Annotated in this window: 138 protein-coding genes, 1 tRNA gene, 1 pseudogene and 2 other annotated features (2 of these 142 only partly in view); of the genes and pseudogenes, 26 read left to right on the top strand and 114 right to left on the bottom strand. The window is 37.0% G+C overall.

The annotated features are described in order from the left end of the window. The 18 genes from minD to NY10_RS00895 all read right to left on the bottom strand — a co-directional run. Window positions 1-372, bottom strand: partial view of a septum site-determining protein MinD gene (gene minD, locus NY10_RS00980; RefSeq protein WP_058918232.1) — the beginning only. It extends 423 nt beyond the left edge of the window; the window shows 372 of its 795 coding nt (coding positions 1-372); the start codon lies at window positions 370-372; its stop codon lies off the left edge, out of view. Beyond that, entirely contained in the window at window positions 372-1,094 is a 723-nt protein-coding gene (locus tag NY10_RS00975) for a septum site-determining protein MinC (RefSeq protein WP_058918231.1), read from the bottom strand. Before NY10_RS00975 ends, minD begins: the two co-directional genes overlap by 1 nt. 46 nt (window positions 1,095-1,140) lie before the next feature. Then, on the bottom strand, window positions 1,141-1,662 hold the full coding sequence (gene mreD / locus NY10_RS00970) for a rod shape-determining protein MreD (protein WP_058918230.1): 522 nt from the start codon (window positions 1,660-1,662) through the stop codon (window positions 1,141-1,143). A gap of 1 nt (window position 1,663) precedes the next feature. Then, complete coding sequence (gene mreC / locus NY10_RS00965) at window positions 1,664-2,515, bottom strand: rod shape-determining protein MreC (RefSeq protein ID WP_058918229.1); 852 nt, start codon at window positions 2,513-2,515, stop codon at window positions 1,664-1,666. 148 nt (window positions 2,516-2,663) lie between these two features. Beyond that, window positions 2,664-3,677: a rod shape-determining protein gene (locus NY10_RS00960; RefSeq protein ID WP_058918228.1), complete on the bottom strand. Its 1,014-nt coding sequence runs from the start codon at window positions 3,675-3,677 to the stop codon at window positions 2,664-2,666. A gap of 381 nt (window positions 3,678-4,058) precedes the next feature. Further along, a complete protein-coding gene (locus NY10_RS00955; RefSeq protein WP_058918227.1) occupies window positions 4,059-4,259 on the bottom strand; it encodes a cold-shock protein in 201 nt (66 codons plus the stop codon). A 241-nt stretch (window positions 4,260-4,500) separates the two neighbouring features. Then, entirely contained in the window at window positions 4,501-4,701 is a 201-nt protein-coding gene (locus NY10_RS00950) for a cold-shock protein (protein ID WP_058918227.1), read from the bottom strand. Between the two features lie 224 nt (window positions 4,702-4,925). Continuing rightward, window positions 4,926-5,126 carry a cold-shock protein gene (locus NY10_RS00945; protein WP_058918226.1) on the bottom strand — a complete coding sequence of 67 codons (201 nt, stop codon included), beginning with the start codon at window positions 5,124-5,126 and terminating at the stop codon, window positions 4,926-4,928. Window positions 5,127-5,366: 240 nt separating this feature from the next. After that, window positions 5,367-5,567 carry a cold-shock protein gene (locus NY10_RS00940; protein WP_058918226.1) on the bottom strand — a complete coding sequence of 67 codons (201 nt, stop codon included), beginning with the start codon at window positions 5,565-5,567 and terminating at the stop codon, window positions 5,367-5,369. A gap of 223 nt (window positions 5,568-5,790) precedes the next feature. Continuing rightward, window positions 5,791-6,483, bottom strand: coding sequence for a RadC family protein (radC, locus tag NY10_RS00935; RefSeq protein ID WP_058918225.1), 693 nt, complete (start codon window positions 6,481-6,483; stop codon window positions 5,791-5,793). Window positions 6,484-6,574: 91 nt separating this feature from the next. Then, entirely contained in the window at window positions 6,575-7,249 is a 675-nt protein-coding gene (locus NY10_RS00930) for an HAD family hydrolase (RefSeq protein ID WP_058918224.1), read from the bottom strand. 13 nt (window positions 7,250-7,262) lie between these two features. Beyond that, entirely contained in the window at window positions 7,263-8,672 is a 1,410-nt protein-coding gene (locus NY10_RS00925) for a bifunctional folylpolyglutamate synthase/dihydrofolate synthase (protein WP_335338708.1), read from the bottom strand. A gap of 134 nt (window positions 8,673-8,806) precedes the next feature. Next, on the bottom strand, window positions 8,807-11,452 hold the full coding sequence (locus NY10_RS00920; protein ID WP_058918223.1) for a valine--tRNA ligase: 2,646 nt from the start codon (window positions 11,450-11,452) through the stop codon (window positions 8,807-8,809). Window positions 11,453-11,531: 79 nt separating this feature from the next. Further along, window positions 11,532-11,766, bottom strand: a binding site (T-box leader). Window positions 11,767-11,832: 66 nt separating this feature from the next. Beyond that, on the bottom strand, window positions 11,833-12,324 hold the full coding sequence (tpx, locus tag NY10_RS00915; protein WP_058918222.1) for a thiol peroxidase: 492 nt from the start codon (window positions 12,322-12,324) through the stop codon (window positions 11,833-11,835). Window positions 12,325-12,433: 109 nt separating this feature from the next. Beyond that, window positions 12,434-13,075 carry a redox-sensing transcriptional repressor Rex gene (locus tag NY10_RS00910; RefSeq protein ID WP_058920185.1) on the bottom strand — a complete coding sequence of 214 codons (642 nt, stop codon included), beginning with the start codon at window positions 13,073-13,075 and terminating at the stop codon, window positions 12,434-12,436. Window positions 13,076-13,327: 252 nt separating this feature from the next. Continuing rightward, window positions 13,328-14,545 carry a tRNA uracil 4-sulfurtransferase ThiI gene (gene thiI, locus NY10_RS00905; RefSeq protein ID WP_058918221.1) on the bottom strand — a complete coding sequence of 406 codons (1,218 nt, stop codon included), beginning with the start codon at window positions 14,543-14,545 and terminating at the stop codon, window positions 13,328-13,330. 23 nt (window positions 14,546-14,568) lie between these two features. Further along, complete coding sequence (locus tag NY10_RS00900; RefSeq protein ID WP_058918220.1) at window positions 14,569-15,711, bottom strand: cysteine desulfurase family protein; 1,143 nt, start codon at window positions 15,709-15,711, stop codon at window positions 14,569-14,571. Between the two features lie 161 nt (window positions 15,712-15,872). Then, window positions 15,873-17,588, bottom strand: coding sequence for a septation ring formation regulator EzrA (locus NY10_RS00895; protein WP_058918219.1), 1,716 nt, complete (start codon window positions 17,586-17,588; stop codon window positions 15,873-15,875). Window positions 17,589-17,805: 217 nt separating this feature from the next. Between NY10_RS00895 and msrC the strand changes: the two genes are divergently transcribed. The 8 genes from msrC (at window position 17,806) to NY10_RS12520 (ending at window position 23,304) form a co-directional block, all read left to right on the top strand. After that, window positions 17,806-18,273 (top strand): free L-methionine (R)-S-oxide reductase MsrC, encoded by a 468-nt coding sequence (msrC, locus tag NY10_RS00890; RefSeq protein ID WP_058918218.1) that lies wholly within the window; start codon window positions 17,806-17,808, stop codon window positions 18,271-18,273. 229 nt (window positions 18,274-18,502) lie between these two features. After that, entirely contained in the window at window positions 18,503-19,108 is a 606-nt protein-coding gene (gene rpsD / locus NY10_RS00885) for a 30S ribosomal protein S4 (RefSeq protein WP_058918217.1), read from the top strand. A gap of 276 nt (window positions 19,109-19,384) precedes the next feature. Further along, a complete protein-coding gene (locus NY10_RS00880; protein ID WP_058918216.1) occupies window positions 19,385-20,683 on the top strand; it encodes a Y-family DNA polymerase in 1,299 nt (432 codons plus the stop codon). Next, window positions 20,680-21,051 (top strand): hypothetical protein, encoded by a 372-nt coding sequence (locus tag NY10_RS00875; RefSeq protein WP_058918215.1) that lies wholly within the window; start codon window positions 20,680-20,682, stop codon window positions 21,049-21,051. The genes NY10_RS00880 and NY10_RS00875 overlap by 4 nt, the downstream gene beginning before the upstream one ends. A gap of 22 nt (window positions 21,052-21,073) precedes the next feature. Then, window positions 21,074-21,385: a hypothetical protein gene (locus tag NY10_RS00870; RefSeq protein WP_058918214.1), complete on the top strand. Its 312-nt coding sequence runs from the start codon at window positions 21,074-21,076 to the stop codon at window positions 21,383-21,385. Between the two features lie 134 nt (window positions 21,386-21,519). After that, the gene (locus NY10_RS00865) at window positions 21,520-21,846 is read left to right on the top strand and encodes a hypothetical protein (RefSeq protein WP_058918213.1); all 327 of its coding nucleotides are present in this window, start codon (window positions 21,520-21,522) and stop codon (window positions 21,844-21,846) included. Window positions 21,847-22,517: 671 nt separating this feature from the next. Then, window positions 22,518-22,874 (top strand): hypothetical protein, encoded by a 357-nt coding sequence (locus NY10_RS00855; RefSeq protein WP_058918211.1) that lies wholly within the window; start codon window positions 22,518-22,520, stop codon window positions 22,872-22,874. A gap of 286 nt (window positions 22,875-23,160) precedes the next feature. Continuing rightward, complete coding sequence (locus NY10_RS12520; RefSeq protein ID WP_156413243.1) at window positions 23,161-23,304, top strand: hypothetical protein; 144 nt, start codon at window positions 23,161-23,163, stop codon at window positions 23,302-23,304. A 50-nt stretch (window positions 23,305-23,354) separates the two neighbouring features. On the opposite strand, the gene NY10_RS00850 is transcribed toward NY10_RS12520, so the two are convergent. Further along, window positions 23,355-23,981 (bottom strand): DUF1054 family protein, encoded by a 627-nt coding sequence (locus tag NY10_RS00850; protein ID WP_058918210.1) that lies wholly within the window; start codon window positions 23,979-23,981, stop codon window positions 23,355-23,357. Window positions 23,982-24,130: 149 nt separating this feature from the next. On the opposite strand from NY10_RS00850, the gene NY10_RS00845 reads away from it, so the two are divergent. Then, window positions 24,131-24,577 carry a YueI family protein gene (locus tag NY10_RS00845; RefSeq protein ID WP_058918209.1) on the top strand — a complete coding sequence of 149 codons (447 nt, stop codon included), beginning with the start codon at window positions 24,131-24,133 and terminating at the stop codon, window positions 24,575-24,577. 104 nt (window positions 24,578-24,681) lie between these two features. On the opposite strand, the gene NY10_RS00840 is transcribed toward NY10_RS00845, so the two are convergent. From NY10_RS00840 to NY10_RS00825, 4 genes are all read right to left on the bottom strand, one after another. Continuing rightward, window positions 24,682-25,230, bottom strand: a complete 549-nt coding sequence (locus tag NY10_RS00840; RefSeq protein WP_058918208.1) for a GNAT family N-acetyltransferase — start codon at window positions 25,228-25,230, stop codon at window positions 24,682-24,684. 97 nt (window positions 25,231-25,327) lie between these two features. Next, complete coding sequence (locus tag NY10_RS00835) at window positions 25,328-26,020, bottom strand: 5'-methylthioadenosine/adenosylhomocysteine nucleosidase (protein WP_058918207.1); 693 nt, start codon at window positions 26,018-26,020, stop codon at window positions 25,328-25,330. Between the two features lie 18 nt (window positions 26,021-26,038). Continuing rightward, window positions 26,039-26,290 carry a cell wall synthase accessory phosphoprotein MacP gene (gene macP / locus NY10_RS00830; RefSeq protein WP_058918206.1) on the bottom strand — a complete coding sequence of 84 codons (252 nt, stop codon included), beginning with the start codon at window positions 26,288-26,290 and terminating at the stop codon, window positions 26,039-26,041. An 18-nt stretch (window positions 26,291-26,308) separates the two neighbouring features. Then, window positions 26,309-26,860, bottom strand: coding sequence for an NUDIX hydrolase (locus NY10_RS00825; RefSeq protein ID WP_058918205.1), 552 nt, complete (start codon window positions 26,858-26,860; stop codon window positions 26,309-26,311). A gap of 261 nt (window positions 26,861-27,121) precedes the next feature. Here NY10_RS00825 and NY10_RS00820 point away from each other — a divergent pair, with 261 nt between their 5' ends. From NY10_RS00820 to NY10_RS00795, 6 genes are all read left to right on the top strand, one after another. After that, a complete protein-coding gene (locus NY10_RS00820; protein WP_058918204.1) occupies window positions 27,122-27,826 on the top strand; it encodes a 5-bromo-4-chloroindolyl phosphate hydrolysis family protein in 705 nt (234 codons plus the stop codon). Between the two features lie 20 nt (window positions 27,827-27,846). Continuing rightward, complete coding sequence (locus NY10_RS00815; protein WP_082664144.1) at window positions 27,847-29,064, top strand: toxic anion resistance protein; 1,218 nt, start codon at window positions 27,847-27,849, stop codon at window positions 29,062-29,064. 241 nt (window positions 29,065-29,305) lie between these two features. Next, window positions 29,306-31,489, top strand: coding sequence for an anaerobic ribonucleoside-triphosphate reductase (nrdD, locus tag NY10_RS00810; protein WP_058918203.1), 2,184 nt, complete (start codon window positions 29,306-29,308; stop codon window positions 31,487-31,489). A gap of 31 nt (window positions 31,490-31,520) precedes the next feature. Then, on the top strand, window positions 31,521-32,078 hold the full coding sequence (gene nrdG / locus NY10_RS00805; protein ID WP_058918202.1) for an anaerobic ribonucleoside-triphosphate reductase activating protein: 558 nt from the start codon (window positions 31,521-31,523) through the stop codon (window positions 32,076-32,078). 135 nt (window positions 32,079-32,213) lie between these two features. Then, window positions 32,214-32,462 (top strand): GlsB/YeaQ/YmgE family stress response membrane protein, encoded by a 249-nt coding sequence (locus NY10_RS00800; protein ID WP_058918201.1) that lies wholly within the window; start codon window positions 32,214-32,216, stop codon window positions 32,460-32,462. Window positions 32,463-32,562: 100 nt separating this feature from the next. After that, the gene (locus NY10_RS00795) at window positions 32,563-33,000 is read left to right on the top strand and encodes an SRPBCC family protein (protein ID WP_058918200.1); all 438 of its coding nucleotides are present in this window, start codon (window positions 32,563-32,565) and stop codon (window positions 32,998-33,000) included. Window positions 33,001-33,068: 68 nt separating this feature from the next. On the opposite strand, the gene cspD is transcribed toward NY10_RS00795, so the two are convergent. From cspD to NY10_RS00700, 20 genes are all read right to left on the bottom strand, one after another. Further along, window positions 33,069-33,269 carry a cold-shock protein CspD gene (cspD, locus tag NY10_RS00790; RefSeq protein WP_058918199.1) on the bottom strand — a complete coding sequence of 67 codons (201 nt, stop codon included), beginning with the start codon at window positions 33,267-33,269 and terminating at the stop codon, window positions 33,069-33,071. Window positions 33,270-33,646: 377 nt separating this feature from the next. Then, entirely contained in the window at window positions 33,647-36,430 is a 2,784-nt protein-coding gene (gene ileS, locus NY10_RS00785; RefSeq protein WP_058918198.1) for an isoleucine--tRNA ligase, read from the bottom strand. A gap of 100 nt (window positions 36,431-36,530) precedes the next feature. Continuing rightward, window positions 36,531-36,746 (bottom strand) — a binding site (T-box leader). Continuing rightward, window positions 36,742-37,422 (bottom strand): DivIVA domain-containing protein, encoded by a 681-nt coding sequence (locus NY10_RS00780; protein ID WP_082664143.1) that lies wholly within the window; start codon window positions 37,420-37,422, stop codon window positions 36,742-36,744. Its footprint overlaps the feature before it by 5 nt. Window positions 37,423-37,503: 81 nt before the next feature. Beyond that, entirely contained in the window at window positions 37,504-38,286 is a 783-nt protein-coding gene (locus NY10_RS00775; protein WP_058918197.1) for a YlmH family RNA-binding protein, read from the bottom strand. A 16-nt stretch (window positions 38,287-38,302) separates the two neighbouring features. Then, window positions 38,303-38,569: a YggT family protein gene (locus NY10_RS00770; protein ID WP_082664255.1), complete on the bottom strand. Its 267-nt coding sequence runs from the start codon at window positions 38,567-38,569 to the stop codon at window positions 38,303-38,305. 47 nt (window positions 38,570-38,616) lie between these two features. Continuing rightward, complete coding sequence (locus tag NY10_RS00765; protein ID WP_058918196.1) at window positions 38,617-39,108, bottom strand: cell division protein SepF; 492 nt, start codon at window positions 39,106-39,108, stop codon at window positions 38,617-38,619. A gap of 45 nt (window positions 39,109-39,153) precedes the next feature. Beyond that, window positions 39,154-39,831, bottom strand: a complete 678-nt coding sequence (locus NY10_RS00760; RefSeq protein WP_058918195.1) for a YggS family pyridoxal phosphate-dependent enzyme — start codon at window positions 39,829-39,831, stop codon at window positions 39,154-39,156. Between the two features lie 3 nt (window positions 39,832-39,834). After that, window positions 39,835-41,085: a cell division protein FtsZ gene (gene ftsZ, locus NY10_RS00755; protein WP_058918194.1), complete on the bottom strand. Its 1,251-nt coding sequence runs from the start codon at window positions 41,083-41,085 to the stop codon at window positions 39,835-39,837. A gap of 33 nt (window positions 41,086-41,118) precedes the next feature. Next, window positions 41,119-42,447 (bottom strand): cell division protein FtsA, encoded by a 1,329-nt coding sequence (gene ftsA / locus NY10_RS00750; protein ID WP_058918193.1) that lies wholly within the window; start codon window positions 42,445-42,447, stop codon window positions 41,119-41,121. Window positions 42,448-42,605: 158 nt separating this feature from the next. Then, on the bottom strand, window positions 42,606-43,160 hold the full coding sequence (locus tag NY10_RS12730) for a cell division protein FtsQ/DivIB (protein WP_231726753.1): 555 nt from the start codon (window positions 43,158-43,160) through the stop codon (window positions 42,606-42,608). Next, complete coding sequence (locus NY10_RS12725; protein ID WP_231726752.1) at window positions 43,121-43,531, bottom strand: cell division protein FtsQ/DivIB; 411 nt, start codon at window positions 43,529-43,531, stop codon at window positions 43,121-43,123. Before NY10_RS12725 ends, NY10_RS12730 begins: the two co-directional genes overlap by 40 nt. Before the next feature lie 30 nt (window positions 43,532-43,561). After that, entirely contained in the window at window positions 43,562-44,662 is a 1,101-nt protein-coding gene (murG, locus tag NY10_RS00740; protein WP_058918192.1) for an undecaprenyldiphospho-muramoylpentapeptide beta-N-acetylglucosaminyltransferase, read from the bottom strand. Between the two features lie 22 nt (window positions 44,663-44,684). Further along, window positions 44,685-46,067 carry a UDP-N-acetylmuramoyl-L-alanine--D-glutamate ligase gene (murD, locus tag NY10_RS00735; RefSeq protein WP_058918191.1) on the bottom strand — a complete coding sequence of 461 codons (1,383 nt, stop codon included), beginning with the start codon at window positions 46,065-46,067 and terminating at the stop codon, window positions 44,685-44,687. Window positions 46,068-46,170: 103 nt separating this feature from the next. Continuing rightward, a complete protein-coding gene (mraY, locus tag NY10_RS00730; protein WP_058918190.1) occupies window positions 46,171-47,136 on the bottom strand; it encodes a phospho-N-acetylmuramoyl-pentapeptide-transferase in 966 nt (321 codons plus the stop codon). A gap of 12 nt (window positions 47,137-47,148) precedes the next feature. Then, window positions 47,149-48,627, bottom strand: a complete 1,479-nt coding sequence (locus NY10_RS00725; protein WP_058918189.1) for a UDP-N-acetylmuramoyl-L-alanyl-D-glutamate--2,6-diaminopimelate ligase — start codon at window positions 48,625-48,627, stop codon at window positions 47,149-47,151. 14 nt (window positions 48,628-48,641) lie between these two features. After that, on the bottom strand, window positions 48,642-50,819 hold the full coding sequence (locus NY10_RS00720; protein WP_058918188.1) for a penicillin-binding protein: 2,178 nt from the start codon (window positions 50,817-50,819) through the stop codon (window positions 48,642-48,644). Continuing rightward, window positions 50,816-51,193, bottom strand: coding sequence for a cell division protein FtsL (gene ftsL / locus NY10_RS00715; protein WP_058918187.1), 378 nt, complete (start codon window positions 51,191-51,193; stop codon window positions 50,816-50,818). Before ftsL ends, NY10_RS00720 begins: the two co-directional genes overlap by 4 nt. Window positions 51,194-51,234: 41 nt before the next feature. Then, window positions 51,235-52,185, bottom strand: a complete 951-nt coding sequence (gene rsmH / locus NY10_RS00710) for a 16S rRNA (cytosine(1402)-N(4))-methyltransferase RsmH (protein WP_058918186.1) — start codon at window positions 52,183-52,185, stop codon at window positions 51,235-51,237. Window positions 52,186-52,224: 39 nt separating this feature from the next. Continuing rightward, on the bottom strand, window positions 52,225-52,656 hold the full coding sequence (mraZ, locus tag NY10_RS00705) for a division/cell wall cluster transcriptional repressor MraZ (protein WP_058918185.1): 432 nt from the start codon (window positions 52,654-52,656) through the stop codon (window positions 52,225-52,227). 233 nt (window positions 52,657-52,889) lie between these two features. Further along, window positions 52,890-53,267: a DUF3397 domain-containing protein gene (locus NY10_RS00700; RefSeq protein ID WP_231726751.1), complete on the bottom strand. Its 378-nt coding sequence runs from the start codon at window positions 53,265-53,267 to the stop codon at window positions 52,890-52,892. Window positions 53,268-54,351: 1,084 nt separating this feature from the next. On the opposite strand from NY10_RS00700, the gene NY10_RS00695 reads away from it, so the two are divergent. Genes NY10_RS00695 through NY10_RS00685 form a run of 3 tightly spaced genes read left to right on the top strand, consistent with a single transcriptional unit; the run spans window position 54,352 to window position 56,353 of the window. Further along, window positions 54,352-55,650 (top strand): Y-family DNA polymerase, encoded by a 1,299-nt coding sequence (locus tag NY10_RS00695; RefSeq protein WP_058918184.1) that lies wholly within the window; start codon window positions 54,352-54,354, stop codon window positions 55,648-55,650. Next, a complete protein-coding gene (locus NY10_RS00690) occupies window positions 55,647-56,018 on the top strand; it encodes a hypothetical protein (RefSeq protein ID WP_058918183.1) in 372 nt (123 codons plus the stop codon). The genes NY10_RS00695 and NY10_RS00690 overlap by 4 nt, the downstream gene beginning before the upstream one ends. 23 nt (window positions 56,019-56,041) lie before the next feature. Next, complete coding sequence (locus NY10_RS00685; RefSeq protein WP_058918182.1) at window positions 56,042-56,353, top strand: single stranded DNA-binding domain-containing protein; 312 nt, start codon at window positions 56,042-56,044, stop codon at window positions 56,351-56,353. A 17-nt stretch (window positions 56,354-56,370) separates the two neighbouring features. Here NY10_RS00685 and NY10_RS00680 read toward each other — a convergent pair whose 3' ends face one another. The 58 genes from NY10_RS00680 to NY10_RS00405 all read right to left on the bottom strand — a co-directional run bounded on the left by NY10_RS00680 (window position 56,371) and on the right by NY10_RS00405 (window position 96,285). After that, window positions 56,371-56,883, bottom strand: a complete 513-nt coding sequence (locus tag NY10_RS00680; protein WP_058918181.1) for a hypothetical protein — start codon at window positions 56,881-56,883, stop codon at window positions 56,371-56,373. Between the two features lie 108 nt (window positions 56,884-56,991). Then, window positions 56,992-58,269 (bottom strand): DNA/RNA non-specific endonuclease, encoded by a 1,278-nt coding sequence (locus tag NY10_RS00675; protein ID WP_058918180.1) that lies wholly within the window; start codon window positions 58,267-58,269, stop codon window positions 56,992-56,994. Window positions 58,270-58,451: 182 nt separating this feature from the next. After that, entirely contained in the window at window positions 58,452-59,426 is a 975-nt protein-coding gene (locus NY10_RS00670) for an N-acetylmuramoyl-L-alanine amidase (RefSeq protein ID WP_058918179.1), read from the bottom strand. A 2-nt stretch (window positions 59,427-59,428) separates the two neighbouring features. Continuing rightward, complete coding sequence (locus NY10_RS00665) at window positions 59,429-59,710, bottom strand: holin (RefSeq protein ID WP_058918178.1); 282 nt, start codon at window positions 59,708-59,710, stop codon at window positions 59,429-59,431. Then, entirely contained in the window at window positions 59,707-59,997 is a 291-nt protein-coding gene (locus NY10_RS00660; RefSeq protein WP_058918177.1) for an acyl-ACP--UDP-N-acetylglucosamine O-acyltransferase family protein, read from the bottom strand. Before NY10_RS00660 ends, NY10_RS00665 begins: the two co-directional genes overlap by 4 nt. Beyond that, entirely contained in the window at window positions 59,987-60,403 is a 417-nt protein-coding gene (locus NY10_RS00655; RefSeq protein WP_058918176.1) for a hypothetical protein, read from the bottom strand. The genes NY10_RS00660 and NY10_RS00655 overlap by 11 nt, the downstream gene beginning before the upstream one ends. 102 nt (window positions 60,404-60,505) lie before the next feature. Then, complete coding sequence (locus NY10_RS00650; RefSeq protein ID WP_058918175.1) at window positions 60,506-60,844, bottom strand: helix-turn-helix domain-containing protein; 339 nt, start codon at window positions 60,842-60,844, stop codon at window positions 60,506-60,508. A gap of 126 nt (window positions 60,845-60,970) precedes the next feature. Continuing rightward, window positions 60,971-61,261 (bottom strand): hypothetical protein, encoded by a 291-nt coding sequence (locus NY10_RS00645; protein ID WP_058918174.1) that lies wholly within the window; start codon window positions 61,259-61,261, stop codon window positions 60,971-60,973. 87 nt (window positions 61,262-61,348) lie between these two features. Beyond that, window positions 61,349-61,549, bottom strand: a complete 201-nt coding sequence (locus NY10_RS00640; protein ID WP_058918173.1) for a hypothetical protein — start codon at window positions 61,547-61,549, stop codon at window positions 61,349-61,351. A 1-nt stretch (window position 61,550) separates the two neighbouring features. Further along, window positions 61,551-61,694 carry a hypothetical protein gene (locus tag NY10_RS12515; protein ID WP_156413242.1) on the bottom strand — a complete coding sequence of 48 codons (144 nt, stop codon included), beginning with the start codon at window positions 61,692-61,694 and terminating at the stop codon, window positions 61,551-61,553. A 3-nt stretch (window positions 61,695-61,697) separates the two neighbouring features. After that, window positions 61,698-66,524 carry a tail fiber domain-containing protein gene (locus NY10_RS00635; protein WP_058918172.1) on the bottom strand — a complete coding sequence of 1,609 codons (4,827 nt, stop codon included), beginning with the start codon at window positions 66,522-66,524 and terminating at the stop codon, window positions 61,698-61,700. Window positions 66,525-66,537: 13 nt separating this feature from the next. Further along, on the bottom strand, window positions 66,538-66,903 hold the full coding sequence (locus NY10_RS00630) for a DUF6711 family protein (protein WP_058918171.1): 366 nt from the start codon (window positions 66,901-66,903) through the stop codon (window positions 66,538-66,540). Window positions 66,904-66,918: 15 nt separating this feature from the next. Further along, window positions 66,919-72,012, bottom strand: coding sequence for a peptidoglycan DD-metalloendopeptidase family protein (locus NY10_RS12925; RefSeq protein WP_058918170.1), 5,094 nt, complete (start codon window positions 72,010-72,012; stop codon window positions 66,919-66,921). Beyond that, window positions 72,013-72,366 (bottom strand): hypothetical protein, encoded by a 354-nt coding sequence (locus tag NY10_RS00620; protein WP_058918169.1) that lies wholly within the window; start codon window positions 72,364-72,366, stop codon window positions 72,013-72,015. A 35-nt stretch (window positions 72,367-72,401) separates the two neighbouring features. After that, the gene (locus NY10_RS00615; RefSeq protein WP_058918168.1) at window positions 72,402-72,812 is read right to left on the bottom strand and encodes a DUF6096 family protein; all 411 of its coding nucleotides are present in this window, start codon (window positions 72,810-72,812) and stop codon (window positions 72,402-72,404) included. A gap of 129 nt (window positions 72,813-72,941) precedes the next feature. Continuing rightward, window positions 72,942-73,421, bottom strand: coding sequence for a phage tail tube protein (locus tag NY10_RS00610; RefSeq protein ID WP_156413241.1), 480 nt, complete (start codon window positions 73,419-73,421; stop codon window positions 72,942-72,944). A gap of 19 nt (window positions 73,422-73,440) precedes the next feature. Beyond that, window positions 73,441-73,803: a hypothetical protein gene (locus tag NY10_RS00605; RefSeq protein ID WP_058918167.1), complete on the bottom strand. Its 363-nt coding sequence runs from the start codon at window positions 73,801-73,803 to the stop codon at window positions 73,441-73,443. Then, window positions 73,803-74,348, bottom strand: a complete 546-nt coding sequence (locus NY10_RS00600; protein WP_058918166.1) for a hypothetical protein — start codon at window positions 74,346-74,348, stop codon at window positions 73,803-73,805. The genes NY10_RS00605 and NY10_RS00600 overlap by 1 nt, the downstream gene beginning before the upstream one ends. Window positions 74,349-74,352: 4 nt before the next feature. Then, window positions 74,353-74,784: a hypothetical protein gene (locus NY10_RS00595; RefSeq protein ID WP_058918165.1), complete on the bottom strand. Its 432-nt coding sequence runs from the start codon at window positions 74,782-74,784 to the stop codon at window positions 74,353-74,355. Then, complete coding sequence (locus tag NY10_RS00590; protein ID WP_058918164.1) at window positions 74,781-75,113, bottom strand: phage head-tail connector protein; 333 nt, start codon at window positions 75,111-75,113, stop codon at window positions 74,781-74,783. The genes NY10_RS00595 and NY10_RS00590 overlap by 4 nt, the downstream gene beginning before the upstream one ends. 11 nt (window positions 75,114-75,124) lie before the next feature. Continuing rightward, complete coding sequence (locus NY10_RS00585) at window positions 75,125-75,442, bottom strand: hypothetical protein (protein ID WP_058918163.1); 318 nt, start codon at window positions 75,440-75,442, stop codon at window positions 75,125-75,127. 15 nt (window positions 75,443-75,457) lie between these two features. After that, complete coding sequence (locus NY10_RS00580; protein WP_058918162.1) at window positions 75,458-75,718, bottom strand: hypothetical protein; 261 nt, start codon at window positions 75,716-75,718, stop codon at window positions 75,458-75,460. A gap of 19 nt (window positions 75,719-75,737) precedes the next feature. Beyond that, entirely contained in the window at window positions 75,738-76,805 is a 1,068-nt protein-coding gene (locus NY10_RS00575; protein WP_058918161.1) for a major capsid protein, read from the bottom strand. A 27-nt stretch (window positions 76,806-76,832) separates the two neighbouring features. After that, complete coding sequence (locus NY10_RS00570; RefSeq protein WP_058918160.1) at window positions 76,833-77,147, bottom strand: hypothetical protein; 315 nt, start codon at window positions 77,145-77,147, stop codon at window positions 76,833-76,835. A gap of 17 nt (window positions 77,148-77,164) precedes the next feature. After that, window positions 77,165-77,845: a DUF4355 domain-containing protein gene (locus NY10_RS00565; RefSeq protein ID WP_058918159.1), complete on the bottom strand. Its 681-nt coding sequence runs from the start codon at window positions 77,843-77,845 to the stop codon at window positions 77,165-77,167. Between the two features lie 205 nt (window positions 77,846-78,050). Further along, complete coding sequence (locus NY10_RS00560) at window positions 78,051-78,383, bottom strand: RyR domain-containing protein (RefSeq protein ID WP_058918158.1); 333 nt, start codon at window positions 78,381-78,383, stop codon at window positions 78,051-78,053. Between the two features lie 19 nt (window positions 78,384-78,402). After that, on the bottom strand, window positions 78,403-78,552 hold the full coding sequence (locus NY10_RS12510; protein ID WP_156413240.1) for a hypothetical protein: 150 nt from the start codon (window positions 78,550-78,552) through the stop codon (window positions 78,403-78,405). Window positions 78,553-78,561: 9 nt separating this feature from the next. After that, the gene (locus NY10_RS00555; RefSeq protein ID WP_058918157.1) at window positions 78,562-78,759 is read right to left on the bottom strand and encodes a hypothetical protein; all 198 of its coding nucleotides are present in this window, start codon (window positions 78,757-78,759) and stop codon (window positions 78,562-78,564) included. A gap of 60 nt (window positions 78,760-78,819) precedes the next feature. Next, entirely contained in the window at window positions 78,820-79,074 is a 255-nt protein-coding gene (locus tag NY10_RS00550) for a hypothetical protein (protein WP_058918156.1), read from the bottom strand. Continuing rightward, window positions 79,058-80,758 (bottom strand): minor capsid protein, encoded by a 1,701-nt coding sequence (locus NY10_RS00545; protein WP_082664141.1) that lies wholly within the window; start codon window positions 80,756-80,758, stop codon window positions 79,058-79,060. The genes NY10_RS00550 and NY10_RS00545 overlap by 17 nt, the downstream gene beginning before the upstream one ends. A 39-nt stretch (window positions 80,759-80,797) precedes the next feature. Next, entirely contained in the window at window positions 80,798-81,430 is a 633-nt protein-coding gene (locus tag NY10_RS00540) for a DUF4145 domain-containing protein (protein ID WP_058918155.1), read from the bottom strand. A 62-nt stretch (window positions 81,431-81,492) separates the two neighbouring features. Further along, entirely contained in the window at window positions 81,493-81,804 is a 312-nt protein-coding gene (locus NY10_RS00535) for a ribosomal-processing cysteine protease Prp (protein WP_058918154.1), read from the bottom strand. After that, on the bottom strand, window positions 81,801-82,076 hold the full coding sequence (locus NY10_RS00530; RefSeq protein ID WP_058918153.1) for a hypothetical protein: 276 nt from the start codon (window positions 82,074-82,076) through the stop codon (window positions 81,801-81,803). Before NY10_RS00530 ends, NY10_RS00535 begins: the two co-directional genes overlap by 4 nt. Further along, a complete protein-coding gene (locus NY10_RS00525; protein WP_058918152.1) occupies window positions 82,057-83,460 on the bottom strand; it encodes a phage portal protein in 1,404 nt (467 codons plus the stop codon). The genes NY10_RS00530 and NY10_RS00525 overlap by 20 nt, the downstream gene beginning before the upstream one ends. An 11-nt stretch (window positions 83,461-83,471) precedes the next feature. Further along, window positions 83,472-84,764: a PBSX family phage terminase large subunit gene (locus tag NY10_RS00520; protein WP_058918151.1), complete on the bottom strand. Its 1,293-nt coding sequence runs from the start codon at window positions 84,762-84,764 to the stop codon at window positions 83,472-83,474. Beyond that, the gene (gene terS / locus NY10_RS00515; RefSeq protein WP_058918150.1) at window positions 84,754-85,551 is read right to left on the bottom strand and encodes a phage terminase small subunit; all 798 of its coding nucleotides are present in this window, start codon (window positions 85,549-85,551) and stop codon (window positions 84,754-84,756) included. Before terS ends, NY10_RS00520 begins: the two co-directional genes overlap by 11 nt. A gap of 90 nt (window positions 85,552-85,641) precedes the next feature. Then, a complete protein-coding gene (locus NY10_RS00510) occupies window positions 85,642-85,857 on the bottom strand; it encodes a hypothetical protein (RefSeq protein WP_058918149.1) in 216 nt (71 codons plus the stop codon). Window positions 85,858-86,049: 192 nt separating this feature from the next. Then, window positions 86,050-86,121: transfer RNA gene (locus NY10_RS00505), tRNA-Asn, on the bottom strand. Between the two features lie 193 nt (window positions 86,122-86,314). After that, entirely contained in the window at window positions 86,315-86,686 is a 372-nt protein-coding gene (locus NY10_RS00500) for a DUF722 domain-containing protein (RefSeq protein ID WP_156413239.1), read from the bottom strand. Between the two features lie 55 nt (window positions 86,687-86,741). Further along, window positions 86,742-87,011 (bottom strand): hypothetical protein, encoded by a 270-nt coding sequence (locus NY10_RS00495; RefSeq protein WP_058918147.1) that lies wholly within the window; start codon window positions 87,009-87,011, stop codon window positions 86,742-86,744. Then, a complete protein-coding gene (locus NY10_RS00490; RefSeq protein WP_058918146.1) occupies window positions 87,008-87,199 on the bottom strand; it encodes a MerR family transcriptional regulator in 192 nt (63 codons plus the stop codon). Before NY10_RS00490 ends, NY10_RS00495 begins: the two co-directional genes overlap by 4 nt. Continuing rightward, window positions 87,196-87,429 (bottom strand): helix-turn-helix domain-containing protein, encoded by a 234-nt coding sequence (locus NY10_RS00485; protein WP_058918145.1) that lies wholly within the window; start codon window positions 87,427-87,429, stop codon window positions 87,196-87,198. Before NY10_RS00485 ends, NY10_RS00490 begins: the two co-directional genes overlap by 4 nt. Window positions 87,430-87,433: 4 nt before the next feature. After that, on the bottom strand, window positions 87,434-87,748 hold the full coding sequence (locus tag NY10_RS00480; RefSeq protein ID WP_058918144.1) for a MazG-like family protein: 315 nt from the start codon (window positions 87,746-87,748) through the stop codon (window positions 87,434-87,436). Window positions 87,749-87,783: 35 nt separating this feature from the next. Beyond that, window positions 87,784-88,254, bottom strand: a complete 471-nt coding sequence (ssb, locus tag NY10_RS00475) for a single-stranded DNA-binding protein (RefSeq protein ID WP_058918143.1) — start codon at window positions 88,252-88,254, stop codon at window positions 87,784-87,786. Next, window positions 88,255-88,485: a hypothetical protein gene (locus NY10_RS00470; RefSeq protein ID WP_058918142.1), complete on the bottom strand. Its 231-nt coding sequence runs from the start codon at window positions 88,483-88,485 to the stop codon at window positions 88,255-88,257. Then, window positions 88,478-88,765 (bottom strand): hypothetical protein, encoded by a 288-nt coding sequence (locus tag NY10_RS00465; protein WP_058918141.1) that lies wholly within the window; start codon window positions 88,763-88,765, stop codon window positions 88,478-88,480. Before NY10_RS00465 ends, NY10_RS00470 begins: the two co-directional genes overlap by 8 nt. Window positions 88,766-88,786: 21 nt before the next feature. Then, window positions 88,787-89,365: a Holliday junction resolvase RecU gene (locus NY10_RS00460; protein WP_082664140.1), complete on the bottom strand. Its 579-nt coding sequence runs from the start codon at window positions 89,363-89,365 to the stop codon at window positions 88,787-88,789. Continuing rightward, a complete protein-coding gene (locus tag NY10_RS00455) occupies window positions 89,358-89,597 on the bottom strand; it encodes a hypothetical protein (protein WP_058918140.1) in 240 nt (79 codons plus the stop codon). Before NY10_RS00455 ends, NY10_RS00460 begins: the two co-directional genes overlap by 8 nt. A gap of 4 nt (window positions 89,598-89,601) precedes the next feature. Next, entirely contained in the window at window positions 89,602-90,573 is a 972-nt protein-coding gene (locus NY10_RS12645) for a Lin1244/Lin1753 domain-containing protein (protein WP_058918139.1), read from the bottom strand. Between the two features lie 15 nt (window positions 90,574-90,588). Further along, window positions 90,589-91,284, bottom strand: a complete 696-nt coding sequence (locus NY10_RS00445; protein WP_058918138.1) for an MBL fold metallo-hydrolase — start codon at window positions 91,282-91,284, stop codon at window positions 90,589-90,591. 2 nt (window positions 91,285-91,286) lie between these two features. Beyond that, a complete protein-coding gene (gene bet, locus NY10_RS00440; protein WP_058918137.1) occupies window positions 91,287-92,060 on the bottom strand; it encodes a phage recombination protein Bet in 774 nt (257 codons plus the stop codon). Between the two features lie 2 nt (window positions 92,061-92,062). Continuing rightward, window positions 92,063-94,078 (bottom strand): AAA family ATPase, encoded by a 2,016-nt coding sequence (locus tag NY10_RS00435; protein ID WP_058918136.1) that lies wholly within the window; start codon window positions 94,076-94,078, stop codon window positions 92,063-92,065. 53 nt (window positions 94,079-94,131) lie between these two features. Next, window positions 94,132-94,338: a hypothetical protein gene (locus NY10_RS00430; protein WP_058918135.1), complete on the bottom strand. Its 207-nt coding sequence runs from the start codon at window positions 94,336-94,338 to the stop codon at window positions 94,132-94,134. Between the two features lie 10 nt (window positions 94,339-94,348). Then, window positions 94,349-94,534, bottom strand: a complete 186-nt coding sequence (locus NY10_RS00425; RefSeq protein WP_058918134.1) for a hypothetical protein — start codon at window positions 94,532-94,534, stop codon at window positions 94,349-94,351. Between the two features lie 12 nt (window positions 94,535-94,546). Beyond that, window positions 94,547-94,831: a hypothetical protein gene (locus NY10_RS00420; protein ID WP_058918133.1), complete on the bottom strand. Its 285-nt coding sequence runs from the start codon at window positions 94,829-94,831 to the stop codon at window positions 94,547-94,549. A 276-nt stretch (window positions 94,832-95,107) separates the two neighbouring features. Continuing rightward, window positions 95,108-95,368 (bottom strand): hypothetical protein, encoded by a 261-nt coding sequence (locus tag NY10_RS00415; RefSeq protein WP_058918132.1) that lies wholly within the window; start codon window positions 95,366-95,368, stop codon window positions 95,108-95,110. 2 nt (window positions 95,369-95,370) lie between these two features. Continuing rightward, the gene (locus tag NY10_RS00410; RefSeq protein WP_058918131.1) at window positions 95,371-96,090 is read right to left on the bottom strand and encodes an ORF6C domain-containing protein; all 720 of its coding nucleotides are present in this window, start codon (window positions 96,088-96,090) and stop codon (window positions 95,371-95,373) included. Next, window positions 96,091-96,285, bottom strand: coding sequence for a helix-turn-helix domain-containing protein (locus NY10_RS00405; protein ID WP_058918130.1), 195 nt, complete (start codon window positions 96,283-96,285; stop codon window positions 96,091-96,093). Between the two features lie 277 nt (window positions 96,286-96,562). Between NY10_RS00405 and NY10_RS00400 the strand changes: the two genes are divergently transcribed. The 7 genes from NY10_RS00400 to NY10_RS00370 all read left to right on the top strand — a co-directional run bounded on the left by NY10_RS00400 (window position 96,563) and on the right by NY10_RS00370 (window position 101,399). Then, window positions 96,563-96,883, top strand: a complete 321-nt coding sequence (locus tag NY10_RS00400) for a helix-turn-helix domain-containing protein (RefSeq protein ID WP_058918129.1) — start codon at window positions 96,563-96,565, stop codon at window positions 96,881-96,883. Window positions 96,884-96,893: 10 nt separating this feature from the next. Further along, a complete protein-coding gene (locus tag NY10_RS00395; protein ID WP_058918128.1) occupies window positions 96,894-97,238 on the top strand; it encodes an ImmA/IrrE family metallo-endopeptidase in 345 nt (114 codons plus the stop codon). Window positions 97,239-97,443: 205 nt separating this feature from the next. Further along, on the top strand, window positions 97,444-97,974 hold the full coding sequence (locus NY10_RS00390; RefSeq protein ID WP_058918127.1) for a PH domain-containing protein: 531 nt from the start codon (window positions 97,444-97,446) through the stop codon (window positions 97,972-97,974). Window positions 97,975-98,078: 104 nt separating this feature from the next. Continuing rightward, window positions 98,079-99,044, top strand: a complete 966-nt coding sequence (locus NY10_RS00385) for a ParA family protein (RefSeq protein ID WP_058918126.1) — start codon at window positions 98,079-98,081, stop codon at window positions 99,042-99,044. Next, complete coding sequence (locus NY10_RS00380) at window positions 99,037-99,435, top strand: hypothetical protein (protein ID WP_058918125.1); 399 nt, start codon at window positions 99,037-99,039, stop codon at window positions 99,433-99,435. Before NY10_RS00385 ends, NY10_RS00380 begins: the two co-directional genes overlap by 8 nt. Next, entirely contained in the window at window positions 99,435-100,097 is a 663-nt protein-coding gene (locus tag NY10_RS00375) for a hypothetical protein (protein WP_058918124.1), read from the top strand. Before NY10_RS00380 ends, NY10_RS00375 begins: the two co-directional genes overlap by 1 nt. A gap of 129 nt (window positions 100,098-100,226) precedes the next feature. Continuing rightward, the gene (locus NY10_RS00370; protein WP_197408969.1) at window positions 100,227-101,399 is read left to right on the top strand and encodes a tyrosine-type recombinase/integrase; all 1,173 of its coding nucleotides are present in this window, start codon (window positions 100,227-100,229) and stop codon (window positions 101,397-101,399) included. 135 nt (window positions 101,400-101,534) lie between these two features. Here NY10_RS00370 and rpmF read toward each other — a convergent pair whose 3' ends face one another. From rpmF to dapG, 12 genes and pseudogenes are all read right to left on the bottom strand, one after another. Next, window positions 101,535-101,714 carry a 50S ribosomal protein L32 gene (rpmF, locus tag NY10_RS00365; RefSeq protein ID WP_058918122.1) on the bottom strand — a complete coding sequence of 60 codons (180 nt, stop codon included), beginning with the start codon at window positions 101,712-101,714 and terminating at the stop codon, window positions 101,535-101,537. A gap of 71 nt (window positions 101,715-101,785) precedes the next feature. After that, a complete protein-coding gene (locus NY10_RS00360; protein ID WP_058918121.1) occupies window positions 101,786-102,346 on the bottom strand; it encodes a YceD family protein in 561 nt (186 codons plus the stop codon). Between the two features lie 127 nt (window positions 102,347-102,473). Next, window positions 102,474-103,673 carry a nucleotidyltransferase gene (locus tag NY10_RS00355; RefSeq protein WP_058918120.1) on the bottom strand — a complete coding sequence of 400 codons (1,200 nt, stop codon included), beginning with the start codon at window positions 103,671-103,673 and terminating at the stop codon, window positions 102,474-102,476. A 12-nt stretch (window positions 103,674-103,685) separates the two neighbouring features. Further along, window positions 103,686-105,455 carry a DNA helicase RecQ gene (gene recQ, locus NY10_RS00350; RefSeq protein ID WP_058918119.1) on the bottom strand — a complete coding sequence of 590 codons (1,770 nt, stop codon included), beginning with the start codon at window positions 105,453-105,455 and terminating at the stop codon, window positions 103,686-103,688. Between the two features lie 126 nt (window positions 105,456-105,581). Continuing rightward, entirely contained in the window at window positions 105,582-106,316 is a 735-nt protein-coding gene (locus NY10_RS00345) for a class I SAM-dependent DNA methyltransferase (protein WP_058918118.1), read from the bottom strand. Window positions 106,317-106,321: 5 nt separating this feature from the next. Beyond that, the gene (gene rsfS, locus NY10_RS00340) at window positions 106,322-106,675 is read right to left on the bottom strand and encodes a ribosome silencing factor (protein WP_156413303.1); all 354 of its coding nucleotides are present in this window, start codon (window positions 106,673-106,675) and stop codon (window positions 106,322-106,324) included. Between the two features lie 13 nt (window positions 106,676-106,688). Beyond that, a complete protein-coding gene (gene yqeK / locus NY10_RS00335; RefSeq protein WP_058918116.1) occupies window positions 106,689-107,297 on the bottom strand; it encodes a bis(5'-nucleosyl)-tetraphosphatase (symmetrical) YqeK in 609 nt (202 codons plus the stop codon). Continuing rightward, window positions 107,278-107,931 carry a nicotinate-nucleotide adenylyltransferase gene (locus NY10_RS00330; protein ID WP_058918115.1) on the bottom strand — a complete coding sequence of 218 codons (654 nt, stop codon included), beginning with the start codon at window positions 107,929-107,931 and terminating at the stop codon, window positions 107,278-107,280. The genes yqeK and NY10_RS00330 overlap by 20 nt, the downstream gene beginning before the upstream one ends. 32 nt (window positions 107,932-107,963) lie before the next feature. Beyond that, the gene (gene yhbY / locus NY10_RS00325; RefSeq protein ID WP_058918114.1) at window positions 107,964-108,284 is read right to left on the bottom strand and encodes a ribosome assembly RNA-binding protein YhbY; all 321 of its coding nucleotides are present in this window, start codon (window positions 108,282-108,284) and stop codon (window positions 107,964-107,966) included. Between the two features lie 48 nt (window positions 108,285-108,332). Then, window positions 108,333-109,463 carry a ribosome biogenesis GTPase YqeH gene (yqeH, locus tag NY10_RS00320; protein WP_058918113.1) on the bottom strand — a complete coding sequence of 377 codons (1,131 nt, stop codon included), beginning with the start codon at window positions 109,461-109,463 and terminating at the stop codon, window positions 108,333-108,335. Beyond that, on the bottom strand, window positions 109,441-109,986 hold the full coding sequence (locus tag NY10_RS00315; protein ID WP_058918112.1) for a YqeG family HAD IIIA-type phosphatase: 546 nt from the start codon (window positions 109,984-109,986) through the stop codon (window positions 109,441-109,443). The genes yqeH and NY10_RS00315 overlap by 23 nt, the downstream gene beginning before the upstream one ends. 100 nt (window positions 109,987-110,086) lie before the next feature. Beyond that, a pseudogene (gene dapG, locus NY10_RS00310) lies at window positions 110,087-111,303 on the bottom strand (aspartate kinase). Window positions 111,304-111,501: 198 nt separating this feature from the next. Here dapG and NY10_RS00305 point away from each other — a divergent pair. Continuing rightward, window positions 111,502-112,143 carry a copper homeostasis protein CutC gene (locus NY10_RS00305; protein ID WP_197408984.1) on the top strand — a complete coding sequence of 214 codons (642 nt, stop codon included), beginning with the start codon at window positions 111,502-111,504 and terminating at the stop codon, window positions 112,141-112,143. 50 nt (window positions 112,144-112,193) lie between these two features. Here NY10_RS00305 and thrB read toward each other — a convergent pair whose 3' ends face one another. Next, window positions 112,194-113,011, bottom strand: the 3' portion of a protein-coding gene (gene thrB, locus NY10_RS00300; RefSeq protein ID WP_058920178.1) for a homoserine kinase. 52 nt of this gene lie beyond the right edge of the window; the window shows 818 of its 870 coding nt (coding positions 53-870); the start codon falls outside the window, past its right edge; its stop codon occupies window positions 112,194-112,196.

Here is a 113,011-nt window from a genome sequence, read left to right as displayed (position 1 = left end):
CCCTGCTGGACAATCGATTAAAACATAATCGTATTCTTTTTTTAACTCGTCCACGATTTCAACCATTTGTTCTCCGTTTACAGCATTTTTATCGGCATTTTGAGCTGCAGGCAATAAGTATAAATTATCATTGAACCGTTTATCTTTAATGATAGCTTGATGCAATTTAGCACGGCCTTCGACGACATCAATGATATCGTAAATAATCCGGTTTTCTAATCCTAGAATAACATCCAGGTTTCTTAAACCGATATCCATATCAATTAAACAAACTCGTTTCCCTTGCAAAGCAAGTGCAGTTCCAATATTTGCAGTAGACGTTGTTTTTCCCACGCCACCTTTTCCAGAAGTAATGACAATTGCTGTACCCATTATATTAATCCCCCTGTCACTTTACCTAAATTCGGTCGCATTTTTCTCAATTGATCTAAAGATTCAAAATCCAAGATATGTAAATCATTGATAAATGCAAATTCGTTTTTCTTGATTGCAGCATCTGCTATAGATTGATTCTCAATAATCTGTACATTGTCTGCTATTCGCACTTGTGCACTCGTGTGAAAATCTGCTACTACAACTGCAGCTGCATTCCCTTCAAAACCTGCGTGTGCGATACCATGTAGTTCTCCAATAATAAAGATGCTGCCGTTTGCACGAATAACTCCGCCAGGGTGGACTTTCCCGACAAAAAGAATATCTCCAGGTGCTTGAAGCACTTGGCCGCTGCGGATCGTTTGGATTTCCATCTGTAAACTAACAGCTTCTTGCCAAGCAAGAGCACTCTCATATGTAACCACAGCTGAATTAAACTTCTTGATTACAAACTGACTGTTGCTTTTTATTTTTTCTGTCAGCAACTCTTTTTCTTTGTCTGTCAACAACCGATTGCCAGAGAAAATTTCTAAATAGATTTCTTTTTTTTCTTTTGACGGTTCTTCTTTAGCTTCTTTCTTCGGATCCGGTTTTTTAGCTTCTGCCTTGATGTGTTCCAATAATTGTTCTAATTCTTCAATGATTGTAGCAAAAGAAGCCGATTCATCCAAGGTTAATACAAAGCCATCTTTATTCCCTTTTAATGTCACACTTTGTTTCACTTTAACAACTCCTATCAGCTCGATAACGAATGAGTCTTCCATCGTTTTAATTTTCAATCATTTTTAGTATCATTTTTTTTAATGGATAAAATACTAGGATAAAGAATACGAGATTTAACAGCAATGTTGGCCCTAAACGACTAGCCATAAAAGTAGACGTATCGAGTGTAGTAAAACTTAAAACTTTATAAAATTCATAAAGTATAAATTCTAAAAGGCTTAAGTTGATGATGACCATCATTCCGACAACAATCGGATTGGGATTCAACACTCTTTTTAATTTCTCTGTAATATAAACAATTAATGGAAAAGCAGCAACGTAAATACCCAAAATTCCCACATAGTAACTATCGTAAAGCAATCCAAAAATAACAGCATAAAGAATCATCTTATTCCTTGGCAGATAAAAAGACATCAAAATAAAAATAAGAACGATTAATCTAGGAACCATGACTCCCGTTCCCCCATATAATTGTTCAGAAAAAACACCTGAGAGCAGTCCATCCATTAAGAAGCCAAAGAAAATCAGTAAGGGTGCAAAAACCTTTACTTTCCATTGTTCATTCATATTATTCACCACTTTCAGCTGTCCGTTGAATAAAAGTCACATAACGGATATCATTCAAGTCTGACGCAGGAGTAACATAAGCTTCTTGAGATAACCCATGAGCATCTAATTTAACTTCATCAACCGTTCCAATCAACAACGAACTTGGCGACACACCTCCAAGTCCAGAAGTCATCACTTGATCTCCAGTCTTCAATGTTACGTCTGTTGTTATTTGTTTCATGATCAATCGGTTAGTCTCGGCATCATACCCATTGATGACACCATGAACAAAGCCCTCTTCAGAAGAAACCGAAGCAGCGACCCGATTATTATTTTGGTCTAATGTTGTTATCAATTGAACTTTTGAGCTTGTTGGACTCACTTCTATCACCCGCCCAATCAAACCATTATCCGCCATGACAGATAACCCAATTGTTATACCGCTTTGACTTCCTCGATCCACTACGACTTGATCAATCCAATTATCTGGATTTCGACTAATGACCGTACCATTGATTTTTTGGTAATTTGAAAGCGTATCTTGTAGTTCCAATTGTTCTTTCATTTTTTGATTATCTTGTTTTAAATCGCTCAACTCAACTTCTGTTTCGTATAAACGATCGATCTTTGATTTCAACAGCTGGTTTTCTTTATAGGTGTTTTTCAAGTCATCCACTGCCTCAATAAAATTAACAACGGCATTGGTCGGTTTAGCTAACACTCGGCCTGTAATCGCCGTAATATCGTTGGTAAACTTTTGAACTACTGGAGTCTTACCATTTCCTGTAATGGAAAATGCAATAAGACCTAAACAAACTATAACACTCACCAACAGTATAATTAGCTTTTTGTTTGAAAAAAACTGATTCAAATTCTCACCTCATTAATTCTTCAGGCTTTTTCTATTTTACCATAACTTAAACAAAATAACTTAGTATTTTACCAGGTTATCATTTCAAACGAAACGATGCGGGAAGCAAAATACCGCCCGCATCATTTTTACGTCATGTTATTTTTAGCTATCTATTTCTTTTCTTTTTATAGAGGTTCATATGCTTAAGTGATTCTCCAGTACCTAAAGCCACACAATCCAATGGATCGTTTGCTACAAAGACTGGAACATCCGTTTCATCAGCGATCACATCACTCATATTTTTAAGTAAAGCTCCCCCACCGGTTAAAACGATACCATGATCAATGACGTCTGCTGAGATTTCTGGTGGTGTTTCTTCTAGTGTTTCTCTTACTGCACTTACAATTCCGTCAACGACTTCTTTGATGGCTTCCGCCACATCAATTGCTGGCACCTCAATCGTTTGCGGTAGTCCAGTCAACAAGTCGCGCCCACGGACATCCATTTTCCCGTATTCTGCAGCTTTTTCGATTGATGCACAACCAATTTCTATTTTAATCTGTTCAGCTGTCCGCTCACCAATCAGCAAGTTATATTTCTTACGGATATAGTGGATAATTCCATCGTCCATGCTGTCTCCTGCTAAACGAATCGAACGGCTGCTCACTATTCCGCCAAGCGCAATAGTAGCTACATCAGTCGTACCGCCACCAATATCGACTACCATACTACCCGTTGGATCCATTACCGGTAAGCCCGCACCGACTGCAGCAGCAAAAGGTTCTTCAAGAATAAAGGCATCCTTAGCCCCAGCCATTCTAGTTGCATCGATCACCGCACGTTTTTCAACTTCTGTTACACCGCTTGGCACACAAACCATTACATATGGCTTAGAAGTCGTTTTGCCGATTGCTTTTTCAATGTAATATTTCATCATTGCAGCAGTGGTATCATAATCTGCAATCACACCATTTTTCATAGGTCTAATAGCAACAATCGAACCTGGTGTTCTTCCGATCATGTTTCTTGCATCTTCACCAACGGCTACGATTTCTCCAGTATTGATATCTTTTGCAACTACTGAAGGATCTCTTAAGACAATACCTTTGCCATCTACAAATACATTTGTATTCGCTGTTCCTAAATCAATACCGATGTCTTTATTTCCAAATCTAAACACATTATTTCATCCTCTCAAGTCAGTCTAACAGTCTAAATTTCTCAGAAACCATACGTTTTACATTTGATTACTTGTCAGACTCTAAAACAGTATAACAAAAAAAAGGTTATATTGCCTTATCAGAAACCATCATACTTTATTTTCCTGTTCATAACATTAAATATTCTCTTATTTTAATAGAAATTTAAGTTAAAATCAATATCCCATTATGGGTACAACGAATAATGCTGATATAGTTTTGGCAGAAAGCGCTTTGCTTTCTATTCATTTTTATTTATTGATAAACCGATGATCGATTTCCCAAATAGCTCTTTATTATAATAAAACAATAAAAAAAAACCTGGCAATAAATGCCAAGTCTTTTGCAAAGTTTAAATTTAATTAAGCTTTGTTTACGTTTGCTGCTTGAGGTCCACGGTTTCCTTCTTCAACGTCGAAAGTTACTGCTTGTCCTTCTTCTAGAGATTTGAATCCTTCTCCTTGGATAGCTGAGAAGTGTACGAATACGTCGTCTCCGTCTTCACGTTCGATAAAACCAAAACCTTTTTCTGCGTTAAACCATTTTACTGTACCTTGTTCCATAATAAAATATCCTCCTCGTGCGTTTTGCACATTTGTTAATTCTTGCTAACGGTACGAATTGGAATGTTATGAAACAATTCTTATCTGTTACCTCACAAAAACTTAAGACCAGTATAACACGTTTTTTTTTACTTAGCAAGTACAACCATGATCAAGTCGTTTTACAGGTATTTTTTAGAAACGTTAAAAAAGAACTTAGCGGTTTACGCTAAGTTCTTATAAGTTTTAATTTTAAGTTAAATTAAGCTTTATTTACGTTTGCTGCTTGAGGTCCACGGTTTCCTTCTTCAACGTCGAAAGTTACTGCTTGTCCTTCTTCTAGAGATTTGAATCCTTCTCCTTGGATAGCTGAGAAGTGTACGAATACGTCGTCTCCGTCTTCACGTTCGATAAAACCAAAACCTTTTTCTGCATTAAACCATTTTACTGTACCTTGTTCCATAATAAAATATCCTCCTCGTGCGTTAAACACTATATATTTGACATTTTTGTTAACGGTACGAATCGGAATGTTTTGAGACAATTCTTTTTTCTACCTCCAACAAAATGCTAAATTCATTTTATCACAGCATTTTATTTTCCACAAGTAAAACGCTTTATTAAATAAATAAAAAAAAGAACTTAGCGATTTACGCCAAGTTCTTATCAATTTAATTTTAAGTTAAATTAAGCTTTGTTTACGTTTGCTGCTTGAGGTCCGCGGTTTCCTTCTTCAACGTCGAAAGTTACTGCTTGTCCTTCTTCTAAAGATTTGAAGCCGTCTCCTTGGATAGCTGAGAAATGTACGAATACGTCATCTCCACCGTCGCGTTCGATAAAGCCAAAACCTTTTTCTGCGTTAAACCATTTTACTGTACCTTGTTCCATAATGAAATTCCTCCTCGTGCATTTTGCACAAATATAATATTCTTGCTAACGGTACGAATTGGAATGTCTTTTGAAACAATTCTTTTCTTTTACCTAACAAAAACTTAAGTTAAGTATAGCATGGACTAAAAACAATAGCAAGCTAATTCTGCATCACTGTTAATCTTCCTTTTATTAGAAATAGAAAAAAGAACTTAGCGATTTACGCTAAGTTCTTATAAGTTTTAATTTTAAGTTAAATTAAGCTTTGTTTACGTTTGCTGCTTGAGGTCCACGGTTTCCTTCTTCAACGTCGAAAGTTACTGCTTGTCCTTCTTCTAAAGATTTGAAGCCGTCTCCTTGGATAGCTGAGAAATGTACGAATACGTCATCTCCACCGTCGCGTTCGATAAAGCCAAAACCTTTTTCTGCGTTAAACCATTTTACTGTACCTTGTTCCATAATAAAATATCCTCCTCGTGCGTTTTGCACATTTGTTAATTCTTGCTAACGGTACGAATTGGAATGTTATGAAACAATTCTTTTCTTATACCTAAACAAAAACTTAAAATAAGTATAACATGGTTATTTTCTTATGACAAGCCTTTTTCAAAACTAATTTCATTTCCCTGCCTGCAACTGGAAAGAGTCTTCATTAGCTGAACCATGAGTTTGTAAGCTTCATTTAAAATACTTCTAATTCTTTTAAGCTTATGTAGCTTTCTTGCCCTATAATGATATGATCCAGCAATTCGATCCCCATTAATTCTCCACATTCAAACATACGCTTAGTAAATAAAATATCAGCTTCGGATGGAGTCGGATTTCCCGAAGGATGATTATGGCCAACGATCATACGAGCTGCTGAAAACCGGACAGCACCTCTAAAAATCTCGCGGGGATGCGCGACACTTGAATTAAGTCCTCCAATAAAAATCGTTTCTTTTTTTATGATTTCATTTTTAGTATTTAGATACAGCACAATAACATGCTCTTGCTGCAAATCACGCATCTCGCCTAGCAGCATTTCTCCCGCTTTACGGCTGGAAGTGATTTGGCCGATTTTGATTTGAGATGCTTGAGAAATCCGTACGCCTAATTCAATGGCCGCTTTTACTTCAACAGCTTTTATTTTCCCAATACCAGAGATTGCCATTAATTCTTCTATTGAAGCTGTTTTCAGAAAATACAAATCTTCAAATGAATTTAGAACTTCCATAGCTAATGTCATCACATTCGTTCCTTTGATACCTGTCCTCAGTAAAATGGCCAATAATTCATGATTAGCTAAAGCTTTTTCTCCATAAATTTCCAAACGTTCTCTTGGCCTCGAAAAAACCGGTACTTCATTCACTAAACTAGTTACGTTTTCTGTCATAAAAAAACCTCCTCTTCTTCACGAATATATTATCCGCGCAGAGAGGAGATTTTTTTTATTTCTTTTATTCAGCAGTACGATAGGGCTGCTTTTAAAGCTTCACAAAACTGTTCTTTTCAGCAATGAACTCTTTTACTTGAAGTAAATCATCACAAATAGCAAATGCTTTTTGTTTAGCTTCATGGTCAGGTTGAAACAAATCGGGTACCATAATAACATTGATTTCTGCATCATAAGCAGCTCGGATTCCATTCATTGAATCTTCTAAGATGATCGTATGCTCTTTTGCAACACCTAATCTTTCCCAAGCTTTTTCAAAAATCTCAGGATCAGGTTTTGCACGTCTTACTTCATCGCCGCCTATAAAGCAGTCAAAATATTTGTGTACATTCCCGTGTTCTAAAAAGAATGAAACAACTGTTTTAATGTTGCTAGAAGCGACTACTTTTTTGATCTGATTTTCCTCTAAGTACTCAAGCAATTCCAATAAGCCAGGTTTCTTGATCAGCCCATCCTTTTTTATGATGTCAAAAAGCATATCGCTGCTTTCTTTGATAAGTTGAGTCACTTTAGCTTCATCTTCATAGTCTAAGTAAAGATTACGATGCAGCTCTTCATCAGACATTCCAATATACTGAGCATAATAATCATACGTAAAATCTAACCCTATACGATCTGCTACTTCTTTGTTTGCTTGATAATACATTATTTCTGTATCAAACATCAGACCATCCATATCAAAAATAACAGCTTTCACTTGCTCCATTCTCCCCACCCCCTTATTCCTCAGTTGAATCTAGTAAAGTCTGCCTAACTTCTGAAATAAAATACAAGGAACCCGTGATCAAAACAATGTCACTCTCGTCCATTTCTTTCATTGTATCCACCAAGGCTTCTTGCCATTGTTCCTTCATTATTGTTCTTGAATCGGCATAGCTGCTTAAGTCATCGATTGTTGCTGCTCTAGGAAAATCAAAACTTGTTAACACTAAGTGAACATTCGGAAGCTCTGTCAATACATCAAGCATCGGGCCAAGCGCTTTATCGCGTAGAGCAGCGAAAATCAAATAAATTTCTTGCTGGCTAAAATCATGCTTGATCGTTTCGGCTAATCGTCGAATAGCAGGCTCATTATGAGCTCCGTCTAAAATCATTAACGGCTCGTCATTGATTTTTTCCATTCTTCCCGGCCAAAAAGCTTGCTTTAACCCGCGGCGCATCGCTTCATGGCTCACCGCTAATCCCGTTTTATGGCTGTAAATGCGTAATGTTTCAATAGCCACAGCCGCATTTTCAATTTGGTGTTTTCCCAGCATTTCGATTTGAAGTTGATTTAAATAAATGTGTTCATCTTCAAATGTAAACTGTTCTCCCCAGGTAGGCAATGTCTGCCACTTCGAGACACTGAAATCATGGCTAAATCGTTCAATTTCGCTTCCTTGCTCCTCAGCGTATTTTTCAATGACTTGCATCGCTTCTTCAGGAATATTTCCTGTGACGACCGGAACTCCCGGCTTGATAATGCCCGCTTTTTGCAAAGCAATCTCAGGCAAAGTCTCGCCTAAAATTTTCGTGTGATCCAATCCAATAGTCGTGATCGCTGAAACAATCGGGACCACTACATTGGTCGAATCCAACAATCCTCCTAACCCTACTTCGACAATCACTACATCTGCATGACCTTCACCAAAATAAAGAAACATCATCGTGGTGATAATTTCAAATTCACTCGGTCCGCCAAACTCTGTTGCTTCAAGTTCTAAGGTTAGAGGGTAGACAATATTTGCTAACCGCAAAATTTCTTCATCTGAAATCGGCTCTCCGTTCACGCTGATGCGCTCGTTAAATGTTTTAATATAAGGAGAAGTGAACGTACCGACCACTTGTCCATTCGCTTCTAGCATATTTCTTAAAAAAGTAACGGTCGACCCTTTGCCATTTGTTCCTGCTACATGAATGGCTTTTATTTTTTTATCCGGGTGACCGAGTCGTTTTAACATCCATTCCATTCGTTTCAGCCCTGGCTTCATCCCGAAAACACTCGTTCCTGCTACATGAATGGCTTTTATTTTTTTATCCGGGTGACCGAGTCGTTTTAACATCCATTCCATTCGTTTCAGCCCTGGCTTCATCCCGAAAACACTCGTTCCATGAATCCAGCTCAAAGCTTCTTCATAAGTTTTAAACATCTCTTATCCCACCGTTCTTTTAATGCTTATTCCACTACTTATTATAGACTACTCTTCTAAAAGAATACATTTAAAAAGAGCTGGCGTCCTCATAAATAATACAGAGGCGACAGCTCTTTAGTTTGTACATTCGATTAAAGCTGAGCTTTCAGCACACCGATTCGCTCTGATACAATGGCATGTTTTTCAAGGTATTCAGCTTCTTTAGTTTTTTCAGCTGCTACTACAGCTTCTGGAGCATTATCAACAAACTTAGCATTTGATAATTTTCCTTTGACACGTTTAACTTCTTTGTCCCACTTAACCAACTCTTTTTCAAGACGGGCAATTTCTTCCTCTAAGTTGATCAAACCTGCTAGCGGCAGATAAATTTCAGCGCCTGTAATAACAGCGCTCATCGCTGTTTCAGGAGCTTCTACGTTACTGGAAATGGTTAGAACTTCCGGGTTGCAGAAACGTTCAATATACGAAACATTTTCTTTTAAGAACTGTTCTGCTGTTTCGTCATTGGTTTTGATCATCAGTTCAATCGGTTTTGATAAAGGCGTATTCACTTCTGAACGAATATTTCGAACCGAACGAATCAATTCCATCAAAATATCCATTCCTTTAGTAGCCGCTTCATCAGATAATTCTGGACGTACTACCGGATAATCCGCAATCACTAGCGACTCGCCTTCGTGGGGGATGTTTTCCCAAATTTCTTCCGTCACGAATGGCATAATCGGGTGCAGCAGGCGTAACGTTTGATCTAAAACATGAGCCAAAATACTTCTAGTCGTTTGTTTGGCTGTTTCATTTTCGCCAAACAATACTTCCTTACTCATTTCAATGTACCAGTCACAAAAATCATCCCAAATAAAATGATACAAAATCCGACCGGCTTCGCCGAACTCAAAACGTTCAGACGTATCAGTGACTTTTTGAATGGTTTCATTTAATTTAGTTAAAATCCAGCGATCCGCAACGGTTTTTTCACCAGTCAAATCTATTTGCTCAACAGTAAAGTTTTCCATATTCATCAATGCGAAACGACTAGCGTTCCAAATTTTATTGATGAAGTTCCAAGCAGCGTCCATTTTATCGTAACTGAAACGCACATCTTGACCAGGAGAAGATCCGTTCGATAAGAACCAGCGCAGTGCATCTGCACCATATTGATCGATCACATCCATCGGATCAATCCCATTGCCTAATGACTTACTCATTTTGCGTCCCTCTTCATCGCGAATCAGACCATGAATCAAAACGTTCTTAAACGGTCTTTTTCCAGTAAATTCCAAACTCTGGAAAATCATCCGGCTGACCCAGAAGAAAATAATGTCGTAGCCTGTAACCAATGTGTCCGTTGGGAAGTACCGTTTAAAATCTTCCGCTTCTTCATCTGGCCAGCCCATTGTTGAAAACGGCCATAAAGCTGAGCTAAACCAAGTGTCCAATACATCCGGATCTTGAACCCAATCCTCGCTGTTTTCCGGCGCTTCCATGCCGACATACAATTCGCCAGTCGTCTTATGGTACCAAGCCGGAATTCGATGTCCCCACCATAGTTGACGTGAAATAACCCAATCGTGAACATTTTCCATCCAACGCATATACGTATTCTCAAAACGATCAGGGACAAAAGACACTTTGTTATCTGTTTCTTGATTGTCTATCGCTTCTTTTGCTAAAGACTCCATTTTAACAAACCATTGTGTTGATAAACGCGGTTCGACTACTACTCCTGTACGTTCAGAATGTCCGACACTGTGAACCATTTTTTCAATTTTGATTAAATGACCTTCTGCTTCCAGATCTTTAACAACTGCTTTACGAGCTGCAAATCGATCCATTCCAGCATACTTGCCAGCCAGCTCATTCATCGTTCCATCTTCATGCATCACGTTGACACGCGGCAAATCATGACGGTTCCCGACTTCAAAGTCATTAGGGTCATGGGCAGGGGTGATCTTAACAACCCCTGTACCAAAGTCCTTTTCAACGTATTCATCAGCAACAATCGGTATTTCACGGTTCATTAACGGTAATAAAACAGTTTTCCCAATTAATTGCTGGTAACGTTCATCTTCAGGATGCACAGCAATTGCAGTATCGCCTAACATTGTTTCAGGACGAGTAGTAGCAATTTCAACAACACCGCTGCCATCGGACAACGGGTAGCTCATGTGGTAAAAAGCTCCTTCAACGTCTTTATGGATCACTTCAATATCTGATAAAGCTGTTTTAGCTTTTGGATCCCAGTTGATAATATACTCGCCGCGATAAATCAGTTTCTTTTCATACATTGTAACGAAAACTTTTTTTACGGCTTCTGACAAGCCGTCATCTAATGTAAAACGCTCGCGGCTGTAATCAACTGATATTCCAACTTTAGCCCATTGTTGGCGGATAACCTCTGCATATTCTTCTTTCCAATCCCAGACCGTTTCAATAAATTTTTCACGACCTAAATCATAGCGAGAAATGCCTTTTTCTGCTAATTTTTCTTCTACTTTTGCCTGAGTCGCAATTCCAGCGTGATCCATTCCAGGCAACCACAAAGTATCGTAGCCTTGCATGCGTTTTTGTCGAATAATGATGTCTTGCAAAGCTGTATCCCACGCATGCCCTAAATGAAGTTTTCCAGTAACATTTGGCGGAGGTATAACAATAGAGTAAGGTTGCTTTGTTTTGTCTCCACTTGGTTTAAACAAATCTTTTTCTAACCATTTTTCATAGCGGCCTGCTTCAACTTCTTTTGGTTGATATTTTGTCGCCATCTTCAGTTCATCTGCCATGTCCCTTAACCCCTTTTTCATTTTTTTAAAGCTGCTATTATATAAAACGACAAAAAAAGCACCCATCCTAATGTATAATCATTAGGACGAATGCTTTAGAATTCGCGGTACCACCTAGTTTGCATATTCGTTATTCCCGAATATACCTCTCTCTTCACGTTTTTAACGTAACGTCACTCCGTACAAGGTTACTCTTTCTTCACCCTGTCAGCTCCCAAGCTACCTTCATCTTATTTCGGTTAAGAACTCCCACCATCTGTTCTTTTCTCTATTAAACCAAAAATAACATTACTCTTCTTGTTCATCGCTTTTAAGTATGTCTTATTTTAGCATTGAAAAGGTGGTAATTCAATCCTGTATTTTATAATTCGGAATTAAACTCAACGAGCAGCTTTTGCAACTTCAATAGCTTTGTCATAGTTTGGTTCATCAACCATTTCAGATACGATTTCTTTGTAGATTAATTTTCCGCTTGCATCGATTACAAACACAGAACGCGCTAATACATTCATTTCAGGGACAAATAAACCGTATGCTTTGCCGAAAGAAGCATCCGTATCGTGCAACATCTCCATTTCGATACCTTCTCCAGCACACCAATTTTCTTGTTGTTCTTTTGTATTTGTTGAGATCGTCATTAACTGTACGCCTTCGATAGCACTTGCTGCTGAATTGAAAGCTTTCGTTTGAACCGCACAAACACGTGTATCAATGTCCGGTACGACACTGATTAAAACAACTTTTCCGTTAAATTGTTTCAATTCAATGGTCTCATCTTTTAAATTTTTCACTGAAAAATCCGGTGCTTGTTCTCCCACTGCGGGTTGCGTGCCTTCAACTTTAAAAGGAGTGCCTTTTCTTGTGATTTCCATGTATATCGCTCCTATTCATATATAAACCTACTTCTTTAGTATACGCTGGCTGGAAAGAAAAATGCAACCTTTACCATTTTAATTGCTTCACTAACTACAAAGCGAATACCTATTTAACTACTGGATGAAGCAGCCAGTCATTGTAACAAACCAACGTTAAAATTTCACTGGTTAAGTCAATATACCGGATATCCACGTGTTCCGGCACATTAACCCTTCCTGGAGCAAAATTTAATATCGCCGTAATCCCTCCATCTACCAACATCTCTACTGCCTCTTGAGAAAATTCGCTAGGGACCGTAGAGATGGCCACATGAATTTCTTCTCTTAGTAACACTTCTTTCATCTGATCAATCGAATAAACCGGAACTCCTGATAATATTTTGCCGGAATTCTCTTCACATTTCTCGAAGCCGCATGTAATTTTCAAATTTTGATCTCTACGGAAATTATTTTCGATTAACGCTTTCCCAAGGTTTCCAACTCCGATTAAAGCAATCTTAATGATTTTATTCACATTCAATAACTCATTAAATACTTTTGTAACATAATCTACCTCATAACCGTATCCGCTTCTGCCTAATTCCCCGAAATGAGAAAAATCACGTCGAATAGTTGCAGAAGGAATCTGCGTTAACTGACTGATTTCATTTGATTTTATTCGCTTTACTCCGCTATCTTGCAACTTTTTTAAACAACGATAATAAATAGGCATTCTTCTGGCTGTTGCTTTTGGAATCTGACTTCCCATTTGTTCCTCTTTCACTAAAAGCCCTCCTCTTTTGCACCCTTTCTCTTTGCATCATATCATTACAATTGCATAAACTCAATCTTTTTGTGATTAACATCACATTCAATTTCATATGGTTAATCTATTTCTCAATAAAATTCCTATTGAATTGAAACGAAATGATTAACGTACTTCTTTTTCCTATACTCCCGATGACATTTTCTCCTCAAACACAAAAAAGCCTGAACCAATTAAAGTTCAGGCTTTTTGAGCTTAAAGCAAATCAGAAAAAGCTTCTTTTTGCTGTTCTTCTAAAGTGTCTCCCACTTTGATTTTTGAAATAACTAATCCTTCCATTGCACGTTGAATCAAGCCTTCTACATCTAACCGAGCTTCGTATTTACGCGTTTTTTCCACATCCGGTTTTGTTTTTGGAGCAGGCGGAGCGAAAATCGTACAACAGTCTTCAAAAGGTTGGATAGATAATTCAAAGGTATCGATTTTTTGAGCAATTTCGATGATTTCATTTTTATCCATAGAAACAACTGGACGAATAACCGGAGTAGTGGTCACATCGTTGATGGCAATCATGCTATGCATCGTTTGAGAGGCTACTTGTCCAAGAGATTCACCATTAATAATGGCCAATCCTCTCCGTTCTTCACGGATACGGTCTGTGATTCGCATCATCATACGCCGTGTTACAGTCATTAGATATCCCTCTGGTATGCTCTTTTTGATTTCTTCTTGTATCTCAGTAAAAGGCACTTCAATAAACTGAACGCTGCCGACAAAAGCTGCTAATTTCGATGTTAAATCTTTAGCTTTTTGTAAAGCTCGCGGACTTGTATAAGGCGGACTATGGAAATGAACGGCTTCCACTTCAACTCCCCGTTTCATCGTTAGGTACCCAGCCACCGGAGAATCGATTCCTCCTGATAACATCAACATACCCTTACCGCTTGAACCTACAGGCAACCCCCCAGCTCCTAGTATCGTTTGACTAGACAAGAAAAATCCTTCTTTGCGAATTTCGACGCGTAAATCGATATCGGGCTTCTTCACTTGAACAGTGATGCCTTCGACATGTTTAAGAACTTCAGCACCTAATAATTGATTGATGTCATTCGTATCTAATTCAAACTCATGATCTGAACGACGTGTTGAAATTTTAAATGTTTTTCCTTCTGTATACAATTCTTGTACCATAGCCACCGCTGTTTTTTTTACTTGTTCCATGTCACGCTCAAGACGCATCACAGGCGAAAAATTTTGAATACCAAAAATTGGTTTCAATCGTTCTAAAACAACTTCGCTATCTGCACCATTTAACGTCAAATGCATCCGATCGCGACCGCCATGAATTTTTAGCTCATCAAAGTCATGTAAAGCAAATTTCACGTTTTGTACTAATTTATTGATAAAAGATTTTTTATTTTTTCCTTTAGTGGACAATTCGCCATAGCGAACCATTACTTCATCGTATTGCATATTAAATTCCCGCTCCTTTTCTTTTATGCGTTGATTGCTTGAAATTGATGGTACAGCTCATCGAATACATTTAAAAATTGTTTAGCTTCTTCCATCGTATTCGTATCTGTCAAACTAACTCGAACTGCATTTGTGGCAATAAACTCCGGAACATTCATTGCTCCTAAAGTACTAGAACTTGTTTTACTGCGGCTGGAACACGCACTTGTCGTAGAAATGTAAATGTCTTTTTCCTCAAAAGCATGCACCATCACTTCGCCTCTAATGCCTTTTAAACCATAACAAAGAATATGCGGAGCTCCTTCCTCACTAGAAAAAAGAGTTACTTTTGGATATTTTTTCAATGCATCAGCCAAATAGTTTTTTATCTTTTTTTGGAGAGCTTGTTTTTCGACAGCATCAGATAAGACTAACCGCAAAGCTTTAGTCATTGCAGCAATTCCTGCAATGTTCTCCGTCCCACTACGCAACCCAGCTTCTTGACCTCCGCCGTTCAATAATGGAGCAATTTTCTTGCCTTTTTTCAAATAAATAAATCCTACGCCTTTTGGCCCATGAAATTTATGACTTGAAAATGAAGCGATATCGATACGTGAGTCAGGACCTAACAACAAAGGCTGTTTCCCAACAGCCTGGACAGCATCTACATGAAAATGGACAGAGGGATAGTCTTCTAATACTTTTCCAATAGCTTCAAGCGGTTGAATGCTGCCCACTTCGTTATTGATTGCCATAACAGAAACCATAATGGTGTCTGGCCGAAGAGCTTGTTTTAAATCTTCGATTGAAATAACTCCTTTTTTATCAACAGGTAAATAAGTCACTTCGAATCCCAATTGTTCTAATTGATGCATCGTCTCTTTAACTGCCGGGTGTTCAATAGCTGTTGTAATCAAATGTTTGCCAAAAACACTTTTTTCAATGGCCGTTCCTTTAATCGCCCAGTTATCGCCTTCCGTTCCGCCACTTGTAAAATAAATCTCTTGTGGAGTGACATCTATTAACGACGCTATCTGTGCACGTGATTGTTGCAGTAATCCCGCAGCCTGATCGCCTAATTTATGAAGACTAGAAGGGTTGCCATTGATACTTTGGCTGACTTTTAAAAAGGTTTGCAAAACCCCTTCATCGATTTGTGTTGTTGCGCTGTTATCAAAATATATCATTATTGATCACACTTTCTATTATTCTTTTCTATATTTCTGCTAAAAAACATCTTTCTTATTATAACAAAATCTCTTTGAACCACAAGAAAGCATTTTTAACAGCTCTTTCTTCGCCACAACAAAACAGAGTGTTCACAACAATGAATCACTCTGTTTCTTTTCTATCTCTTCTTTTGTTTGTCCTCTAAATAGCTTTCTTCTACTTTTTTAAACGCTCCTGGCTCTACTTCTTCTAAAGCAGTGGAGATCGTTTCAAGCGCTTCTTGATACTCAAACTCTTGATTAAATAATGCAAAGCTTTCAGTAATAGCACTTGAAATTTCAGGATGCGTATGGCGGTAACGATTTGCGTACTGCATCATGTATTCCGTTAACATTGCGCTGTCTACAATATCTTCTGTCTTCTCAATTAATAATTCAACATCATCATCGCATAAATCGCATAACTTTTTAATGTCTTTCATATCAATTCTCAGCTTGTTTAATTCTTTTGATAGTTCTTCAATTCGTTCTGTTGTAGCAAAAAAGAAGTCTAAATAACCTGTAGGCAAGCCAGGTAAATGTTGTTTTTCAATGTATCTCTTTACACCACGTAAGTTAAATTCAAAATCATCGATTTTAGCTTTAACTTCCATTTCTTCTTCACGCAATTCAATCAGATGATCATTGATTTCTTTTTGTTTTCCTTCAATTTGTTCTAAGGCTTTCGCATGCTCTGTGTAACTTTCTTGTACTGCGGAAAAAACGGCTTGATGATTGTTTAGTCCATCAGTAAAGGTATCAAAATTGTTTTGTATCTCCAGCAGCTCTTCTTGCATTGTTTGAGTTTTTGCTAGCTCATCGTTATTTAAGGCATAACTTTGAGCGACACGATCAATTTCAATCAGTAATTTTCGGTTTTTTTCTAATACAAATTCAATGTAATCATCTAAAACAGGTTGACGAGCTACGATAAATTCTTTCGCTTCAATTTCCAACTCCATAATATCGTATAAATGATTGATATTTTCTTCGATTTCGCGGTTTTTCATTTTTGCCTCTTCAAGTTCACAATCGGCGATCAGTCTTTCGGAAACTTGGCATTCTTTCTCAATAGCCTCAATATCGTCCAGAATCGTATCATCTAAAAACACAAATTTTTGTGCAATTAATTGTTCATATCCTTCTTTTAATTCTTCAATTTGACCAGCAAATTCGGTAGTCAGTTCTTTCAAAATCCCAGGTACTTGTTTAATCAGATGATTCAACTCTTTAGTATCAAGATCAACCTGACTTAATACTTTCTTGGCCTCAATATGGTCTCCTAAAGCAGTCAATTCTTCGATTTTCGAAAAATCTACTTCTAAAAAAGTTAATTTTTTTTCAAGTTTCTCCAAAGCTGGGCCAAACGAAAAGCTCTGTGTCAACAACTTCTTACGAATTTCTTGGTACGTTTCTTGAATACGTTTGACTTCCAAAAGATTTTTTTCTTCACTTTTCAGCAACTCTTTTAAAGCTTCTTGAATATCTGCAATGGTTATTTTGGCTCCTTCGATCAGCTCTGCTGCTTTTGTTTCTGCTTTTTTAGCATGAACCAGTTGCAAGCGATCCGTAGCCTGCTCTGCGTCAAACAAACAGTTTTCTAAATCCGGGAAAGTGGTCGTTTCAACTTTCTGCCATTCTGCTTTCAGCTTCTTGAATGTTTCTTCGGTTTGTCCAGTTAGTTGGAGATCTTTAGCGCTATGTAGATCATCGATTACTGGAAGTTCCATTAACTCAAGTTTCTGTTTTTCCAAAGCATCAATAATGGCGTAATGTTTTTTCTTCATCAAATAACTCGTTCCATAGGCAATAACTGCCAATAAAATAATCGCTATCAAAATATATTCAAAACTCATTCTAATACCTCCAGCTGAATTGGTACTTTCATTACTTGTATTTTTTTAATTTGATTTACTGACTTGTTTTCAAAAAATAGTTGTGTTCATTTAGTTTACGTTTACTTATAAAAATACCTATTGTATATTGTAACATATACAATGAAATCTAACACTACTAAACAAGGTTTTTTATTCACCTCATTTAGTAACTAACCATTTTAAAGGAGTGATTTACTTGTCAAAAGAAGCTAAATACCGATTAACTAACCAGCAACTAGCTGCTGTGATTGGTGACGAAAAAAACTTTATTGCGAATTTAAGCAATGCTGCAGCATTATTATTTGAAAATTTGCCTGATATCAATTGGGCTGGTTTCTATCTTTATGAAGAAACCTCTGGCGAACTTGTTTTAGGCCCTTTCCAAGGAAAAGTAGCCTGCATCCGTATCGAAATAGGTAAAGGTGTCTGTGGTACAGCTTTTGAAAAAAATGCATCTGTTGTGGTGGAAGACGTTAATCAATTTCCAGGTCATATCGCTTGTGACGCAGCCAGTCAATCTGAAATCGTCATTCCATTAACGATAAATAATAAAAAAATAGGCGTATTGGACATCGATGCTCCGATCACGAATCGTTTTGATACAGTGGATCAACAGTTTTTAGAACAATTTGTTGAAATCTTATTAAAAAACAGCCAGATTTAAACAAAAGTGCAACAATGCTTGACTCTTGAGAAGAATACATTGTATAATTCAAGTTGTGTAAAATAATGCAGCGTGAAAGTGGTATTCACGTCAACAGTTTATTGCCAATTATGGTGCATTTGTGTAACCTGCGGCTGCAAAGGTGAAGAATGAAAAATAAACTGCACGAAATACTGAACTATCAACTTGTTATTTTACTCCAAAAAAGAATTATTGGAGGAATTTTATTATGTCACGTTATACAGGTCCAAGTTGGAAAGTTTCTCGCCGTTTAGGCATTTCACTTTCTGGTACAGGTAAAGAAATCGAACGCCGTCCTTACGCTCCAGGTCCTCATGGTCCAAACAGCCGTAAGAAATTAACAGAATACGGTTTGCAATTACAAGAAAAACAAAAATTGCGTCACATGTACGGAATGAACGAACGTCAATTTAAAAACTTGTTCGTAAAAGCTGGTAAAATCAATGAAGGTAAACACGGTGATAACTTCATGATCTTACTAGAACAACGTTTAGATAACGTTGTTTACCGTCTAGGTTTTGCTACTACACGTCGTCAAGCTCGTCAATTAGTAAACCACGGTCACATCCTTGTTGACGGAAAACGCATTGATATTCCATCATACAGCGTTTCAGTTGGACAAGTCATCTCTGTTCGTGAAAGATCTAAAAACATGGAAATCATCAAGTCTGCTGTTGAATCATTATTCGGCCGTCCTGAATTCCTAACTTTTGATGCTGAAAAATTAGAAGGTTCATTAACTCGTTTACCATTACGTGAAGAGTTATACGCTGAAATTGATGAAGCATTCATCGTTGAGTACTACAACCGTTAATAAAACTAGATTCTATCTAGTAACTGTAAAAGCTTCGAAAGTGCTATATAATAGCCTTTCGGGCTTTTTTATTTTTAACCAACTCTCCATGTTAGTCCATGTATTTCTATTATTTTTTGGGGGAACTTTGGGGGAACTTTTTTAAAAAATAAACGGCGGACTACTAGGCATTTTGATAAAACTCTTGGATTTGTTTCCTAGGGTTATTTTAATGTTCTGTTCGCTTTACTTATCGAACGTTTGTTCGTATAATGAAATAAAAAAGGAGGGATCTTTATGTCATTCGATTACTCTGATGAGATAAGCAGCGACATTCTCTGTGTTGATGTTAAATCATTTTATGCTTCAGTTGAATGTGTTGAACGCGGCCTGCACCCATTAAAAACTATGTTGGTAGTTATGAGCAATGCAGAAAATGCTGGCGGTTTGGTTCTAGCTGCCTCCCCTTTAGCTAAAAAAGTATTAGGCATCAGTAACGTGACCAGAAAACGGGATATCCCCTATCATCCTGATTTATTGATCGTGCCTCCACGCATGCAATTTTATATAGAAAAGAATACGGAAATCAACGATATTTTTCGTAAATACGTTTCAGATGAGGATTTACATATTTACAGCATAGATGAATCATTTGTGTCTGTTAGAGCGAGCTTGAAGCTCTTTAAAAGAAAAAGCGCCTACGACTTGGCTAGAATGATTCAATACCACATTCATAAGAAAACTGGCCTTTACGTCACTATTGGAATTGGTGACAATATGCTGCTGGCTAAACTAGCTTTGGATAATGAAGCCAAATGCAACGCTAATTTGATTGCTGAATGGCGATACAAAGATGTCCCAGAAACGATTTGGAAAATAGAAAACATAACCGACATGTGGGGCATCGGAGAACGAACAGCTATACGGCTAAATAGCTTAGGGATTAAATCAGTCTATGACTTAGCACATGCAAATTTTTACCAGCTAAGAGAGTCTATGGGCCTTATTGGAGAACAGCTATACGCTGGTGCATGGGGTATCGATCGCAGCGATATTAGAGATCAGTATCGTCCTTTAGAAAAAAGTTACGGAAACTCTCAAATACTTAAAAGAGATTATTATAAAAGACATGAGATCAAAATAGTGATTCGAGAAATGGCGGAACAAGTGGCGACCCGCATTCGAAAGCACCTTTGCAAAACAGGATGTGTCAGCCTTACCGTTACCTATTCTAAGCATGAAGAAAAAGCAGGATTCTCTCGACAATTAAAAATTCCTAATACATCTAATACGAAGAAGTTAGTCGATTATTGTTTTGATATTTTCAATAAACATTATGAAGACGACATGGCTGTAAGGAGTATCGGAATTTCTTATTCAAAATTGACTTACACTAGTAATATTCAATTGGATTTATTTGAAGATCCCTCTCAACAGATCACAAATGAAAAATTAGATTTGTTGGTAGATAAAATAAGAGATAAGTATGGTTTTCAATCACTAGTACATGCTAGCAGCCTTTTAGAAGGAGCTACAGCTATTAACCGCAGCTCTCTTGTTGGTGGGCACGCTGGCGGAATGGAGGGTATCCAATGAGCTTTTTAAATGAGGAATATCGTGATCGCGGCATTAAGAAATGGGCAGGCTTTTATTTATCTGAGCATACGGCTGTCCAAGAAAAGTTATCAAGCGAAAGGACAAAAGTTAATCAGCAAAAAAGACAGATGAACCAAGGTGAAATTGAAATAGTAATAAATGAATCCATAGTAAAGAATAAGTCTGTCGCTATTCAACTTGAAAACGTAGATCAAAACGGATTTTACTATGATGACGTAGTTGGTCATATTGTTGGTGGTGACGAATTAGGTATCTTCATAAATAATACCAAAGTCGATTTTGATGAAATTCGAAACATTCAATTTGTGGTTCTAAAAAAATGGAACAACACGGATGATGATGTTTAATAGATAAAAGGAGCTGTTTAAAATGAATTTTGCTATACTCACCGGAAAAGTTGTTTCTGAAGTTAAAGTGATTAACACCGATAACGGTTCTCCCCTATGCCGTTTCACACTGAAAGTAGATGACCGTAAATTCAATTGTCTGGTCGTTGGAATGAAAGCTTATAAATTTATGTACGACATTGAAGAAGATTCGGTCATTAGTATAGAAGGAACTATAAACGATCGGATGCAATTAGTTGTGCAAGAGTACCGTCTCGATTCGAAACCTAGCTACTTTGGACAGATATTTGATTATAAAGGCAGAAAGATGCCGCATAAGAAGGTTATGTTTTGAGGAAAAAATACCCTTCTCTCTTTTTGATTGAGGATTATTTTTTATTTAAATTTAATTGTTAGATACAAATCATTAAGGTGTTTGACATACTAAAGTAGAATAAAAAAATATAAATCATTTAGAGGAGTGCTTAAATGATTTCATTAGAACAATTAATTTCTTATAAAGATGATTCACATGATATTTTTGGTAATTCTTACTTTTATGTTATTTCAGATGCAGAAAATAATCTTATATCTAAGTTAAATGGTAAAGATAGAGTAGCTCAATTACTATCGAATCATGATAACGAAGCTAAAGCTCTTTTTTACTACCAATTAAGAGAATTATCTGGTTCAAATGAAATGAAATTCGAAGTCGAAAATTGTTTCCGGGATATAGAAGGTTTCGATTTATCTAATATAGATGAATCTAGATTGAAAATAATCAAGTCTAATGTTGAAAAACCTAGTTCTTTTTAAAGGTTGAGTATTATTGCATAAAAAAAGCCCCATCCAATTTACGAAATATATTTTTAAAAGTCCACAAATGTTTATTTATAAACATTTGTGGACTTTTTTATTTTACTTAGATTTATGCTTATTTTTCTTACGGACTAACGATATTTGTTTCTTTATAATTCCAAAGTTAAAAGAAGTTAGTGCTTTTGACTTTAGACTATTTTGGCTCTTTATCAAATCGTATTGGTGTCTCTTAGATTGAAATCTCCTTCGGAACTTACCTGTTTGCTTGTAGAAAGCCATGGGAAAACCAGGAGCCTCTTTGGGTCTACAGGTTTTCAAGGCTACAAGCAGCCACTATTCCTCCAAACATTTCAAGATTGTAGCATATAGTCATTTCACTTACCAACATCTAAAATGATAGAACCCTATTTTTATCTTCCCTCTCCGGTCTCAACTCTTTCTATAGTCCATCTAATATAATAATGATAGAGCAGTAAATACAATCTAGTTCTTAACGCACCCAAAGATTCCCTTCATTTGCTCCATTTTCTTCTTCCTCAGGATTAACTTTCACATAGTTGACACAATTGAGTAAGCTTTTTCTAATTTAACTCAATAGTTTATTCTTTAATAGCCTTTTTTATCTTATAATAAATGTATTAATTAATTAATTGATTGAGGTGATTCTTTTGCTGATTGAAGTAAATGATGATTTTTTGAAAGAAATTAAGCAGATTACAGAAGCTATGAATATAACTCCTGGTGAATACCTTGAGAACCTGTATAAAAATACTCAAAATTTAAAAGATGATCTTTTAGAGGATAAAGAAGACTTTTCAACATTTGTAGAAGAATATCATTTGATTTTAAATGAACTGAGCCGCCATCAAGAAAACCTGCTGGCTTCAGTTAAGGAAATTGATGATACGCTTGTTACTCAACGTGTTTTTGAAGAGTTGATTAGATTATGCAGCGATGATATTTCAGTATTAAGCAAATTATACAAAAAATATAAAGAACAAGACGATAGGATTCAACTAATTTAAACTTCTCTCACTAGAGTCCTTCAAAACAGTTAAAGAATCTAAACAGCGAACTAATCGGTTTAAAAACAATCGCTTTATTAGTCTTTCCTTTAAAACCATAAGAAATCTTAGAGATTTCTTATGGTTTTAAAGGAGACTTTACTGTTTACTTATCGTTTTTTTCATGATAAAATGCATGGATTAAGAGAAGGTTTATACCTTTTTATTTATCAGTTTATTATTCTTTATTTAAAGATTCAGCACTTATTTTTTAGTTGACTACTATTTTTTCAAAGGAGCGTACATTGTGTACAATCAAACCATTCTTGAAGTTTCTGGTACTTCGGTCAAGTTAACCCGTAATAAAGCCACCTTCATTCTCTATTTGTCAGATGATAACGAAGCTCTCATTTTATACGATTATATGTCGCGTCACATTCAAGGAAATTAAATAAAACCGTTGAGATATCATATCTCAACGGTTTTATTTAGTTCAACGGCTTATGGATAGGCTCTAAAAGCCTGTTGATACAGCGGAAGCAGTTCAGCATAAGTTTTAAAAATAAAATCCTGTGTTTTTTGAGGGTTCACAAGCATAGGATCGTTAGCAGAGAGTTGTCGTCCAACTAAAAACTCCCCTTTTTTAATATCTCGCCATCTCATTAACCCCTTCTCCAATTCTGCTTCCTTGATAGGCATCACTTGTTCTTTAGTATGATCAAAAGAAACCACATAATCTGCAGGTAATTTTTCTAAACTGATAGAATTCTTCAGAAAATCTTGAGCCATTTCTTTTTCATGTTGCGGATTATCGATAAAAGCCAGCCAAATAAACAGATGTGTTTGGTAAAGTCCTAATTGAAAATGGGGGTATTTTTTATAACCGCGTGTATCGCCGCCAATGGCACACCATGTATCTTTTGGTGGGTTTTTTGTCCGCCTAATGTGTTGTGCAATATGAACAGGGAGCTCTTCTTCATTCAACAGTTCCGCTAACTCTTTTGAAAACACCTTGCCTAACTCTTTGAATTTAGGTTGAATCGTTTTTCGGATAGCTTTCATTCTTGGTTCTAGTCCTTCAATAGCAAAGATAGCAAAATCTTCTTGTGTAAATGTGACTGAATTCAACGCAGGTTCACTCCTTAAATATTTTTTTAATTGTATTAATCGTAATGTTAAAAAAGCGATGATTCTGCAAATAAATATCTTTATGGTATACTGGATACAATTAAACGAATAGGAAACCACTACCTTATTTCCGCCAAAGGAGAGTTTTTATGAGTCCGAATAATGTACAAGATTATTTAAATAAAGGCATGTATGGTTCTAATCAAACAAATCCCGACGAGCGTCGAAAGTATTTAGGCAGCTTGCGGGAACGTATTTATCTGACCATGACGATTGAACAAGTCCTTTCAAACAATTATATAGGCGCGCTCAAAAAAGAAATACAACTGCATCCTGATAATACCCTTTTATTGAACGGCTCTATTGATATGGAATATTTATCTCCCTATATCCAATTAAGCAATTCATTGAAGTGTCCTTTTAGAATGATCTCAGATGATAATTCTGAAAAAAGCCCTATTGGATTGGTCTATGTAGCCCCTGCAGCTGTAAATGTCGATGTCGTTGACGTCTCAGAGAAGTACCCTGAGCCTGAACCAGATCAGGAAAAAAAAGCTCCTAAAAAGAAATCTTTTTTCAAAAGATTCTTTTCATAAAAAATTGAATGGACAAAAAAACCAGTTAAGTCATATTGCTTAACTGGTTTTCTGCTTTCGGTCCAGCTTTCTTAATCGAATTCACAAATCAATTATCGGTATTTTTATCGTTCAACTAAAAAATCTGTTACTTTATTTTCTGGTCTCCATTCGAAATTAACGACTGGTTCATCCCCGCCTATCAGCCCTTCACCTATTTTGATAAAGCCCAGTTTGTTTAATACATGTTGCGATTTTTTATGGTAAAGATATGTTTTTGCGCTAATCGTTTGAATGTGTTGACTAGCAGATAACCAGTTCAAAAAAACAGCAGCAGCCTCTGTAGCATATCCTTGTCCTGCATAAGAATCCACTATGCCGTACCCTAATTCAGTCATTCCCGTTTTACCAGGATTACCTTGAGCACTGACCTCACCGATGATTTTATTTTCCTTTTTCAACACAACAAGACGTGTCCATTTTTCCATATCCGGTTCTTTTTTTACTTCTTCTAATACAAACGGCAAATAAAAAAAGAATTCTACTCCTGGCCATTCTTTTGCTACTGTATAACCAGACACTTCCATTAGTGCTTCATCGCTGATCAAAGTGGCTTCTATGAAAGAGGCTTTGTAGGGGACTAACAGCAAACGTTCTGTTTCTAGAATTGTCATGCCCGTGATCTCACTTTCTATTCTTAATTTTTTCAGTGCTTCGTTTAGTAAAGATTTGTAAAAAAACTTCTCAAGTATATAGCGTTTAAGTAAAGGTTTAATCGATTGCTTTCAATAGTTCCAAAACCATGTAAGCAGATTGTTTACCTGCTTCAATGATAAATTCATCAAAGCTGACGCCTGCCTCTTCATCTGCTACATCTGACATAGCCCGCACAATGATAAACGGTTTATTAAATTGGAAGCACACTTGAGCAATCGCTGCTCCTTCCATTTCAGCGGCTAAAGCATCGGGAAAATGCTCGAGTATGCTAGCTGTTGCTCCTTTTCCAGCAACAAAAGAATCGCTGGTGACGATCACGCCTTGGACCGGAGCTAAACCAACAGCTTTAGCTGCTTCAGCAGTCTTTTCCATTAACCCTTTATCTGCTGGATAACGTGCTGGCATTTGCGGTACTTGGCCAATTGCATAACCAAAGACAGTTGCATCAACGTCATGATAAGCTAATTCTGTTGAGATCACTACATCTCCAACCTTTAGGCCTTTTCCGATACCACCTGCTGAACCAGTGTTGATCACTGCTTCGACGCCGTACTGAGCAATCAACAAGGTTGCGGCAATGGCTGAATTCACTTTCCCAATACCCGACTGAACTAAAAACACTTCATGATTGGCTACCATCCCAGAAATAAAAAAGGCATTGGCTTGTGACCATTCTTTTTTATTTGTTAGTTGTTTTTCTAATAGTGCTATTTCTTCTGCCATCGCTCCAATAATTCCAATTTTCATGCGATTTCTCCTTTAAATTTAAATTAAGAAAACAATAATCAATACAATAATCAATAATATCGATACCACGATAATCGCTTTCGTTAATAACCGATCTACATTTCGGTATTTATCATTTTCGGTTTTTCGACTTTTAGTGATTTTACCTTCTTTTTCTAATTTTTTTTGATAAGCTTTTTCAACTTTTTCTCGTTCTTTCGCTCGCTTTTTCGTTTCTTTTTCTTCCTGTTCTTTTGCTTTTCTTAATTCTGATCTTGTTTTTTGATCCATTTGTTGGTTCACACCTCTTTAGTCCTTTTTTCCAAGTTTCATTTTCCAATAAAACAGAGCAAAAACAGTTTTAGCATCAATAATAATTTGCTGTTCGTAAGCTTCCCATGCTTCTTCAAACGTTAGCGTTAAGATTTCGAGAAACTCATCTTCATCTTGTAAAAGCGGTTGGTCAATTTTTGTTAATCCCTCTGCTCGATAAATATGCATCAGTTCATTTGTGAAACCAGGTGAAGAGTAAAATGAAGTTTCAAGTTCAAACGTTGCTGCTTGATAACCCGTCTCTTCTTCAAGCTCTCTTTTACCGGTTTCTAAAGGGTCTTTATCTGTATCATCGATTTTTCCTGCTGGTATCTCTAAAATAGTCTTTTCAATTGCTTTACGGAATTGTTTTACAAACACCATTTTTCCATCCGATGTAAAAGGCATAATGGCTGCTGCTCCAGCATGTTTTACCAATTCCCGACTAGCTTGCTTTCCATTTGGCAACAGGACTTCTTCCACCCAATATTCCGTTATATTCCCTTTGTAAATCAATTCACTGCTGACGGTTTTTTCTTCAAATTCCAAGTTTGTTCCTCCTGAGTGTTCCAGACTTCTTACATATCATACCGTTCTAGCTTTCATTTTTCAATCCTGAAGTAAAGAAACCTTCTCTTAAACATTTCTTTATTTCTGTTGGTTATTATTTCTTTTCTCGAATCCGAGCAAAAGTCGTAGTCAGAAATCCATCTTTAGTCTGATGGGCCTTTTCCTATTTTTTATGATAAAATAAGAGATGAAGAATGAGTGGAGATCAAGGGACCAAAATAAAAAAATGGAGTGAATAGAATGAATACTTTCCTTAAAAACCTTGGAGATATTTTCCGCTACACTTTCACTAGTGTCACAACGGTTTTAATATTTCTAGTGCTGATGTTTATCTTGAATATTGGATTTTGGTGGTCTTTAATCATCAGTGTTGTCATAGGAGCTTTTTTCTTTTATAAACAAAATGACAACAAGAATAATACACCTCATCAGAAGCTGCGCAAAGTCTCTTCTGAAAAAGAAGCTTTTTATAAAGCGAATGGTATGGATAAAGAAGAAATCCATTTTTTCAGAGAAACCATGTACACCGCCAAATTACAGATTTTGACTTTAGAAAAAAATATGAATGCTGTTTCTAAATTGAAAGCTATCGAACAACGCAACAATACCATTCATTTGGTTAAGTCTTTATTTAAAGAAATCACTGCCGAACCCCGTCGCCTTCATGAAGTAGATAAATTTCTCTATGTGCACTTGCCTTCCCTAACTGATTTAACCAATAAATACCTTGAAATCAGCCAACATGAAGTGAAAAACAAATCTACTTTCACTGTCTTAGATCAAAGTGCGACAACCATTGACGAAATGTGCCGTTTGATAGCAGTAGATTATGTAGCTTTTAAATCAGGGGATTTTGACGATATGAGCTTAGAGGTAGAACTTGCAAAGAAAGCTATTGAACGCGATAATGGTGAAACCAATACGATTGAAGATGATGAACTTTAAAGGAACAGGGAGATGAGTTTATGACTGAACAAAATAATGAACTTGAAAAAAATAAAACAACGATTAAAGAAGTCAGTTCTGAATTAGATGATTTGCTAGCTAATCCTTTTGGAGAAGCTGCTTCGGATCATTCAGTTGAAAAAGCGGCTATCGAAAACGAAATGGTTGAAACAGATAAGTCTGACCGTTTAATTAATCGCTTGCCAGAAGAACGACAAGTACAAGCAAGAGCTTTAGCAGAACAAATTGATGTTTCCAATATTCAATCGGTTATGAGTTATGGTGCTGCTGCTCAGCAAAAATTAGGTGAGTTTTCTCATTCCATGTTAAACCATGTTCAAAACCAAGATACTGGAGAAATCGGCGACTCTTTAAACGATTTGATGTACCGCTTAAATGAGGCTAATCCTGAAGATTTAAGAGCCGAAGACAATAATGTCTTTAAAAAAATATTTGGACGCGTTAGAAAATCCATCTATGAAATGACCGCAAAATATCAAAAAATCGGCGCACAAATTGATAAGATCGGTGTAAAGCTAGATCAAGAAAAAAACGGGTTAATTAATGACAATATGATGTTGGAACAACTTTACCAAAAAAATAAAGATTATTTCGATGCTTTAAACATTTACATTGCTGCTGGTGAAATCAAGATCGATGAACTGTTGGATACTTTGATCCCTGAAGCTGTAAAAATTGCCGAAAACAGTTCCAATCAAATGGATGTACAGACAGTCAATGATTTGAATCAGTTTTTGGATCGTTTAGAAAAAAGAACTCATGATTTAAAATTAGCTCGTCAAATGACCATTCAACAAGCTCCTCAAATTCGGTTGATACAAAATACAAATCAAGCATTAGCAGAAAAAATCCAATCTTCGATCAATACTGCGATTCCTCTTTGGAAAAACCAAATTGCTATTGCTTTGACCTTATTGCGTCAAAAAGATGCGGTCACTGCTCAACGTCAAGTTTCTGAAACAACCAATGACTTGCTCAAGAAAAATTCTGAGATGTTAAAAATATCCTCTATTGAAACAGCAAAAGAAAATGAGCGAGGCATTATTGATATTGAAACGTTGCAAAAAACACAAAGCGATTTAATCGAAACGTTACAAGAAACGTTACAAATTCAAAAAGATGGTCGCATAAAACGAAAAGAAGCAGAAAAAGAATTGACCGTTATGGAAACTACCTTAAAAGATAAATTACTAGAATTAACCACCGATCAGTCATAACAAACAAATACAAAAAGGCCTTACCGTTGTTTAATGGAAAGGCCTTTTTATATTTTTACTGCAACCGCATCTGGTTACTTTTACATCAGAATAAGAAAAAGTTTTACATGAATTACTTTTTTCTCTTCTTAGAACGATCAAACCATGGTACACTATCTAGTGTGATAATCGATTCCGTATCTATATATAGTACCTGATCGTTTTTCAAGACTAATAAGTATTATTAGGAGGTTGACTTATAATGGAAACTACTATTGATTTAGATTGTGAAAAAAACTACAATCATTTTTACTTAACTGTGCTCAAACGCGATGGTCGCTTGGTGCCATTTCAAAAAGAAAAACTTTATGAATCGTTGGCTAAAGCTGAGGTCCAAGTCCATCAGACTATCTCAGAATCAACAAAAAAGCATTTGGCACTGCTCACTGATCAAATAAAAAAGAAAATCATTCAGCAGAACCAGCAAGAAATTACATTCGATGAAATCCAAATGATTGTTGAAGAAACATTAAAACGGGAACAACTACCCCTTCTTGTTGAAGCTTATATTGCTTATCGTATTCAAAAAAATTCTCTACGGGCTAAGAATACGGATATTAACTATGCCGTTAATCGATTATTAGTTAAAGATCACCTGCTCATTAATGAAAATGCTAATAAAGACAGCGACATTTTTAATACTCAGCGTGATTTAACCGCTGGGATTGTTGGAAAATCAATTGGACTCAAGCTTTTACCAGAGCATGTCGGCAATGCTCATCAAAAAGGCGACATTCACTATCACGATTTAGATTATCATCCCTATTCCCCTATGACCAACTGCTGCTTAATAGATTTCGAAGGAATGTTAGCCAAAGGATTTAAAATCGGCAACGCTGAAGTAGAGCCACCTAAATCTATTCAAACCGCTGCTGCTCAGATGGCGCAGATTATTGCGAATGTGGCATCAAGCCAATATGGCGGATGCAGTGCCGATCGTATCGATGAAGTTCTTGCTCCCTATGCACAATTAAATTTTAAAAAACATTTAAAGACAGCTACCGAATGGATTGAAAATAAAGAAAAAAGACTTGATTTTGCTATAGAAAAAACCAAAAAAGATATTTATGATGCTATGCAAAGTTTAGAATATGAGATCAATACACTCTTTTCTTCTCAAGGACAAACGCCCTTTACAACTATTGGCTTTGGTTTAGGAACCGATTGGCTTGCACGCGAGATTCAAACCGCTATTTTATCTATTCGTACAGCAGGAATCGGTAAAGAAAAGCGAACTGCTATTTTTCCTAAACTCATTTTCAGCCTTAAACGTGGGACTAATCTGGAACAGTCTGATCCGAATTATGACATCAAACAACTGGCTATAACCTGTGCAACAAAAAGAATGTATCCTGATGTTTTGATGTATGACAAAATTGTAGAACTAACGGGCAGTTTTAAAACTCCCATGGGATGTCGTTCATTTCTGCAGGGTTGGAAAGATGCCAATGGAATTGAAGTGAATTCCGGCCGTATGAACTTAGGTGTGGTTACTTTGAATTTGCCGCGAATCGCACTTGAATCTAAAAGGAAACAGACTATTTTTTGGTCTCTACTAAAAGAACGTGTCCAAACCTGCAAAGACGCTTTGCTTTATAGAGTTGATCGAACAAAAGAAGCTACCCCTAGCAACGCTCCTATTCTTTACCAACACGGGGTTTTTGGCGAACGATTATCAACTACAGCAGCCGTTGATGAGCTATTTAAAAATAAGCGGGCTACTGTTTCATTAGGTTATATCGGTCTTTATGAGGTTGCGACCGTTTTTTATGGCTCAGAATGGGAAACAAACCCACGCGCCAAAGAATTCACCTTAGCTATTTTAAGCTATTTAAAAAAACAGACAGACAGTTGGAGCGAGTATTATGGATATCATTTCAGCGTCTATTCTACTCCAAGTGAAAGCTTAACAGACCGCTTTTGCCGTTTGGACACTGATAAATTTGGTTTAATTCCTGATATTACAGAAAAAGAATATTACACCAATAGTTTTCATTATGATGTCAGAAAAAAACCAACCCCTTTCGAAAAATTGACTTTTGAGAAAGATTATCCTAAATATACAAGTGGCGGTTTTATTCATTATTGTGAATACCCAAATATGCAGCAAAACCCGAAAGCCCTAGAAGCTGTTTGGGATTTTGCTTATGATCAAGTGGGTTATCTCGGAACAAACACGCCAATTGACTATTGTTACCAGTGTGACTTTAAAGGAGATTTTCTCCCTACTGAAAAAGGATTCGAATGCCCAGAATGCGGCAACCGAGATCCTAAAAAATGTGATGTGGTTAAACGTACCTGTGGGTATTTAGGCAATCCTCAAGCAAGGCCTATGGTACATGGACGCCACCGAGAAATTGCTGCCCGAGTCAAACATATGAATTAAAAAATCATAATTCACTAGGAGGAACTTCGAAATGAAAAAACCGAACCCACAGGAATGGCTAGCGCAAGATTTTAGTCGTATGAAAGTTGCTGATTATAAACCCTTTAATTTTGTTGATGGTGAAGGAGTTCGTTGCAGCTTGTATGTAAGTGGTTGTTTATTTGCCTGTAAAGGCTGTTACAATAAAATTGCTCAAAGTTTTGATTATGGCCAGCCTTACACTACAGCATTAGAAGACCAAATTATGGTTGATTTAAGTCAATCTTATGTACAGGGACTTACCCTTTTAGGAGGAGAACCATTTTTAAATACCGGGATAACGGTTCCTCTTGCAAAACGTGTAAAAGAAGAATTTGGGGCTGCTAAAGACATTTGGGCTTGGACCGGCTATACTTGGTCAGAATTAATGTTAGAATCTAGTGACAAGCTGGAATTGCTCTCTTATCTAGATGTTTTAATAGACGGCCGTTTTGTATTAGCAAAACGTGATTTAACTCTACCTTTTAGAGGGAGTTCAAACCAGAAAATCATTGATGTCCAACAATCTTTAGCTCACAATTCCCTTATTTTATGGGAAGAAAAGAGCTAAATAACCGATTTTCCTTCTTTTTTTGTACCGAATAGTGCGTATCATTTGAACTGTGAACAAAATGTGTCTATACTAATAAGTGTAATAGATTTATTACAAAACAAATGTACTTATACAGAAAGAGGAGGAAATAACATGGGATTTATTTGGTCATTAATAGTAGGTGGCGTTCTAGGAGCAATAGCAGGAATGATTTTAGGTAAAGATGTTCCTGGTGGTATTATTGGTAACATTATTGTAGGATTTATCGGTTCATGGATCGGTTCTTCTCTATTAGGAAACTGGGGACCAATCATTGGTGGTTTTGCTATTTTACCCGCTTTAATCGGTGCTGTAATTTTAATCTTTATCTTCTCATTGATTGTTGGAAGACGTAAAGGTTAAATAGACCTTTTTTCTTAAGCAAATCAATATATTAAAAAACTCTTTGGGGCCTATTCTCCCAAAGAGATTTTTTTATTTTTTATAAAAAGGAGGAACAAAGATGAGCAGTGAATATTATTCTTTGATTGTAACAGCTCCAATTGATTCTGTTTTAAACAGCATTAATGAACCAGCTAATTGGCTGCCTTTTTTGCCAGGATTTAAACAGCTCATACCGCTTACATCTGATACATACCAAGTCTCTATGCTCTTATCGCTCGGATCAATAGAACGGGAAACAATATTAACGTTTTATTTCACCCCTAGCTCAAATCCCAATCAACTCGCTTTTGACTATTCTTCAAAAAATAAGAGTGTCACTGGAAGCGGCAAGCTGATCCTCTCTTCTGAATCTATTGCTGAAACACAAATTGAAATTTTTCTAGACCTTAGATTAAAAGGAAAAAGAAACTTACTGCTTGCGCCTATGCTTGCTTCTGTTAAAAGAAAATGGGCTCAAGATTTATTAACACAAATGAAACAACTTTTAGAAAATTGATTTTTAAATTCTAACCCATACAAAAAAGGAGCAATTTTGTTTATTGCTCCTTTAACTACTTTATTTAATTAAAGTTTAACGACATTCGCTGCTTGAGCGCCACGATTTCCTTCGATAATTTCAAACTCAACCGGTTGGCCTTCTTCCAAGGTCTTAAATCCGTCACCAGTGATTGCGCTAAAGTGGACAAATACATCATCGCCGCCTTCAACTTCAATAAAACCAAAGCCTTTTTCAGCGTTGAACCATTTTACTGTTCCTTTTTCCATCTCATTCTCACCTGCCATTACATTGATTTGCAACAGTATTCTTTTCAAAAAAATTCAGGTCTTTACTATTCTTAAAAATAATCGTCCATATAACTATTTTTACAAAAAGGATAAACCGTTACTATTACCAATTATAACGTAGTGTATTCTATCGTGCAAGGGGTTACTTTGTTTCTATATCAGCTTTCTAGAAAAAAAAGAGGTTGGGACAAAAGTCCCAACCTCTTTTGCATATCCGAATATTTATTCTAGAACGTGTTCCAAAAAGCAGACCCGACATCCACTTCACGAATAATGCTCGATGGTCTGTGACCATACTGCGCTTATTCGTTCCAGTGATTCGGGTCTAAACGCTTTTTGTCTCACTCCCTTTTCGTTTAATCTGTTTCTGTAACCAAAGCTTCAGGATAATTTTCTGAAACGATTGCTGCACAGCGAGCACACAATGTTGGAGCTGATTTGTTTACTCCTACATCTTCTTTAATGGCTCGACATCTTTCACATGTTTCTCCATGAGCATGCTCAACAACAATTGCTAAAGAATCGAATTGTAAAGCTGTTTCAGGCGCTTCTTTTTTATCACCAGCAATTTCTAATTCAGAAACAATCAGCAATTGACCGATATTGCTGTTTAAAGAAACAAATAGATCTTTTGTTTGCTCAGTGGGATATAGAGTCAATTTAGCTTCAAATGATTTACCAATTTTCTTTTCATTACGAGCCTCTTCTAATGCTTTTTGAACATCTTGACGGATGTCCATAAAAGCACCCCACATATCCAATAACTCTGATTCATTCTCATATTCTTCAACTTGAGGCATTTCAGCTAGTTGAACATATACTTCTTCTTCGCTTAAGTGCGCCCAAATTTCTTCAGCAGTATGCGGTAAAATAGGCGTCAATAGTTTAGCCATTTTTACGACTACTTCATAAAAGACAGTTTGCATAGCACGACGTTCGTAAGCGTCTTCGGCTTCAATATAAACGACATCTTTCGCAAAATCAAGATAGAATTGAGATAAATCAACCGTACAGAAATTATTGATCAATTGATAAATAGCAGAAAACTCATATTTATCATAATTTTTTTCAACTTTTTCTACCAATTGGTTCAAACGAATAAGCATATATTTATCAACGGAACGCAAATCACTAAATTCCACAGTATGCTCCGCTGGTTGGAAATCTGACGTGTTAGCTAATAAAAAGCGCATAGTGTTCCGAATTTTGCGGTAAACTTCTGAAACTTGTTTCAAAATATCGTCACTAACACGTACGTCAGCTTGAGTATCTACACTTGAAACCCACAAACGGATAATATCAGCACCCATTTGCTTCGTCACTTTATCAGGAGACATCGTATTTCCAATTGATTTGCTCATTTTACGTCCTTCGCCGTCTAAAACCATTCCTTGAGATAAGACTGTTTTATAAGGAGCAACGCCATTAATAGCTACGCTAGTTGTAATGCTGGAGTTGAACCAACCACGGTATTGATCAGAGCCTTCCAAATACATATCAGCTGGGAAAGACAAATTAGCTCTGCCTTTCAAGACAGCTTCATGAGAAGATCCAGAGTCAAACCAAACATCCATAATATCCGTTTCTTTTGTGAAACTATTATTCGGACTTGAAGGATGAACAAAGCCTTTTGGCAATAAATCTTTTGCTTCACGCTCAAACCAAATATTAGAGCCGTATTCGCCAAACAACTTCGCTACATGATCGATTGTTTCTGGAGTAATGATTGGTTCCCCGTTTTCACCATAAAAAATCGGCAATGGTACACCCCAAGCGCGTTGACGAGAAATAACCCAATCGCCACGGTCTCTTACCATATTGTATAGACGCTGCATTCCCCATTTTTGAACCCACTCTACGCCTTCAACTGCGTTTAAAATGTCTTCACGGACTTTGTCGATAGACGCAAACCATTGAGGAGTTGCTCGGAAGATAACCGGTTTTTTTGTGCGCCAGTCATGCGGATAACTATGCATAAAGAAGCTCAAACTTAATAATGCGCCTTTTTCTTCTAGCATATCCGTGATAATCTTATTGCCTTTATCATAAAAAACGCCTTCCAGACCTGGTGCTTCATCAGTGAAACAGCCTCGGTCATCAATTGGCGATAAAACACCCAATTTATATTTTTGACCGATAATATAGTCATCGTCACCATGCCCAGGGGCTGTATGAACTAAACCAGTACCTGCGTCAAGAGTGACATGATCGCCTAAAATGACTAATGACGTCCGGTCGTATAATGGATGCTGAGCCGTCATGAATTCCATATCTTTTCCTTTTAATTCGCTGATGACTTCAACTTGTTTCCAACCAATTTCTTCTGCAACAGTTTCAACTAACTCTTTTGCTAAAACATATTTTTTGCCATCTGCTACGACCACAGCGTATTCGTATTCTGGGTGAACTGCGATTCCTAAGTTAGATGGAATTGTCCAAGGCGTTGTAGTCCAGATGACTAGAGAAGTAGCTTCGTCGATCAAACCTTTGCCATCAACTATTTTAAAAGCAACATAAATACTAGGTGATTTTACATCTTTGTATTCAATTTCCGCTTCGGCTAAAGCTGACTCACTAGACGGTGACCAATAAATAGGTTTCAGCCCTTTGTAAATATAGCCTTTTTCGGCCATTTTTCCAAAAACACGGATTTGAGCTTCTTCATAATCTGGTGTCAAAGTAACATAAGGATGGTCCCATTCCCCTGCAACTCCTAAACGTTTAAAGTCTTCACGTTGTTTGTTGATTTGTTCCCATGCATATTGTTCACATAGTTTACGAAACTCTGCGACAGACATTTCTTTACGTTTAACTCCTTTATTCGTTAACGCTTGTTCAATTGGCAGTCCATGTGTATCCCACCCAGGAACATACGGAGAACGGAATCCTGACATGGATTTATAACGAATAATAATATCTTTACTGATTTTGTTTAAAGCATGTCCAATATGGATGTTCCCATTAGCGTATGGAGGGCCATCGTGGAGAATAAATGTAGGCTTAGTTTCATTTAATTTTTGACGTTGCTCATAAACGTCTGCTTCTGCCCAATCTTTTTGCCATTCCATTTCGCGTACAGGTAAGTTTCCACGCATTGGAAAAGAAGTTTTTCCCAACTGCAATGTCTCTTTCATTTTCATTAGTTCATTCCTCCATCTTTAATCTGGTGCTTATTTTATTAGCGTACTGCTTTGGCCTTTAAATTGCAAATTCATTGTACAAAAAAAAGACTCCACCCCTCAAAGGGACGAAATCTCGTGGTACCACCCAAGTTCAGAAAACAAAACGTTTTCTCTCAAGTAATTGTTAACGGAAATCAACCGGCTGATTTTACTAATACATTCAAATCAACACTCCTGGGGGATCTGACACTAAAAAGGGCCTGTTAGACTTTCACCATCTTCTAACTCGCTAAAAAGGTTTTTTAATGCTTTCTGTCCCATTCATCGTTTTATGCTTTTGGCAATTCAATTGCAGGCAACGTGCCTTCTGTTTGTTCTTCTTGTTCTTCAGATTCTGCTTCTTTTGCCGAAGTACCTTCATCCGTTGTTTCAGTAGATACGTCAGTTTCTGTCTTTTCCTCTTTAAGATCTTCGTCATCAACTTCTGTTGCTTGGATATCAGAAAGCATTTCTTTCAATGTTGGGAGTTCTAATGCTTCTTCTTGTGAAGGTTTCAGAATATCTTCCCATTCTTCATTCTTGACCATTTCCAATTGTGATTCGATCATCAACTGTAACCGTTGTTTAAAGACTCTGCTTTGTCTTCTCAACTCATCTGTTTCAGTCGTGATTTTTTTCGCTTTGGCAACAGCTTCATCTAATAAACGATCTGCGTTCTTTTCTGCTTCTAAACTAATCAATTCTGCTTCTTTAGCAGCATTCTCTTTCAAGCGATCTGCAGCATCTTGAGCTACAATGATCGATTTGTTTAATGCATCTTGTAAATTATTGTAATGAGTCACTTTTTCTTCAGAAAATTTTAAATTCTTTTCCAATTCGCGGTTTTCTTTCAATACCATTTCATAATCTTTAATGATTTGGTCTAAATAATCATTTACTTCATCTTGGTCATATCCACGCATCTTGACTGGGAACTCTTTGTTATGTATATCTAAGGGAGTTAACACCATCTAAGACACCTCCATCATCTGAATTGATTGTACTCTTAAGCTTTTAATTAAACGATTTACTATTAGAATACCTAAACAAGGCTATTTATGCAAGACCCCAAATTGTATCCGCCATTTATCCTTTTTAGTTTTTCCTTCGATTTCTTGGATTTGAAGCCTTCCAAAGCCACGTACAGAAACAATATCTAGTAATCCTAATTCAAAATCAGGCCGCGTTATTTCTGCCCAATTTAATTTTATTTTACCTGACTCAACCATTTGTTTAGCACGTTGTCTAGAGATATTAAACAATGTAGCAATAACTGTGTCTAGCCGCATAGAAGAAACCGTTTCTTGTACTACAGTCCAGCTGTCGATCGGCAGCAGCATATCTAAATAGGTTTTCTCTTCAATACGCACTGAAACATTGCCTATTTTGTCCACTTGATTTAATACGAAACTCTTCATGCTGTCTTCAACAAAAAATTGCCACTTTTCGCCATCGGAAATAATGTCGCCAAAATACTCTCTTTTTAGTCCGGTCGAAAGTAATGTCCCTAAAACTTTTCCATGTGACATTTTTGCAAACTTAAGTGGATAGCGTATTTCACACAAGGTAATATCAAATTCATCTTGTTTGGGAATGTAATATTCAGGACAAATGTACACTCTAACACGTTCGGCAGCTTCATAGCCGCCGAATGTATAGAGTTTTATCTCGCTTCTTTTTCCAACAATCGTTTCCACTATATAAGCTTGTCTTGGATCCAAGAAATTGGTCAGATAAGGAGCATATTGATCTTCACATGCTCTTATCCAGCCAGTAACTTGATCAATAAAAGGTCGTTCTTCTTTTCTAAAATGTTGGTAGACATTCTCTAACATCAGGAACCCTCCTAGGTCAGAAGCCGAAAAATAATCTTAAAACGATTTGGTAAAGAGAAAACAATCCTCTTTGTGCTAGATTCAATACAAGAATAGCAACAATCCCTGAGATACTGATCATTCCAATTGGTGGAATGATGCGTCTAAAAAAGCCTAAGTAAGGCTCGCAAATTCGGGTTAAAAGCTGTCCGAATTTAGATTGATAGGCTCCCGGCATCCAAGACATCAATATATAAATAATGATGATTGTTGAATACACTTGGATTAGTTTTGATAAAATCATATACAATCCAGAAATAATAGTAATCACGTTTAGGCTAATCCTCTTTTCTAATATAAATCTTTGTCTCTCATGATATCCGTTAAAGCTCCATCGATAGCAACATTATGTGGAGTACATAAGAAAATCTCATCTCCGATTCGTTGGATATCGCCATCAAGAGCATAAACCGTTCCAGTTAAAAAGTCGACGATTCTTTTAGCTTGATTTTCATCCATCCGAACAAAGTTTAACACAACGGATTGGTTGTTTAATAAGACATCCGCTATTTCTTGAACTTCTGAGTAAACTCTCGGCTCAAAAATAGTGATCTTAGCTTGTTGTGGGGTAGGCTGTTGGCTAATGGACACCACTTTATTGCTTTTTGCTTGTTCGCGTCTTGTATTGATAATTGGAGTCGCTGATGTTTCAGTCTGTCGTTGTTTATTGAGTTTAGAAGCAATAGGAGTATCAACTTCTTTCGTTGACTCCATTTCATCATAATTTGTTTCGTCTTCTTCATCCAATCCAAAAAAACGATTAAAATTATTCATCATTCCCATTTTAACTCCTCCTCATTATGCAAGTTTTGATACCAAAATTACATTCTAGTCTTTGAATAAAGAAGTCCCTACTCTAATGTAAGTTGCTCCTTCTTCTACAGCAATCTGATAATCTTCACTCATTCCCATACTTAATTCAGTACATGGAGCATAACTTAATGCTTTTTCTGCTATTTTTCGTTGGCATTCTTTTAATGTTGCAAAAGTTGTGCGAAGGATAGCTGTATCAGCAGTTAACGGAGCCATAGTCATTAACCCAATGACTTTGATTTTCGGATAATCAGCTAATTGTTGAATAAATTCATCTAATTCATCAGGATGAACCCCACTTTTAGTTGCTTCTCCACTGACATTAACTTGGACGAAACAAGAAATAGTCGCTTCAGCTCGTTTTTCAATTTCTTTTGCCAATGACAGCCGATCAAGCGAATGCAGATAGTCAATTCGGTTGATAACATTCTTCACTTTTCTAGTTTGCAAGTTCCCAATAAAATGCCATGATATTTCTTGATCAGCAAGAGCTTCTTGTTTTAGAGCTAAGCCTTCAGGACGGTTCTCAGCTAAATGCCGAAAGCCTTCCTGAACGATTGCTTTGGTGAGTTCAATTGAAACACTTTTAGTAACAGCGATAACTTGTACTTCAGATCTTTTCCGATCAACTGTTTCTAAAGACTGGTTCAGTTTCTCTTCAAGCTGCAGCACGTTTTTATGAATATCTGCCATTTTTTATTTACGGCGTCTTCTGAAGAAAGGAGGAGTATCGAGATTATCATCATCGTTACTGTGGCCTCTATCTTGTTTTTCTTCACGTTTGAAGACGTCAAACTCCGGTTTTTCGTTGTTAAAAGTTGATTCATCTTGTTTATTTGAAGCATTTTGATCACGAACATTAGGCTCACGGCGAATATCCCAGTCACCGAATGGATCTTTTGGAGCACGTGGTTGTGAATTAGCTTGAGAATCATTTGATCCTAAAGCACGGCTGCGTCCAGAACTTTGTGGACGTACATCTCCTGTTTTAGTTGTATCGATTCCCGTAGCTATCACGGTTACGATAACTTCATCCCCCAGATTTTCATTGATGGATGTTCCAAAAATAATATTTACTTCTGTAGTAGAGGCTGAAGAAACAATATCGGAAGCATCTTGGGCTTCAAATAGTGTCAAATCAGAACCGCCTGTAATATTCAGCAAGACAGATTCAGCTCCATCAATAGAAACTTCGAGCAAAGGCGATGAAATAGCTTTTTTCGTTGCTTCTGCTGTTCTATTTTCACCACTGGCCATTCCGATACCCATTAAAGCCGAACCTTGGTTTTCCATAACAGTCTTAACATCAGCAAAGTCTAAGTTAACATATCCAGGAGCTGTGATTAAATCAGAGATCCCTTGAACCCCTTGGCGTAAAACATTGTCTGCTTCATGAAAAGCTTCTAGCATTGGTGTTTTTTTATCAACAATCTCTAATAAGCGGTTATTCGAAATAATAACTAAGGTGTCAACGTGTTCTTTCATTTGTGCTACCCCTTCAGCCGCAAAACGACCGCGCTTTGGTCCTTCAAATGTGAATGGACGTGTAATGACACCAACGGTCAAAGCACCTTGTTCTTTTGCAATACGTGCTACGATAGCAGCAGCACCTGTACCAGTACCTCCGCCCATGCCGGCTGTTACAAAAATCATATCTGCTCCGCGTAAAGCTTCAGCTATTTGTTCTTCACTTTCTTCTGCTGCTTTGCGTCCGATATCTGGGTTTGCTCCTGCACCTAAACCTCGTGTTAACTTAGGTCCTAATTGAATTTTCACTTCTGCATTTGATCCCGCAAGTGCTTGAATATCCGTATTAGCTACGATAAATTCTACACCTTTAACTCCTTCATCAATCATGCGGTTAACCGCATTGTTTCCTGCTCCGCCGACACCGATAACCTTAATAATTGCCCCATTAGCTGGATTTGTATCAAACTCTAATTCCATTCTATTTCCTCCTACTTGCACTTTTTAGTGGTATTAATCGAAAAAGTTAGAAAAGAAGTTTTTCGCTTTATATGTTAAGGTATCTTCTTTTCGTTTTGTTTTTTTCTTTGGTTCTTCTGGCATGTCTAGCTGATTCTCATCATATTCAAAATTAGTTTGATCAGATTTCTGATTTTTCAATGTTTCACTGGCTTCAAATTCCATCATGGAATGTCCTTTTACGATTTGATGAATATCATCTAAATGTGCTTCATAATGAACTAAACCAATTCCGGTCGTAAAGGTTGGATAACGCATCCCCATTTGATCAGGGATATATAACTTCACATTAATTTCAAAAATATCTTTTGCTAATTCAACAATGCCGGGTAAAGCTGCTGCCCCGCCAGTCAAAATAATGCCTCCTGGCAGTTCGCGAGCGCCGACGATATCCAACTCATGTTTTATTTTCTCAAATATTTGTACCAAACGTGCTTCGATGATTTCAGATAAATACTGTTCATCTATTTTGACAGGTTTGCTTTGACCAATCACATCCACCGGGAATGTCTCATCCGGGGAAGCTTCTTCTGGTAAGGCATAGCCATAATCACGTTTGATTCTCTCAGCGCTTTCAAGTGAGGTGTTTAAGACTACAGAAATGTCTTTAGTAACATATTCTCCGCCTTCTTGATTGACGTAAGCGAATTTCAATTGGTTGTCATGCATAACAGAAGCTGTAGTTTGTCCACCGCCCATGTCAATTAAAATTGTTCCAAAATCGCGTTCCCCGCTTGACATCGCTATACTACTTGCAGCTAGAGGCTGTAAGACGATATCTTGAATGTGAAGACCGGTTTTTTCTACACAACGTTTTACATTGTGCAAAATCGTTTTAGGTCCAGTAATCATTGTAGCATGCATTTCTAAACGTACGCCAATCATCCCTCTAGGATCTTGGATTCCGTCAAATCCGTCTACAATAAACTCTTCAGGCAAGATTGCTAAAATTTCACGCTCTGGCGGAACAGATTTTACCATCGCCCCTGCCATAACATTGCGGACATCTTCTTCAGTGATTTCACGATTGTCGCTGGCAACGGCTATCATGCCATGACAAGGTTCGATATCCACATTATTACTTGGGATTCCAACGACAACATTACGAATATCGACATTTGCCTTTTGCTCAGCTTGTTTAATGGCTTTATTAATCGAATCAACGGTTTTATCAATATCTACGATAATTCCGCGACTCAGCCCTTCAGATTTTTCATTTCCTACTCCAATAATATTCATTTCACCATTGATAAATTCAGCAACAACTACTTTTATTGAAGTGGTTCCAATATCTAGACTTACATACATTCCAGTATTTTTCATTCATTGAAACCTCCTTATACTTCATTTTCATTTAATTATTTCTTTGTATTACGATAGACATATTTAATTTTACCATATCGTTTCTCAATTTACGAAGTATTTAATGGGATTTCTCGTTTTCGAGTCCCTTTATTTCGTGTACTGTGTTATATTCTTCGTTATTCTTCTGTATCAGACACCTTAGACTCCTCTTCTGATGGTTCCGGTTCGAAAGGAGTAAAATAAACACCTACTTCAATATTGATAACGCCTTTTCCTTCACCTATTTTTTGAACGATATCTGGATAGTAAATCATTTTTTCAGCAAACGACGTAATCGACGCAACGACTTGATTGCCATCATTCATATAAAGAGTGATCAAATACTCATCTGTTTTGCTTGGAGTATACTCTACTTCTGAAATACTATTGTGAATATTTTCGTTCAACAATTGGTACTGCTCAATCATTTTATTTAAGGCTTTGCCTTCTTTAAATTTAATGAAAATTGGTGGATTTCCAATGGATACTTTTCTACTTTCATTTACAATTTTTCCATTTTCAAGAATATTAAAATATTCATTCTCTTTTTCTAGATAGGCTACGGTTTTGTATTCTGAAACCACCAATTCATAAGAATTTAACCCATCAAATTCTATTTGCATTGATTTCACTTGAGGTAACTGATTTTTGACTAAAGTTTCTCTCTTTTTTGAGAAAAAAATGTTTCCCATAATGAATCTCCTGAACGGATTTGGCTAGCGTCAATAACGGCTTGGTCGGTTACTTCGTTTGTACCTATAACTGTAATTCTTCCAACTTTGCTTAAGGGTGTAATAAAGTACACCACTACTAAAATTGCAAATGAAAATAACAAAAGTAATGAAATTAAACGACGTTGCATTTCTTTCCGTCTTTTTTCTTTCAGTTTAGGAAGTTTATTTTCTAAAGAAAGTTCTTTTTCTTTAGACTTTTTTGCTGTTTCAAAAGATTTTACTTCATCGCTTTCTCTTGATAATTTAAATAGTGCTTTTATTTTATCCCAAGAAGACGGTTGCGTAGGCAATTCATTCTTCTTTTTGTTGGGTTTTTGGTGTTTTGCCATACGCTGACCTCCTCTGTTTACACTTTATCGTTAATGGCTGATTTCCTGCATGATTTTTATTAAATGATCTGCTGCATCTGGCAAGCCTAATTTCTTCGCTTCACCGGCCATCTGTTTACGTGCTTTTTCATTTAACATCAAGTCATCTATTGAAGCAACTAAACTGTTCCCCGACAACTCTTTTTCGGCAATCATTTTTGCTGCACCGTGCTTGACTAAGCTTTCAGCATTTCTAGTTTGGTGATCATTTGTGACGTAAGGACTAGGAATCAGGATGCTAGGTAAGCCTAGTGCTGTCAATTCTGCCAAAGTAGTCGCTCCGCTTCTTGAAACAACTAAATCTACGTTCGCAAATACTTCGGGCATATTTTCAATATAAGGAACCACGGATACTGGACTTCCAGCTATTGTCTGTTCTTGTACTTGTTGTTTTATCTTTTCGTAATGGATCTCGCCTGTTGCAAATAATACTTGATAATTCTTAGTCATAAATGCAGGTAAGGCTTCTAAAAAGGCTTCGTTTAAGCTTCTGGCCCCACGGCTTCCACCAAAAATCAACACCGTTGGTTTCGTAGCTTTTAACTGATATTCTTCTAGAACAGCGGAAGGTTTTATGCCGACAACTTCTTGTGCTCTCGGATTACCGGTATAAACGATTTTTTCAGGGTACTTACCAAATTCTGCTCGCGCTTCTTCGAAACAAATAGCTATTTTTGTGACATAACGGGCTAAAAATCTATTGGTCACACCAGCCACACTATTTTGTTCATGGATGATGCTGGGAACCCCCATTTTGGAAGCTGCATACACGACTGGAGCACAAACATAACCGCCCGTTCCTATTACAACATCAGGTTTAAACTCTTTAACAATTTTTTTAGATTTTTGAATACTTTGAATGAACAACTGAATAGTTTTTAGGTTTTTAAAAGAAACCGAACGTTTAAATCCTTGGATTTTAACAGCCTTGAAAGGAATTCCCGCGCTTCGAACAATTCGGTTTTCTAACCCATTCTCGGTCCCCACATACAGAAATTCAATAGAGGGATCTACCACTTGTAGTCTTCTAATTAAGGCTAGAGCTGGATAAATGTGTCCGCCCGTTCCGCCACCAGATAATAAAATTTTCATTTGTTATGTAAGACCATCCGGCCTACTCCTCCTCTTCTTCTGTTTCAGTAATTAAGCGATCGATCGAATGAATAAACGCATCTCCACGTACTTCAAAACTGCGGTATTGATCCCAACTAGCACAAGCAGGCGACAATAAAATTACTTCTCCAGGCTGACTCAATTCAAATGCTACTGGAACGGCTGCTTCTACATTTTGTACGTAGTTGATTTGTTTTACTCCAGCTTTTTCTCCAGCCTCAGCCAATTTCGCAGCTGTTTCTCCAAATACAACTAAGGCTTTAACGTGAGCTAGTTCAGGCAATAAGTCATCAAAACTATTTCCCCGATCTAGTCCTCCTGCCAACAAAATGACCGGAACATCGAAACCTTTTAAGGCATTTTTTGTTGCTAACGTGTTGGTCGCTTTTGAATCATTGTAAAACTGTCTTTGTTTATAGTCGGTAACAAACTGAGTACGATGCTTTACGCCAGCAAATTTTTCAAGGCATTCGCGAATCGTTCCGTTTTCTTGTCCTAATAATTTAGCAACAGCAATCGCAGCCATGGCGTTTTCTACATTGTGTTCACCTGGTACCAAAATAGACATTTTATTCATGATTGGTTCACCTTGATAGAAAATGACTTCATCTTCAAGATAAACGCCTTTTTCAACTCGTTCCAATCGCGAGAAAGGAATAATCTTTGCTTGGCTCTTTTTGGATAACTCTCTTAGTTCCGGTTGATCCCAATTAACAATGAGATAATCTTCTGCTGTTTGATTTTTAGTGATTTGCATTTTAGCTGCTACATATTCTTCTCTAGTCCCATGATAGTCTAAGTGTGCTGAATAAAGATTCGTAATAACTGCAATGTGCGGTTTCATCTCGGTTATTCCCATCAATTGAAAACTAGAGAGTTCCATTACGATCTCGTCTTCTGCGGTTGCTTGTTGTGCAACTTGACTAGCTGGTGTGCCTATATTACCAGCAACATAAGCATGTCCTGTTTCTCTGTGGTTGTTTAATAAATCTGCGATCATGGTAGTAGTCGTTGTTTTTCCATTCGTACCCGTTACGCCAATCAACAGGCTTTCAGAAACTTCGTAAGCTAATTCGACATCTGTTATTACTGGAATGCCTTTTTCAAGCGCACGAACCACAATAGGATTCGTATACATGATTCCCGGATTCTTAACTACCCATTCGAAATCTTCATCCAACAATTCTACAGGATGCCCGCCCGTTACCACGCGAATACCTGATTCAAGCAATTCTTGTGCTTCAGGGTTTTCATCAAAGCTTTTGTAGTCATTGACGGTTACGAGAGCCCCCAATGAATGGAGCAATTTAGCTGCATTCACACCGCTTAAAGCTAATCCTAAAACCAGCACTTTAATATTTTCATATCGTTTAATTTTCTTCATCCTTAGACCTCTTTCCTATAAGAGCTGCTTTATCAAGCTCATCATTTAGCCACCCTTGACAGACGGACCGTTTCAGGATTGGGTGATTGGTTTTAGTGGCGGATCAAAGAACCACCATCAAACACAATGCAGCAGAAACTAGACCGATGAACCAAAAGGTTAATACGACACGCCATTCACTCCAGCCGCTCATTTCAAAGTGATGGTGAATTGGGCTCATTTTAAATACTCTTTTTCCTGTTAATTTAAAAGATGTGACTTGAATCATTACGCTTGCCGTTTCAACGACAAAAATAAGGCCAATCAGCAATAAAGACCATTCTTGTTTCAACAAAATCGAAACAGCCGCTAACCCACCGCCTAAAGCTAATGAGCCAACATCTCCCATGAAAATTTTAGCAGGTTTTTTATTGAAAAAGAAAAAACCAATTAGGCTGCCGATAATAGACAAACAAAAAATCAACACATCTGTCTGTTGTTGTTGCCATGCTATTATAGCGTACGCACTGTACGCAATACTCGCTGTGCCCGCCACCAAACCATCTAAACCATCGGTCAAGTTTACAGCATTAGAGAAACCAACTAACCAAAATAAGATAAAAACCCCATAAAACCAGCCCAAGTGAATCGTTCCTAAAAAAGGAATGGCTAAATCAGTTGATAAGTTATTTATAAGGTAACCACTAAAAAATACAATACCACCAATAATCTGACCAAGTAATTTTTGTTTAGAAGTTAAACCAAGATTGCGTTTTTTAAAGATTTTAATAAAGTCATCTAAAAAACCCAATAATCCATAAACTAAGGTAATGAAAAGCAACAAGCCTAAACCGATTGTCAGGTTTCCTTGCCAAACACCTACCCAACTACTAGAAATAACTGCCGCGATAAGAAAAACGACTCCTCCCATAGTAGGCGTTCCGGTTTTTACTTCATGCCATTTTGGACCTTCTTCTCTTGTAGTTTGACCTAGTTGTTTTGTTCTAAAATAGCCAATAACAATTGGCATCGCCATGATGGTCAGTGCAAATCCACTGACTAAAGGCAATAACATTTCTGTCCAATGCATGCTGAATCGCTCCTAAATTTCTTTGTTTTTTAGTTTAACTGCTTTTTTTGCTTCTTCGACATCATCAAAATGATGTTTTTCATGACCAATGATTTGATAATCTTCATGTCCTTTACCTGCAATCAAGATGATATCATCGGTAGTTGCTTGGTCAACAGCGGCTTGAATGGCTGTTCTGCGATCTGGAATCATTTGATAAGTGTTTTCCTCTAAATTAGCTACCATTTCATTTAAGATCATCTGCGGATCTTCAGTACGCGGATTGTCCGAAGTGAAAATCACATGATCTGCATGAGTAAAAGCAACATCTGCCATAATTGGTCGTTTTGTCCGATCACGATCGCCTCCACAGCCTACAATACAATAGACTTTCCCGGATTTTATTTCGTTAACTGCGTTTAATACATTCAGTAATCCATCTGGTGTATGGGCATAGTCTACAATGATCGCAAAGTCCTGCTCCCCTTGAACGACTTCAAACCTTCCTCTTACACCTTTAATTTTTTCCATTGAAGCAATAACACTCGGTAAAGGCAAGCCAGAAGCATAAGCAGCAGCAAAAGCTGCTAAAGCATTCAATACATTAAATTTACCGACCAATTGCATTTTCACAGGATAAGCTTCATTTTTGAAAAGCAACGTAAAACTTGTCCCTTGGTTGGTTATTTTTAAATGAGTTGCTCTAAAATCAGCTGGCTGAACAATTCCATAAGAGTAAACGAGTGCTGCTGTTTTATTTTGGTAACTTCTCCCTACAGGATCATCAGTATTTAGAATAGCGTATTTAGGCTGGTCTCCTCGGTAAGTATTGCCTAATTGGGAAAACAGTAATTCTTTAGCATGACCGTACTCTTCCATCGTATGATGGTATTCTAAGTGATCTTGACTTAAATTTGTAAAAACAGCAACATCAAAATCCGTTCCCCAGACCCGACCTTGTACTAAAGCATGAGAAGAAACTTCCATCGAACAAGTAGTGACATCGGCTTCTTTCATTTCTCTAAGCGTTTTTTGCAAAGTGATGCTGTCTGGAGTTGTATTTTTCGCTTCAAAAACGTCATCCCCAATTCGACGGTACATCGTTCCGATTACCCCAGTTCTCTCTTGATGATCTCTGAAAATTTGATCTAATAAGTGAGTAACAGTTGTTTTCCCATTAGTTCCGGTAACCCCGATCATATGCAACTCTTGACTCGGAGACTGATAGAAATGATTGGCTAGAATCGCCATCGCTTTTACCGTATCAGATACATAGACGACGGGTACTGATACATTGATTTCTTCGCTGGCAATGATGACAGCGGCTCCTTTTTCAACAGCTTCTTCAGCAAGTTCATGCCCATTGTAAACTGCTCCGGCAATACAAATGAACATAGAATCTGACTCTATTTCACGTGTATCCTGTGTTACTTTCGTAATAACTAATTCTTCTGGAACTCTGGTCAGCATGTTTTTTGTGACTAATTGGTTTATCAATTCGATTGCTTTCATTATTTCCACCTTTTCTATTCTTGAGGAGAAGCTAATGTGATTTTGATTTGCTCTTCACCCTGCATGTTAGCTTGCGGCGTTAAACTTTGTTCAACGACGTATCCCTCTCCTTCAAATGCAAATTCAATTCCAGTAATTTCCGATACTTTCAACACATCGTTTTTCGACCATCCTGTCATATCCGGCATAGTCATAGCCCCATTTGTCATTAAAATGGCCCGTTGGTTTTTAATGGAGCTTTCTTCAGGCAGCGGCAATTGCTGTACTATTGTATCACCATTTCCTACGATGGTCACATCTAACTGAGCTTCTTCTAATGATTTTAACGCTTCTTCTTTAGATACACCCGTTACTTTTGGCATGACGACTTGATTAGGATCTTCAACTTCAGAATCAGAATCCAAGTGTTGATATTCCAATGCTCGTTTCATAACAGGATTAAAAACAGCTTGGACGACATCTCCTCCCACTAAAGAAGAATCTGTAATCGTTGGTTGCTGAACGGTCACGTACAAAACAACTTTTGGATCGTCGGCCGGCGCCATCCCAACAACGGAATAAACGTAGTTGGAGCCTCCGCTATAATATTGTTTTGTATCAGGATTAACGATTTGTGCAGTACCTGTTTTAGCAGCTATTTCATAGCCATCAATTTGATAACCTTGACCGGTCCCATTTTCACCGTACACAACTTCTTTTAAATAGTTCAATGCTTGATCGGCTGAATTTTTAGAAATAGGTTCGCTGACAACTTCTGGTTCAAATGTAGTTTCTTTACCTGTTGCCGGATCAACTATTTTACTAATATACTGCGGCTTCATCATTTTACCTTCGTTGGCTACTGCTGAATAAGCTTGCATCATTTGAAATACTGTCACTGTCAAACCTTGTCCAAATGAGGTATTCGCTTTTTCAAGCGGCCACTCATAAGGATTAGAACCACTTTGTTCATTTGGAAGTCCTGAAGCAGTCGTTTTTCCCATTCCAAAATTATCCAAATACTCTTTCCAGGTATCTTCTCCCATTTTTTCCATTAAATTAACAAAAGCAACATTACTTGACCGTTCCAAGCCTTCCAAATAATTGATTTGTCCCCAACCATTTACATTGTGGTCATGAACGACTCCACCTTCTATTTTTTTAGCGCCTGACATATAAGTCGCATTAGGATCAAATACACCTTCGTTAATAGCTGCTGCAAGAGTCAATACTTTCAGTGTTGAGCCTGGTTCAAACGTATCTTCAACTAATAAGTTTTGCCAGAGTTGCCCAATACCTTCTTTCGTCGTGGCGTTGAAAGAGGGGCGTTGAGAAGCAGCAATGATCGCTCCCGTCTCTGGATCCATCAATGTTGCTGTCATTCCTACAGGATTAAATTTATCATTCACTTCAGTCATGACGCTTTCTAAATATACCTGCATGCGTTTGTCTAACGTCAAATAGATATCCTTTCCATCTACTGAATCAGTTGTTTCTACTGTAGAATTTGGTAAAACATATCCAAAGCTGTCTTTTTGGTATTTTATAGAACCGTCAGTTCCAGTCAACACATCGTTATAGGCTTGTTCTACACCCATTAATCCGGTTAAATCAGTACTGAGTGTTCCTTCTTTCGTTTCGTCGTTTTTATCTGTCGGCAATTCAGCATATCCCACCAAATGCGAAGCAAAAGTACCATTAGGGTAAAGCCTTGTAGGCGTTTCTTCAAAAACAATCCCTGGTAGATCCTCTTCTTCGATGGCACTTTTAATATCGTATGATAATTTTTTCCCCGCCGAACCAAATTCTACTTGAGACAAGTCTTTTTGGTTTAAAGTTTTAAATATATCCGCTTCACTCATAGCAATGTGTTTTGATAAAGCCGCAGCTGTCTTCTGCTTGTCTTTCACATGTTGCGGTTCTTTCGGATCATTTGACCACTTATCGGTTAAAATGGCGACTAACGAGTAAGAAGTAGCGTCCATAGCAATCGAGTTTCCACCTATATCATAAATGGTCCCTCGGTTTGCTTCTAGTACGCTACTTCTTGTATAAAGGTTATTAACATTTTGAGACAGATTTTCCCCGTTAATTTCTCCTTTTACCATAATGTAAGTAAAACGTCCTACAAATACCAAGAATAAAAGCAAGGTACCAAAAAAGAGCAGGATCGCAATTTTTTTTCTGTTTTTTAAAGGGTTTCTGTTTGTCATTTAATAACATTCCTTACATTGGCTTCATTCATTTCTAAACCTTGACGATTGGCGATTTCATAAACACGGTCATAACGCGATAATTCTTGAACTTCTTGTTCTAAATTATTGTTTATGGTAGTGATATTTGCGATAGACGAGTTCGTGTCTTGAAGGGCGCGGTTTGTACTCGCTATGTTGATTTCTAGTGAGATGCTCACAGCAATCAACGCAAATGTAATGACTGAGACAATTCCAATCACCATTTTTTCTAGGTTTGTAATCCCCGATTTTTTTGGAAGAGGTCTATGTATAGTTGTTTCTTTTGGCAAAACGGGGGATTGTATTGGCGTTTCCACTTCAAGGTTTCTAGCTAAGTTACTATTCAACGACATTCAAATAACATCCTTTCTTTCCTCTCACTATTTAAGTTTTTTTATTTTCTTTGTCTTTCTGCTACTCTCAATTTTGCACTGCGAGCTCGATTGTTTATTTCCAATTCCGTTTCACTTGGAACAATCGGTTTTCGTGTCACCAATTTTAATTCCGGCAAAAATTCTTCAGGAATGATAGGCAATCCGGGTGGGATATCTGGTCCTTTAGCATGATCTTTGTAGATTGATTTTACGATTCGGTCTTCTAACGAATGAAACGTAATGGCGCTTATTCTTCCGCCAACATTCAATAGTCCAATGGCTTCTTCTAAAGAATCTTCCACGGCTGATAATTCATCATTTACAGCAATACGCACAGCTTGAAAAACGCGTTTAGCTGGATGTCCGCCTTTTCTCCTGGCAGGTGCAGGAATACCTTCTTTAATAATGTCAACTAATTCAGTAGTGGTTTCAATTAGCTTTTGTTCTCTTGCCGCTTCTATTTTCCGAGCAATACTTTTAGAGAACTTTTCTTCTCCATAACGATAAAAAATTCTAACTAAGTCTTGATACGACCAAGTATTGATGACTTCTTTCGCTGTCAATGGAGCTTCTGTATCCATACGCATATCTAACGGGGCGTCTTGGTGGTAACTAAACCCTCGTTCCGCTTCGTCTAGTTGTGGCGAAGAAACACCTAAGTCATATAAAATGCCGTCAACTTCGAATACCCCTCGCTCATTTAGTTCTTCTTTAATAAAGCGGAAATTAGCCTTAATGAAGGTTACCATTCCTTTTTCGACATAAGTCGCTAACCGTACTTTTGCATTTTCAATTGCTCGTTCATCTTGGTCAAATGCGTAAAGATGACCGTTTTCATTTAATTGAGAAAGCAGATATTCGCTATGGCCTGCTCCGCCTAAAGTACAGTCGACGTAGACACCATCGGGAATTAAAGACAGACTATCCACTGTTTCGTGAAGCAAGACTGTTTCATGATTAAATTCTGCCATTTCCGTTCCCCCTTTGTTTATGATTTGAAAGTTCGTTTACTAAAACCCAAAATCAATCATGTTTTCAGCGATCTCGTCAAACGTCTCTTCAGCTTCTGCTGAAAACTCATTCCATTTGGATTCGCTCCAAATCTCGATTCGATCTGATACACCGACTACATGACACACTTTTTCTAGTTTCGCATGGTCTCTTAATGTTTGCGGAATATTGATTCTTCCTTGCTTATCTAATTCGCATTCCGTCGCTGCTGAATAAAAGAACCTAGTAAAAGCACGAGCTTCTTTTTTTGCAAGCGGAAGTTGCTTGAGTTTTTCTTCGAGTATAGTCCATTCATTCTGGGGATAACCAAATAAGCAACCATCTAAACCGCGGGTTAAGATGAATTTCGTTCCTAAATCGTCGCGAAATTTCGCCGGCATGATCAAGCGGCCTTTTGCGTCGATGTTGTGCTTATACTCACCCATTAACATAGCTATACTCACCCCACTTTTAGTAGTTATTTTCAGTCTACCACATCGCCCCACTTTCCACCACAATTAATCGAAGGATTCTATAAAAAAACACACGGAATAAAAGAAAGCTTTAGCCTCTCTGTTTAGCAGCCTTTTCAAAAGTGTTTTAAGAGTGGGGAATTTTCCCAAAAAAGCACAAAAAAAGCAGCAAGATGGATAACTATACCATCTCGCTGCTTCTAAAACGCTTTTTAAGTAAACTGTGTGAAGATATTTGCTCCTACTAAAAAATAATAAGTAAGAATAGAAAATAAAAAAATAAAACGCCAATACGTTTTCCAAAAACGCCCATAAATGATTTCGCCTTTTTTATAAGCCAATGCCATTACAATGAACATTCCTAAACCGAGAATAAAAATCAGAAAATAAGGAAAAATCGATTGACCAAATGTTAACGAGCTTAGGATATGGATACCCAACAGTAAATATGGAACCATTAAATCTGGCAGCTTAATGCTCTTGTTTTGTCTTCTAAAATGTCGGTTGACGCTTTTATTAAACAACACTAACAGCAAAAGCGGCAAAAGATACAGTATGATCATCACAATGGTAAAAGTAGTTGCTTCCAAAACAACCCTCCCTTTCCACTTACGCATTCGCAGGATTGATGAATGAAAGAACAAAATTACTCCTCCTACTAAGAAGGCGCTCATTCTCCCAAACAATTCTTTATTCAATTTACCCTAAATTTCTACTTTTGTATACCTTTAAATAAGACAAGAGCTTTAACGCTCTTACCCACAAAATGCTCTTAGAAACATACTCGTTCTGTAAAATATCTATTGAACGTGTTTTTACTAGAATAATCTTATGGCTTTTGTTCATTCTGACTACTCTTTGGATACATTAAATAGTAAATCGAAAACCGTTTTTTTAGTCCATTAAATCTAACGGTTCTCTCTAGCAAAGAGAACCGTTAGATTTCTTAAATGAAACTTAATAGAATTCTGCTGGCTTTTATGTTATACTTATAAAGTATTAAAAGTAAGTATGCAACATTATATAGAATAGTTTTTAAAGAAGTTTATCCACACTGGCACAGTTTTAGAACTGTAAGGACATAAAAGAGGTAGGGTTTATGTCGTTTAAATGAGAAACCGATTGATATAATTTGATTAGTATTTATAACCCAAAAATAACTTTAAGAATATTTATTTTTAATTAGAAAGCCACTCAGAATCTGAGTGGCTTTCGTCAATTCCATCAAAAAAAACGCCCTTTTTACGAAAACAAGAGCTGCAAATACCGATACAAAGCAAAACACCCTTGAGCCATGGTCTCAAATCAGCGGATTTAAAATAAATGTACAATAGCTATAAACCCTTTTATATAAGCGTTTATAAGTACAATACTATTAGCGAGAAATGGCATGGATTTACAATAGTTAGATACTTATGCCCCTTTTCTGCCCCTTTTTTATTTATTCACTAAGAATAAAGTCTTCCTATATAATGGTAGATTCTGGAACATACCAAGTAATGTGACAGATTATTTTAATAAAAAACTATATCTCGATAAACAACAGATACTAACTTGTTCAACAAATTTTTACCTCCACCCTGCATTCTCCGTGCAGGGTATTTTTTTTACGTTCTGTTCGCTTTACTTATCGAACATTTGTTCGTATAATGAAATAAAAAAGGAGGGATCTTTATGTCATTCGATTACTCTGACGAGATAAGCAACGACATTCTCTGCGTTGACGTTAAATCATTTTACGCTTCAGTCGAGTGTGTTGAACGCGGCCTGCATCCGTTAAAAACTATGCTAGTTGTCATGAGCAATGCAGAAAATGCTGGCGGTTTGGTTCTAGCCGCCTCCCCTTTAGCTAAAAAAGTTTTAGGCATCAGTAACGTTACCAGAAAACGAGACATCCCCTATCATCCTGATTTATTGATCGTGCCTCCACGCATGCAGTTTTATATAGAAAAGAATACTGAAATTAACGATATTTTTCGCAAGTACGTTTCAGATGAAGATTTACATATTTACAGCATAGATGAATCGTTTGTGTCTGTTAGAGCTAGTTTGAAGCTCTTTAAAAGAAAAAGCGCCTATGACTTGGCTAGGATGATTCAATACCATATTTATAAAAAGATTGGCCTATATGTCACTATTGGAATTGGCGACAATATGCTGCTAGCCAAGCTAGCTCTGGATAACGAAGCTAAATACAACGCTAACTTGATTGCTGAATGGCGATACAAAGACGTACCGGAAACGATTTGGAAGATAGAAAACATAACAGACATGTGGGGTATTGGAGAACGAACGGCGATTCGACTGAATAGCTTAGGGATTAAATCAGTCTATGACTTAGCACATGCAAACTTTTATCAACTAAGAGAATCTATGGGTCTTATTGGTGAACAACTATACGCTGGCGCTTGGGGCATCGATCGCAGCGACATTAGAGAACAATATCGTCCTTTAGAAAAGAGTTACGGAAACTCTCAAATACTTAAAAGAGATTATTACAAAAGACATGAGATCAAAATAGTGATTCGAGAAATGGCGGAACAAGTGGCAACCCGCATTCGAAAGCACCATTGCAAAACAGGATGTGTCAGCCTTACCGTTACCTATTCTAAGCATGAAGAAAAAGCAGGATTCTCTCGACAATTAAAAATTCCTAATACATCTAATACAAAGAAGTTAGTCGATTATTGTTTTGATATTTTCAATAAACATTATGAAGACGACATGGCTGTAAGGAGTATCGGAATTTCTTATTCAAAATTGACTTACACCAGCAATATTCAATTGGATTTATTTGAAGACCCCACTCAACAAATCGCAAACGAAAAATTAGATTTGTTGGTAGATAAAATAAGAGATAAATATGGTTTTCAATCGTTAGTACATGCTAGCAGCCTTTTAGAAGGAGCTACAGCTATTAACCGCAGCTCTCTTGTTGGTGGACATGCTGGCGGAATGGAGGGTATACAATGAGCTTTTTAAATGAGGAGTATCGTGATCGAGGCATTAAGAAATGGGCGGGTTTTTACTTATCTGAGCATACTGCTACCCAAGAAAAGTTATCAGGAGAAAGAACAAAAGTTAATCAGCAAAAGAGACAGATGAATCAAGGTGAAATTGAAATAACAATAAATGAATCCATAGTAAAGAATAAGTCTGTCGCTATTCAACTTGAAAATGTAGATCAGAACGGACTTTACTATGATGACGTAGTTGGTCATATTGTTGGTGGAGATGAACTAGGTATCTTCATAAATGATACCAAAGTCGATTTCGATGAAATTAGAAACATTCAATTTGTGACTCTAAAAAAATGGAACAACATAGATGGTGATGTTTAATAGATAAAAAGGAGCTGTTTAAAATGAATTTCGCTATTTTAACTGGTAAAGTTGTTTCAGAAGTGAAGGTTATCAACACAGATAATGGTACTCCGCTATGCCGCTTCACATTGCAAGTAGACAACCGTAAATTTAATTGTTTAGTTGCTGGCATGAAGGCTTATAAATTTATGTACGATATCGAAGAAGATTCTCTTATTACTATAGAAGGAACCATCAATGACCGAATGCAGTTAGTTGTGCAAGAATACCGTCTTGACTCGAAACCTAGCTACTTTGGACAGATATTTGATTATAAAGGAAGAAAGTTACCTCATAAGAAGGTTATGTGGTAACTTCCGATAACCCATTTTTATATTTTATATCTTTGTTTTTTACCTTTTTCATTTTCAAATTCTATGTAGAGTGCTATGATTTCATTCAAAAATATACTTTCTGTTTCAGCAAACCGGTCTTCATGAGCGTATATGTGATACCTAACTATCGATTTCGCTTCAACGTTTAAAACATCAAAAAAGTTGTTGTTTTCAACAAATAATTTTTTATATTCTATTCCATTAGTAGTTTCAATGAACAGTTTTATATTGCGTAAAATTTTCCTTGTATTAGAGCTATTATAAATTTCTATGTTGCTTGCAAAATCAAAATCATGAGAATTAGTACCATCTTTTTTTTCTATATAAATTACTCTATCATTCCCATCTAAATTACTCTCAGTGAAATAGTATTTTGATTCCGTTAAAAATATTTTTATTTTGCCCGTATTATTTTGAATGTAAGAAATAACAGTACCCACCACTATACCCAATAGAGTACCTATAATACCTTCAAATTCTTTCAAAAGTGTTATTAAATTATCAGCCATTAAATCATCTCCTTTTAAATTGCTTTTCTAATGGTTCATTTTAATATTAAACGATTATAGCACAAAAAAGCCACTTCAATTAAGAAGTGGCTTTTTTGTGCTATTTTATTATTCGCCTACCATACCATCATTGTCACGATCGTCCATGTACGGGTATAACCAGTGATCGCTGTAGAGCGGCATTGAGAAACCTGCGTCTTTAGCTTCTTGAATAGTTACTTTACCATTTCCATTTGCATCCACAGAATTTACATCTCCACCTGACGGAGCTTCTTCAACTACTGGTTCTTCTGGAACTTCTTCAATAGCGGGTTCTTCCACAACCGTTTCTTCTTTTACGACAGGTTCGTCGGACAAGCTATCACCAGTAGCGTAGTCGAGTGTTACACCTGGTTGGATATTTGGAACATAAATATGAAATTGTAATCCTTCTCCGTTGTCTTCAATGGAGAATCCTTCCATATATATACCAGAGGCTAATAAATTATTTCCTTCAAAGTATGGGGTTACACGATAACGTACATGGTTATCCGTAGTTTCCACATAATTAGCCACGAAATTTTCAAACGGTAACATTCCTTCAACATTAAAATAACGTGTACCGGTTATCAAATTATTTGCACCATCATAACCTGTTAGTTGATGTCCAATTAAATGGCTGCGGTTATACAACCAACCACCAGAAACGTTTGCATACTCTTCTTGTTCCCATCCAGTTGGATAAACATCGGATATATTCCCACGTTCTTCAGCTGGCATTGATTCAGTACCCAGAACCGCATTTGCTGCAGTCACACGTTTAAAAGAATCCATTTCTCCATATTCATCCCATGCCTCAGTTGAACTGATATCTTCATTCGTAAACAGTGGAACATTGCCGTTTACTTCTACATAGGCAGCTCCATCGGGAATGCTTGGTGCAGTGCCTTGAATTTCTACAGTTTTCTTCTCTAACTCTTCTTTAGCTTCTTTTTCGGCTGTGGCGGTTGATTCAGCCTCTGCTTTTTTACGCTCTTCTTCTTTTGACTCAGATTCAGCCTTTTCTTTAGCTTTCTCTTCCTCTTCTTTCTTCTGTTTACTTTCTTCCATTGCAGCAAGTTCTTCCTCGTTTGAACTCTCAATAGATTCAGAAGAGGATTCTTCTACCGTAGCGACGTCAGCATCTGATTCAGCATTTACTCCACTAATTCCAATTACGAAAAAGCTCATGATTGCTAAACAGATTGAAATGGTCGAATAGTCTTTGTTAGGCCTTTTCTTTTTGAAATACCAAATACCGATACACGCGCCAATAAATACTAGTCCTGCAAGATCTCCTAACATGATTGTAATAACAGTTGCGAGTACCAATCCAATCCAAACCTTTTTATTTTTAAATATTCCCACCCTTACCACTCCTCCAATATGTAGTTTTCAAATAACTATATTTTTATTATATCATTTGATATTTTTTAAACTGTGAACCTTTTGTGTCATAAAACAGGTTATTAGTAATCGCGAACTGAATAGATGTTTAAAAAAGAGCAAAAAAATAACCCTACCTCAATTAAGAGATAGGGTTTTGTTGCTTATTTAACTTTAACAGCATCCCAATCATAGATTTCTCCACGGAACGTTCCGCTATCGATATACAAAACATTTCCTTCGCGATATCTAACGGAATATTCTGGAGTTCTCATGTCATCCGTGATCTTGGCGCCACCAACCCAGTTCGTTGCCTTTGGACCACGCAACTTGATGATGTCATCTTTTTGGATGTCGTTGCTTCGAGCATATTCGATGTCATGTTCGTAAACATTGCCACCCCAATCAGCGCCCACCGGCTTAATGTATATTGTTCCGTCTACGTTTAACCAGTTAACAATATACTCAGACTTGAAGCTGCTGATAGTAAAGTTTGAACTTCCTTTCCACGACTTAGCACCAGATGTTAACCGTACCTTGTCGCCTACTTTGAATTTCTTAGACCGTTTATCTGCTGTCACTGTTGCTTCCTCCTTTTGTGCTGGTTTAGATGCGATAGTCGTATTCAAGATATCTTGCACTAGTTCCTTAGCCACTTTGTCGTAGTTCGCTTTGAAGTAATCCATGTTTGCTTTATTTGTGATAAAACACAATTCAACTAGACGATAAGAAATACCGCGTTTGGCAAAAGTGTTCAAGTTTAATAAGTCATTGCGATTGTCGAACATAGTATTAGCTCTTAATCCAAAGTTGCGTTTGACGGTTTCCCCTAAACGTTTATCTAGCGCATCCGGATTAAATCCTTTAGCGATAATGATGTGTCCGCCTTTAGCTGAAGCACCAGCTGCGTCTAAGTGTAATTCGATAATATCCTTATAACCGCTGATAGTGCTCGCTTCACGGTTGGCGTACATATCTTGTTCGTAAAAATCAATTTTACCAGCTGCGTATTTTTTCAAAGAAACTAAAAACTGGCCACGCAACCATTCGGCTTCACTTGTACCGTTCCCAACTGCTCCTGGATCATATCCACCTTTTTTATTTTTACCGTGACCTAAACTAATTAATAAGTTACTCATTTTTATTTATCTCCTTTCGCTAATGCAAAACTATTCTTTATGCCTTCATATAGCCCACTTGCTGAAGCTCCACTTAAAAAACCTGCTAATGTATAGATAGCTATGTTCTGATTGAAAACACTACTTAAAATAGCCCCCGTTAGCATACCGATGACGATAGACAATAGCGGTAAATATTTGACGTTAACCACTTCTAATTGTTTAACCACTTGAATAGCAATAGCGATAATCGGAGCTAATAGTATTGCCGCCCCAATCGCATTGTTCATAATTTCTTCCATCATTGTTCCCTACCTTCTTTTAATTTTCTGATAATTTTTTCTAATTTAGTTTTGTCGCGTTTCATTCCCTCGATAATGTTTTTCAAGTTTTCATTCTCGCCTTTTTCCAGTTCCAATTCGGCATAGGCTTCTTTCAACTTGGCGTCTATGCGTTCAATTTCTTTATAAGCTCTGTCCAGCAAATCAATATCTGTCTTCTCTTTCCCACTTTTACGTGTGAAAAAAGCAGATAACAAACCCGCTGCTCCTCCTCCCCCGATCAATAAGACCAGTAACTGCTCAAGCGTCATATTTATAGTCCCCTTTCGAAGAGACTCTCAAACAAGCTACCAATACAAAAATCATGAAAATGTAATAGGGGTCTGGGTAACCTGTGCCAAAAGAATAAGTTATGCTGACAAATGAGAGTCCGCCCCAAATGGCGCTTAACATCCAAATAGATATTTTTTTAAGATACTTGTTTCGAGAAATAAGCCCAACTAGCTTGATTACTCCAGCAAACAAAAGAAATAAACCTATACCCTTTTCAGGTAGCTTACTTAGATAAGGCTCTGCGTGAGTAACCAAATAGCCATCTATTCTATAAATAAAATCACCGTGCAAGATGCTGACAGTTGCGATCGCATAACCCCAAAAATCGCTAGGTCGTTTACTCTTAGCGTGGATTAATTCTTTTTTTAACTTTGTGTTTTCCATGTTTCACCTCCACCTTTCGGTAAAATAAAAAGAGCAACCGGTTAGGGTAGCTCTTTGGTAATATAAAAAGGCTGCCCGAATAGGCAACCTTTCTCGTGCGTTTTAATTGTTTTGTCTGTTTTTATATTCTATAACAGATTCTTCGTTAACCCTCCAATATCGCCCGGCCTTAGTAGCAACTAATTGATTCTTATCTATCAAATCACGTACCTTATTAATGTTAATCCCCAGTATTTCAGCAACTTGTTTTGTCCAAAGCGTATAACGTAAATGGTTGTTCTGAACATCGAACTTTTCTTCTGTTTTTTTTATCTTCTTATCTTCTATTTGGCGAAATTTCTTTGCAGTTGCTTCTTCTACAATTTTATTTTCTCTATCTCTTTGCGCCGCAATACTTCCTTGTTGAACGTTCAAATACCGTCTGTCAGGTCTATAAGTCATAGCATACCTCCGCTCTATTATTATAGAAATTATACCTGATATATTCAAACTTCTCCAGTTCACTTAAGGTAACTAAAACAACAGAGTAACCATTTCTGGCCACTCTGTTGTCTATATTATTAAATTTCATTTTATTTCTTCTAAATCTTGGACATCAACCCATCCAAATTTATTGTTATCTAAAAATTGAATGTGAGCTTTCAGCTCTCCTTTATCTTCATTCTTTTTAAATGATCTGACAACTCCTATTTTATCTCGGTATTTCATTTTTATGTCTTTATAAGGAGAAATTTTATATTCTTTGTCGATATCTACAGTTACTTCTCTTAATACTTTACCATCATCAGTGATTTCAACTATCACTTTTTTTATTACATCTTCTTCATCTATGCCTACTTTAAAACCGTATAAAATCATTCATTTCATCTCTTTTCTTTATAGTATACTTAAAATATAACTATAAAGGTCTAGTTTTTCAACGTATATATTACACTGTGTATATTATTATCCCGCTAATTCTTTGACTAATTTAGCTTTTACTTGCTCAATAGTACTCCCCTGATTAAATTCCTCAGCTGTTAGCGCCACATTCCCATTAATATAGTTATCTCCCTGATTTACCGTACTAAAGTTAACGACTACCTTGCTTACTTCTCCCTCTGGCGTATATTCGAAATTAATTGTGTAAACTCGTAAATCTAACATATTATTTCACTTCTCCTTTTTCTTCTTTATTTTCGGTCGCTTTTAATTCCTCTAGCTCTACTTGCAAAGTGGCTACTGCGATTTTAAGATTAGCTACTTCCATTGCATACTCACTGATTACTGATTGAACTACTTTTTCATTCATTTATTATTTCCCCATTTCTAATATTTTTGTTTCTAACTCTTTTATCTTTTCTTCTAATTCATCATTTTTGAACGCTAATTCTTGAACGCCTTTACTATTCAGCATGATTTGCCTACTGCTATCAATTCCGTAATAGTCGTCTTCTTCTTCAAAAACCATTAGCTCAGGTGTGTCCTGTGCAATTAAACCAAATTGATTGCCAGATGGCTTATCGCTGTCTTTCCAGTAATATTCCACAAAGTTCCAATTTTTAATGGAATCCAAAACGATTCTTTCAGTTTCGACTATATCTTTCTTCAGTCGTCTATCTGATTGGTTCGATATGCTGTTACCGTCCATGTTTAAAGTTCTTCTGATTACAGCCTGATTCTGAGTAATAACTACTGTATTGAAAGTACTACTTCCATTAGTCCAACCTAAGTTAAGCTGAATTGGTGCTAAAATGTTCATTGAGCCGTCGCCTGCTTGTACTATACGGTTGGAAGAACCACCCCACATGATATCTTTAACGCCATTAATACTTGAAGCTCCTTGTATATGATTACCGTTGAAGTGTACCTGCTTTGAAAACTGAGTTCCCCAATTCGATATAATCAGGCTATTGCTTGTAATTGTCCCGTTTGTATATCCCATATTTATTTGAGCCGGTGACATTATATTAAGAATATTATCTGTACCTTGTACAATACGGTTTGAAGTGTTATGGAATAGAATATCTTGTACGCCGTTTATATGAGCAGCATTTTTAACTGTATTACCACCGACATTTAATGTTGAACGCAAGTTTAAATCCGTCCAAACATCTACGAATGGCGCTAGTCCATCTTGTCCGCCACCCATTGACATTCTGTAATAGAATGAACCACTAGAGTTAACTCCGAGTGAGACACCGTTATAAGAACTTATCTCGATACGGGCATCTCCTGAGTTATATTTAACTGAAGCATTACCACCAGATTCAAAGTAAATACCATCCTGTGTATATCTAGCCGTTTTGCCTAAAACATTAAGCTCTAAACCGACACCGCTCAGTTTGAACATTGAGCGTACAGAACCATTATTTTGTAAGTTCTCAGCATAGATGGTATCAGGGTTAATTTTCATGAATGTGCCACCATATGAATGGGTAAATGTACCGTTCATAGCTAACTCTCCGCTGGTCAGAACTGCATTCCCTTTATTTCTTATCGCCCCGTCGTAGCTATAATCAAACGGTGATACTATTTTTATACCTGTCATTGTTCCAGTAGTAATTTGACTAGCATCTAAGTTGATTAATTTAACATTAGCAGCGTTAATGGTTCCAGCCGTTATTTTGTCAGCCGCTAAAGCCGTTATAGCAGCACTTGGAATAAATGCTTTTCCTGAAAAAGTAACAGTAGCAGCATCTAAATAAAGTTTGCCTGTCTGAATTAAAATGTTGCCTGATTGTAAGTTAATTTGAGAAAGTAATTCCCCCGCCTCAACAACCTTTTCCCAAGCTAGCCATGCTGTACTCGCCGCATTACTTACTCTTTGATAAACCCCGTCAGCAGATTCAGCCGTTTGGGTAACAAGCCCACCACTGCTACCACTCCAAGGTACTTTAGTAGTTAGCTGAACATAGGTAGAAGAGCCTGGCGCACCTACAACAGTTCTTGTTTTAAACTCCCTGACTTCTTGATTAGGGTAGTTCGTAAAATACCAAGATGGAATTTGATTTGTTGCCCTAGTGTCTTTGATTTTCTTGTCTAAAAGAATAGCATCCGTAACATCTTTAGCGACTACTCTCAAATTAATAGCACTGTCTAGCTGGGTCATCTTACTGTTATAAGTTGCGGATTCCACTTTAGAGCTGATTTGAGTTGATAGCTGAGTGATTTGCGACTTATCCGCCTTACTTGCTACAGTCGTTTGAATACCGTTAATATTTGCATCTATAGAAGTAAACTTATCTATAGTCGTATAGTCCATATCAGTAACATCGTATGCTGTCGAATATGCTAAGAACCATTCTACAGGATTAGCTACTGTGCCAACTGCACCACTAAGATAAAAGTGCCCACTGTTTGAAAATGAGCCAGTGCTTCCGCATTGAATTACTCTAATGTACTCTTCGTATTTACCTGTGCCGACATTTGAGGTAATTATTTTATCTGAATTACCTGTACCCATAGCGTTTGAGGCGGTTAAAAGCGTATATCCAACAGGTATTTTTGCAATAATTCTGATAACAAATTTAGCATTTGCTCTTCCGTCGACTCTTTGGATAAACCCACCAATTCCTGGAGAGGCTGTTCCTGTTGTCCTTACTTGTAAAGCATGAGTCGATGTTGTAGGTGCATCAGATGGTTTTGCTATGCGTGTAACTGTAACCGTACCATTTCCAGAGTTATTATATAGAGTAATACCGTTATTACCTTTCCTGAAAGTGGGGTCAGTGTGTAGCATTTTTCCGTTTGACATTGCTTGAGCTAAACTAGCAGCCGTATCAACAGCGTTACTAACCTGTGTAATTTGAGTACTTAAACCATTAGCTGTAGCGTTTAAGGTAGTCTGATTCACATAGTTTTTACCAGCTACCAAACTATCAACTTGCGCTGAGGTTAATCTAGCTGAAATAGCTGTAGCGTTTGCGCTAATCTGATTGGTATGAGTATTTACGGTTCCAGTTAAAGTATTGACTGCACTAGCCTCCGCTTTAAGTTTTAAACCATCAGCGTTTGCCTTAATGTCAGTCGTATGCTTATCTACAGTACCCTTAACCGTATCAACTAGGGTTTTATCTGCCTTTAGTCCTAACCCGTCTGAGGTAGCCTTAATTTGACTGGTATGTGTGTTTACAGTGCCATTAATGGTATCGACTAAAGACTTTTCAGCCTTTAAAGCAAGCCCATCTGAAGTAGCTTTAATTTGTGCGGTATGAGTATCAACCGTACCTTTTACAGTATCTACAAGACTTTTATCCGCTTTTAACCCTAAGCCATCCGCTGTAGCTTTAATCTGGCTCGTATGAGTAGCGACCGTTCCATTTAAGGTATCAACTAGAGCCTTTTCAGCTTTCATTGCTAATCCGTCAGCTGTCGCTTTAATATCAGTAGTGTGTTTGGCAACTGTCTGATTGATTATATCCGTTACTGTTTTGTCAGTCTTCAAACCTACCGCTGTAGCGTTTGCTGTAATATCTAAACCATGCTGGGTAACAATTCCTTTGATAGTGCTGACTTCTGTTTTATCTGCTTTTAAACCAACAGTTTGAGTTAAATTGTTATAAGAAGTGGTTAACTTACCTGTTTCAGTTTCTGCTTCTGTCGCCTTACTTAACGCTTGCCCCGCTTTGTCTATAGCTGTCCCTGAGTTAGTTAAAGAAGTCTGAGCGGTTGTTAAAGCTGTGCCTGCATTCGTTTTGGCGGTGTTAGCCGTTCCAATAGCCGTACCTGCATCTGTAACAGCTTTATTAGCATCTGATATGGCTTTAGTGGCATCTTCTTTGGCTTTTTCAGCATCTACCTTAGCAAAGCCTGCCTCTTCTATAGCTTGGTCTGCTTTTTCTACCGCATCGTTTGCTGATTTTTCCGCTTCTTTTATTTGCTCGATTGCTTCTTCGACTTCTTTAGCCACTTTATCTATATCAGCAGTGGATATCTGAGGATCCCAAAATAAGTTTCCATCTTTATCTTTTTTGTAGATCAAAATTTCTTTATCTGGACCAATTATTTTAAACCATAAATCTCCTTCTTTTGGATTTACTGGTTCATCAATACCTTCATAAACCACATTGCCACCTGCAGCATCAATTCGTGCATGAATCCATTCAATCTTTTGCTGTAGAGGGCTTTTGTATTGGTAAGTGGCATCGGAATGAGTAACTGTTTCGGCACTGCTCTTAGCTGACAAACCACCATTAAAAGAGAGTGAGTAACTAAGATTAGGCGTTTTAAATTTATTTCCTTGTAAATCTTCTACTTCTATCCAATTACCAGCTTCTAGTACCGGATTTCCTTGCCAACTCAAAGAAAACGGATAATAATTTATGGTTTGGATTTTTTGATAAATTTTGTCCAACAGAAATTTAGTCATCACTCTATTTTCTAAAACAACTTGATTGCCCGCTGTGTTGCCACTTTGAATAACTGTATCACTATCATCATTCGTACAACTAATTCCGCCTAAACGAAAAAAGACCTCGTTTTTTACGAGACCTTTCGAAAAGTAATTATCTGGTGGAATAGCAAAGTTTGGATCAGATAGTGTTCTGATTTCCAGTTTTCCATAACGATCAAATGTAGCGAAACCTGCTTCAAATTGAGCGATTAATCCAATAGCTTCACGATACGTATATCCTTCTGGTTTAGCTATTACATCGGCGCTTAACCGGTCAAATGTATAAGCAACTGCGATCCCTGCTTTGTTGGCTATCTCTAGTGCTACTTCACGAATTGCTGCAGGATAATTTAAAGACGACACATAAGTGCCGCCCATCATCACCATTCTATCCATACACTCAATCGTTGTTTTATTATTGTTGCGGTCCATTTCAATTGCATCATTGATAACGAAAACACCCATAGGCACGTATTCAATCTTTCCGTTAGCTAATTTAATACCAATTTCATAGGTTACTTCATCCAATTCTTTTAAGCCTTCTACTAATTCACTAAACGTGATTTTAATAGAATTTGAATACGTTGATCCAATCGCAAAAACTTCACCTGATAAACTTCCAGCATCATAATCAACAGAAATAACATTGTTGTTATCAAACGTTCGATTACCTATTTTTATTCGTACATAAATAGTTCTTTCATCTTTCATAAATGCGTTTCTTAGTTCATTGCTTACTGTTAACACATAACATAACCTCCTACTGTTCGATAAAGTTCATTGATAACCCTTCCCACTTCATTGATTTGTATTTGTCATTCCAGGAGTATGAAGGAGCTGATCGGTCTCCTACATAAAATGTTCCTGTTCTTTGTCCACCCGTCATTGCATCTGGATAGCTGACAGAAAAGAAAGAAACATTGACCGCTTGTAGAATAGAGGATATTTCTCCATCGCTAAGCGGACCCCATTCTAATTCTATTTTACGAATACCTGTCCGGATAATATCTCTCGTCATTTTTCCTTTTGCATTACGAGTTGATTCTCCATCTAAATCCATAACGCCAAAGTTGAATGATTTGGGTTGCTTTACTGAAGCGCCATTTATTGCTAATGATCCAGCCAAAAAAATACCCCCTTTCTACATAATGATTTGCGGTTTACCAGTTTTCTTCGTTTGTTTATTGATACTTTTTATGGCTATTCTTCCGAATGTATCGGAATCAACAACCATTGTTACTTCAATTGGTCCAGTATCATCGTTTGAATTACCTTTCTCACTCATGACCATAGTAATTGCTTTCTTAACTGCATTACTCATGGAATCGGCCATGCTTTCCAATTTATCGCCACTTCCAGAACCGTCAAATGATTCGCCACCAAAAGCAAACGATTCATAAGAAGGCTGTAAAGCTGTTGGCATTGTTAGATCGCCGAAGTCCATTCCCATATAATCTAGCGACTGAGCGATTAATTCGAGTGCTCGACTAGGTTTAGTTAAAGGAATAATCATCTCATCGTTGTTTCCTTCGCCTACGCGAATCATTTGTTCTTGTCTGATTAAACCACCGTTTTCGTAACCATGGCCATGACCGATAACGTTTAACATCCTTGACGAACCGTAACGGTTTTTAGCATAGTTAATAGCCGCTAGAGAGTTATCGTAGCCGTTGAAAATATTGCCGTAACCTTTATGTTTGTACGCGTTAAAAGTAGCAGAAATGGTTTGTAGTAAACCTTTTGCCAAGTCACCGGTTCTATTATTGATGTCACCGATATTTCCTTGAATGGCTTTTTCATTTCCGCCAGACTCAGATTTAACTTGTCGTAACCAAGCGTTTGTATAGGTGTCATTTGTTGGCAAGCCGTTCTTAGATAATGCCCTTTGGATAGTCGAACGCCATCTTTCGACCCCACTACCAGCAGGTGCTGCACTACTAGCTGCAGAAGACGTTTCTGGATCAATTGGTGTACCGTTTTTACGTACTTCATAATGGACGTGAGGGCCTGTACTTGCACCAGTATTCCCCATTAGCCCAATCTTTTGACCAGCTTTAACGCTATCTCCTTTAGAAACTAATGCTTTTGATAAGTGACCATAAATATAATCATAGACACCTTGTTTCATATTCACCCATGTTCCATAACCCGAACCAGAATTACCAGCTTGTTTAACCAAACCAGAAGTTTGAGCATGAATAGGGTGACCGATACCTTGACCTCCGCCATAATCGACACCAGCATGAAGCTTTCGTTGACCTGTGATTGGATGCGTCCGATAACCGAAATCAGATGTCTTAACCAATCCCGAGAAATTGACTCCCCCGGTTCCTGCTGGCCCTTTAGCTAATAACCCTTTGACCATATTCATGGCTCCACTAGCAACAGTAGACACTGCACCTTTAGCCATAGACAGCCCTGGTTCGGCTACTTTAGCTAAATTCGTAAACTTGTCAATACCCGCTTCGATCAATTTAGACGGATTAGAAACGTAATCCCAAATGTCTCCTGTAATATCTTTTGCTTTTGACCACGCTGAGCTACCGAACTGTTTGAGTTTGCCCATCGTCCCGTTTTTGTAACGCGGGATATTACTCATCATTTTGCTTGTAGAATCACCATCTAAGACTTGTGAACCTTTTTGAAGATCCAATAAAACGTTACGTCCTTTAGGTATAAACGAGTTCCCATCAGGAGTTGTTATTAATTCAGAATAGTTAGATCCTCCAGCATCGTTAACCAAAGCTAATCCACCTGGATGACCATCCGTTCCTTTTGCATAACTGATTGCTTTAGGTGCCCATTCGGCTATCTTATTCTCTGAGCCTAACTTGCCTAGTACCCAGTTAACACCACCAATTGCACCGTTTACGCCTTTTTTAATGCCGCCAATCAAGCCGTCCATCAAACTACCTGCAGCTTTTTTCACTGCGGAAATGCCATCTTTCAAGCCTTTAGCTATTTTTCCAGGTAAACCAATAGCTCCGTCTACGACATTAGAAAATCCTTTTGACATCGTATCTTTAATACTCGTCATAATCTCACCAGTTTTAGACTTCATGGTAGACCAAGCTGTAGACATATTATTTTTTGTGATAGTAGCACTGTTTGATACTGAATCTCTTAAATCCGAAAATTTAGTTTTTGCAGCGCTACTAATTTCTCCAAATCTTGTAGAAGTGTTTTCGGACATTTCTTTCCACTTACCAGATGCTGCATCATAAGCAGATTTTGCTTTTTCCGTAACCTTGGAACTGACTCCATCCCATGTTTCTTTTGTCTTGGTTCCTACTTTTCCGAACCAACTTGTAGTAGAGCTGTACATCTCGCCCCATTTTGTTGATACCCAAGAACCAGCACTTTTTGCATTTTTTACAACGGAATCAGAAATGTTTGCCCAAGAATCTTTCGTTGATTTTTTTATAGAACTCCATGTTTCGCTCGTTTTCTCCTTGGCTCCGTCCCATTTTTCAGAAACCCATTTCCCTGCAGCAGATGTAGCATTAACAACTGAATCCTTCACGGCTGTCCATGATTTTTTGGCCCAAGCAGATACTTCATCCCAATTTTTATAAAGGAGTACGCCAGCTGCAATGAGTCCAGCTATAACGGCTACAACAATCCCGATGGGCGAAGTAAGAAACGCTATTGCTCCGGCTAATACGCTTGTAACTCCTGCAGCAATGCCCGCGACAATATTCCAAGCTCCCACGGCTAATGTAACTAGTCCCCAAGCTAATGCGAAGGAACCTATAACGATAGCCATGACCTCTACCGTTTTTTGATGCTCATCAATCCAATCGCTGACACTTGTTAAACCGTCGCTTATATCCTCTAGAACACTCACGATGACTCCACCAGTCCATGCAGCTAATGGTTCTAAAAACTTATCAAATAGCCATTTCCCTAAAGGTTTCAAAGCATTTAGAACGCTATTCACCACATCGATAGCTCCTGATAGAATGTCTAAGAAAGTGGGTATAACATTGGTGATAGTAAATCCAGCAATCGGCAACAGTACGTTTTCATAAAACCATGCCAATCCATCACCAATGTTTTGTGTCAAAGGTTCTATTGATTTTAATAGCCCATCGATCGAATTTAACAGCGGTGTGAAATCTAATGTTTTAGCCCAGTCAGCCGTTGCTTTAGTCATTTTGTTTATAGTTCCCAAAATGATGTTGATAATACCTAATATTCCCGACATGATAGACGTTCCAACATTTCCTTCTTGCCACGCTTTCGAAAATTGAGAGGCTAGGTTGCCAATGACATTAAATATATTCGTGAAGATTTCCAAGATATTAGCAGCAATCGCTTCTCCAGTTCCATCATTCCAAGCTTCTCTGAATGAAATGGCGATCTGATGTAACAACTCTAAAACTTCATTAAATGCATCGAATATAGACTGGATGAGAGCCGTTCCTCTTCCTTCGTCATTCCAAGCATCTTTAAAGGCTTTTGCAATATCTCCAATAATGTTTAAAACATCCGCTAATAGAATTAATAGATTACCAACAAATCGTTCTCCAGTACCATTCTTCCAAACTTCCATAAAACTCTTACCGATAGAAGAAATCAATCCGCCTACTTCGCCTAAAGCATATTTCCAAGCATCCATGACCTTTTGGCCGTGTTTGTCCCATGCTGCTTTGATTGGCGCAAACAAATCTTTTAGAACAGATTTGAATTTGTCAGCAAACGAATTAACCCATGCCGGAATACCAGGATCAGCAATACCGAAATCAATACCATTAGCAGGACCTGCTAACTTTTCATCGTCTTTGTCAGTTTTAAAATCAAGTGTGTTGATTTCGTCAAATCCAGCTAAGACATTTTGGAATTTCTTCACTTTTTCTTTTGCTTTATCCGCATTAGCCCCTGTATCGCCCATTGCTGCTATGTTTTCATTCAAAGCATTTGCACCTTTTTTAGCTGCACTGTAAGTTGTTCCAAATAACGTAGCAATAAATGAAGCCATATAAGCTGTGGCTTTAGCTAACCACGAAATTAAAGCATTCAAGGCAGGCATCGCCGCTTGGTAAATAGGATAGAAAGCTGTAGCCAGATTAACTTTCACTTCATTTAAGGACTTAGAAAACTGTTCGTTTGACAGAACGGCTTTCCCCATATAAGAAGCCATACCAGCAAACGCTTTGTATGCTAAACCAGCAATAATCAAACGCCTCACAAACGAATGAAGAGTTCTATTTACTGCATCAAATGGTTTTTGCATCGGCTTAGAATTTTTTGACATGTTTTTACTTAGTTTATTGAAAGATGAGCCAAATAACCCTATTTTCCCTTTGCTCGAATCAACAGATTTCCCGACTTTATCAACATTTGATGCCGCTTGGCTGTAACTAGACGTATCACCAAGTTTGGTATTCAGTTTTTCTACAGCAGGCGCCAACATTTTAACTCTATCTTCTGTCTGAGCATAGGCTTGTTGTAAACCATCATTTTCCGCAATCAGTTTATTCATCGCAGTAGTTTGTTTTTCAATCAAGGCTGCCGTTTTAGCAGAAGACTTGGTTTCTCCACTATCTTCAAAACCACTTCCAAAACTTCCTACTGGTTTTAATTGATCGGTATAAGTAACTTGTAACCCTTTGATTCTAGAACGCATGGATTCAATTTGGCTTTCGTTTTTAGCCATTGCATTTGTGATTGTATCTAATTGGGTAGGTAAAGCAGCAAACTCCGACCTCATACTACGTGCTAAATTTTCTGCAGATGTTTGGTAACGTGTCATAGCTGCTTGTGCATTCGCTATCTGTTCATCAAATCGAACCACGCCACTGGTATCGCCAACACTTGTAGCTGTTTGTCGTTGCGTTTTAAGGAAGGCTAACTTCTCTTGTTGTGATTTAGCTTGCATCATTTTCGCATTGATATCTTTAACAATCGCATCAACATCTTTGTTTACTTGTGTACGTGCTTTAGCAAACCCTTTAGACATGTTTTTACCTGTATTAGCAGTTGCTCGTTCTGTTACTTTTTCCATAGTAGCCATTTGTTTCTCTAACGTGCTATTCATCTTTTCTAGCTGTTTTGTCAAGTTAGCTGTACCTTTATCAATGTCCATGTTCTTTTCGGTTTGATCCATTGATTTGCCTGTAACACGTTCAATTTTTCCCATCATGTTATTAATTGAAGGCAATATTTTATCAATACCAGCTTGAACCTTCTCTGTATTCATCTCTAGCACGACTTGTAGCGTCTCTAAATCCATTTACTCACCTCCCATTCGTTTTCTACGTTCTTTCGTGGCTTTAATTTGCATAGCTTGTTGCATCATCAGCGCTTTATCAGATTGCCAATTGTCTGGATTTGGTGCAGGTTGTACGACTTTCCTTACTTTTTCATCTACTAGATACGGATAATGTTTTTCTGCAGTCGGCATCTTGCTTGGATCATTAAATGCGTACATGTTTAGTTGTGCTGCTTTATAGTCGAACATAGCCTTTTCTTTTAATTCGGTTTCACGCTTTCGTTTATTTGATTCAATTTGTGACATAATCTCGCCGAATGTCATCATCCAATAATCAGTAGCTGGGATTCCGTAATCAATTGCTGCAGGTTCCATATCGTTTAATAAATCCGTGACCCTTTTATAGGTTTTTATTCCAGCAGGCTGCTGTGTTCCTCTAGATCCGCTTCCGGTTCCTCTAGCGTTACTAATCCCCCATCTAGGTTCTCGTTTTCCTTCTCTGTCTTGCCGAAAAAACCGGATTCTTCCAGTAATTCTTGGATAGTAGTCATTAAGTCGGTTGTACTGTTTCCGTCACCTAAATAAATATCTAATAAGTCATACATATCTGCTTCCTTGATGCCGTGACCGGTATTAGCAGCATGTAAAATCAACAGCATTTCGCCTGTTTTAGGGAATGTCATTTTTCCGTTATCAATAAATAGTGATAATAAGTTCTTGTTTAATTTGTTCTCAATTTGAACAATCGTCTTTCCATCCAGTCGTAACACCAATTCTTTTCCACCGAAATAAACCTTTTTCGTTTTCAATAAAGTAGCCATATATAAGTTCCTCCAATTTTTATATAAAAATAAAGAAGACTAGAATGAACTAGTCTTCCGTTAAATATGTGATTACTCCCTCGTCTTGCCTATTCCTCTTCAGGTTCAGGTTCAACTTCTTCGGGAACCTTAGGGTGCAGGCACAAAGTCAGGCCCTTTAGAAACAACGACAACAATAGAGAACGCTAAAGCTCCGTTGATTTCTGCACCGCTATAGATTGTTGAGAAGCTACCAGTGAATGTGAATGAAGTGCCGTCTGGGTAAGTGATTTTCCAGTCATACACAGTGTCTAGTTTTTCAGCTGCTTTTAATGTGTTAAAAACAGTCTTACGATAAACGGCTGCAAAAGTTAAGTTGTCTTGGTCTTGCAACCCTTTAATGTATTTACGGTTAGAATCCGCAAGAGTCGTGACATCTACACGTTCTGGTTCTGAACCGATATCTGGAATAGAAGTTACTTCATCAATAGTTGTGTATTCTCCAGCTCCTCCACCGGTTGGTTTGTAGCCTAATGTTGTTCCTTTTGATAACAGACCTGCAGGATCATCAGCGAATAATTGAATGTTCATTTTTTTTAACCCTGTGCTGTGTAATAGTTGTTTTTTCATGTTTAATTTCCTCCTGTTTCTATGGTTGATAAACTTGCCTTGTTTCGTTATCGACGATTGCTTTAAATTCGCGTGTTACTCGAATTAATGAAGCTGTATTTGAATCTACTGTGCTTCCTACAAAACCAATGCTTTGCATCTTTTCAGACACTTTCGAGACGATGGACGTTAAACTAGTATCAGCGTATAAATCAATCGTGACCGTCCATAATGTTTGCATCTCATTCTTATTTGCATCGATTGCGTAAGGTGTTTGAGTCGTTCGATAAATAGCGCTAGGAAATGTCGTCCAAATCACTGGGTATTCCGTTGCTACTTTTTTAATTTCAGGTATTTCTTTTAATAAATTAACGATGATAGGCTTGATGTTGATGACACCCATTATCTAAGCCCCTTTCTTAATCGATTGGTTACATGACGTTTAACAATTTCTTCTGAATCTTTTGTTCCAGACTTCAAAGCTGGATAGAGCCATGGTCTAGAAGGTTGCCCGCTTGTTTTGTAGAACTCTTTCCCTTTGATTGTGATCTTAAATATGCCATATAAGGCTGTTAAATCTTGGTCAACGGAATCTACCGGAAAAAACCAAGGTGTTTGCGTGTAAACCGGATGAATGCCTTCTGGCAAGTCTTTTTGAGAAGCTTCACCGTTAGGACCTGTTCCAAATTCTCTGAATATCCCAGTTTTTTTATCCGTCCATACCCGTCCTGTACTGCTGCCTTTTCCATTAGTAGCTACTTCCGTTTTTAAACTTCCAACTAGTTCACCACTAGCATGCTTAACGCTTGAAGAAAGGTTGCTCTCTGCATCTCCCCTTACCAATTCGACTATTTCTTCATTGGCACTTTCAACAGCCTTAGAGACCAAATTTGGTATTGATTTCATTTGCTGATTAAACTTGCCTAAACCTCTAATTTCTACACCCATTGCATCAAATCCTTTTTAGCGTGATATTCAAATGAGTAGAATAAGGTTGAATTGATATCACTTCATAGTCAGGTTTTAAGTTTGGCGAAATAATCTTTTTATTCATGAGCGGATTAATTGAATCATCATTTCCCACTAACGAATGTACTAAGCAATTGAAATCTTCCAAAGTAAGTGGTTGTATAAGCAGTTTTGTGTATAAACAGATACCATCTTTTTCTTGGATAACCACCTCGCCTTGATACTTACAAGCTTTAACATAAGGAAGTTCTGAACCATACAGTGTTGCAGCTATTTGACCACCAGCGCTTTGTACGTTCATTTTCAACTCTATAGCTTCATTTGAATAGCCTTTGATGGAATTACCCTCATCATCTTCAATCTCTTGCCATCGCTTCAAATAGACAGTTACAAGGTCACGTTCCCTTAATCTCATGAAAGTTTCCTCGCTCTCGCTACACGATAGCCGTTCAATTGACTACGAATCTTCTTAGGGATCCCTTCTTCAAAAGATTGAGAGACGCCACCTTCTGACCGTGACGTCTCTCCTTCAACATCTCTTTGGTTAAATCGCAGTTTAGCTAAGTCTCGAATACTAGTAGCCATTCCGATGGCAGGATCTGTTCGATTGCAGTAGTTTAGAGCTTCTTGCTCTGCATCGTTAAAATCATCTCGTAACAATTCAGCTTCATCTGATAGTTTCTTGATTTCTTTATAACGTCTCAATAAGATCTCAAACTGTTTATCTGAGTCATATTTTTCCAATAGGACCACTCCTATTCTTCACCGTTTTTAGCTAATGTTAGTAAATCGTCTTTCTTAGCATCTTCATCAAAAGACACACCGTTTTTATTTAAGTGAACTTTAAGCTCTTCTTTGGTGTATTTATTTAACGGCTTATCTTCATCAGCTTCTCTTACATCCTCATCCATGATAAAAGGAACATTGAAGCTGTTCTTATTTGTTTCTAGCGTTTCTTTCCATTCGTCAGTCTGTTCTCTTTTGCTGTCTTTATGAGGATAAGGATCTCCAACCTCATACAAACGATCATTGTCTTCATGATCCACAAAAGTATTGATTACTTTGTAACCCATGGTTTACCTCCTTTTTTACTTAGCGTCTTCTAACAACACAAGTAAATCTTTCTTGGCCGCTTCTGCTTCATATTCAATCCCTTTTTCATCAAGTAAAGCTTGCAACTCTTCTTTTTTCAGTTTGTTTAAATCTTCTGGTTTATCAATGTCAGAAGTTTCTTTGACAACTAAAAAAAGAGCATCGTTATGATACTCTTTCTTTATTTCTAATTCTTTTCCTTTTTCGTAACGTTCGCCTTCATAAGATACCGGCATGTCTTTAACTTTAACAATCATGTTCAAATCCTCCTTTTAATTAAGCAATTGGTTGTGCTTGGAATACTTCGTCAGCAGCTGCAAATGATGGTAGAGCGACAGTAACAGCTTTTTCCCAAGTTGATACTGGGTCAGCACCTTCTTCATAAACAGCAGTAAAGACATTTCCGACTAAGCTAGTGTCAATCGACGGATCACGGGACAAGCGAATTTCTTCTGCTGTAGGTCCATAGATTGTTTCTCCCAACAAATCATCATTAAACATAACGAATTTGTTTTCAGGGAAGTAGCGAGCTTTTGTATAGCTGCCGTCTTTGTTTTGTTTCCGGTATTTTTCATCATAAGTGCGGATGACCGGCATTCCGTTAGATTGCATAAATGCGTCTAATTCAGCACGAGTCAATACTTTGCCAGTATCGCTACCAAATACAGAAGCTTTCACTTGAGGATGGCGTAACAAAGCATTCAATACCTTTTTAGATGTCAAAGCACGAGTTGGAGTTGTATCCATCGCTTCAATCCAACGATCAATGTCTTCCAAAGGTTTAGCTAGGGGATCTGTCCATAAATCTGTACCAGACAATGCTTCTTTATGATCAGCTGGCACATTATAGTCAATGGTTGCATCTAAGCCATTTTCATTGATTTTAATTTTACCGTTAGCTAATACTTCCATACGCATTAACTCTGTACGGGCATTTACTCCACGGACCAATACATCTAAGTCATTAAATACTTGACTCATTAAATATTGTTGTTCTGCCGGTGTACGAGGGTTTTCTAAAGCAATGATATCTTTTTCTTTTAACTGCATCTTACGTTTGATCAGCGCCAGTTCAAGCGTTGCCTTAGAAGCTTGACGAGAACCAATTTCAGATTCAGTATCAAACGCATGTACAGAAGCAATAATTGGTGAGCTTCCTCCACCAGTGATTTGCTCTAGTTCTAAACTTTGTGTTTTACGTGCGGGGAATAAGGTTTCACCAAGTAATACAGGTAATTCACGATTACGTGTATAGTCCAGCACTTCCTTTTGGTTAAATAAGTCTAAAATACTTTTTGCAGCAAAACGTTGTAAATTAATTTGAAAATACTTGTTTTTCTTCATAATGTTAATTTCCTCCTTCAATCCGTCTTAGCGGTATTTGATTTCTTTCATAGATGTTTTTGCTTCTTCAGATGGCTCAACTGGTAACCGCTCAGCGATCACATAGCCTTCAACAATAACGCCTACAGGTTGAGGTCCATCAGTCACATCAACTGGATTGATCGTGATACCTTCTGCTGTTTCGTCATTTGCTGGAAAAATACTTCCTGCTGGTAAAATCTTACGGCCATCATCACCTGCAGTCACCATTGACGTTTCCGCTTGTTTAGTGAAGCTGATAAAATGCGCACTTCCCATAAAATTAATTTCTTCTACTGTTTCTCTTTTTCCTACATAGACCATTATTTATTTCCTCCTTCTTAATCCCAAAATGATTTAGTTGCTGGTTTTGATTGTTCGTTTAATTGCTTGGCCATTGCTTCACCTTGGCTAATAGTAGTGCTTGTGTTCCCAGAACCTGGTACATCTGCTGATTGTGCTAACCGTTTATTTACGCCATCTTCAACTGATTTACGAAATGCTTTCTCAATAGCATCAATAGAAGCATTACAAGAATCTGCATCTGTAAACACGACAACATCGATCAATTCTTTTGGTAATTCCTTTTCAGCTAATTTTTCTAATGATTGAGCACGCAATTCACGACGAGTGATGTCTGCTTCTCGTTCATTGATTTTCTTTAATCGTTCTTGCTCTGTATGCTCAGCCTTTTGATCAGCTGTCATTTGTGCTAGTTTTTCAGCTTCAGTTTTAGCAGCTTCAATTGCTGTTGCTTTTTCTGCTTCCCATTTCACTTTAGCTGTCTCAATAGCCTTCGCTGTACGCTTATCCAAATAACTATCACGTTCAGCTTCTGAAGCAAATGTTAAAGGTTCGCCACCTTCTCCATTAGATCCCGGATCACCTCCGCCTAATTCTCCTTCACCGCCATTGTTTCCTGCATCCGCTCCAGGATCATCACCTTCAGCAAATAGTTGGAGTTTTAAAGGCATCAAATTTTTACTGTTTAATAAACTTTCTTTTAAAGACATTTTTGGCATGTTATTTCTCTCCTTTTTAGCCCATGAACATTTACCATTACATCAACTACTTACGCCCCATGAACACCGTAAGGCCCACACACAACGTATTTTCGCTTTTCGATATAAGTTATTAAACACTCACACACTTAGTTGGTTTCTAGTTGTTCTTTAGTGTCCGCAACAAGGAAAAGGACAATAAAAATAGCCACTCAGGAATGAGTGACTAGAGTGAATCAACTACAGCTTTAAATAGAAAATCTTTCGTACGTTGTTCAATTGGTAAATCATCATAAGGAACGATACAAGGATGAGTTTTTAATTCCACATCTTTTGTATCTCCATAAACCCAACCGTCTTCAACTTTATCTTTTAGCCAATTTTCATGTGATTGTTCTGGAGTTACATCGTTTTCTAAATGAAACAAAACCCCACTAACAGCGCTTTTCTGTTGCCAGTTCGGTGCTTCTTCCCATGTAGTTTGAGTATCATCACCAATCGATTCGCAATACGCTTTGTTGACGTTGTGACAAACTTTAGCAATTTGTTTGATTTCCATGTTTATTCCCCTTTTCTATTTAAATCAATAACGTTCCTAACAAAGCCACAATCCCAAAACAAGTGACTGTTACCATTCCAGAACGCAGCTTATCGTTTTCTCTTTCACCAATTGCTCCAAACATACCAACAAAGGTGATTAAAGCAATGAATAATCTGACAAACAACATTTAATCACCTCACAGTAGTTTTAAACTAGGTTTTCCATCTATGTCCTTATCAATCCGACTATCGAAATCATCGTACGTATCAATGATTCTTTGCTCCGTTGTTGTAGGGTTGTTTTTGTATCGTAGATAGCTGACAACATTCGCTATACCTTCTATAAAATCAGAAGTAGGCTCTATATCAGTTATAGATATTTCAATATCGACCATATGAACCTCCTAAAAAAGTGTACAAAAATAGCACCTAGCTCTTTAATTGGCTACGTGCTGTTAATCTTTGGGTTGATAAAAAGTGAATTCTATTTCGTTAAAAGCTTCTCTTATTGTCTTCCCGTCTTCAAAGATAGGAATATCTAATATTTCAGTGTAATCATCAGAATGAGTAGCTCCAATTTCTTTATCTGGGCTTTCTAATACAAAACATCCATCATCGTTATACCCTAGATAATAATGCTGTCCTTGATAAATAAATTCCAATTCATAGTTTATTTCTAAATCGAACAAGATATCATCCATTGTTGCCATTTTTCTCACTCCAATCCTCTACTATTTTTTCTGCAGTGCTTAATTCCCTTAAATTATTTTCTCTTTTTGTTGTTAGTTGGCCAGTCTTTCTTTCGTATGACGTCCAATCATGAATATGTGGCACAATTTTATGATGTTTAGGATTTCCGTGATCCGTATAATCAATATCAAACCTAGGTTGCCCTGTTTTACCATAAAACCTTCTTTGTTTTACTATTCCGTCTGACAGCAGTTCATCTGCAACAGAATTTGGTACAGAAGTAAAAGGTACTTTGTTTTCTGATTTTGTATATGAATTAGAAAAAGCATCTTTTTGCCACTTCACATCACGATATAGGCTCTTTAATTCAGTATAGTTATTACCTTCATTATACTTCATATCTTGAAAATCATCTAATGTTTTAGGTATGTTTTCCGCTCCAATTACTGATTTATATCGATTAAGTTGTGCTAAATCAGTATTGAAGTTCTTAACTTTCTTTCTGACAAGCTTTAGGTCTTCTTTTCCATGCTGATCAATTAGCATTTGTTCCCATTTTTTGTACGAATCTGCATGAGATATCTCAAATCGTTTCCCGGTTATTGGATCGTTAGCGAATCGTTTCCCGCTTAACGTCTTCTCGTTAAACCAAGCTCTTGCAACTGAGCGGCAAAAAGGATGGAATGGGCAATAGTTAACGCCAACTTTCGCTTCAGATACTTTATATCGCTTTCCATCTTGATCCTGACATATCTTTGAAGTCCTTAAGTCTAACGTAGCCACAATGACATAATACTCAACGCCTTGTGCTATCCAACCTTTAAGCTTTCCTTGGCCAGCCATATAGTTTGCTTCAGTTCTAATCAAACGACGAGCTACACCCCTAGAAACGTCAAAAACCTTTTGAATCTCTTTAACCATATCTCTTTCAGACATACCTGTCATTGCTTCAACAGTAAAAAGTTCTTCCAGTTTTTTTGCTAGTAGATCCGTATCACTCCAAATTCGTTTAGAATAGTTAGATCCTTGCCAGTTTGTATCAAGAACGTTCCGGACTTGCTTAGTAGACATTTCCTTGAATTCTGGAATGTCTTTGTCATCTTTAAGTTTAATCGTTTTAATTTTCTTATTCGTTTCAGAATCTCTGAGAACAATAAATGAATATTTATCATTGAATGTATAAGTTGGGTATCGGCCATCATCGTATAATCTTAAAGCTGATTCAGACTTACCAATGATCGCTTCAGCACTAGCTTGGTTATAAGCTTCTTTAATAACGTCAATATAATAGTCAGTAGAGCGACTAAGTTGTACGTCTGCTACTTGTTTCGATACTAGGTAAGACTTTGCCTTCAAGTCTTCTAAACGGCTGATACGGCTCTTTACTGCTAACCCGGTTAAATAGTTTTGCATTTGTTCTTTAACATCTAAGTTCTTTACAGTTTTGATCAGAGAACTTAATTCTGCAATTTCATTTGGGCTAGCTGAAGTGTTTAATATCTGTTTAACATCTGCCTCTGATAAATCGGTTTTAGCAAGGTAACGTCGATATATCTTTTTGACTTCATCCGTTAAATAAGACTGAGCTTTTTGATAGGACCTCATAATCTTGTTTTCAACAACGTTCAATTCTTCATGAACCTTTATGTCTTGATCAACTGCACGTCTATCCCAGTAAGGTAGCTTCTTTTTCTTTTTAGCCATTTAGTCACTATCCTTTCTGGGTAAAATAAAAAGACCTGGTTAGAGGTCTTCTTTTAAATATTCAAAATTTATTACTAGTAGCATTTCTAAAAACTTTAAAGTTGTTTCTGCTTCTTCTTTCGTTTTTGCCTCTTTCTTATGCGTGGCATCGTTTCCCATTTTCCTAATTTTATCAACCCATGCTTTCGAATTTTTAGGAATATATCCATTATTATCTAAAAATTCAACATAGAAAGCAAAACGCTTTCCGTCTTCAGCACCAAAATGGATTGCTATATTTGATAAGGCTTTTCTCGATAGTAATACAGCCCCTGTAAATGCCGCAGCAGAGAAAGAACTCCGTGCTTCATTATAAAGATAATCTATATCTTCAGGTAAATCAGCTATTTCTTTTCCGAAACTTGGCATCGGAAACTGTACGTTATTTTCGGTGAAATAGGTTGGAAAATCACAATGCGGACACAAATATATCCCGTAAACTAGCGAACTACCTGGAGATATTCCACCATCGTAATCATTAAGATGCTCTTTTGCATACCCTTCATCAGAAGCAACATAGGAACTACAATTAGCACAAGTGAATTTTCTTGATCTCAGTTGAATTGTTTTGTACCATTCTCGACCAGAATCGTAATCATTATATTTGTATATATTGTCTGGAATTATTGCCATAAAAGTTCACTCCTTTCTTTAGATTATATCCTTTAAAGATATAAAAAGAAACGAAGGTTTTATTAAATAGTGTTTATTACCAAGTTATCAGGATATTCCTCTTGGATTCCTTCGAGTGACATAACCATAGATCGTAACAAAATATTACTACTTGATGTGGGTTTATTAATGAATACTTTAGTAAACCCAGAACTTACTGCTTTATCAATTGATGCGTCCGTCAACACTTCCAACCCATTGACAGTAGCAACAACTAATGCAGAAACAGCCGCACAAACAATGTCCCTACCTGAAGGAGCATAACCGGCATGTCCTTCTACATTAAATAATGCAATTTCATCTTGTTCATTCTTTTCAATCGTCACATAGATCATTCAGACACCTTCTCGTATAGTGATTCGAAAAAAGGACCACTCATAACAGAATAACTATTATCTTCTTTGATGATATAATCACCGATTGACGCTTTCTCTGGACCCCTTACTGTTTGAACATACACACCTTTGAACTCAATGCTATTAGTAAGGTCAACTAACTCTTTTTCAGATAAAGAGACATCACCAACAAATAGTAAGGCATCATTGATGGTTTCTTTCTGGATTTGAATAGCAGCAAACGTTTCTTTCTCAATCTTCTGATACTTCATCTTCATCCTCCTCTGGTTCGTCGTCTAAATTGTCGTGACTAGCGCCTTGTCCACCCATTTTATTAGCTAATTCAATGTTTTGTTTCTTTTGTTCAATCAGCTTTTTAATTTCTTCACCTGGATCATCAATATCAGGCAACCACGAAAGAAGTGTTTCTAAGGGTAGTATATCGATTGCTTTAACGATTTGATCTATAATGTCACTGGTATTAATTGGTAAATTAGGTTTGATTTTAATTTTAGCTCCACTGATATCAACGTTTCCACCTTTAATATTTAGCATACTCGCAACTAATTGCAGACGCTGACGTAAACCTTTCGTCATGTAGCGTGATTTAATAGACATTAACTGCAACAAGCCAAATAACTTATATTTCATAGCCTCTCCACTAATGTTGCCAGCAAAGTTCTCATCATTCATGTTAGGCACATAAGTAACTTTATGAATACTGTCCTCAATTGATTTAGAGAGTATCTGTACTTGGGACTCATCGAAAGTCTTAGTCAGCCATTCAGCATCCGCTCCGTCTTCCCCTTTACCAGGCGCCTCGATCAAACCATCTTTGACACTACCTTCTAGTGTAAAGCCGTAGATAATAAGCAATGCATCAATAAAGGCTTCTTTATCACTGATGCGGTCACTTTGCAATACGTTTAAAGCATCAATTAAAGTTATCGCTTGCTCAAAATCACCTTGTTTCTCTTCGTTATTACGGTATTCGATAACTTGTACTCCATTAAAATACTGAGGAATAGCTTTAACTAGCGTCATTCCACTTAAAGCTAAATCTTTCACCTTGCGTGAAATGATATTTTTAGGCGTATAAATATTTAACAGCCAACCAGTAGATTTACCTGCTAAATCAAACTTCTCATAGTAATGGACAGCAAATAATGAGTTCTTTTCGATGGTATCATCGGTTACAAGAAAGACACCTCGCGGATCAATTACTTTAATTCTAATTTCTGTTTCATTCTCTTTACCCGGAACTTTCCTTAAATACAGGAGTTCCAAACCAACGCCGAATACAGATAAATCTTTTTCTAATTCTGTATCGTGAGAAACAACGTCCATTTCTTCGTAAACTTCTAACACTGGATCGATGTTCTTATCCTTTCCGGAACTATACGAGATAGGGTTACCAACCAAAAAACCAACATTCATATCTGTCACATACTTCGCGTTATTTACCATCACTTTACTATTCTTTGCATTTTCATTATCTAGCGTTCGTTCTAGAACATCATGCTTACCATCATAATAATCTGATAGTTTTTGAAGTCGTTCTAATTCTTTTTGATGCTGATCTATACAGTACTTTAAAACATCTGTAGAAGGATTGTCGATGTCTCCTGCCAGTTCTCTATCAATTGCTATCGCCATGTGCTACCTCCTTATCGTATGCCGTATTTAGACTTCTTGCCGGTCTTAGCTTGCTTCTTGAAGATAACTTTGAATACAAAGTATCTTAGTGCATCTGCAGCATGATCATGCTCTTTGATTGGCTTGTCTGTTCCGCTAAGAGCAGCCTTTTCATCCCAAACATAAGAAGCAAATTCTTTAAATAAGTGCTTGCATTTACTCGTAAACTTAATTGTGCCTTCATTCATAGCCGTTTGAGTAGCACGTATACCATCAAGTACATCGTTCTTAGCTCTTTCGACTGTAAAGCCGTCATTCCGTAATTGAGCAATAAAAGAGGCAGCAGAAGGGTCAACGATTATCGTCGGCTTTCTGTTGCCTACAAACTCTCTTAAATCATCACTGTATTGCTTATCTGTTTTTTGCCGGCTACTTTCTCGCCCGCTGTGATAGTATTCGTCTAAACAATACCAGGTTCCTTTATGACGTCCCCACAATAAAAAAACTGTTGGGTTTTGAGTCCCATAGTCAATTGATACATAATACTTATCGCATACATCATCTTCTGGTAATTCTTCCACCATAGTATCTTTATCAAAGTTATCGTAAATGATCCCTTCCGACATTACCCACATGCCTAAGATGAAACGCAAATAGAACACGCCAGAATACATGCGTTTATAACGTTCTTTTACTCGATCTGATAAAGAAGGGTTATCATTCATTGTAAAATGGATATGAAGAGCATTCTTTTCAATTAGCTTATCTATCCACTCTAATTTAAACCAATGATAGGGTCCCTCAGGGTTCATGTTGAACCAAATTTTTGCACCTTCAACGGAACAACGAGCTGTTGCTTGGTCAATAAATGATTTCGGCATCAACGCTGCTTCATCAAAAAAGAACCCTGCAGCCGTTAGCCCTTGGACTAAGTCTTGTGAGGATTCATCTTTACCACCAAATAAAAAATAGTGATTTGTTTTTCCCTTTTTAGTTATCTCAAGGATATTATCGCTTCTTAAGTCTTTAACTTTGTATCCTCTAAAAAAAAGAATGGTTTTGAGTAAGTTGATAACGTTCCGTCTTAGGGAACCTATGGTTTTACCAGCTATCCCGAACTGTTGGCCATCAAATGACTGCATGGACCAGATAATATAGGACAATGACATGATCAATGTTTTACCTGCACGAACAGAACCATCACATATAATTGCATCTTTCTCTTTATGCTTTGGATGTTCCCACCAACTCAAAACTTGAAGCTGTTTAGTAGAGAACGGGCTGAATATAAATGTTGCACGTTTCCGTTTAAATCTAGTCTTCATCTGGCCACACCTCTTTATTTGTGACCATTCCTTTTATAGCATCCATGAATCCATCATCTTCAATTATCTCATCGTCAAAGTCACCATTTTCAGCTTTAACTCTGTATAATTGGGCTTTGGTTAGTTCTAAACCAGTTTGCATTTGGTCTAACTTCAATCTTCGTTCATCAGCTTCATCAGCAAAAGAGACAAACTGTTTGATTAAAGACCTTAATTCTCCCATGGCTCTTGATTGAGCATTCATAAAAGTAACTTGTTTATCCCAAGCAAACTGAACTGTAAATGTTTCTCCTCCACCCGATTCGCCCCATGATTCACCAGTTTTCTCTTTGGTCATATCATCTTGATCCTGAACAAACATAATTTTTTGCGCTCTTATAATAGCTGTATATTGGAACATGATTGAATCCCAAAGCATATCCGCTTGATCTCTATTTTGAATGGCCTCCATAATCTCTTGTGATTCTTCAGGAAGCCATTTAGCAAATAAGCCATGAGTTACAGCGTTTTTGTTTCCTTTTGGAGCACTGCCACCTTTGTTGCCAACAGCATTTTTATTACGTAATTGTCCGCCTTTTTTCTTAGTTGCAGGTAACGGAGTACTCCGTTCGTTTGATTGGAGTACTCCGTTCGTTTTCTCTATCCATTTATCTTTAGATTTCCATCCGCCAACTGTTTTTTCTGAAATTCCTAATTGTTCTGCAATTGTCCTGTTTTTAATAATCCCGTTACATTCTTTGAATATTTCAAAGGCCTTGTCCCGGTTTGGACTTCTTGACCTAGCCATTCATTTGCACCACCTCACTCATTCGTGTTTGTTTTGTAATTTTATGTACCAAAAAAGACCTCAATTGAGGTCAGCTTTTTTTGAAAGTACTTATTTATCTAAATATTGTTTTCCCTTTTCAGTCAATTCTTGCTTTCCTGTAAATCCTTCTTTATAAAATGGTCCTTTTATATATTCGTTTCGTACCAATAAAGCCATTGCATCTAAAAACTCTTCTTTTTTGACATTGTACGTTTCCTCGTCACCTGTAAATTGACCTAGTCTTACTTTAGTTAATATTGATTTTAATAATATTTCTTCATTCATTTTAATCTTTCTCCTTCCTGTTCATATCTCTATTATACCACAAAGAGGAGTCTCTCCTGATTAGGCTTAACGTTGACATAGAAGGAGTTATACGAAAGAAGCACCCACAATGAAGTGAATGCTTCTTAGTGTTAGTAGGATATAGCGGAATCGAACCGCAACGTTTGAATCTCATAGCCTTTTATCTTACTACTGAATAGGCAAGACTCGAACTTGCAACCACTTCATTAACAGTGAAGCGCACTACCATTGTGCTACTATTCATTAATAGAACCGCCAGTTTCCGCTGACGGCTCCCATACTTATTAAGTTAAAAACAACACTATAGATAGATCGTTGCAGATGAAGTCAATGACTGTTCATTCCTAAAGGTTGGTTCATTCCGCTTTATCTGAAACTTTCTACATTACAAATATAACACGTCCTCCCCCCCTAAAACTGCAATCATTCTGCAACCTTAAGCCATACCTAACTCTTTACCTATGTTCTCGATGATTAAATCTCTTACGTTATAACATTGTCGTTCCGAATAACCTATTTCTTTCGCTACGCCGACCCAAGTCCTTGTTTGGGGTTTCGTCCAATACCTTAATTCTACAAGCGCATAGGCGTTCGTATCTAGCGTATCAAGCACTTTTTCAATTGCGTCTTTCGTCTTCTCTAACTGAGTTAACCGTTTATCTGAATGAATTGTCATAACCGTTCGTTCTGTAGGGTTGCTAATATTACCAGAAGATGAACCACCTATATTCTCGTCCTCTTGACCGATTGGGTACTTCAACTCTAATCTACGATGCATGATGTATTCATCCATTTTGGGATAGTCCATTAATTGCTTCTCAATAAACTGCTTTGTGAATTTATCCAAACAATTGCCTCCGCTCTTAATAAAATTTGACAGTAGTGGTATTGGGGCTGTTCAAAGCTTTAGCAAGATTTAACGCTTGCTTAGAAGCTCTTTTAAATACTTGTGCAAGTTTATTAAAAAAGCTAGTAAAGAAAGATTTAACGCCTTTCCAAAGCGACAAATAATCGAAACTCTTTAACGTAATATACGATTTAATCAATTTAATTTCTTTTACAGTTAACTTTTCTTTATTATCGTATTTATTAATAGCTCGCTTAGTTACTTTTTTCTTAATTCTTTTGTTCATTCTGCATCCTCCCCCAACGGTATCGCTATCCGTCTATTAGCTGTGTTCTTAGCTCTCTTTTGATAGCCTGCGTATTGGTAAAACAAAATAGTCTGTGGTTTTACGTTTAGATGTTCTGCACATTCTTCTGCTGTCCCGATGCAAAGAAGCGTGTCACCTTTATAAATTGCGTATTCTTTAGTAATCATTCCTCTTCACTCCAATCTTCCACAAGGTCAATAACCAATACATCCAAAGCCAGTGCCAGTTTATCCAATGTCTCCAGCGTTATATTTCGCTCGCCTCTTTCTAATTCACGGACGAAACTACCAACGGTTCCGCCGTGTATTTTTCTGTACAAGTCCACTTGCGTCATATCTTGTTCGATTCGATATCTTTTGACATTTTCACCAATAACCACTTTTAACGGTTTAGTCATGTGATCACTCCTTGTCAGTAGCTAAATCACTGCTTTTAACGAATACACCATCAGTCATCTTTCCAGTTCGTCCTTTAATTTCATCATACGCCGTATTCAAACACTCGTACAAATCCATATCATTCTGTTGTGCCAATATAATCAACGTAACCACAACGTCTCCGATGCCATCTTTCAGCATATCCATATCGTTTCTAGCTAGAGCAGCGGCTACTTCCCCAACTTCCTCAGTTACTTTTAAAAATTGTTTGCTTGATTCTGCTTGATCTAACCCTTTATCTTTTGACCATTGTTCTACCGATTTGATTAATTCATTCATTTATTTTTCCTCCTCGAATTCAAGTATGTTGTCATTTAAAACGGTAAATCATCATCAGAGATGTCCGCTGGAGTTCCGCCAGCATCATAACCTGTCGTTTGACTTTGACTACTGCCTATTGTTGAATTTGAACTATAACTTTGACTATTTGTCTGTTGATTAGTTGAACCTTCTCCTGCGCTGGTTTTTTTGCTTTCTAAGAAGGTTATTTCCCTTGCGTTAACTTCCGTAACATAGACTCTTTGTCCTTGTTGATTATCATAGCTTCGTGTTTGAATACTTCCTTCCACGCCTATTAGTGAACCTTTTTTCGTGTAGTTCGCTAAAGCTTCAGCGGTTTTTCTCCACACCACACAATTGATGAAATCAGCTTTCTGTTCATCATTTTCTTTTTTATATGCACGATTTACCGCAACAGTGAATGAAGCAACTGCTATGCCATTCGCTGTGTATCTTAAATCCGCATCCTTTGTTAATCTTCCAACTAAAACCGTGTTATTCATCATCTACTCGTCCTCCACGTCAATATATTCACCAAGATCTAACACACAAACGGCTGACATTTCGGGTTCTTCAGCAAAAGTTAAATATTCCCCATCCGAGTTGTGTAAAGAAAATCCAGTAGGATAAATATCGACACACTCGCCGTGATAGACTTTTCCATTTTCTCCGATAATAACATCTTCGTTCCATTCGATATCTTCTTGGCATTCTGCACATTTTTTTATCTTACTCATCCTGACTACCTTCCGGCAACCGCCACATCAACGCTTCGTTTTGCGCCACTAATGATTGAATCGTGCTGTCTTTACCTAAAATCTCGATATCGCGTTCCAACATTAAGGCTTTGTGGCTCTTCAAATCAGCATTCAATACTTTCATTTCCTTCTCGTTTTCAATGACCGTTTCTTCTAGACTATTTACTTTAGCACCGGAATAAATCCCATAACCTAAAGCAGCGACCATGACGACGATCAACGCGAACCACAATAATAGTTGTTTTAATTCTTTAGTCATTTTATTACCTCCATTTTTTAGTTATGACAAGAAATCGATTATTCCGTTCGCATAAGTAACTTCATAACCTTTTATATCTGATTCATTAACTGATTTCTTTTTAAAGATAAACTGCATATCTCTCCAGGTTTCCCACGGCACTTTGTAAAAGCGCTTCATCTCAAAGCTAACTAGAACAAAGCATTTTGCTCCGAATTTGTAATGAGTTCCAAAATTCTCAACTTGTTCATCACTCAATCGTTTCTGTTCAATCAATTTCCCATTCGTGTGCTTTGCTTCAAAAATAATGGCTTGGCCACCATTCAGAACCCCTTTAAAATCGGGCTGCGCTTGCTTTTCGAATGCTGCTTTAAAATGACCTTTGCTTTTATCCAAGACACCTATCACTCTCATCGGTTCAGGTGTCTTCTGGATATCAGCAATACCGCTTTGTCGGTAATACCTGCAAGCTACTTCAATCATCTTCTCGAAATACTCACCGTTTCGCTTCGATGCAGCTCCCTCAGCGCGTTTCTTTTGATCAACAGATGGTTTACTCTTCCTTGGATAACTTTTAACCCTGGTAGCGTTAGGGTAGTTTTTAGGAATGAATTTAGCCATTCAATTCCTCCTCTCCCAAATAGTCTTCTGCAGTTTTATCCCAATCAATCTTTTTGCCGTTAAACGTATCAACGATGCGGCAAAGTTTTAAAAATAAACGTTTTGATCTTTCGTCTGATGCTTTTCCACCATTGCTAACATGATCTCGCATTTCCTGTTTAATAATCTCTAGATAGCTATTTGGTAGACCTTCTGGTAATGGATAATTATTTAGCACAATCCCCCAATTCACGAACTCACTCTCCTATCATCTTTTCGAACTCAGCTTGATCTTCAGCAGTCCATTTTTCTACTGGTTTTGGTGGTACATAATCTTCTTGTGCCCAATCCGGAAGTTTCTCAGTTCTAACAGCTTGATTGAACTTCGGTTTCTTTTTACTGTTTTCAAACGCAACATCTTCTGCCTTCACTTCATCCATTGTTTTAATGCTCTTTTTATCCCAGTTTTTCATTATGCCTTCAGCGTATCGATAACCCTTTTGGTCAAGCGCTGCTCTTTGCATTGCTTCGATAACTAATTCTTCACTAAGATCCTCAATCCACATTTCAATATTTTGAGAAGTAATCGAATTTTCTACACCGAAATTGTTTTGATAAAATTCATGAGCATTTATTTTAGATATAGGATCAGCAGCAGGAGTATTTTTTTCTTCTGTACTACTGTTGTTTCCTTTACTCTCCTCTACTTTACTTTCCTTTACTTTACTTTGTGTACCAGCGTATACATTTTCATCAGGTGAGCTAGAGTTAATGTTTACATTGGGTACAGCTGAGCGGGGATTAATGTCTACATAAACGATATTCTTGTATTTTTCTATCTCATTTTGAGTTAAGAGCAAATAACTTTTAGCTACTTCTACTTCTTTTCTCCTGACACAAGCCTCGAAATACCTCTTCTGAACTCCTCTAGAAGTGAGTATTCCATGCTTCTTGTATAGTTCAGCATCAAAAACTTCCCATTTGAATGTTGCATTAACTACCTCTGACAGATAGTTAATGTCTACATTTACTCTACGTGAGAAAAGTTTTTGTTCCTTTTCTCCCCACTCATAGTAATAAGACGTCGCATAGATTTTCATCAAGAGTTTTATAACTATCCCGAAACCTTTGATACCAAAATCAGCTTCAACTAAAGCCAATTTGTCATCTTGATCGATATCTGTATCTAGAGGGAAATAATCTAAACCCGCATTAGTTGGTCTTGCCATTACTAGATCTCCTTTCTAAGCTATATAAACCGGCACACCAGTAATTGCTTGTATTTCTTTTTTGAATCGTGCAGCATCTGCATTCGAACTTGATAAATGCAGTAGCCATACTTCTTGCAGTTGGCTCATATCGTTTGACCGAATAAAGTGTTTGACGTTCTCTAATTCGAAGTGACTTCTTACGATTCGTTTTCTCAAGAAATTGCCAATTCGGCCAGTCTCAACATTTTTGTTTAGAATATCTATTGAGTAGTTGCATTCAATCATCAAATGCGTAATGCCAGGTAATTTATACTTGATGTAGTACGTGTCTGTTGCAAAAAGTAACTTATCGCCATCTTTTGACTGAATGAAGAAGCCTAATGGTTCGTTTACGTCGTGTTGGACATCGAATGGCAGAACCGTCCAATTACCAATATTTTGCTGATTTAACGCCTTTAAAGTGTTTGTGCGATAACTAGGCAGTTTCAACGCCTCTTGCGTACCAGCGCTTAAAAACAAGTCGATACCGGTCTGATTAATGACGTTCATTGCATATTTGCTGTGATCGCCATGTTCGTGAGTGACGAGGCAGCCATCAATCGACTGCCAATCTACATCATTCATATTCTTTAAATGGATTCCAGCTTCTAACATGAGAGAACGCTCGCCATCAGATATCACATAAGCGTTCCCTGCACTGCTAGAGCCATACGATTTAATCTCAATCATGATTAAAACTCTGGGTTAAGAGGTGGTTTTCTAACATCAAACAAATCTTCTTGCTTGGCTTCTTTTTCTTCGGCAACCTCTACTTTATCTGCTGGTTTAATGTTGCTTACTTCTTGCTCTGGAGTATCCTCGAAATCGATGACTTGCTGATTAGCGTTGTTTTCGATTTCTTGCTTTACATCTTCAATTGGATTCACTTGTGTTGGACCAGGCGCGTTACTTTCCTCTTCTGTATACAAAGCTCCAACATTATCTGGAAAGGCTTCACGAAGCGCGTTCACGATTGCTGTTTTACGAATCATATTCAAAGGCATATCTTTCCAAGTTGCTTGTCCTTTTCCAAACTCCGAAAATGAAAGTTTTACACTAATTGGACGTTCACGGTCTTTGCGGTAAACTTTTGCCCAGCCACCAATAAGGACATCATTTTTAAGCTTTACAGCTCCCTCGATTTCTACTAAGTCGTCTTTCCGTTCAACAATAATGCCGGCTTCAAGACCGCTGTATTGAGAATGTTGTTCGGCACGTTTCATAAACGCTTCTTTAGATACAATGATTTGAGCTGGTTGGTTACCAAACTTGATCAAATAAGCTTCGTTCAGGAACGGGTTTAACTTTTGGAACTTGCAAAGCTGCATGAACATTACGAGTTCTTGTTCTGAGACTTTTCCATTACCTCGAGTTAAATACTGAGCCACCATATTCCCACTTAATTTAACTTCATTTCCGTTTACTTCATATTCCATTGGTTTAGTTAACATTGATTCATTTGCCATTTTTATTTTCCTCCTACCATTTCTTTGCTTTCAATTTTCAATTCTTTTTGTCCTTGGACGACTTTCAATTGGATCAATTGTGAATCAAGCTTGACTTCTTTCGTCAATCCTTCTGCGTTATCAACGAAAATTGGAACGCTGACACCTTTCAAACGAGTTAAAGTGTTAATGATGTCTAGTCCTGCTTCCATTCGGCTACCTGTGTTTAAACCACTACTGAATGGCACGCCATCAACTAACGGCTGACAAACTTCTTCTAAACTCCCGTTGTTGAGGATGTTAAACAGCTTGAACGTTACTAATTTGAATTCTGAATTAATTTTTTCAGTTAATAGAGACACCTTCGCTTTAACAAATTCATTTAAAAGGTTAATTTGTTGCTTGATTTCTCCGTTTCTATTTGCTAATTTCTTTTGGTTCTCAATCAATTCAAGTTTCCGTTCTTCTTGTTTGGCTGCTAGAACAAATTGATATAAGTCTTCATTGATTTGATTAATATTCGCTTTGAGGACATTTATTTTATTCTGGATTACATCAACATCGCTTTGGACTGAACCAGCCATCGTCTCGATTTCAGCGCTGATTGCATCCATTTCAGCTACCTTCTCTTGATAAGTTTTCGTTTCTTCAAAAGGCATAGCTTTTGCTTGCAAATCTTTAATAGTTTGTTGGATTTTTACATACTCTTCTTTCGCTTGATCTCTTTCGATTACAAGAACCAACTTTTCTTCTTCTAGTAAAACCAAGTTATTTTCGATTGATTCTAATTCTTCTTTTTTAGCTGTAAGGGAACCTGCTAAATCTTTTCCTTTGGCGTTAATTGACTCCAAACTCATTGATTTTTTAGTGTTGAAAATAATTTTTTCTTTTTCATATTTCTCGCGTATCTCTCCTTTTTGTTCTTCTGGATATTCTTGGCCACAGTATTGGCAACTTGCTTTGTGTTCATCAAATTCTAAAAACACTTCAGTCGCTATCGCCGTATAATCTTCTCGTAAACTTTGTACGTCTTTTTCTTTAGAAATGATATCTTCCTTTGCATTTTCAATCATTCTCAGAGACCGTTGTCGCCCACTTTCGTGAGTAATGAACGCATTCTGCGCATCCATAGCTTTCTCGTAAGCTTCTTGTTTGCCTTTTTGAAGGCCATCTACTTTTTTGTTTTGTTTAATAGAGTGTTTACTGCGAAGTGTTTCTAGTTCGGCTTTTTTTGTCTGAAGCTCCGATAGTTTATTTGTTTTTTCGCTACCGTTCATAATACTGCTGATCTTCGTTTGCAATTCTTCAATTTCAGCTTCACTAGCTGCTTTGTTTGCTTCAAGTTCTTTTTGATTAAGAGCAGATAAATCAATGCTGTTGCGATCCGCTTCATCGATTCTCACTTCATGTTCTTTCAAGTCTTGTTTGATTTTCGGGCTTTCTTCCATTAATAATTTACGTTTGTCATCGACTGTACGGCCATCTAGAATTTTGATTAAGGGTTTGAGCTCCGTTTTGCTATTAATCACTTCTTCATCGTTTAAGTCACCCACTAGATCAAATAAGAACGCTCTACGATCTGCAGTAGCCATCACTTCAGCAACATAATAGATATTGGTTAATTGTTTAAAGGTATCTTCATCAATGATTTCTTCGATTCTTTTTTTATATTTCGTAAGAGTCATTTTGATACCATCTACACGATAAACCGTTTCGTTCCCTTCGAATTCTTCTCTCCATTTTTCTTTTGTTGTTCTTGAGAAACTAACAGGAGTACCATCGACAGATAAATCCAACGTAACCTCTGTTTCTAAATAATGGATAGGATTATTCTTTTCATCTAACGGTTTCCATTCAAACTTTGCTGAATCGTGGCTATCTTTTCCGAACAGGCAGTACATGAAAGCATCGTACAAACTTGATTTGCCAGTAGAATTTTCACCAGCGATCGTTAAATTCTTACCGTCTGCGATCAATTCAAATTCTTTGAACCCTTTAAAGTTTCGTATCTTCATATTGATTAACTCAATCTTTTTCATGAAATTTCTCCTTTTATATGGTATTATTTAGACAAATAATATTTCGTAACCGACTAACCAGGAGTGCAATCCTTGTTGGTCTTTTTTATTTTCTCCACTTCACCTCTGAAGTAGTTACGTTCTTGCATGTAATAGTCGATAGCTTCCACGCCATCTATATGCTCTTGTTCCTTTGATTCTGTTAAACTTTCGATATGAATATCCAAGATTGCAATTCTATTTTCTAGATACTCAACCCAAGATTTATCCGTTTCAGACATCTCATCCCTCCTACTTAATTTTTCTGATCCGCATTGGTTCTGGTAACACTTTTGCCGGAGTTCTTGTTTTTTGTGAATATTCCACCTTGCCCGGTAATTCGCTTGGATAAGTTGCTAATAACCATTGGTGAACTAGTTCTGGTGTTTCTGCTGTTACGTATTGCTCTTTACTTCCTTCTCCAATCGCTTCGTACATTTAATTCCCTCCTTATAATCTGCTTTTTAAAAATGTTAGATTTTGCATAGTAGTTACATAATCTATTTTTGTATTAGAATTAAGTTGGTTATGATCTTTTAAAATACCATCTTCAGTAATAGTCTCTAAACCTCTCATGAAGTATCTGTTAATGTAAACCACATCGATGTCATCCACATAAACAAACAATACCGTTGTAAATCTATCGTTTTCTTGATTAAGCTTTTTGATTAATAAGTTTGGCTCCTCAAATTTAAAACCGTTACTTCTTAATTGTTCAATTTTTTCTACACTCATTTATTTCACTCCTCTAAATAATTTTTAAAGCGACTATCCAAAATATAAAAGCAATAAACAGCGTTACAAAGTACCCATAAAACCAGAAGAAACTCGATTTATCTATCTTCTTAGTTCCAAAGAAAAATACATTACTGGACCAAATTAATTTTTTAATCGTTTCTAACGACATGCTGCCTCACTCCTTCAACAGATTGATAAAAAGTTGGACTATACTTGCAACGCTTATTGCTGATAACACCGCTAAGCTTAATTTGATCATTAATTCTATTTTGATCACCTTCTGTATCTATTTTTTTCTAACCACCTAAAGTAGTCTTCGAATCGGTCTAAATTGATTAATACGATTTTATGCGTTGGATTGATTACTCCGTCTGAAAATTCTGGATTATCTCGCATTTCGCCTATCCACTTAGTAACCGTTCCGTGTTTCATGCTGTACATTTTGCAGATGACTTCTTTATTTCCATATTTTATTTTTGCGCGTTCTGGATCTTGGTTCACTTCTTCAATGTTGATTGTTATTGGTTGCGGCATGGTTATACCTCCAGTTCTATTTGGTTATTCAACCGTTTGATATCGAATGCCAGTTCCATCGATGGTGCCCACATACTAGCAATCTCCATTGCTTCTTCAAATCTCAATTTAGGAATTTCCTCGTAGCTAGCAACTTCGAAATAATTTTTGATTTCTCTCCAATGTTCTGAAACGGCCACTCGATACAGTTCTTTGTAGGCATTCGATTTCTTTCCGCCTACAACAGCCATCACATTACTTTTGACTAGTTTAGATAGTTGAGATTTTTGTAGCCGACTTAGATCAATCTCTTTTTTCAGGCCTTCTACATCGTTTGAGACAGTGTTTAGACGTTGTTTGATTTCCTTTTGTGTTTCTAAAGTGGCAATCATGATGTCTTCTTGGCTCATTGGGGCTTGATAGCTGCCTGTCTTTCTGATTGTTGGCAATACTTCGCTTGTTACCCACCGCTTGAACTTTGTTGCGTTTTCTAATTTAGAACCAAAAACTAATGCATACATGCCTGATTCATTGATAAAAATTGTTTGTTGGATTCTTCCTAATGAATCTATGAGTCCTTGTTTTAGGGAGTCATCTTCATCAACATGAGTTGCTAATGCATTTAAAGGTTTTGCATATCCGAGTACTTGAGCCACGTCTTTACCAACAAACCATGGTTCATCATCAATCAATTGAGTTCTTACTTCGTTGCTTTCAAAATTGAATACTTGTAATTCATTCATTTATTTTTCCTCCTGAACATTCAGAATTTTTTTGATTACATTTAATCTTTCTTTGGCTTTAGGCCCTGTTTTCTTTCCTCTCAATAGATCCGTTAAATATGCAGGGCTGATTCCCATTAGTGCGGCTAACTCTTTTTGAGACATGTTTCTTTTCATTAATTCGACTTTAACTAAAACTCCAAAATCCGTTGTCATTACTACACTCCTCTCTTAATTGGATAAAACAAGTTAATTAATTAGCTAATATCGTTGACCCTTAATAGCTTTTATGCTATTATAAATCCATAGCAAATAAGCGTAAAAGTAGCCTTTAATACGTTGGGGAACGTGGTCTATTAAGAAAACTGTTTTTGGCTTATTAGCTAATTAACTAGCTTATGAACATAGTATAATAGCTTTAAAGTTATTTGTCAATGGCGAATTAGCTTAAAAGTCATTATTTGTTTTTGTGAGCCTTCGAAAGGTGAGTATCATGGGAATAGTAGATAGAATAAAAGAGTTATGCGAAATTCATCACACTAATTTTGCTGAGGTCGAGAGGCGTGTTGGTATTTCTAACGGACAAATCAGAAGGTGGGATAATGCTTCACCTAAGCTAGAGAACATAGAAAAAGTGGCTGATTACTTCGGTGTTACAGTTGACTATTTACGCGGGAAAGATCCTGAAGAAAAACTCCCTACTGATCTTGATAAGATATTAGATAATATGATGAGCTTTGATGGAAAACCTATGACCGAAAATGATAGAGAAGCAATTCGTGCTTATCTTGAAGGAAGATTCAGCAGCAAGTAAGGAGGTTTATATGGATATCATGTTTGATTTACTCGAGGAAAACGGGATTGAACTTGTATTGATAAACCTTGAAAAGAATGGGTACTATAATCCAGTCTTAAAAACGATGTTTGTTAATCAAGCCTTAGATGAAGAAGATCAAAAAGAAGTTATACTTCACGAATTAGGCCATGCTTTAAATCATAACGATATATCAGTCTTATACGATCAACCTGTATTTAAATTTAAAATGGAAAATGAAGCTACTTCTTTTATGATGAATCACTTGATCAAGGAATATGACGGTCACTTTAATTATTCCGATGTCTTAGAGAACTATAATTTAGGATTAGGTTGGGAGTGCAAATTAAAATAAAAATAATAGGTATTCAAATGAAAATAATGCTGAAAAAGAGCAGAATACATAAACCAAGACTTTTCTGTGACCCATGGGGATTGATCAAAGTTTGGATAAAAAAATAGCCCTAACCTCTGTTCGCATCAGTGGTTAGAGCTTGTACACCCTCGCTGTCAAGAAAAGATGATAGTGTTATTATATCATAAGTTGAGGGGGGAAAAGAATGTCTGTAACGTATGAAGAGTTAAAAAAAATGAATAAAAATAATAAGCGAGGCATACTTATAAAAAAAGATTTGAAAAAGTTGCCATCGATTATAAATACAGATGAAACAGTTATTGATTTTATTTTATCTAATATAAAAGAGCAAGCTCTGTTAGTAATCACTAGTTCAAGAATTTTATTTATACAGTCTAAAACAGGTTTTGGTAATTTGGGAAGTAACGTCTGGGATATTTCTTTAAATAAAGTGAATTCTGTTGATGTTTCTCTTCAAAAAATATATGGAGAGTTAACTATACACCACGGTTCAAGCTTTAAAAAAGTTGAAAATCTTCCTTTAACGCAAGTGAATGGTTTCAAAAATACTATCAATCAAGCGATGTCTAATTTAACGAATAAAGTAGAGGTTACAAAACCGACCTCATCCGCTTCTTCTTTTGAAGAGTTAAAAAAATACAAAGAGTTATTGGATTTGAATATAATTACTAAAGAAGAATTTGATAAAAAGAAAATAGAATTATTAAATTTATAGACAAAAAAGAACACCCCTTCCCTCGCCAAAGTTTAGGAGTGTTCGAATTAAAAGACAGTTCTGAGTGCCTTTTGGTTATTATAACATAAGGCGGAGGGAATATAATGGATTCTGAAGTAGAAATAAAAGGCAAGGTAATATCTGTTTTAAATATGAAGGGTGGCGTAGGTAAAACAACTATAACAAAAGAAATCGGTTATCATCTTTCTACATTAAGAGATAAAAAAGTACTCTTAATTGATGTTGATCCACAACTTAATCTGACACAATCTCTTTTTCGTTTTTACGGATTTGCACAAACTGAAGAATTAGCCAAAAAGATCCTTGTAGAAGAAGAACAACTCCAAGAAGAGCTTCATGAAATTACTACTGAAGAAAGCAAGAATCTTAGTGAAGAAAAAAAGAAAGAAGTAAAACTAAAAATTTCTGAAGCAAGTATTGAAAGAGTTTTTTCAAGCACCACTTCTTCCCCAGCAAAGGAAAAAGAAGCGATACAAATACTAGCACCTAACTTACATATAATTCCTGGTGAACTTGGAGTTGAATTCACATTAAGAAATCTAAACAGTGGTAAAATAGAGAACGGAATCTATGAATTCATTAAAAAGAACAATTTAAGAAACAAATATCATTATATAATAATAGATTGTCCACCTACTTATTCTTCATATACAATCGCTGCTCTAAAGCCAAGTGACTACCTTTTAATTCCAGTTAAACCAGAAGCTTATTCTATAACTGGGGTAGATATGCTAATGAACGTTATAAAAAGTGTTGTCGAAGAAAATGATCCTTACTTTGAAACAAAACCTTTGAAAAATCTAGGGATTATTTTTACTGATATAAAGCAATCGCCTTCAATCGGAACGACAAAATTAATAAAGGACATAACAGATAGCGAAAAGATTGCAAAGCATCAAATAAACATTTTCGCAACTCGCTTTCTATCAAACGCCTATATGAAAAATAGGCTAGATTATTTTATTGATGCATCTAATAGTGAAAAGTCAAAATTGAATCTGGAAGTATTAGTAGATGAAATATTAGAAAGGATTGATGAGCTTGGATAAAGAAACAATTTATATTAAAAATCTTTTAGTTGACTTAGATAAAAAATCTAATGAAGAAAAGTTAAGAATTAATTTGTATACCATAATGATAACCGCTATATTATCAAAAAAAATATTTGTGAAAAACTCTGATATACCAGAATTTATATCAAAACTCAATATACATTATAAAGATTACGTTTACAGAAGTAGAACTTTGGTAGTAGCAAGAATAATTAGGGAAATTGAAAAATCTGACAAAACTAAACTTTTAGTTTTCGTTAGCGAATTAAAAGAGTTACTTTTTGAAAGTAATAATAGTAGTAATCATGACAACAAAAAGAAGTTGCAAACAAAAGGAACTAATAATAATTCTGCAGATGATATATTAAGTCAGTTTAGGAGAGAATAATGAATTATAAAAAAGAAATTGAAGATTATACACTATTTATAAATAGTTATTTTCCGGAAAGTTTATTTAACAGACAATTTAATTTTGTAAGAAAAAGAACTGATTTACTCTTTCGTTCGATTGAAATGACTGATATTGTTTTAGATTATACTTACAATGAAAACATTGAGATGGAGTTGTTAAATGATTATAAACATCTATTATTAAAACTTTTATATATATCACCTGTTAACGATTCCTATTTTTTAGCAATGACTTTTAGAGGACTATCAGAGTCTTTATTAAGAATTTTTTTATCGATTAATGTTGGGTCTGCTTATTCTCTATCTTATATAAAATCACTTTCTTACAGAAACCTTTGGCCTGAATGCAATCAAATCTCTAAACATATAGGGTGTAAACAAAGTTTAGATAAATTAAATAATATTTTTAAAGATAATTCTAACGTCATCCATAATAAGAACTCAACACAAACTTCTATAAATTATTTAGAAAATATAATGGAAAATGAATCATATTCGTTTTCTTTAAAAGATTATAATCGTAATCTTAATGATATATCTAATTTTACTTTAGATTATTTTCCTATAATATTTGAGCTTAATTATGATTTGTTTTCAATGAACCAAAAACATGCTTACAAAGAAATTTTTAAGTTTTAGTTATATACGTAAAAAACACCACTCTCCCCGACCAAAGCGAAAGTGGTGTTTAGCAAAAAAACAACCCGTATAACAGGGCTCTTTTCTATGCCCTATTGTACCATAAAATAGGAGGTTTTATCCATGTGGATGGAAATATTAGAGAACGGAAAATTTAAATACATTGAACGCTACGAAGATCCTAAGACTAAAAATTACAGGAAAAAATCTACCACAATGAACTCAAACAGTAGACGTGCTTGGAACGAAGCGCAAAGAATATTAAACGCTAAAATAGAAGCCGCTTTAACTGAATCTAAAAAAGAACAAACGACCGGATTTGTTGATAACGAAAAATTGTTCTCTGAAACGCTGGATGAGTGGTTCTATATTTTCGTACATAAGCCTAATGGTCATCCTCCAAAAGGTAGCACCGTTTCAAATTATTCATATATAATAGGACTTATGAAAAACAAATATATGATCGATGAAATGGATTATAAAGTAAAAAATATGGATTTTAACGATGTTCAAAAAGTTTATGACCGACTCTTCCACGAATATAATTTCAGTATAAAATATATCGAGAAATTCAAATTGATTATTCACGCAACATTTAATCACGCTTATAAAAATAAATACATTAAAAATTTAGATCCTTTGACTTTATCCAAAATACCAACACCAATACGTACCATCGAATCAATGGAAGCGGAAAGCATACCTCAGTATCTCGAGAAAGAAGAACTTGAAGCTTTGTTGGACAGAACGAAAAAAATGAATGTGGGGTATTACAGCGTATTTTATGTACAGGCTTATACTGGGCTTAGAATAGGTGAATGTTTAGCTTTACAGGAAAAAGACGTAGAAGGCGCTCTTTTACACGTTAAAGGGACATATGACAACGTCACTAAAAGTCCTACACGTGGAGAAAAAACTATTCCTAAAACAAAAAAATCATTCCGATCTGTAGACATCAGTCAAGGCGTCATAGATTGTATTGAAAATAGAATTGGATTGAATCTCCTTATCCCTAAAAAGCACAACGATTATATCTTTATTTCTAAAAAGGGTAATCCATATGATATATCGGTATTGAATACTTTTCTTCGGAAAATGAAAGATGAACTTAATCTTAAAACTAAATTGAGCACACATATATTTAGACATACCCATATTAGTATGCTAGCTGAATTAGGTGTACCTTTGAATGTAATTATGGATCGTGTTGGACATAGCGATAGAGGAACAACCGAGAAGATTTACACTCACGTTACTAACAAATCTAAGTCAGATTTGATAAATAAACTAAACGAATTATGAAATCTCTGCCCCTTTTATGCCCCTTTTATGAAATTAGGCGCTACAAACGTTGATACAAAGCAAAACACCCTTGAGCCATGGTCTCAAGGGTGTTTTTAAAACATTATCTCAGGTTATAAGCAGTTTCTGTCCGCATTACGCTTCTTTACTTACTACTTCTTTACCGTCATATTGTCCACATGCTGCACAAACGTGATGGCTTTTTCTCAATTCCCCACAGTTAGGACATGGGTTCATGCCAGGCACTTCTAACTTGAAATGCGTACGACGTCTATTTTTTTTAGCTTTTGATGTTCTTCTTTTTGGTACTGCCATTCTCTACACCTCCTTAAAGATTGCTTCTGCTTCTAATCGTTCAACTAGAAGAGAAGTTGTATGTTTTAATCTCACTTCTGATCATCCGATTCATCTTTAAATAAATCTTTTAAACCAGCAAAACGCGGATCCAAAGTTTCTGATTTTTGTTTTGCTTTATCTGAAAGATAATCTTCTTCAGACACCACAAGCCAATCACTTCCACTTGGCATTTCGTGTTCCTTTTCTTCCTCTTCAGTAAAAACCTGCATTGGAAGATTTAACAAGACAGCATCTTCAATCGCTTCAGATAGATCGATCAGCTCTTTATCTAAATAAATCACTGTTTCGTCTTCTTTGTCGTCTGTATAATTTGTAACTTGTTGCGGAACATAAATCTCATTTACCTCAATCGATAAAGGTACTAAGACTGGTTTTAATGATCTTGCAGAAGGTAGTGTCACATCTAATGAAACAACCATATGAAGCAAGATGTCGTTTTCTTGAACAATCAGCGTTCCTTCCAAATGAATGGGAGAAACATCTAATATTTCTTCTTCTCTCTTCATCAGGGACTCTTTCAAGTCAACCGTCTCAGAAAAAATAAGGGGTTCAAAGCGGTATTTTTGCAATTCGTTTAATGACCATTTCATTTTCCATCACTCCTAAAGCAACAAAGGTAATTATACTAGTCTCGCGGGCCTTTGTCAACGTATTTTACCTTACACCAAAAATGTTGTAACTCTTGTTTTCATTCCTATTTTCATAAGAAAATCTTATTTAATCTTTTTTCCAACGGATAGGCTGCCTTCGATAATCTTGTGAATCAGCTGGGTAAGAAAAAGCCAGATTATAGACTTCCCCCGCTTTGATGTCCAGTTTCCATAAACAAGCATTTTTTTGTTGAATATTAGTCAATAACGGCAGCGAAGCTTTCTTTTTCATTTGATTTAAATACTGTTGTCCTTCATGACTAAAACCTAAAATATGAAGAGCTTTGGGAAATTGGAGTTCTTTCATCATCTCTTCTGCTTTCACATCTAATAACAGATAAACACATAAACGCTGCAGCCTAACCCAAGTATACCGTTTATTCTTGACTAAAGAAATAAAATGTTCAAACGTTTCCGCTTCTTTAACTTTTTCTTTTAAACGGTATTCAATCCCTTCAGTCATCTGATAAACTGTCCGTAATTCCGCAACTGACTGGATGGTCAGTTGGTATTTCAGATACGGCCAAAAATTTTCCCACGAAAGAAATGCTGCTGTTTTTAATGCTTCCCGACTATTTTCCGGCATGACTTCTGCCAGCTCAGTTAAAGCTTCTAAACGTAAAGGAGAATCAATCAGCTTTCTTCGGATAGCTGTTGCACTTGCGAATTCTTTAGAAGACACTTCTTGATCGTGGTATCCGGCCCCTTCTCTCTTCACTGTGTGTAACGTCATGGGATGGGCGTACTTAGCATTTTCTTTTGCATAAGCTAGGCCAAGTATGTTGTTGGGTGTCGTTTGGTCAAGCGCTTGTGCAGGCAGCAACTCTGACAGTACCTGCTGCATCTGAGCGGCGTAAGTCGTTCCATTATTCTGCAATTCTTTAAATCGTTCCTCTATCTGCTCCGATTCTTTTACAAAAAATTCAGCAACCGCTTGATATTCCTGCGCATCTCCGGTTTCTGCACCAAAACATAAATGTTCACATCCTAATGAATGCAATAAAGCCACTGCGCCTTTCGCAAAATAATCAGCGGGTTGTACGCTAAAAGCAACAGGCAATTCAATGACCATATCTGCACCTGCTGATAAAGCCATTTGAGTTCTAGTCCATTTATCAACAATGGCCGGTTCGCCACGCTGCAAAAAGTTTCCGCTCATCACAGCAATCAAAACATCTGCTTTCGTTTGTTCTTTAGCTTGATGCAAATGGTACAGATGTCCATTGTGAAATGGATTGTATTCAACGATTACGCCGCAACTTTTCATTTTTCCCTCACCTCAACTTTTGACGCTTGTTTTTTTTAGTTCTTCTAAAAATACGGCTCCATATTTTTCCAGTTTATTCTCTCCAACTCCTTTGACCATCAAAAGCTCATTATCTGTTTGAGGCATGAGTTGACACATTTGCTTCAGTGTCTCATCCGAAAAAATAACATAAGGAGGCACTTTTTGGATGGTTGCCAGTCCTTTTCGTACTTCACGCAGCCGATCAAACAACACATCGTCAATAGCAACTTTATGCGCTTGCTGAGCTTGTTTACGTGTCACTTTTAGTTCGCCTTTTAAAACTGTCACGCCTTTCTCAGTAACTTTCAATAAAGGATATTGTCCATCGGTCGGCATCAAATATTTTTCAGCCGTCAAGTAATCGATCAGCTGAGTTACTTCTTTTTGAGAAGACGTCTTCATTAAGCCATAAGTCGACAATTCTTCAAACTTCCATTGTTTTATTTTTTGGTCTTTTGAACCCGTCAGTACTTTCATGACCATTGATTTACCAAAAGTTTCTCCCATACGTTTAACACAAGATAAAACTTTTTGAGTATCTAAAGTGACGTCAATGGCTTCTCGCTCATCCAAACAATTGCTGCAATGCCCGCATTCTCCGCATTCTTCCCCAAAATAACGAACGATGTACCGCTGCAAGCACATTTGAGTAGAACCATATTGTGCCATTTCTCTTAGCTTAGTGTATTCAAGCTTTTTATGTTCTTCATTCATCTCAGATTGTTCGATGAAATAATGTTGAATTTGCATGTCTTGCGGCGAAAACAATAAAATAGCGTCACTTGGCAATCCGTCTCGACCAGCCCGGCCTGCTTCTTGATAGTATGCTTCGATATTCTTAGGAATTTGGTAATGGATGACAAAACGCACATTGCTTTTATCAATTCCCATTCCAAAAGCATTAGTTGCAACCATTACGTTTACTTCATCATAGAGGAATTTTTCTTGCCAATCGTTTCGTTCCTCTTCTTTCATTCCACCATGGTATTTTCCAACAGTTATTTTGTTCGTTTTTAATAACAAGTAAATCCGTTCAACTTCTTTGCGTGTACTGGCGTAAATAATCCCAGATTGTCCTTCATTGATTTTTAAGTAATCCAAGAGATAGCGATTCCGTTCTTGGCCTTTTACCACTTGGAAAGCTAAATTATCGCGAACAAATCCTGTATTCACACGATTGTTTTCTTCAATTCCTAATAATTGCAAGATATCATTAGATACAAGCGGTGTTGCAGTAGCGGTCAAAGCCAGAATAGTTGGACGATAAGTAAAATTTTGGATCGTATCACATAACGACAAATAACTCGGTCTAAAATCATGCCCCCATTGTGAAATACAATGCGCTTCATCAATAGCAATCATCGATACTTTAACCGATTGCATCAAATAAAAGATTTCTTCCGTTTGGAAACGTTCAGGTGCAACATAGACTAATTTATAGTCCCCATTGCTGGCTTTTTTCAATCGATCATTCATTTCCGCTGACGAAAGCGTACTATTTAAAAATGTTGCTGCTATGCCTAATTCCGTCAAAGCATCCACTTGATCTTTCATCAAAGAAATCAATGGCGAAACAACGATGGTCACGCCATCAAACACTAATGCCGGAATCTGGTAACAAAGCGATTTCCCGCCTCCGGTAGGCATAATGGCTAATGAATCTTGACCATTTAAAATCTTTTCAATTACTTCTTTTTGGCCAAACCGAAAAGCATTAAAGCCATAAATGTCATGAAGCAATTGATGAGCTTTCGCTAACATCTTGCACCCTCCTTTTTCACATTCAACAGTCTTCCTAGATTAAAAAAACAGAAAAATCAGTTTCGATTCTCCTGTTTTTTCTCCGCTATGAATGCCTTTAGTTGTTGCAGAAAGTTGATTCACAACTTATTTTTTACACGTAAAAAACCAGCGCGTAGATTCATCATTTATGTCAGACTCTCCAAATTCTGCACTAGTAAAAATTGAAGTAAATCCAGCTTGCTGCAACATTTCCCGATACACTTCTATTGGGTAAGTCCGTTCTTTATGAGTTTCATCAAAACGCTCATAGCGATCTGTTTCTTCCTCGTAAACAAAAAATGTCAAGTCATGTTCGATTGAGTGTTCCGTTTCTCCAGCATAACTTTGCCAAAGGAAACTGATCTCTTCCGACTGATCATTATACATATAGCCCGGGAAAATGTTATCGATTTGATAAATTGAATGAACATCGAATAAAAATGTTCCTTCTTCATTTAACGTTTGATACACTTCTTTAAAAACATTCAAAACTGCGGCAGCATCCGGCATATAACAAATTGAGTCTGAAAAACAGGTAACAACATCATACTGTCCAATTTCTGATAAATCCAGCATGTCGCCTTCTATTAGCGGCAGCTGAACGCCTTCAGAAAAGGCTCGTTCGCTTGCCAAACTCAACATATTAGCTGACAAATCTAACCCTGTCACATCATAGCCATGTTTTTTCAATGTGACTGCTAATGCGCCTGTTCCGCAAGCCAATTCGAGTACGGATTGCCCTTTGTTTTGAAGTTGACGGTCCACGAAACTAGCCCATCGTTCATAAAGAGTATCGTCCATAATAGCGTCATAAACTTGTGCAAATGTTTGATAACTCATTGGACTTAAACCATATCGGTGATGTCTACCAATGGTGCATCACTCCATAGTTTTTCGAGATTGTAAAACGAACGTTCTGAGTAATGAAAAACATGTACAATAATTTCGCCTAAATCAATCAATAACCATTTTGCAGATTCACGGCCTTCGACGCGATTTACTTTAAGTCCAGCTTTGTGAACTTGATCAATGATTTCATCTGCGATTGCTTGTACTTGCTTTTCACTATTTCCGTGCATAACGACAAAATAATCAGCTAAAATAGAAATTTGGCGAACGTCCATTGCTAAAATGTCTTCTGCTCGCTTGTCATCTCCGGCTTTTACTGCAATTTCTAATAATTTTTCACTTGTTGCTATCATTATATTCCTCCTAAGGTTTTGCTACCCATGTATTATAAGTATCGATGGTTTTCGGGTAAATTTTTCTTTTTTGACCAATCAAATGCAGCAAAGTGTGTTCCGTTTCAAATGCTACAGCTTCTGCTAAGCTCGTTTCAGCTGCTTTTCTTGCTTCAGAGACAACCGGGAAAACACGACCAGGTTCAATATAATCGGCTACATAGATGATTTGTTCTAATAAAGACATCTCTGGACGGCCGACTGTATGATAATGAATAGCATTTAAAATATCCGCATCTTGGATGCCTAATTCTTTTTTGACTAAAATAGCTCCAACAGGACCATGCCAAATTTCACTGCCATATTGCAATAGTTCCAAATCCAAATTTGCGCTAATGATCAAATCATGCATTTCGCCATGATTGCGTTCTTTAGCATAATCATGCGTTAAAGCAGCAATACTAGCCGCCTCTGTTGAAACGCCATAGCGTTGAGCTAATTCTACAGCTGCGGTTTCGACGCCTAGGACATGCTTAAAACGTTGACTGCTCATTTGTGTTTGTACTTTTTCAAGCAGTTCTTTTCGGCTGAGGTTAATATATTTCTCGCCGTAAAATAAGTCATTCGGTTTTATCAGCATTTTGATATAACCCCTTCTCACTAATATACTGTAATGTTTTATCAGGAATCAAATACCGTACCGGACAATTTGTTTCCAGCTTCGTGCGTAAAAGCGTAGAACTGATGTCCAGCGAAGGGACATCGACCCATATAATCGGATAAGGACTTTCTAACCCATATCCTGGTCTATTTACGCCGACAAATTGAACGAGATGGAGCAATTCTTCGATGCGATACCATTTAGGTAAATAAGCTACCATATCGCCGCCAATAATAAAGTAATAATCCGTCTCTGGATGTTCCTTGACTAACTGCAACAATGTATCGTAAGTATAACTCTTACCGCCACGTTCAACTTCGCTTTTCTCAATGTCAAAAAGAGAGTTATCTTGAATAGCTGCCTCAACCATTTTCACTCGATGAGAAGCAGCAATAGCTTTCTTTTCATCTTGATGTGGAGGATTTGCACTCGGCATAAAATAAATTTTATCCAAACCCAGCTGCTGGCAAACTTGATCTGCAATAATCAAATGCCCGATATGCGGCGGATTGAATGTTCCACCCAGTATCCCAACTTTTTTCCGTTTGTTTTTTACAGGTAAAACCTCTGTCAAAGCGTCAACCTGATGGAAAGAAACAGTTTGCTTGTTCAAGATAATCACCTTTCTTTCATTCGTTCATGTTTTTACTTTTTCTTTTTAGCTGGCAATTCAGTTGAAATACGTTGGTATTTCTCTTGTGATGAAGGGCTAAATAACACGATCACACGACCAATGACTTGAACTGCATCGCAGCCTAAGGCCCGTTCGATTTCTGCTGCTACTTCATCAACCGATTCATCGGTATTTTGCAGTAAGTTGATTTTTATTAATTCTCTTTTTTCAAGTGCTTCGCCAATCTGTACAATGACTTCTTTGTTTAAACCATTTTTTCCAATTTGGAAAATAGGGTCTAAATGATGAGCTTTGCTTCTTAAATAACGTTTTTGTTTTCCAGTTAATTCCATTTTTTCACTCCATCTAGATTATAGTCGCTAATTTTTTGGTCTTTAAGTTTAAATTAAAGATTTACGAATAACTACATTAACACCTTTTGGTGCCCAACCTGCAACTACTGCTCCAGGCTCATTAACAGTTACCCAACCCAATCCTGCAAAAACAATATCGGATTTTTCTTTGATAGTAAATTCGAAACGAACCAATTCGGGGAAATCTGCCACTTCATCTTTACGAGGGGGCTGTAACAATTCACCAACTTGTTTTTTATACAATTCATCCGCATTAGCTAATTTTGTCCGATGAATTTTTAAATCATTAGAAGTAAAGCAAGTAAATGAGCGTCTGCCGCCTTGTAAATAATCAAAACGCGCAACACCTCCAAAGAACAAGGTTTGCCCTTCGTTCAATTGATAGACCATTGGTTTGATTTCTTTTTTAGGAGCTATCAATTTTAAATCTTTATCCCCTAAAACGTGCGCCATTTGATGACGATGAACAATTCCAGGTGTATCGATCAATAGTTTTCCATCTTCCAAAGGTATTTCGATTCGATCCAACGTTGTTCCAGGGAACTGTGAAGTTGTAATCAAATCTTGGACACCAACTGTCATTTTAATAATTTGGTTAATCAATGTTGATTTTCCAACATTGGTTACTCCCACTACAAAAACATCGCGTCCTTGACGGTATTTTTCAATAGTGTCTAATAAACTTTCCATTTCTTTAGGTTTCATAGCGCTTGTTAAAACGACCTCTTTAGGGCGCAATCCTTCTTCAAAAGCTCGTTCACGTAACCATTGGGTCATTTTTCCGCGTTTTAAGGATTTAGGCAATAAATCAACTTTGTTGCCCACTAATAGAACCGGGTTATTGCCGACAAAACGATGGAGTCCTGGAATCAAGCTGCCATTGAAATCAAAAATATCAACAACATTCACTATCAACGCATCTTCTGTTCCAATTTCATTCAGCAATTTCAAAAAATCGTCATCGGTTAAGTGGACATCTTGAATTTCATTGTAGTGCCGTAATCTAAAACAACGTTGACAATACACTTCTTCTTGTTCAAGTCCTTTTTTCAGGGCTGATTCTGGTGTATATCCTGGAGCGTCTTTATCGGTTGTTTGAATAACAGCTCCACATCCGATGCACCGAATTTCTTCCTCATTCATTAATTCTTTTGTCATGTAAAGACTTCCTCCATCTCATATCTGGATCTTTTCGTATTAAGTAGTTCATAATATGCAATTCTATAAAACGATTAAACTGAGTGTTCCACGCATCACTATTGACAATCGGTTTTACCAAAACATTCCGTACACCGGCAAGGTTGGCTCCCCAGATATCAGTCATGATTTGGTCGCCAACCATCAATACTTCTTCTTTGGGCAAATTCAGTTTCGCCTCGGCTTTTTTAAAGCCAATAACCGTTGGTTTCATTGCTCTGGAAACGTACTCTAACCCTAAAACAGTGGCTACTCGTTCCACGCGAGAAGCTTTATTATTCGAAAGAATGATAACTGGGATACCAGCTGTTTGCATGACTTCGATCCACTTTATCAGCTCTTCCGTTCCATCTGGGTTGTTCCAAGCAATCAGGGTGTTATCTAAGTCTGTTAAAACGGCTTTAATATTTTGTTTTTTTAATTGTTCAGGTGTAATGTGATAGATGGCATCTACCATCCACGTCGGTTTAAATATATTCAGCATTATTTCTCCCTATCCATTAAAATAGGAGTACCTTGGACAGTACTCCTCTAGTTTACTATTTCTTTAATTATACGCCAAATCAACAAAATTACAAGCAGACCTAGTTGTTTTTAGGCTGATTCTCATTTTGCAAAAAGACAGCATGCAATTCATTGATCGCTAGTTTTAAATCTGTTTCTGCAATCAAGATCCACACAGTTGTGTAGCTGTCAGCAGATTGATAAATGGGTATCTGATGTTTAGCCATTGTAGTGACCATTTTTGCTATAACTCCCGGTACTCCAGTGATGCCCGCACCTACGATTGCTACTTTTGCACAATTCTCAACAAGAGTGTAGGAAACGCCTTGTTCATCAAAAATAAGTCTAGCTCTTTCCGAAGTCGTTTGCGGTAATGTGAATACGATCTTATGCGGAAAAATATTGATGAAATCCACACTGATATCCAATTCGGCTAATAACGAAAAAATGATTTTTTGAGTTTGCTGAGCCGTTTCGATGCTAAATTGCACTAAATTAGATACATGGGCAATCCCGGTCACTAAACGATAAGGTTCGATTTGACCTTCAATATGCGTTACTAAAGTTCCCGTGTTGGTAACCGGCTGATAGGTTGATCGGATTCTTAAAGGAATACCCGCTTGCATCGCAATTTCTACAGCTCGCGGATCGATAACTTTCGCTCCCTCATGTGCCATGTTGCTCACTTCTTGGTAACTAACGACTTTTAAAAACTGAGCTTTATCGACCAGTCTAGGATCAGCAGTCATCATGCCCGAAACATCTGTAAATATGTCAATGTTTTCTGCTTTAAATGCCGATCCTAAGAAAGCAGCCGACGTATCGCTTCCACCACGGCCTATAGTGGTGATATGTCCGTTTTCACTGACTCCTTGAAAACCAGTGACTACTACCACATCATTGGTTTTAAAATAAGAATAAATCGTTTCTTTTTCAATTCGTTGTACTTTAGCATTCCCAAAATCTTCATTCGTTACAATCCCAGCATCTTGCCCTGTTAAGCCGACAGCACTTAGCCCATTCTTCTTTAACTCATTTGTAAAAACAGCTGTAGAAATTGTTTCTCCAACTGACAGCAACATGTCTCTTTCACGCAAATCTAAAAAACTGCGATTCCCCCGATTAAGGATAAAAGCGAATCCGTTGCATATGGATCTCCCATACGGCCAATTGCCGAAACCACTACAATCACTTTGTAGCCTAATGACACAGCATGAACGATATGCTTTTCAGCTGCCCGTCGGCTTTCTTCATCTTTAACAGAGGTGCCTCCAAATTTTTGAACTAAAATTTTCATCGTTTACCATCCTTTGGGTATCTAAAATAGTATGAGTGGATTTCACTCTTTTCGTCAGCTTAAGCTTATTCCTGTTTTATTATAACGAAGACTTAGACAATATTCAATTAAGTACGGACGCAAGAAACTAGTTCAGTGTTTCCGCTTTTTCGTGCTATACTAAGAAAAAATGATTTATAACTGGAGAGTGACAAAATGATTCTTAAAGAAGTATGCGTTGAAAATTATACGGTGATTCCTCAAGCTATTGCAAATGGAGCCAATCGTATCGAGCTCTGTGACAATTTAGCGGTAGGCGGAACAACTCCTAGCAAAGGAGTGATGCACGAAACAATGGCTTATTGCGGCGAAAAGACGATTCCCGTAATGGCTATCATTCGACCACGAGGCGGTAATTTTGTTTACAATGATACAGAGCTAAAAATCATGGGCTACGATATTATCGAAGCTCGCAATTTAGGATTAGACGGAATTGTTATCGGCTGCTTGAATGAAAACAACTGGTTAGATGAAGATGCATTAGAGCAAATTTTAGAAGAATCTTATGGATTACAGATTACATTCCATATGGCTTTTGATCAGATACCCGTTGAAAAGCAATTTGAAGCCATTGATTGGCTTATTGAACATGACGTTCAACGTATTTTGACACATGGCGGCCCATCAGGAGTACCTATTGAAACCACGTTACCCCATTTAAAAGAATTAGTCGATTATGCAAATGACCGTATTATCATCTTACCCGGAGGCGGCATCACCAACAAGAATGCTCAAGAAGTCATTGACTATTTAGGTGTCAATGAAGTTCACGGTACAGCTATTGTTGGCCAACTTCACTAGCATAAAAAAGAATCCTTCTACTCATGCAATGAGTGTAGAAGGATTCTTTTTTACTGTTTCTTCGCCTGTACGCCTAAGCGGTCTATGGTCAATTCCTTAACGACAGCTTTTTTAAATTTTTCCTGCAACAGTAATTTCATCTCTTTTAGACGATCTTTTGACAGCAGTACTAAAACAGTTGGTCCTGCTCCACTTAAAAAAGTTCCATATGCTCCATTGGCATCTGCTAGTTTACGAATAGGCGATAAATGAGGAACCAATTCTTTGCGGTATATTTCGTGCCATAGATCTCTTGCCATCATTTGCCCTGCTAAATCCAAATCACCTGTCAGAACGGCACTGATCATCACATTACTAATGGAACTAGCTTTAACCGCTTCGCTATATGTTAACGTTTGGGGCAAAACAGTGCGGCTTTCCTTAGTCAGTAGTTCGTGATTCGGAATCACAGCTAATAAACTTGTTTCTGGAAAAGGATATTTAACAGCAAAAATTTCTTTTCCCAACTGGCTCGCGACTACAAAATCCCCCATAATAGCAGGAGCAACATTGTCTGGATGACCTTCAATAGTTGCTGCTATTTCTAGTTTCTCCATAGAGGTTAAATTTAATTGAGCGACTTGGTTTGCTAATTCGATTCCTGCTACGATCGCGGCAGAACTGCTGCCTAAGCCTCGTGTTGACGGGATTTCGCTTTTCATTCTCAGCTTCCTGGGAGTTAACGTCGAAACTATAGATAAAGCCGTTTGGATTATCAAATTGCTTTCATCTGTGGGAATACTTTCACCCAACTGGTGATCAATCTGCCAAACCGCTTGTTCTTGACCTACCTCTAATGTCAGATAGAGGTTCAACGCCAATCCACATG

Source organism: Carnobacterium sp. CP1, from assembly GCF_001483965.1.
Classification (GTDB): domain Bacteria; phylum Bacillota; class Bacilli; order Lactobacillales; family Carnobacteriaceae; genus Carnobacterium_A; species Carnobacterium_A antarcticum.
Note: the sequence above shows the minus strand (reverse complement) of the source record. Positions and strands in the feature narration are given on the sequence as shown.

Coding starts and splice junctions, on each gene's coding strand:
- mreD (WP_058918230.1), bottom strand. CDS start 1,662: ATGAATGAACAATGGAAAGTAAAGGTTTTTGCACCCTTACTGATTTTC.
- NY10_RS00955 (WP_058918227.1), bottom strand. CDS start 4,259: ATGGAACAAGGTACAGTAAAATGGTTTAACGCAGAAAAAGGTTTTGGT.
- NY10_RS00950 (WP_058918227.1), bottom strand. CDS start 4,701: ATGGAACAAGGTACAGTAAAATGGTTTAATGCAGAAAAAGGTTTTGGT.
- NY10_RS00945 (WP_058918226.1), bottom strand. CDS start 5,126: ATGGAACAAGGTACAGTAAAATGGTTTAACGCAGAAAAAGGTTTTGGC.
- NY10_RS00940 (WP_058918226.1), bottom strand. CDS start 5,567: ATGGAACAAGGTACAGTAAAATGGTTTAACGCAGAAAAAGGTTTTGGC.
- radC (WP_058918225.1), bottom strand. CDS start 6,483: ATGACAGAAAACGTAACTAGTTTAGTGAATGAAGTACCGGTTTTTTCG.
- NY10_RS00930 (WP_058918224.1), bottom strand. CDS start 7,249: ATGGAGCAAGTGAAAGCTGTTATTTTTGATATGGATGGTCTGATGTTT.
- NY10_RS00925 (WP_335338708.1), bottom strand. CDS start 8,672: ATGTTTAAAACTTATGAAGAAGCTTTGAGCTGGATTCATGGAACGAGT.
- NY10_RS00920 (WP_058918223.1), bottom strand. CDS start 11,452: ATGGCAGATGAACTGAAGATGGCGACAAAATATCAACCAAAAGAAGTT.
- tpx (WP_058918222.1), bottom strand. CDS start 12,324: ATGGAAATCACAAGAAAAGGCACTCCTTTTAAAGTTGAAGGCACGCAA.
- NY10_RS00910 (WP_058920185.1), bottom strand. CDS start 13,075: ATGGGAAGTCAGATTCCAAAAGCAACAGCCAGAAGAATGCCTATTTAT.
- thiI (WP_058918221.1), bottom strand. CDS start 14,545: ATGCAATACGATGAAGTAATGGTTCGCTATGGCGAATTGTCCACTAAA.
- NY10_RS00900 (WP_058918220.1), bottom strand. CDS start 15,711: ATGATATATTTTGATAACAGCGCAACAACACAAATCGATGAAGGGGTT.
- NY10_RS00895 (WP_058918219.1), bottom strand. CDS start 17,588: ATGAGTTTTGAATATATTTTGATAGCGATTATTTTATTGGCAGTTATT.
- rpsD (WP_058918217.1), top strand. CDS start 18,503: ATGTCACGTTATACAGGTCCAAGTTGGAAAGTTTCTCGCCGTTTAGGC.
- NY10_RS00880 (WP_058918216.1), top strand. CDS start 19,385: ATGTCATTCGATTACTCTGATGAGATAAGCAGCGACATTCTCTGTGTT.
- NY10_RS00875 (WP_058918215.1), top strand. CDS start 20,680: ATGAGCTTTTTAAATGAGGAATATCGTGATCGCGGCATTAAGAAATGG.
- NY10_RS00870 (WP_058918214.1), top strand. CDS start 21,074: ATGAATTTTGCTATACTCACCGGAAAAGTTGTTTCTGAAGTTAAAGTG.
- NY10_RS00865 (WP_058918213.1), top strand. CDS start 21,520: ATGATTTCATTAGAACAATTAATTTCTTATAAAGATGATTCACATGAT.
- NY10_RS00845 (WP_058918209.1), top strand. CDS start 24,131: ATGAGTCCGAATAATGTACAAGATTATTTAAATAAAGGCATGTATGGT.
- NY10_RS00840 (WP_058918208.1), bottom strand. CDS start 25,230: ATGACAATTCTAGAAACAGAACGTTTGCTGTTAGTCCCCTACAAAGCC.
- NY10_RS00835 (WP_058918207.1), bottom strand. CDS start 26,020: ATGAAAATTGGAATTATTGGAGCGATGGCAGAAGAAATAGCACTATTA.
- macP (WP_058918206.1), bottom strand. CDS start 26,290: ATGGATCAAAAAACAAGATCAGAATTAAGAAAAGCAAAAGAACAGGAA.
- NY10_RS00820 (WP_058918204.1), top strand. CDS start 27,122: ATGAATACTTTCCTTAAAAACCTTGGAGATATTTTCCGCTACACTTTC.
- NY10_RS00815 (WP_082664144.1), top strand. CDS start 27,847: ATGACTGAACAAAATAATGAACTTGAAAAAAATAAAACAACGATTAAA.
- nrdD (WP_058918203.1), top strand. CDS start 29,306: ATGGAAACTACTATTGATTTAGATTGTGAAAAAAACTACAATCATTTT.
- nrdG (WP_058918202.1), top strand. CDS start 31,521: ATGAAAAAACCGAACCCACAGGAATGGCTAGCGCAAGATTTTAGTCGT.
- NY10_RS00800 (WP_058918201.1), top strand. CDS start 32,214: ATGGGATTTATTTGGTCATTAATAGTAGGTGGCGTTCTAGGAGCAATA.
- NY10_RS00795 (WP_058918200.1), top strand. CDS start 32,563: ATGAGCAGTGAATATTATTCTTTGATTGTAACAGCTCCAATTGATTCT.
- cspD (WP_058918199.1), bottom strand. CDS start 33,269: ATGGAAAAAGGAACAGTAAAATGGTTCAACGCTGAAAAAGGCTTTGGT.
- ileS (WP_058918198.1), bottom strand. CDS start 36,430: ATGAAAATGAAAGAGACATTGCAGTTGGGAAAAACTTCTTTTCCAATG.
- NY10_RS00780 (WP_082664143.1), bottom strand. CDS start 37,422: ATGGTGTTAACTCCCTTAGATATACATAACAAAGAGTTCCCAGTCAAG.
- NY10_RS00775 (WP_058918197.1), bottom strand. CDS start 38,286: ATGTTAGAGAATGTCTACCAACATTTTAGAAAAGAAGAACGACCTTTT.
- NY10_RS00770 (WP_082664255.1), bottom strand. CDS start 38,569: ATGATTTTATCAAAACTAATCCAAGTGTATTCAACAATCATCATTATT.
- NY10_RS00765 (WP_058918196.1), bottom strand. CDS start 39,108: ATGGGAATGATGAATAATTTTAATCGTTTTTTTGGATTGGATGAAGAA.
- NY10_RS00760 (WP_058918195.1), bottom strand. CDS start 39,831: ATGGCAGATATTCATAAAAACGTGCTGCAGCTTGAAGAGAAACTGAAC.
- ftsZ (WP_058918194.1), bottom strand. CDS start 41,085: ATGGAATTAGAGTTTGATACAAATCCAGCTAATGGGGCAATTATTAAG.
- ftsA (WP_058918193.1), bottom strand. CDS start 42,447: ATGAAAAATACTGGAATGTATGTAAGTCTAGATATTGGAACCACTTCA.
- NY10_RS12730 (WP_231726753.1), bottom strand. CDS start 43,160: ATGGGAAACATTTTTTTCTCAAAAAAGAGAGAAACTTTAGTCAAAAAT.
- NY10_RS12725 (WP_231726752.1), bottom strand. CDS start 43,531: ATGGCAAAACACCAAAAACCCAACAAAAAGAAGAATGAATTGCCTACG.
- murG (WP_058918192.1), bottom strand. CDS start 44,662: ATGAAAATTTTATTATCTGGTGGCGGAACGGGCGGACACATTTATCCA.
- murD (WP_058918191.1), bottom strand. CDS start 46,067: ATGAAGAAAATTAAACGATATGAAAATATTAAAGTGCTGGTTTTAGGA.
- mraY (WP_058918190.1), bottom strand. CDS start 47,136: ATGCATTGGACAGAAATGTTATTGCCTTTAGTCAGTGGATTTGCACTG.
- NY10_RS00725 (WP_058918189.1), bottom strand. CDS start 48,627: ATGAAAGCAATCGAATTGATAAACCAATTAGTCACAAAAAACATGCTG.
- NY10_RS00720 (WP_058918188.1), bottom strand. CDS start 50,819: ATGACAAACAGAAACCCTTTAAAAAACAGAAAAAAAATTGCGATCCTG.
- ftsL (WP_058918187.1), bottom strand. CDS start 51,193: ATGTCGTTGAATAGTAACTTAGCTAGAAACCTTGAAGTGGAAACGCCA.
- rsmH (WP_058918186.1), bottom strand. CDS start 52,185: ATGGCAGAATTTAATCATGAAACAGTCTTGCTTCACGAAACAGTGGAT.
- mraZ (WP_058918185.1), bottom strand. CDS start 52,656: ATGTTAATGGGTGAGTATAAGCACAACATCGACGCAAAAGGCCGCTTG.
- NY10_RS00695 (WP_058918184.1), top strand. CDS start 54,352: ATGTCATTCGATTACTCTGACGAGATAAGCAACGACATTCTCTGCGTT.
- NY10_RS00690 (WP_058918183.1), top strand. CDS start 55,647: ATGAGCTTTTTAAATGAGGAGTATCGTGATCGAGGCATTAAGAAATGG.
- NY10_RS00685 (WP_058918182.1), top strand. CDS start 56,042: ATGAATTTCGCTATTTTAACTGGTAAAGTTGTTTCAGAAGTGAAGGTT.
- NY10_RS00680 (WP_058918181.1), bottom strand. CDS start 56,883: ATGGCTGATAATTTAATAACACTTTTGAAAGAATTTGAAGGTATTATA.
- NY10_RS00670 (WP_058918179.1), bottom strand. CDS start 59,426: ATGAGTAACTTATTAATTAGTTTAGGTCACGGTAAAAATAAAAAAGGT.
- NY10_RS00665 (WP_058918178.1), bottom strand. CDS start 59,710: ATGATGGAAGAAATTATGAACAATGCGATTGGGGCGGCAATACTATTA.
- NY10_RS00660 (WP_058918177.1), bottom strand. CDS start 59,997: ATGACGCTTGAGCAGTTACTGGTCTTATTGATCGGGGGAGGAGGAGCA.
- NY10_RS00655 (WP_058918176.1), bottom strand. CDS start 60,403: ATGGAAAACACAAAGTTAAAAAAAGAATTAATCCACGCTAAGAGTAAA.
- NY10_RS00650 (WP_058918175.1), bottom strand. CDS start 60,844: ATGACTTATAGACCTGACAGACGGTATTTGAACGTTCAACAAGGAAGT.
- NY10_RS00645 (WP_058918174.1), bottom strand. CDS start 61,261: ATGATTTTATACGGTTTTAAAGTAGGCATAGATGAAGAAGATGTAATA.
- NY10_RS00640 (WP_058918173.1), bottom strand. CDS start 61,549: ATGTTAGATTTACGAGTTTACACAATTAATTTCGAATATACGCCAGAG.
- NY10_RS12515 (WP_156413242.1), bottom strand. CDS start 61,694: ATGAATGAAAAAGTAGTTCAATCAGTAATCAGTGAGTATGCAATGGAA.
- NY10_RS12925 (WP_058918170.1), bottom strand. CDS start 72,012: ATGGATTTAGAGACGCTACAAGTCGTGCTAGAGATGAATACAGAGAAG.
- NY10_RS00620 (WP_058918169.1), bottom strand. CDS start 72,366: ATGGAACCTGCAGCAATTGATTACGGAATCCCAGCTACTGATTATTGG.
- NY10_RS00615 (WP_058918168.1), bottom strand. CDS start 72,812: ATGGCTACTTTATTGAAAACGAAAAAGGTTTATTTCGGTGGAAAAGAA.
- NY10_RS00610 (WP_156413241.1), bottom strand. CDS start 73,421: ATGAAAAAACAACTATTACACAGCACAGGGTTAAAAAAAATGAACATT.
- NY10_RS00605 (WP_058918167.1), bottom strand. CDS start 73,803: ATGGGTGTCATCAACATCAAGCCTATCATCGTTAATTTATTAAAAGAA.
- NY10_RS00600 (WP_058918166.1), bottom strand. CDS start 74,348: ATGGGTGTAGAAATTAGAGGTTTAGGCAAGTTTAATCAGCAAATGAAA.
- NY10_RS00595 (WP_058918165.1), bottom strand. CDS start 74,784: ATGAGATTAAGGGAACGTGACCTTGTAACTGTCTATTTGAAGCGATGG.
- NY10_RS00585 (WP_058918163.1), bottom strand. CDS start 75,442: ATGGGTTACAAAGTAATCAATACTTTTGTGGATCATGAAGACAATGAT.
- NY10_RS00580 (WP_058918162.1), bottom strand. CDS start 75,718: ATGATTGTTAAAGTTAAAGACATGCCGGTATCTTATGAAGGCGAACGT.
- NY10_RS00575 (WP_058918161.1), bottom strand. CDS start 76,805: ATGAAGAAAAACAAGTATTTTCAAATTAATTTACAACGTTTTGCTGCA.
- NY10_RS00570 (WP_058918160.1), bottom strand. CDS start 77,147: ATGGTCTATGTAGGAAAAAGAGAAACAGTAGAAGAAATTAATTTTATG.
- NY10_RS00565 (WP_058918159.1), bottom strand. CDS start 77,845: ATGCCAAAAATGTCTTTAAAAGAAAGTTTATTAAACAGTAAAAATTTG.
- NY10_RS00560 (WP_058918158.1), bottom strand. CDS start 78,383: ATGGAAATCAAACAAATTGCTAAAGTTTGTCACAACGTCAACAAAGCG.
- NY10_RS12510 (WP_156413240.1), bottom strand. CDS start 78,552: ATGTTGTTTGTCAGATTATTCATTGCTTTAATCACCTTTGTTGGTATG.
- NY10_RS00555 (WP_058918157.1), bottom strand. CDS start 78,759: ATGGTCGATATTGAAATATCTATAACTGATATAGAGCCTACTTCTGAT.
- NY10_RS00550 (WP_058918156.1), bottom strand. CDS start 79,074: ATGGCAACAATGGATGATATCTTGTTCGATTTAGAAATAAACTATGAA.
- NY10_RS00545 (WP_082664141.1), bottom strand. CDS start 80,758: ATGGCTAAAAAGAAAAAGAAGCTACCTTACTGGGATAGACGTGCAGTT.
- NY10_RS00540 (WP_058918155.1), bottom strand. CDS start 81,430: ATGGCAATAATTCCAGACAATATATACAAATATAATGATTACGATTCT.
- NY10_RS00535 (WP_058918154.1), bottom strand. CDS start 81,804: ATGATCTATGTGACGATTGAAAAGAATGAACAAGATGAAATTGCATTA.
- NY10_RS00530 (WP_058918153.1), bottom strand. CDS start 82,076: ATGAAGTATCAGAAGATTGAGAAAGAAACGTTTGCTGCTATTCAAATC.
- NY10_RS00525 (WP_058918152.1), bottom strand. CDS start 83,460: ATGGCGATAGCAATTGATAGAGAACTGGCAGGAGACATCGACAATCCT.
- NY10_RS00520 (WP_058918151.1), bottom strand. CDS start 84,764: ATGAAGACTAGATTTAAACGGAAACGTGCAACATTTATATTCAGCCCG.
- terS (WP_058918150.1), bottom strand. CDS start 85,551: ATGGCTAGGTCAAGAAGTCCAAACCGGGACAAGGCCTTTGAAATATTC.
- NY10_RS00510 (WP_058918149.1), bottom strand. CDS start 85,857: ATGAATGAAGAAATATTATTAAAATCAATATTAACTAAAGTAAGACTA.
- NY10_RS00500 (WP_156413239.1), bottom strand. CDS start 86,686: ATGGACTATCCCAAAATGGATGAATACATCATGCATCGTAGATTAGAG.
- NY10_RS00495 (WP_058918147.1), bottom strand. CDS start 87,011: ATGAACAAAAGAATTAAGAAAAAAGTAACTAAGCGAGCTATTAATAAA.
- NY10_RS00490 (WP_058918146.1), bottom strand. CDS start 87,199: ATGATTACTAAAGAATACGCAATTTATAAAGGTGACACGCTTCTTTGC.
- NY10_RS00485 (WP_058918145.1), bottom strand. CDS start 87,429: ATGACTAAACCGTTAAAAGTGGTTATTGGTGAAAATGTCAAAAGATAT.
- NY10_RS00480 (WP_058918144.1), bottom strand. CDS start 87,748: ATGAATGAATTAATCAAATCGGTAGAACAATGGTCAAAAGATAAAGGG.
- ssb (WP_058918143.1), bottom strand. CDS start 88,254: ATGATGAATAACACGGTTTTAGTTGGAAGATTAACAAAGGATGCGGAT.
- NY10_RS00470 (WP_058918142.1), bottom strand. CDS start 88,485: ATGAGTAAGATAAAAAAATGTGCAGAATGCCAAGAAGATATCGAATGG.
- NY10_RS00465 (WP_058918141.1), bottom strand. CDS start 88,765: ATGACTAAAGAATTAAAACAACTATTATTGTGGTTCGCGTTGATCGTC.
- NY10_RS00460 (WP_082664140.1), bottom strand. CDS start 89,365: ATGGCTAAATTCATTCCTAAAAACTACCCTAACGCTACCAGGGTTAAA.
- NY10_RS12645 (WP_058918139.1), bottom strand. CDS start 90,573: ATGGCAAGACCAACTAATGCGGGTTTAGATTATTTCCCTCTAGATACA.
- NY10_RS00445 (WP_058918138.1), bottom strand. CDS start 91,284: ATGATTGAGATTAAATCGTATGGCTCTAGCAGTGCAGGGAACGCTTAT.
- bet (WP_058918137.1), bottom strand. CDS start 92,060: ATGGCAAATGAATCAATGTTAACTAAACCAATGGAATATGAAGTAAAC.
- NY10_RS00435 (WP_058918136.1), bottom strand. CDS start 94,078: ATGAAAAAGATTGAGTTAATCAATATGAAGATACGAAACTTTAAAGGG.
- NY10_RS00430 (WP_058918135.1), bottom strand. CDS start 94,338: ATGTCTGAAACGGATAAATCTTGGGTTGAGTATCTAGAAAATAGAATT.
- NY10_RS00425 (WP_058918134.1), bottom strand. CDS start 94,534: ATGTACGAAGCGATTGGAGAAGGAAGTAAAGAGCAATACGTAACAGCA.
- NY10_RS00420 (WP_058918133.1), bottom strand. CDS start 94,831: ATGAGTGTAGAAAAAATTGAACAATTAAGAAGTAACGGTTTTAAATTT.
- NY10_RS00415 (WP_058918132.1), bottom strand. CDS start 95,368: ATGCCGCAACCAATAACAATCAACATTGAAGAAGTGAACCAAGATCCA.
- NY10_RS00410 (WP_058918131.1), bottom strand. CDS start 96,090: ATGAATGAATTACAAGTATTCAATTTTGAAAGCAACGAAGTAAGAACT.
- NY10_RS00405 (WP_058918130.1), bottom strand. CDS start 96,285: ATGACAACGGATTTTGGAGTTTTAGTTAAAGTCGAATTAATGAAAAGA.
- NY10_RS00400 (WP_058918129.1), top strand. CDS start 96,563: ATGGGAATAGTAGATAGAATAAAAGAGTTATGCGAAATTCATCACACT.
- NY10_RS00395 (WP_058918128.1), top strand. CDS start 96,894: ATGGATATCATGTTTGATTTACTCGAGGAAAACGGGATTGAACTTGTA.
- NY10_RS00390 (WP_058918127.1), top strand. CDS start 97,444: ATGTCTGTAACGTATGAAGAGTTAAAAAAAATGAATAAAAATAATAAG.
- NY10_RS00385 (WP_058918126.1), top strand. CDS start 98,079: ATGGATTCTGAAGTAGAAATAAAAGGCAAGGTAATATCTGTTTTAAAT.
- NY10_RS00375 (WP_058918124.1), top strand. CDS start 99,435: ATGAATTATAAAAAAGAAATTGAAGATTATACACTATTTATAAATAGT.
- NY10_RS00370 (WP_197408969.1), top strand. CDS start 100,227: ATGGAAATATTAGAGAACGGAAAATTTAAATACATTGAACGCTACGAA.
- rpmF (WP_058918122.1), bottom strand. CDS start 101,714: ATGGCAGTACCAAAAAGAAGAACATCAAAAGCTAAAAAAAATAGACGT.
- NY10_RS00360 (WP_058918121.1), bottom strand. CDS start 102,346: ATGAAATGGTCATTAAACGAATTGCAAAAATACCGCTTTGAACCCCTT.
- NY10_RS00355 (WP_058918120.1), bottom strand. CDS start 103,673: ATGAAAAGTTGCGGCGTAATCGTTGAATACAATCCATTTCACAATGGA.
- recQ (WP_058918119.1), bottom strand. CDS start 105,455: ATGTTAGCGAAAGCTCATCAATTGCTTCATGACATTTATGGCTTTAAT.
- NY10_RS00345 (WP_058918118.1), bottom strand. CDS start 106,316: ATGAGTTATCAAACATTTGCACAAGTTTATGACGCTATTATGGACGAT.
- yqeK (WP_058918116.1), bottom strand. CDS start 107,297: ATGCTGATAAAACCGAATGACTTATTTTACGGCGAGAAATATATTAAC.
- yhbY (WP_058918114.1), bottom strand. CDS start 108,284: ATGGAATTAACTGGAAAACAAAAACGTTATTTAAGAAGCAAAGCTCAT.
- yqeH (WP_058918113.1), bottom strand. CDS start 109,463: ATGACAAAAGAATTAATGAATGAGGAAGAAATTCGGTGCATCGGATGT.
- NY10_RS00315 (WP_058918112.1), bottom strand. CDS start 109,986: ATGCTGAATATATTTAAACCGACGTGGATGGTAGATGCCATCTATCAC.